This is a genomic window from Aeribacillus sp. FSL M8-0254 (assembly GCF_038008845.1).
In the GTDB taxonomy this organism is placed as follows: Bacteria; Bacillota; Bacilli; order Bacillales; family Aeribacillaceae; genus Aeribacillus; species Aeribacillus composti.
This window is the reverse complement of sequence record NZ_JBBOZY010000001.1, coordinates 2720318-2835660: the sequence shown is the minus strand read 5'-3', so window position 1 is coordinate 2835660 and position 115343 is coordinate 2720318. Positions and strand designations below refer to the sequence as shown.

The following is a 115343-nucleotide window of genomic DNA, read 5'->3' as shown; positions in this document are numbered from 1 at the left end:
ACGGCAAGAAGCGCTTGATATTGCCGCAAATGCCAATTTGGATCTCGTTCTTGTTGCTCCGAATGCAAAACCGCCGGTTGCTCGCATCATGGATTACGGAAAATACCGCTTCGAGCAGCAAAAGAAAGAAAAAGAGGCGCGTAAAAAGCAGAAAGTTATTAATGTGAAGGAAGTCCGCCTAAGCCCAACAATTGAAGAGCATGACTTTAATACAAAGCTTCGCAATGCTCGGAAATTTTTGGAGAAGGGTGACAAGGTGAAAGCATCGATCCGCTTTAAAGGAAGAGCGATTACCCATAAAGAAATCGGCCAACGAGTTCTAGAAAGATTTTCTGAAGCATGCGCTGACATCAGTTCTGTTGAAACGAAGCCGAAAATGGATGGGCGCAGCATGTTTCTAGTGCTAGCACCGAAAAACGAAAAGAAATAGAAGGAGGATCCTTTTATGCCTAAAATGAAAACTCATCGCGGCTCTGCGAAAAGATTTAAAAAAACTGGGAACGGAAATTTGAAACGGTCTCATGCATTTACTAGTCATTTATTCGCTAACAAAACTCAAAAGCAAAAACGCAAACTTCGCAAACCAGCATTAGTAAGCAAAGGTGACTTTAAACGTATTCATCAAATGCTTGACAATATAAAATAATTTTTAACTTCGATTTTTTAGGAGGGAATGCATTATGGCACGTGTTAAAGGCGGTACAGTGACACGCAGACGCCGCAAAAAAATTATTAAGCTTGCAAAAGGTTATTACGGTTCGAAGCATCGTTTATATAAAGTTGCTAACCAGCAAGTAATGAAATCTTTAATGTATGCATACCGTGACCGTCGCCAAAGAAAACGCGATTTCCGTAAGCTTTGGATTACGAGAATCAATGCTGCTGCGCGCATTCACGGTCTTTCCTACAACCGGTTCATGCACGGTTTAAAGCTTGCTGGCATTGAAGTAAACAGAAAAATGCTTGCTGACTTAGCAGTAAATGATGAAAAAGGATTTGCACAACTCGCCGAAACAGCTAAAGCTGAATTAAATAAGTAATCGAAAAAGCAAGCCACCTATAAACGTACATTGCCTTTTGGGCTGGACATAATTGAACAGCACATTATTGATCCCCTTTAAGTAGACGTGTAAAAAATCTGCGCAATGACTCGCGGATGCTGCACTTCTATTTGGAGGGGATTTTTATATGGCTGAAAAGGTAAACGATTATGGCTTTACGTTTCTCGACAGTGAAAAAAGTCAAAAGATCAAAGGTTTTTTAGGCCGATGCAAAAAATTTAGGTTCTATACTAAATGTTGGGATCAAGAATATCATCAAAATTAAAAATTTACGAAGCACTCTGTTTTATAATGAAAGTGACCAAGCCCAATTAAAAAGGAGACTTCGAAAAATTATAAACAATTACTGAGCTGTTTTACAAAATTTCATAGAGGAAGAGAAAAGGTAATGGGATAAAAATAGAAATGGAAGCTAACAGCAGCTCCCGCAATGGGAACTGCCTTCAGAATGCTTATTTTCTTTTTAAATCAGAAATGTTGCATAGATTGATCAAAAAAGCGACACCATGATCGTCCAGTCATGGACCGCATAGTCTTTTAACGCTGTCAATTTTGAACGGGAATGTCAAGCTGCTCTTTCTTTTTTGCCGTCTTAAGATAGTGTCGGGAATTCCGATTCGTTCCGATTCAAAAACTCTTTAATTGGACTTTTCCAGTCGATTTTGGCGTAAGGATATGCTTCTTTTATTTTCGATTCTATAAATTGAAAATCTTCTTTTGTAAACCCCCTTAACTTATTTGGAGTAGATGTCCAAATAAAAACGGAGATAACTTCAAAAGAAGTTTCAGTCGTGCCTAAATATTTTTCCCCTTCAAATAAAACTCCTTTATGCGTTAACAAAAAATTTTTGTGGACATTTTCTTTATCATCAAGAAAGAAAAATTTTTTTTGCTCATGAGCCAATTCTAACTTTCGCTTCGGGTTCAATAAATATTTAATGAATGAATAAATTAGGAAAATAATCGCAGCAATTATGAAAAGACGAAGAAGGATGACAATCATTTACTTTAAACCTCCCCGAAGGTCATATTCATACATATACATTACGAAAAAGGAATTGAAGGGGTTTCATTCATGATCACATTTGCTATAATTTTTTTAGATATATTTTAGGGGTTGAGAAAATGGATTTTGAACAGTTATATAAAATGCAAAAAGAATTGGATGAAAAAATTGAAAAGAAACACGGTTTGGAGGAAGAAAGGCTGATCGAGAGAAAAGTTTTAGCCTTGCTTGTCGAAATTGGCGAATTGGCTAATGAAACGCGCTGCTTTAAATTTTGGAGCGTTAAGCCGCCTTCCGACAGAGAGGTTATTTTGGAAGAGTATGTAGACGGCCTTCATTTTTTATTGTCGATCGGCCATGAATTGTATATTGAAAAACTGCCGGAAATGAAAGCAAGAAAAATCGATAAAAGCCTGACCGATCTTTTTTTAAACGTTTATCAAAAAACGGCAAAATTCAGTGAATATTTGTCTGTCCAAGCGTATATCGATTTATTTAACGACTATGTTACACTCGGCTCTGCGCTGGGCTTTTCAGAGGAAGATATTATTTCAGCATACATGGCGAAAAATGAAGTCAATCATGCAAGACAAAATCAAGGATATTAACAATTCCGTTTGGGAAAAATGAAGAATATAAATTAAAGGAGGTTTCAGTGTGGAGAAATGGGATGAAACATTGAAAATGTTAAAAGATTTAACAGACGCGAAAGGCATCGCCGGCAATGAACGGGAAGTCAGAGAAGTAATGAGAGGGTACATAAAAGATTATGCAGATGATATCCAAACGGATGGACTCGGCAGTTTAATTGCCAAAAAAGAAGGAGAATCAGGCGGACCCAAAATTATGATCGCGGGCCATCTTGATGAGGTCGGCTTTATGGTTACGCAAATTGATGATAAAGGGTTCATTCGCTTTCAGCCTGTTGGTGGCTGGTGGAATCAAGTTATGCTCGCACAAAGAGTGACGATTGTCACCCAAAAAGGAGATGTGACCGGCATCATCGGTTCCAAGCCGCCGCATATTTTGCCGGCAGAAGCACGAAAAAAGCCTGTAGAGATCAAAGACATGTTTATTGATATTGGCGCCAGCAGCCGAGAAGAAGCGATGGAATTTGGTGTTCGTCCCGGCGACCAAATTGTGCCTTATTTTGAGTTCACCGTTATGAAAAATGATAAAATCCTTTTGGCGAAAGCTTGGGATAACCGCATCGGTTGTGCAATAGCGATCGAAGTTTTGAAAAAGCTGAAAGGGGTAAACCATCCGAACGTCGTTTACGGTGTAGGAACCGTTCAGGAGGAAGTAGGATTAAGAGGAGCCCGCACATCAGCCCATTATATTGAGCCTGATATTGCTTTCGGCGTAGACGTCGGAATAGCCGGCGACACTCCAGGCATTTCCGAAAAAGAAGCGATGGGAAAAATGGGGAAAGGTCCGCAAATTATTTTATATGATGCTTCTATGGTCTCCCATAAAGGGCTTCGCGATTTTGTCGTAGGGGTCGCTGAAGAATGCGGCATTCCATATCAGTATGATGCTATGCCGGGAGGCGGTACAGACTCCGGATCGATTCATTTAACAGGAAATGGTGTTCCAACGCTTTCCATTACGATTGCAACGCGCTACATTCATACACACGCTGCGATGATTCATCGCGAAGACTTTGAACATACGGTTCAATTATTGACAGAAGTCATTAAACGCCTCGACAAAAAAACGGTTGAAAACATTACGTACAACTAAAAAGCAGGAGCTGGTTATTTCCCAGCTCCAGTCTCTTTTAATCCTTGTTCAAGTGTTTCAACCATTTCCTGTTGATCACGCTGACTTGAATGGTTCCAGATAATTTCAAATAACACGCCTAACCCTGGAAGCATTTTTTCTTCCTTGCTATTGATGGCATCAACGATCGTTTCTCTCAGCTCGTCTTTTGAATTTTGCGATATGTTGGCAATGACTGCATTGCGCAAATCAAAATTCATATCCTTCACCTCGTTTTTCTTCATTCTTCTTTATTTTTTCTTTTGTTTTCTATAATATGTATATGAAATGAACTATCAGTTGAAGGAGACACCATCATTGAAACGGATTGCGTCAACTAAAAATGAAAGAGTAAAAGAATGGAAAAAGCTGCAATCAAGAAAAAAACGGGAAGAGCGCGGGCTGTTTTTAATTGAAGGCTTGCATTTAATTGAGGAAGCTCTCAAATACAAATCAATTGTTCAAGAGTTAATTGTTTTAGAAGGAGCGAAGCTGCCAAATCATTTTTTCGAAGGTACTATTCCGACAACGATTGTTTCCAAAGAGGTGTTTTCGCTTCTGTCTGAAACGGATTCCCCGCAAGGTGTCATGGCTGTTTGTAAGCAGCTTAGGTGGGAAATCGATTTGAACGCCAAAAAATGGCTGTTAATAGATGCGGTTCAAGACCCAGGAAATCTCGGTACGATCATTCGTACTGCAGATGCGGCTGGAATGGATGTTGTGATTTTAGGTGACGGGACGGTTGATTTGTACAATAGTAAAACGATCCGGGCGACACAAGGATCAATTTTTCATTTGCCTGTGGTCAATTCGTCATTAAAACAGATTATAAACAAATTGAAGGAAGAGAAAATTCCTGTATTTGGAACTTCAACAAAAAATGCTGTTTTCTATAAAGAGATCCCTCCATCTGAAACATTTGCCCTCCTTGTAGGAAATGAGGGAAATGGGGTCTCAAAAGAGCTGCTGGATATGACGGATCAAAATTTACACATTCCGATTTATGGAAAAGCGGAGTCATTAAATGTTGCCGTTGCTTCAGCTATTTTCATGTACCATCTTCGCAAATAGTGTTGCGCCTTTAATTTCTTTTTTTTATAATTAAAAGCAATTGAATAAAGGAATAACGATGACGGAGAAGAGTAGTTTGCAGGTCGCCATTTAGGGAGAAAATGCCGTAGACTGGAAGCATTTTTATGGTAGAGGCAAACGAATTCACCTCCAGAGTTGACGCCAGGACCATGCGGAAGCATGTAAAGGCGCTCCGGCTGTGCCGTTATGATAATGAAGTGAACAAAGATTCTTTCTTTGTTAATAAGGGTGGTACCGCGAAATTCAACTCGTCCCTTTTTTGGGATGGGTTTTTTTATTTATTTTAAAAAAAGGAGGAATTTACATGCAGGAAGAATTAACAAAGCTTCGCGATGAAGCGTTGCAAAAGGTACGGGAAGCAACGGATTTAAAACAATTGCAAAATATTCGCGTTCAATATCTTGGAAAAAAAGGACCGATTACCGAAGTTCTTCGCGGAATGGGAAAGCTTTCGAAAGAAGAACGGCCGAAAATAGGTGCGTTAGCAAATGAAATTCGGGAAGTGATTGCCGGGGAAATAACAAGTAAGCAAGAACAACTCGAAAAAGCAGAAATCGAGAAAAAATTACAGCAAGAAACGATTGACGTTACCCTTCCAGGCAGACCGGTTCGAACAGGAAACCATCATCCTCTCCAAGCGGTCATTGAAGAAATTGAAGATTTGTTTATCGGCATGGGATACACAGTAGAGGAAGGTCCAGAAGTTGAAACAGATTATTACAATTTTGAAGCGCTCAATTTGCCGAAAGGCCATCCGGCAAGGGATATGCAAGATTCCTTTTACATAACTGATGAAATTTTGCTGCGCACACACACATCTCCAGTTCAGGCGAGAACGCTAGAAAAATATAAGGGGAAAGGTCCTGTAAAAATCATTTGTCCAGGGAAAGTATACAGACGTGATACAGATGATGCAACGCACTCCCATCAATTTACGCAAATTGAAGGGCTCGTTGTGGATGAAAACATTCGCATGAGCGATTTAAAAGGAACGCTCGAAGTGTTTGCGAAAAAACTGTTCGGTGAAGACAGGCAAATTCGTCTGCGTCCGAGCTTTTTCCCGTTTACTGAACCGTCGGTGGAAGTCGATGTATCCTGTTTTAAATGCTCCATGAAAGGCTGTCATGTATGCAAAGGAACAGGCTGGATTGAAATTTTAGGAGCAGGGATGGTTCATCCAAACGTTTTGGAAATGGCGGGATTCGATTCGAAAAAATACCGTGGTTTTGCATTTGGAATGGGACCGGAACGGATTGCCATGTTGAAATATGGAATTGATGATATTCGTCATTTTTATACAAACGATGTGCGTTTTTTGAAACAGTTTAAACAAGCTTAAAAGGAGGTTTTCTCATGTTCGTTTCATACAAATGGCTCTCTGAATATGTTGATCTAGACATTTCCCCTGAGGAGCTGGCTGAAAAAATAACGAAGAGCGGCATTGAAGTTGAAAATGTTCAAGCTGTTAATGAAGGAATAAAAGATGTTGTAGTTGGACAGGTGCTTGAAAAAGAACAGCATCCAAATGCAGAAAAATTAAGCAAATGTTTAGTTGACATCGGTGAAGGAGAACCAGTGCAAATTATATGCGGCGCCCAAAACGTTGAAAAAGGTCAAAAAGTGCCGGTAGCCAAAGTTGGTGCGGTTTTGCCGGGCAATTTCAAAATTAAACGGGCAAAGCTGCGCGGTGAAGAATCTAACGGTATGATTTGTTCTTTGCAAGAGCTGGGCATTGAAGGAAAGCTTGTCCCAAAAGAGTTTTCTGACGGCATTTTTGTTTTCCCTAGTGATGCTGAAGTTGGAAAAAATGCGATTGAACAGCTGTTTATGGACGATTATGTACTTGAATTAGGTCTTACACCAAACCGTTCTGACTGTTTAAGCATGATCGGTGTTGCCTATGAAGTTGCAGCAATTTTAAAGAAAGAGGTTCGAAAGCCGGAAGTTCATTATGAGGTTGCCGAAGAAAAAGCAACTGATTATATTACTGTGAATGTTGAAGCAAAAGAAGATAATCCATTCTATGTAGCCAAAATTATTAAAAATGTCAAAATTGCCCCTTCCCCTTTATGGATGCAAATGCGCTTAATAAAAGCCGGAATCAGACCGCATAACAACGTCGTCGATATTACAAACTATTGTTTATTAGAATACGGCCAGCCGCTTCATGCGTTTGACTATGACCGGTTCGGATCAAAGGAAATACTCGTTCGCCGCGCACATGACGGAGAGACGATCGTGACCCTTGATGATCAAGAACGAAAGCTTACAAGCGATCACCTTGTGATCACAAATGGCAAAGTACCTGTTGCATTAGCTGGTGTAATGGGAGGGGCCGATTCTGAAGTAAGAGACGATACGACGACCGTTTTGCTTGAGGCCGCCTATTTTAAAGGCAGCGTTGTCCGAAAAGCGTCGAAGGATTTCGGACTTAGAAGTGAAGCGAGCTTGAGATTTGAAAAGGGAGTTGACCCGAACAGGGTAAAAACTGCAGCAGAGCGGGCAGCACAATTGATCGCAAAATACGCCTCCGGAACTGTTTTAGAAGGTGAAGCAGAATTTCATGATTTTTCAATCGAGAAAAAAGTGATCACCATTTCCGCTGAGAAAATTAACAACGTTTTAGGGACAAACATTGCAGTAGATGAAATAAAAGAAATTTTTGACCGCTTGCAATTTGAAACCGTTGAAGAAAACGGTCTTTTTACAGTAACCGTTCCGACAAGAAGAGGCGATATTGCGATTGAAGAAGATTTAATTGAAGAAGTAGCCCGCCTTTACGGATATGACTATATTCCGTCAACATTGCCTGAAGGATCTTCAACATCCGGAGCATTAACAGACTATCAATTGAAAAGAAGAAAAGTGCGAAGATTTTTGGAAGGCGCCGGGCTTTATCAAGCGATCACATATTCGTTAACGAGCAAAGAAAAGGCGGGACAATTTACGCTGGAGACGTCAAGCTTTACTCAATTAGCATTGCCGATGAGTGAAGAGCGGAGTGTTTTGCGTTTAAGCCTGCTTCCTCATTTGCTTGAGTCCGTAAAATATAATAAAGCGCGGCAAATCGATGATATTCATCTTTATGAAATTAGTTCTGTTTTCATTTCGGACGATGCTTTAGAAAAGCCTTTGGAAAAAGAACGTTTATCAGGCGTCATGACGGGTCACTACGTTTATCACCCATGGCAAGGGGAAAAAACAAAAGTTGATTTTTATGTTGTGAAAGGAATTTTAGACGGTTTATTTGATCTGCTTGGACTGTTGGATGAAATTGAGTATAAACAGGCAAAACGTGAAGGGCTGCATCCCGGCAGAACGGCAGATATTTATTTAAACGGATCATTCATCGGATTTGTCGGCGAATTAAATCCGGAAGTTGAAAAAGAGTATGATTTAGATGAAACATATGTTTTTGAGCTGAAGCTAGCCGATCTCATTCAATATGAAGCTAAGCCAGTCATATATACGCCGATTCCAAGGTTCCCATCCATTACAAGGGATATCGCCTTAGTCGTTGATCAGCATGTGCATGCTGGCGAGCTTCAAGAAACGATCCGGGAAGCGGGCGGAAAACTGTTAAAAGAGATTTCCATTTTTGATGTGTATGAAGGAGAACGTTTGGGAGCAGGGAAAAAATCGATCGCATTTTCACTCCGCTACTACGATCCTGAACGAACATTGACGGATGAGGAAGCAGCAAAAGCTCATGAAAAAGTAATTAAGGCGGTAGAGGAAAAATTTTCAGCAGTTCTTCGCAGCTAACGCAGGACGATAAATCCCTAAAATAATTCCAGCTAACAAATGAAGGTGCAGATAGCACCTTCATTTTTATTGAAATCATAAATTGGTCCTGCTAACCTACGAAAATAAGATTTCCGGATTCGTCATTTCAATTCAATAGATTCAAAGCTTTTTCGGTGTTGGCAAAATGAAGCTTTGCCATTTTGCCAAGTGTGTTTTTCCCTTTTTCCTTTATTAATTTGGCAGCAGCTTCATCAACAGTATGGCTGGCTCCTTTTGGCAAATAAAATCCGGCTGCGTTGGATAAGCTGTTTAATTCTTTTAAAAAAGCATATCTTGCGATAATGGATGCTGCAGCGACAGATATGTGTATATGCTCCGCCTTCGGTTTAAAGATGGTTATGTCTTTAAACGGAACATCCCGGTCTTTAAGATATTGAAAGTAAACATTCGGCTCTGCAAACTGATCGATCAACACAGCTTCTGGTTTATCAGGAGAAATTTTCTTGAGTAAATGATGAATCGCTTGATTATGAAGGATAGCTTTCAATTTCCCTTGGTTCATTCCAGATTTTTGCAATTGATTGTATTTTTCATTGCGCAAAATTAAGAGGCTGTACGGAACTGTCTCTATTAAAGTGTTGGCGATTGAAAAAACTTGTTTGTCTGTCAAAGCCTTTGAATCTTTTACTCCAAGCTGCTGAACCAGTTTTCTTTTTTCTTTAGGGACAAATACTGCAGCAACCGTGATCGGTCCAAAATAATCCCCCGTTCCTGCTTCATCAGAGCCGATGACTGACATCTGTTGAAGCTGTTGAAGCTCATCCTCTGTTTGAGAAGGGGCTGTTTTTGCTGTTTTTTCCCATCTGTTTGCTTCCTGCTGAGCGGCAGATCCTTGAAAAAGCACTTTTCCCGACTTGTAAGCAGTGATCGTACAGTTTGTCAATTTGGCAGAAAAGACGGCACCTGGAGGGGTTCTGTCTATAATGAAAGGATTATAAAAATCTTTCAAAGTTTGAATTCCCTCATGATCAACTTTTATGACGATATTGGACAATAAAAAACGCCTCGCTTTCCTAAAATGGATGCTATATTATTGTACCCTTTCTTTTGTTCTTCTTTCCATCTTTTCGACAAACATGTTATGATTATGATTAGGATTTTGAATCATTTTGCGATATTTTTTCATAGAGGATGGAGGATTCGCTTTGTCTGATCAACCTAAAAATAAAGCGACTGTTTATATATATGGACAGCAGTATTCGATTGTTGGAAATGAGAGCGTAAATCATATGAAGCTTGTCGCTTCAATTGTTGACGAAAAAATGCGGGAAATCAGTCAAAAAAACCCATCTCTAGATTTAAACAAGCTGGCAGTACTAACTGCGGTTAATGCTGTTCATGATTATCTCAAATTAAAGGAGAAATTTGAAGAACTAGAAAAGCAACTTCAAGAAAAGGATTGAAATTTAAAATGCTTGACTTGATCATTTTATTTTTCTTAGTATTCGGATTGCTCACTGGCCTTAAAAGGGGATTTATTCTCCAAGTAGTTTATTTATCAAGTGTTATAGTGTCTTTCATAATTGCCAGAACATATTTTGACGATCTTGCTCCTAAACTGGAATTATGGGTACCGTATCCAAATATAGGAGATTCAAATGCTGCTCTATCTATATTGACAGGGGGCCATTTGGAGGAAGCTTACTATCGCGGAGTTGCATTCGTGCTTTTGTTTATCGGATCAAAAATAGCGCTTCACATCATCGGATCTATGTTTGATTTTGTTGCGATGCTTCCAATACTTAAGCAAATCAACCGCTTGCTGGGTGCGGTTTTAGGTTTTGCGGAAACTTACCTCATTTTATTCATTCTGCTTTTTTTGGCAGCGCTCATTCCAGCCGAGCAAATTCAAAATCTTATCGATAAATCGCTGCTGGCTGATTTAATTGTCAATCATACCCCTGTCTTATCTGATAAAATTCACGATCTTTGGATCGGCTATTTCGATAAAGGAATCTAGACGTAAAGGGACGATGGAAACATCTTTATTTAGACCCCCATCGTCCTTCTCTGTTTCTATTAAATAGTTCAATAGCAGGTGATTTTTATATTGTTTAAGATTCAAGAGGTGACGTAAAACATGACGGTTCACAAAAAGGATGTTGTCAGCCTGTTAAAGAAAATTGCGGTATATATGGAGTTAAAAGGCGAAAACCCTTTTAAAATCTCCGCGTTTTATAAAGCTGCCAATGCCCTTGAAAGGGATGCGAGAAGCCTATCAGACATCCACGACTTTACTTTAATCAGTGGGATTGGGAAAGGAACGAGTGCAGTCATCGAAGAATTCATAAAAACCGGTGAGTCAAAAACGCTGCAAACCTTGCAAAAGGAAGTTCCTGAAGGGTTAATCCCTCTTCTTCAATTGCCAGGGCTGGGCGGAAAGAAGATTGCAAAATTGTACAAGGATTTAGGTGTTGTGGACATCGATTCTTTAAAAAAAGCCTGTGAAGAACATAAAGTGCAAAGTTTACAAGGTTTTGGAAAAGTAACGGAAGAAAAAATATTGGCTGCGATCGATGAAATGAATAAAAAACCGGGCCGACTGCCTCTTGCTTATATGCTGCCGATTGCAGAAAAAATAGAGAAATTTTTAGAAAAAGGACAGAAAAACGGAATAGTTCGCTTTTCTCGCGCAGGAAGCTTAAGAAGAATGAAAGAAACGATAAAAGACCTTGACTTTATTATTGCGGCGGAAAATAAAGGAGCTGTGCGAGATTACATTTTAACAATGCCGAATATTACTGAAATCATTGCGAAAGGCGATACGAAAATATCGATTGAACTTAAGTTTGATGTCAAGGTTCAGGTCGATTTTCGCATCGTGCACCCAAAGGAATTCATTTCGGCTTTGCACCATTTTACAGGCTCAAAAGAGCATAATGTAAAAATGCGCCAGCTAGCGAAGGAAAGAGGAGAAAAAATAAGCGAATACGGCGTAGAAATTATAGAAACCGGAAAAGTGCTCACATTTGAGTCAGAAAAAGAGCTGTATGCACACTTTCAGCTTCCCTACATTCCGCCAGAGGTTCGGGAAGATGGAGAGGAAGTGGAAAAATACAAAGGAAATCTTATTTCGCTCGAGGAAATAAAGGGAGATCTCCATATGCATTCAACATGGAGCGACGGCGCTCATTCAATCAAGGAAATGGCTGAGGCTGCTAAAAGAAAAGGCTACAAGTACATCGCGATTACAGATCACTCGCAATTTTTAAAAGTAGCCAACGGCTTGACTCCTGAGCAGCTGAAAGAACAAAAAGAAGAAATTGACATGTTGAATGAACAATATTCTGATTTTACGATTTTCAGAGGAACCGAGATGGATATTTTGCCGGACGGTACACTTGATTATGACGACGATTGTCTAAAAGAGCTAGATATAGTGATTGCATCGATCCATTCGAATTTTTCCCAGCCGCAGAGTGTAATTATGAAAAGGCTGAAAGCAGCCCTATATAATTACCATGTTGATATTATCGCTCATCCGACTGGAAGGTTAATTGGGCGAAGAGAAGGATACGATGTTGATATAGAAATGCTTTTAGAACTTGCAAAGGAAACAGATACTATTTTAGAATTGAACGCAAATCCGAACAGGCTTGACTTATGTGTAGAACATTTGAAGAAAGCGAAGGAATACGGTGTAAAGGTTGTGATTAATACAGATGCCCACAGCATAAACATGCTAGAACATATGGAGATAGGGGTTGCGTATGCGCGAAAAGCTTTCATTCAGCCGGATGACGTTGTGAATACGTGGGATGTTGAACAATTAAAGCAATTTTTAAAAAGGAAAGACTGACCATTCAACTGTCAGGAGGTTTTGAGAAGTTGCAGGAACGAGTGTTACATGTTTTGGAATTTAATAAAATAAGGGAACAGCTGAAAGAGCATGCTTCTTCTTCTTTAGGAAAAGAGAAAGCGTTAAAACTTATGCCGTCAGGAGACATCAACGAAGTACTGAAGAGGCAGGAGCAGACAGATGAAGCACTAACAGTGCTCCGATTGAAAGGCTCTGCCCCTTTCGGAGGATTAAGCGACATACGGCCGAGTGTAAAGCGTGCGCAAATAGGTGGAACTTTAGGTCCGCAAGAGCTTGTGGCTGTTTCTGCCGTGTTATATGCTTCAAGACAAATGAAGCAATTTATTGAAAAGTTGACTCAAGAAGAGGAGGTTTCACTTCCTCATTTAGAACAATTGGTCAGCGAAATCGGAATTTATTTAAAAGAAGAAAAAGAAATTCAACGTTGCATACGCGATGACGGGGAAATTGTTGATGATGCGAGCGATAAATTAAAAGCGATAAGAGGTCAAATCCGTACACTGGAGGCTCGTATTCGCGAAAAGCTGGAATCGATCATTCGCTCCCCATCTGCACAAAAAAATCTTTCGGATGCCATTATTACAATTCGAAATGACCGCTATTGCATTCCTGTCAAACAAGAATATAGAGGAGTTTATGGAGGAATCGTCCATGATCAATCTTCCTCAGGAGCAACTCTGTTTATTGAGCCGCAGGCTATCGTAGAAGCGAACAACTCTTTAAATGAAGCGCGGATTAAGGAAAGGCGCGAAATTGAACGGATCTTAACGGAATTGTCGAAAATGGTTGCTGACATAAGCAAGGGAATCATTCATAATATCACTGTAATGGGTGAAATCGATTTTATGTTTGCCAAGGCATTGTATGCTAAAAAATTAAAGGCTACAAAGCCAAATATAAATGATCGTGGCATTATGAAGCTGTATAAAGCCCGCCATCCTCTTATTGACCCTAAAACCGTTGTGCCAAATACAATTGAACTTGGGGAAGATTTTCAATCGATTGTCATTACCGGTCCAAACACCGGCGGTAAGACGGTGACGCTGAAGACAATTGGACTGCTCGCACTAATGGCGCAATCAGGTCTGCAAATCCCTGCTGAAGAAGGATCTACAATGCCGGTATTTGAGGCAGTTTACGCAGATATTGGGGATGAACAGTCAATTGAACAAAATTTGAGTACATTTTCTTCTCATATGGTGAACATCGTCAAAATTTTACAGGAACTTAATGATCGCTCACTCGTACTATTTGATGAACTTGGGGCAGGTACAGATCCTGGAGAAGGTGCTGCTCTAGCCATTGCAATTTTGGATGAAGCTTTAAACAGAGGAGCGCAAGTTGTTGCAACCACCCACTATCCCGAATTGAAAGCATACGGATTTAACCGTAAGGGCGTGATCAATGCAAGCGTTGAGTTTGATGTCGACACATTATCGCCGACGTATAAATTGTTGATCGGTGTACCTGGCCGAAGCAATGCGTTTGAAATATCAAAAAGGCTTGGATTGAGCAAAGAAATTATTGAGCGCGCTAAATCGTTCATGAGCGCTGACAGATCCAAAACGGATGCAATGATTGCCTCCCTTGAGGAAAGCAAAAAACGTGCTGAAGAGGATTGGATGGAAGCTGAAAAAACGCTGAAAGAAGCAGAAAAACTTCATAAAGAACTACAAGAACAAATCATTGAATTTAATAAGCAGAAAGACCGCCTATATCAAGAAGCTGAGGAAATGGTGAAAAAAAGGCTGGAAGAAGCGCAAAAAGAAGCAGATCAGATTATTCAAAAATTGAAAAACATGCAAAAAGAGCACAGTTCAGCTATTAAAGAGCATGAATTAATAGAAGCCAAAAAGATGCTTGAATATGCAGCGCCTGAATTTATAAATACTGAACAAAAATCTGAAAAACAAAAAAGCAAAAAGCAGCTGCGCCCCGGCGATGAGGTAAAAGTGATCAACTTAAATCAAAAAGGACATCTGCTTGAAAAAGCAAATGAAAGTGAATGGCTTGTACAAATTGGAATATTGAAAATGAAAGTAAAAGAAGAAGATCTTGAATATATTGGCAGCCCGAAACAAGAGGGAGAAAAAACGCTCGCAACAGTAAAAGGGAAGGATTTTCATGTTTCATTAGAACTTGATTTGCGGGGAGAGCGATATGAAGATGCGCTCATCCGTCTTGAAAAATATATTGACGATTGTCTTCTCGCAGGATATCCGCGGGCGCACATTATTCATGGCAAAGGGACGGGCGCTTTAAGAAAAGGGGTGCGGGAATTTTTGCAAAACCACCGCGCTGTTAAAAACGTCCGTTTCGGTGAAGCAAATGAAGGCGGAACAGGTGTTACGATTGTGGAGTTCAAATAAACTTTTCTTTAAGGAGAGTAAACATGAATCTGTTTTGGGAAAACGTATATGTTCAAACTGCTGCTAATTATAGTGTTGTCATATTGTGCGGGGTTTTATTTTTAGTCATTTTTGAATTGGTGACGAAATATAAAAACTGGGAAGAAATCCAAAAAGGCAATGTGGCTGTTGCAATGGCAACAGGCGGCAAAATTTTCGGGATTTCAAACGTTTTCCGCTTCTCAATTGAACAGCATGACGGCTTTTTTGAAATGATCGGCTGGGGCTTTTACGGATTTGCCTTGCTCTTAATCGGATATTTTATTTTTGAATTTCTGACTCCTAAATTTAATATTGATGATGAAATTCAAAAGGATAACCGTGCAGTTGGCTTTATCTCAATGGTCATATCTATTGGCTTGTCCTTTGTAATCGGAGCAGGAATTACAAATTAGGAGAGGGGAACATGGAAACGCTGGCTAAAATTTTATTTGGTTTGTGCGGTCTGTTTATTGCGATCGGTATTATTTATATGGTGTTTTTTGCTTGAAAAAGCGGAGAAAAGAAAAGGTCTCCGCTTTTTCTGTTTAAAATTCTAAAAATAATTATATTTCTGAATTTTATTATGATATAATGAAATAAAATCATCATTATTTTTCAAAGGAGAGGAGATAAATGGAATGTCAAAAACCTTGGCTCAATTTTTATCCCTCGGAAATTCCGCATAATATCTCTTGGGAGAATAAGCCGCTTTCCAAATATTTTCAAGATACGGCTAATCAGTTTCCGAATCATACAGCCGTTTCATTTCTTGGAAAGAACATTACGTACCGCAAGCTATACGAACAGATGCTTCAATTGGCTAATTATTTGGAGCAAACAGGGTTTGAAAAAGGGGATCGGGCAGCGATTATGCTTCCAAACTGTCCACAGGCAGTTATTGCTTATTATGCAATTCTGGAGGCAGGCGGAATAGTCGTTCAATTGAACCCTCTTTATACAGAATCAGAGCTGGAGTACCAGTTGAATGACAGCAGTGCTACACATCTCATTACATTAGATCTTTTCTATCCAAAAGCCACGAAATTGAAATCTCTTACAAATATCAAACATATCATAATAACAAAGATTCAAGAGTATTTGCCTTTCCCAAAAAATCTTCTATACCCGCTCATTCAAAAGAAGGAGCAAAATCTTTTAATAAAGGTAAACGCAGCAAATGATGTTCATGTATGGACAGAGATCTTAAAAACATCGCCTGCTAAAGAATTGACAGTAAATATTGATCCGAAAGAAGATATTGCCCTTTTGCAATATACAGGAGGGACGACAGGGACGCCTAAAGGGGTGATGTTGACGCATGAAAACTTAATTTCCAATACGAAAATGTGTGCTGCCTGGATGTATAAATGCAGGAAAGGAGAAGAGTCCATACTAGGAGTTTTGCCTTTTTTTCACGTATATGGCATGACGACTGTAATGAATTTATCGATCATGGAAGGTTTTAAAATGATTTTAATCCCTAAATTTGATTCAACCGAAATTTTGAAAGCGATTGAAAAAGAAAAGCCAACGCTTTTTCCAGGAGTGCCAACGATTTATGTCGCTCTTTTAAATCATAAAGATTTGCGAAAATACGACTTGTCCTCGGTTAAATATTGTATCAGCGGTTCGGCTCCTCTTCCGGTAGAAATTCAGGAGCGCTTTGAAAAAGAAACAGGCGGGAAGCTTGTTGAAGGATATGGACTCTCGGAAGCTTCTCCCATTACGCATGCAAACTTATTTTATTCAGATGTCAAGAAAAAAGGAAGCATTGGCATCCCTTGGCCCAATACGCATGCTGCCATTTATTCGGCTGAAAAAGAAGGATTTGCAGATGTAAACGAATTCGGCGAGCTTATTGTAAAAGGACCGCAGGTGATGAAAGGCTACTGGAACAACCGAGAGGAAACGGAAGCGGTTTTAAAAGACGGATGGCTTTTTACAGGAGATATCGGCTATATGGATGAAGACGGATTCTTTTATATTGTCGATCGTAAAAAAGATATGATTATTGCTAGCGGTTACAACATTTATCCCCGCGAGATAGAAGAAGTGTTGTATGCTAATGAAAAGGTTAAAGAGGTTGTCGTTGCAGGTGTTCCGGATCCTTACAGAGGCGAGACCGTGAAAGCTTATGTTGTACCAAAGGAAGGAGCACAGCTTACGGAGCAAGAGCTTGACCAATTCGCCCGAAAACATCTTGCCCCGTACAAAGTGCCGAAAAAATACGAATTTCGCGACGAGCTTCCGAAAACAGCAGTAGGAAAAATTTTAAGAAGAAAACTAGTAGAGGAAGAAAGAAAAATATAAAACGGACATCTATCGGTTTTGAACGAGAATAAAAACTTCCCTCAATGCTTGACAAAAAGGCTTAATCTAAATATCATATAAATGAATGACCATTCATTCATTTTGAAGGGAAGATACACGTTGAAAGAAAAAAAGGCAAAATATAAACAAATCATTGACGCAGCTATTGTCGTCATTGCGGAGAACGGCTATCATTCCGCTCAGGTTTCGAAAATTGCCAAACAGGCGGGCGTAGCAGATGGAACGATTTATTTGTATTTTAAAAACAAGGAGGATATTTTAATCTCCCTTTTTCGAGAAAGATTGATGAATCATATCGCTGAAGTGAAAAAAAGCATTGATGCAAAGCAGACTGCTGCAGAAAAATTGTTTGCGTTGATCGAAAAGCATTTTCAAATGCTAGTTCATGATCGGAATTTGGCAGTGGTTCTTCAATTGGAATTGCGGCAAGTAAACAAAGAATTGCGCCGGCGCATAAATGAAATTTTTAAAGAATATTTGAAAGTAATAGACGAAGTGATCGAATTCGGAAAAAAAACGGGAGAGTTTCGACAAGATTTGGATTTAAGGCTGGCAAGACAAATGATTTTTGGGACGATGGACGAAACGGCGACAACGTGGGTAATGAAAGATCAAAAATACGATCTCCTCGCAATTGCAGAAAAAATTCCTGAGCTGCTAATCAACGGATTTAAAAGCAATCATTCATAAAAAGAGAATGATCAATTTTTAAAAAGGGGATGGGAAAGGTGAATATTTTTGTCCTTATGAAAAGAACTTTTGACACAGAAGAAAAAATTTTAATTGAAAACGGATCAATCTCCGAGGATGATGCAGAATTCATCATAAACCCTTATGATGAATATGCCATTGAAGAAGCGTTGCAGCTTAAGGAGGCTCATGGCGGAGAAGTAACTGTTGTTACAGTAGGATCAGAAGAAAGCGAAAAAGAGCTGAGAACGGCTCTTGCGATGGGATGCGATAAAGCTGTCTTAATAAATATTGAGGAAGATTTGGAAGATGGAGATCAATTTACAACAGCAAAAATTCTATATGAATTTTTGAAGGATAAAGAAGCGGACATTATATTAGCTGGAAACGTTGCCATTGACGGAGGATCTGGCCAAGTAGGCCCCCGTTTGGCGGAGCTTCTTGACATTCCGTATGTCACAACGATCACAAATATTGAAATAGATGGAAAAAACGTGAAAATTGTGAGAGATGTTGAAGGGGATTCGGAAATCATTGAAACAACACTCCCTCTTTTAGTAACTGCCCAACAAGGTTTAAACGAACCGAGATACCCGTCTTTGCCGGGAATTATGAAGGCAAAGAAAAAACCGCTTGAAGAGTTGGAGCTCGATGATTTAGATCTTGAAGAAGAAGATGTCATGCCGAAAACAAAAACGTTAGAAATTTATTTGCCGCCAAAAAAAGAAGCAGGAAAAATATTGCAAGGGGAATTGCAGGATCAAGTGAAGGAACTTGTTTCTTTATTGAGATCAGAAGCAAAAGTTATTTAGTGGAGACGAATATAGCAGGGGGGATGAAAAAATGGCTCGAAAAGTGTTCGTATTGGGAGAAATAAGGGATCAATTTTTAAGGAACGTATCATTTGAAGCGCTTGCAGCCGGCAAGATAATATCCGAAGGCGGAGAGGTGGTCGCCGGATTAATTGGAGAGAACGTTGGAACGCTTGCAAATGACATGATTTATTATGGAGCGGATAGGGTTGTCATCGTGGAAGATGAAAAATTGAAATATTATAGTTCGGACGGGTATTCACAAGCTGTCATGGCGATCATTGACAGTGAAAAGCCTGACGCTATTATTTTCGGACATACGGCATTAGGCAAAGATTTATCTCCAAAAATAGCGGCTAAATTAAACGCAGGTCTTATTTCTGATGCTACCGCTGTAGAAATAGTGGGCGGTAACGTTGTTTTCACAAGACCGATCTATTCAGGAAAAGCTTTTGAGAAAAAAATCATTACGGATGGGATTATTTTTGCGACCGTTCGTCCGAACAATATTCCACCTCTCGAAAAAAATGAATCAAGGAGCGGAGAAGTTGCTTCCATATCGGTAGAAATAAAAGATCTGCGCACGATCGTGCGTGAGGTTGTCCAAAATGCAGCGGAAGGTGTTGACTTATCTGAAGCAAAGGTGATCGTTGCCGGAGGGAGAGGGGTAAAAAGTGCAGAAGGGTTTGAACCGTTAAAAGAATTGGCATCTGTGCTCGGAGGAGCAGTAGGGGCGTCACGCGGAGCCTGTGATGCAAACTATTGTGATTACTCGCTGCAAATCGGACAAACGGGAAAAGTCGTTACACCGGATTTATATATTGCCTGCGGAATTTCTGGAGCTATTCAGCATTTAGCGGGAATGTCGAATTCTAAAGTAATTGTTGCAATCAATAAAGATCCGGAAGCGAACATTTTCAACGTCGCAGACTACGGTATTGTCGGAGATTTATTTGAAGTTGTGCCAATGCTTACGGAAGAATTTAAAAAATTAAAAATCCATTCCTCTTAACGTGTCCTGAATGGACACGTATTTTTTTGAACAAATCCATTCCTCCTAGTATAAGTGGAGACGGTCACGACGTACATAAAATACAAAAAATATGAAAAAATAGTTGCAGATCAAAACATTCGCTTCAAGCGAAAGAACATGGTATACTTCACATAGAAAAAGTGAATTAGGAGGAATTAAGATGGCAATTGTAAACGTTACTGACCAGAATTTTTCCCAAGAAACAAGCGAGGGTGTAGTATTGGCAGATTTCTGGGCGCCTTGGTGCGGTCCATGTAAAATGATTGCCCCAGTACTTGAAGAATTGGATCAAGAACTTGGTGACAAAGTAAAAATTGTTAAGCTTAACGTGGATGAAAATCAAGAAACTGCCGGTCAATACGGAGTCATGAGCATTCCGACGTTAATCGTCTTTAAAAATGGTGAAGCTGTGGATAAAGCGATCGGTTACCAGCCGAAAGAAGCTTTAGCACAATTGCTTAACAAACATTTGTAATATAAAATATAAAAAGAGGCGCTCTCGAAAGTTACCTTTTGGAGCGCCTTCTTGCTTGTGCGCCCGGCATGGGTGTAATCTATAGGGTGAAAGTCCCGAGCTGCGAAGGCAGAAGTAGCAGTTAGCTTAACGCAAGGGTGTCCGTGGCGACGCGGAATCTGAAGGAAGCGAGCGGCAAACTTTAAGGTCTCTCGGAACACGAACTTCATATGAGGCTAGGTATCACTGGGTGAGTTTGCAAGACAAAACAAAGCCCTTTCTGCCGAAGGTGATACAGAGTAAATGAAGCAGATGGATGGAAGGAAAGATTACACTCTTACCCGGGGAGGTCTGGCTGGCACGCCAAGTAACCTTGGTAACCTATCTAGTGATAGATAGCTGAACAGTCAGAAGTCAGCAGAGGTCATAGTATTAGTTGGTCTAGAACAACTAAGAAGGACCGAACAATTAAGAGAGAATAGCCCTTGGCATTCAGTGAGTCATGATGAACACAGAAAACGTAGTACCTCACTTGAGGGAGGAAGCGGTGAATCCCGTGGGAGATCTCTTGGAGGGTGGAGTGACCACTGGCATAAAGAGAACAGCTATTCACGGAAGTTATAAAGACTTGCGTCAATTATCTTAATGGAACCGCCGTATACGGAACCGTACGTACGGTGGTGTGAGAGGACGGGAGTTAATCGCTCCCTCCTACTCGATTTAAATGAAAACGGCTGAATAAATCCAGCACAGATTAGAATTAGTTGGAGTGTTTTACCGATGTATGAGCATTTAAAAGAAAAACTTTCGCTTCTTCCGAATAAGCCTGGCTGTTATTTAATGAAGGACAAAAACGGAACCGTCATTTATGTTGGAAAGGCAAAAGTATTGAAAAACCGGGTTCGTTCCTACTTTACTGGATCACATGACGGAAAAACGTTAAGACTCGTTCAAGAAATTGCCGATTTTGAATATATCGTAACATCCTCGAATATTGAGGCCCTTCTATTAGAAATGAATTTAATTAAAAAACATGAACCGAAATACAATGTCAATCTAAAAGATGATAAAAGCTATCCGTATATTAAAATTACTTCCGAGCGCCATCCGCGGCTGATCGTCACACGAAAAGTAAAAAAAGATAAGGGAAAATACTTTGGACCGTATGCAAACGTCCAAGCTGCGAGAGAGACAAAAAAGCTGCTTGACCGCATGTATCCTTTGAGAAAATGCAATTCGCTTCCAGACCGGGTTTGCATCTATTATCATATGGGCCAGTGTCTTGCGCCTTGTGTTCACGAAGTTTCCGAAGAAACGAACAAACAAATGGTGGAAAGCATCATCCGTTTTTTAAATGGCGGATATAAGGAGATCAAAAAAGAATTAACAGAAAAAATGCTGAAATGTGCAGAAAATCTTGAATTTGAAAGGGCGAAAGAATATCGGGACCAAATCGCGCATATCGAAGCAACAATGGAAAAGCAAAAAATGGTTCTCAATGATTTTATTGATCGCGATGTATTTGCTTATTATTACGATAAAGGATGGATGTGCGTCCAAGTATTTTTTATCAGGCAAGGAAAACTGATAGAACGGGATGTGTCCATTTTCCCTCTGTACCAAGAGCCAGAGGAGGAATTTTTAACATTTATTGGTCAATTTTACGCAAAGAACGACCATTTTCTTCCGAAAGAAATAGTCATTCCGGAAGATGTCAATGAGGAAATGGTTCGAGCTTTAGTACAAGTACAGGTCAGCAAACCAAAGAAAGGAAAAAAGAAAGATCTCGTACAGCTAGCTTATCAAAATGCAAAAATTTCGTTAAAAGAGAAGTTTTCACTCATTGAACGAGATGAAGAAAGGACGATCAAAGCAATTGAAAATTTAGGAAAGCAGTTGAATATTCCTACACCACATCGGATTGAAGCTTTTGACAATTCCAATATTCAAGGCGCGGACGCTGTTTCAGCTATGGTTGTTTTCATAGATGGAAAACCTGCGAGAAAAGAGTATCGAAAGTTTAAAATAAAAACAGTCAGCGGGCCTGATGATTATGAATCGATGAGGGAAGTAATTCGCAGGCGATATACTAGAGTGCTGAAGGAGGAGCTGCCGTTGCCGGACCTTATTATTGTTGATGGAGGAAAAGGACAGGTACAAGCAGCTATGGATGTATTAGAAAACGAACTGGGACTTGATGTTCCTGTTGCCGGGCTTGTGAAAGATGACAAGCACAAAACGAGCGATTTGCTTCTCGGCAACCGGGAAGCTGCTGTTCAATTGTCAAGAAGCAGCCAAGAATTTTATTTGCTTCAGCGCATTCAAGATGAAGTGCACCGCTTTGCCATTACGTTTCATCGACAAGTCCGCCAAAAGAATACGTTTAAGTCTGTATTAGATGAAATCCCCGGCATAGGACCTAAGCGTAAAAAACAACTGTTAAAATCGTTCGGTTCCGTTGAAAATATTAAAAAGGCATCGCTTGAAGAGCTAAAACAGGCAGGAATGTCTGAAAAAACAGCACAAAACATTTTACAATATTTCAGCGAATAGCGATGTAATAAAACAAATAGGAGGAAGCTTTTAAATCCTCCTACTGCCCTTTCATTCTGTTAAATTTTATCTTTTTCATCCCATTTTACAATGAAAATAACTTTGTTTAAGCGTTTGTTTATCTGTTCATACGCTTCTGTGACGACACCGTTCATACATTCGATTTGCTGCGCGATAAATCCTGCTTCTAGTTGGAATGATAAATCTTTGAAAAGTTTCATCCTTTTTTCAATCAATTGGCCTGTTAATTCAAATTCCATTTCGTTTTTTTTCTGGCGAATAATATGAAGATCGCCCCATCCGGCTGATGAAAAAAAAGATATAAGTTCTTCTAACGTAGATAATTGAATTTTTCGAGCTAGCTGTTTGCCTGCCCAATACAAAATGGAATGATGCTCTTTTCCTAGAAGTTCAGGAAGTAAATAGTCGCGAAGCAGCAAAACGCTAAAAGGATGTAAGGTTATTTCTTCTAATTCTTTTAATTGATCGTGATATGACAGTTCTTTCAATCGTTTCCCCTCTTTCTAGCGAACAATTATATTATATCAGCTTTCACATAAGATGAAAGAGTTTATAAAATCAATTTCGGATACGGGAAATATTCTATTTTCCGATCAGAAAAAATGATATTACTGAATAATACTTTGTAGACGTTTTCTTGACGGTACTACTTTATGGGAGTACAATGAATTTGTCCTATTATTTTAAGATTTCGTCATATTTTGTCGGCGGATTTTTACATGCCAAGCAGGGGGAGCAGGAGATTTTAAGAAATCTTTCAATTTATTAAGATTAGGGGGTAAACGCATATGTCTGGAAACAGAGAATTTGCAAACCGCAGACTACATTCTCTTTTAGGTGTTGTACCGATTGGCGTATTTTTAATTCAACACCTGACTGTCAACCATTTCGCCACAAGGGGCGAAGAAGCATTTAACAACGCAGCGCATTTTATGGAAAATTTACCATTCCGCTATTTTCTGGAAATTTTCGTTATTTTCCTTCCTCTGTTATACCACGCCATTTATGGGATTTATATTGCTTTCACAGCAAAAAACAATGTGGGCCGCTTTGGCTATTTCCGCAATTGGATGTTCCTGCTTCAACGTGTAACTGGTATTATTACCCTTGTTTTTATTGCATGGCATGTATGGGAAACTCGTATTGCCGCGATGTTTGGGGCTGAAGTTAATTTTGATATGATGGAATCCATTTTAAGCAATCCTGTTAGTTTAGTGTTTTACATAGTAGGCGTTCTTTCAGCGATTTTCCATTTTTCCAACGGTCTATGGTCTTTTGCAGTCAGCTGGGGAATTACGGTTACTCCAAAATCTCAGCTAGTCTCAACTTATGTGACAATAGGTATTTTTGTGTTGCTTTCAATCGTAGGTCTTCGTGCCATTTTTGCGTTTGTCTAATCTAACTAAATTGCGTTCAAGGGAGTGGGCGAAAAAATGAGTAAAGGAAAATTAATTGTTGTCGGCGGCGGCTTGGCTGGCTTAATGGCAACTATAAAGGCTGCGGAAGCCGGGGTGTCTGTTGACTTATTCTCGTTAGTACCTGTAAAACGTTCCCATTCAGTATGTGCTCAAGGAGGGATCAACGGGGCGGTAAATACGAAAGGAGAAGGAGACTCTCCGTGGATCCATTTTGATGATACGATTTATGGCGGAGACTTTTTGGCTAACCAGCCACCGGTTAAAGCGATGTGTGAAGCAGCACCGGGAATTATTAACCTTTTAGATCGCATGGGTGTTATGTTTAACCGTACACCAGAAGGATTGTTGGATTTCCGTCGTTTTGGAGGAACACAGCATCACCGGACAGCGTTTGCCGGAGCAACAACTGGACAACAGCTTTTATATGCATTGGACGAGCAAGTTCGACGTCACGAAGTAGCAGGTCTTGTGACGAAATATGAAGGCTGGGAGTTTTTGGGAATCATACAAGATGATGAAGGACGCTGTCGCGGCATCGTTGCTCAAGATTTAAAATCAATGGAGATTCAAGCTTTCCGTTCGAATGCCGTAATAATGGCGACAGGAGGACCTGGAATTATCTTTGGTAAATCAACAAACTCTGTGATTAATACGGGATCGGCTGCTTCTATCGTTTATCAGCAAGGAGCTTATTATGCAAACGGGGAATTTATACAAATTCATCCGACAGCCATCCCTGGAGATGACAAGCTTCGATTAATGAGCGAGTCTGCACGCGGCGAAGGCGGAAGAATTTGGACATATAAAGACGGAAAACCATGGTATTTCCTTGAAGAAAAATATCCGGCATATGGAAACCTTGTTCCTCGTGATATTGCAACGAGAGAAATATTCCATGTATGTGTAGACTTGAAATTAGGCATTAATGGCGAAAACATGGTATATCTTGATCTTTCTCATAAAGATCCAAAAGAGCTTGATATTAAACTAGGCGGTATTATCGAAATTTATGAAAAATTCATGGGTGAAGATCCAAGAAAAGTGCCGATGAAAATTTTCCCTGCCGTCCATTATTCTATGGGAGGTCTATGGATCGATTACGATCAAATGACAAACATCCCTGGTTTGTTTGCAGCTGGTGAATGCGATTACTCTCAGCATGGTGCGAACCGGCTTGGAGCAAACTCATTGCTTTCTGCAATTTACGGTGGTATGGTTGCAGGACCAAAAGCTGTTGAATATATGAATGGATTGGAAAAATCAGCTGACGATTTACCATCCACATTATATGATGCACGCGTAAAAGAAGAACAAAGCAAATGGGACGAAATCCTGAAAATGGATGGAAACGAAAATGCTTACGTTCTTCATAAAGAGCTTGGTGAATGGATGACGGATAATGTTACAGTCGTGCGCTACAATGATAAACTTCTAAAAACAGATGAAAAAATTCAAGAGCTTATGGAACGTTGGGAAAGAATTAATATTAACGATACTGCGAAATGGAGCAACCAAGGCGCAACCTTTACTCGCCAGTTGAGAAACATGCTTGTGTTGGCTCGGGTTATTACGCTTGGGGCTTATAACCGTAATGAAAGCCGAGGTGCTCACTATAAACCAGAATTTCCGGAACGAAATGATGAAGAGTGGCTCAAAACAACTATGGCAACGTTTGCCGGCTTGAAGGAAGCTCCTAAATTCCACTACGAAGATGTTGATGTATCACTCATTAAGCCTCGTGTGCGTGACTATACGAAGAAACATTAAAAAAGCTGGGAGAAAAGGGGGAGTAAACAATGAGTGAAAAAAAAGTGCGGTTTATTATCACTAGACAGGATCGACCAGACACGAAACCATATCAAGAAGAATTTGAAGTGCCATATCGTCCGAATATGAACGTTATTTCGGCCTTAATGGAAATTCGCCGTAATCCTGTTAATGCCAAAGGCGAAAAAACAACGCCTGTAACATGGGATATGAACTGTTTAGAGGAAGTATGCGGTGCTTGTTCAATGGTCATTAACGGGAAGCCCCGCCAATCATGTACAGCGCTTATTGATCAGCTGGAACAGCCTATTCGTCTCGAGCCGATGCGCACATTCCCGGTTATTCGCGATCTTCAAGTAGACCGCAGCCGCATGTTTGACTCTTTGAAAAAAGTAAAAGCATGGATACCAATTGACGGTACGTATGACTTAGGACCAGGACCAAGAATGCCTGAGAAAAAACGCCAATGGGCATACGAGCTTTCAAAATGTATGACGTGCGGCGTATGCCTTGAAGCTTGTCCAAACGTAAACAGCAAATCGAACTTCATCGGTCCAGCGCCATTATCACAAGTTCGTTTGTTTAACGCTCATCCGACAGGCGCGATGCATAAATCAGAACGCTTGGAAGCTATTATGGGCGATGGCGGACTTGCGAACTGCGGAAATTCCCAAAACTGCGTTCAATCCTGTCCAAAAGGAATTCCGCTTACAACATCGATTGCAGCATTAAATAGAGAAACAACTGTTCACGCATTTCGTAAAATGTTCGGAAGCGACTATATTGACAGCTGATGTATATTGTGAAAAAGGAACACCTTGCTATGTCAAGGTGTTCCTAATTTTAGAAACGGTTGAATCTTTCTCGAACATTTCCTCCTTCAAACGAGTCCCTTTAACGTTAAAAAGCTTCTTTTCGCCTAAAATGCACCTTTCTTTTATGAATCTTGTCACGGTCATCTTTTTGCGATCATACTATGTGGTGACAATTTTTAAATCCATCCTGTCGACTGGCTCTCATCTGCAAGGAGGGTTACAATACTTGAATGAGAAGGATTTTCAGCCAAAGCCGCTGCTAACAAAGAGAGAGAGAGAAGTATTTGAGTTATTAGTGCAAGATAAGACTACAAGAGAAATAGCCAGTGAACTTTTCATAAGCGAAAAGACGGTGCGGAACCATATTTCAAATGCTATGCAAAAATTAGGTGTGAAAGGGCGCTCACAAGCAGTCGTAGAACTTCTTCGTATGGGAGAACTAAAGCTTTAAACAGAAGAGGCAGCCTTAGTGGAACTTCGCCGTCGGCTGCCTTTTTTAGATTGATAAGGAAAGAGTTTGTTTTACTCTTTTTCTATGAATCATTGGCTTCTTAAAAAGGCTTGTGACTTTTTGAAAAAATTCGTCTTTCCACATTTTGGAAATACGGCTATGCTTGAAATTTTACATAAAAAAAAGGAAAATAGATTTGATCTTATTTGTTAATCTTGAAAGAAAGGGTTCCCCGTTATGACGTACGTTTTCAATACTGTTGAAGAAATAGAAAAATCCCTCCGCTGCATAGCTGCGATTTTAAAAAAGAAGGGCCGTGATATTTTAAGCAACTACTCGATTACTCCTCCGCAATTTGACGCGCTTCTGTTATTGAATGAATCAGGAAACATGACAATTGGAGAACTTTCAAATAAAATGTATCTTGCATGCAGCACGATCACGGATTTAATTGATCGAATGGAAAAAAACAATCTTGTTAAACGGGTGAAGGACGAAAAGGATCGTCGATTAGTCAGGATTCAATTGCTTGAAAATGGACAACGCGTTATCGAGGCTGCATTAGCGAAGCGGCAAGAATATTTAAGAGAAGTTTTGAAAAACTTCTCGGATCAAGAAATTGTTCAATTGGAAAAGCTATTAGCAAAATTGCAACAAGAAATGAAAGAATAGAGGCGATTTTTTGAATAGACCAATTGGAGTTATTGATTCAGGTGTTGGTGGATTAACTGTTGTTAAAGAGTTGATGAGGCAACTTCCAAAAGAAGAATTAATTTATTTGGGTGATACCGCCCGATGTCCGTACGGCCCGAGGCCGAAAACGGAAATTCGACAATTTACATGGGAGCTGACCAACTATTTAATTTCAAACTTTCATATCAAAATGCTTGTCATTGCTTGTAATACTGCAACGGCAGTTGTATTAAAAGAAATTCAAGAACAACTTCATATACCTGTGATTGGTGTAATTCAACCAGGGGCAAGAGCTGCCATAAATGCTACACGCTCAGGCCATATTGGTGTAATCGGAACAAAAGGAACTATATCGAGCGGTGCGTACGTTCGTGCGCTCAAAACGATTAATTGTTCCGTCATTGTGGAGAGTCTCGCTTGCCCTGAGTTTGTGCCGTTAGTAGAAAGCGGCGAATTTGAAGGTGAACGGGCGGAATATATTGTTGCAGAATCTTTACTTCCTTTTAAAGGAAAGAGAATTGATACGCTTATTCTAGGATGCACACATTATCCTCTATTACGGCCTTTAATTCAAAAATATATCGGGAAAGACGTAAAAATAATCACCTCGGGAGATGAAACAGCCCGGGAAGTGAGCGCTATTTTATCCTTTCATCATTGTTTAAACCAAGAGGATGGCAATAAAAACCACAAATTTTTAACTACTGGGTCGAAACAAATGTTTCAAAAGATTGCTTCAAAATGGTTCGGTCATCACATTGATCATGTAGAAAGTATAACTTTAACGAAAACAGTTTGCTCTAAATGAGCAAGCTGTTTTTTTGGGTGCGCCCGGCATGGGTGTAAGCTATAGGGTGTAAGTCCCGAACCGCGAAGACAGAAGTAGAGGTTAGCTCAACGAAAGGGTGTCCGTGGTGACGCGGAATCTGAAGGAAGCTGGAGGCAAAACACCGGTCCGAGGAACACGAACCTCATATAAGGCTAGGTATGATTGAGTGAGTTTGCCAAACAAAACAAAGCTCTTTCTGTCGAAGGTCATATCGAGTAAATGAGGCGGATAGATGGTGTGAAAGTGCATGTACTTACCCGGGGAGGTCTGGCGGATAGGTGAAGTACTCTTCATAACCTACTTAGTGATAAGTAGCTGAACCGTCAGAAGTCAGCAGAGGTCATAGTATTAGTTGGTTTAGAACTACTAAGAAGGACCGAACAATTAAGAGAGAATAGCCCTTGGCATTCAGTGAGTCATGATGAACACAGAAAACGTAGTACCTCACTTGAGGAAGGAAGCGGTGAATCCCGTGGGAGACCTCTTGGAGGGTGGAGTGACCACTGGCATAAAGAGAACAGCTATTCACGGAAGTTATAAAGACTTGCGTCAATCATCTTAATTGAACCGCCGTATACGGAACCGTACGTACGGTGGTGTGAGAGGACGGGAGTTAATCGCTCCCTCCTACTCGATTCCATTGAATTTTTGGTTGGAGCTGGTCTATTTTTTTTTCAATGCTCGTATACATAGTAGTACAAACTGCCTTAGGAGGGATTGTTATGCCAAAAAACAGATGGGTGGATGTGACAGCAGCAGTTTTGGCTACTTTTGTTTTGCTTTCAGGGTGTTCTTCATTTGGAAGCAAGAGTACAAAACAAGAAATAGATCCGCCGCAGGATATTACCTATTTGGAGGACGGGGATCAGCTTGATCAACAATTAGACTCAGCGAAATCAACGTCCGACAAAGAGGAATCCTCAAAGGAAACGGTGAAAAGAGTTCTGTATTTAATTGACAAAAACGGAATGGTCGTTCCACAAACATTGGAGCTGCCTAACACGAAGGAAGTAGCCAAACAAGCCGTTGAATATTTAGTGGCTGGAGGGCCCGTTTCAAACATTCTCCCGAACGGGTTCCGTGCGGTATTGCCGGAAGATACAGTTGTTAAAGGAGTAGATATTAAAGACGGAACGGCTATTGTAGATTTCTCAAATGAATTTACTAACTACAAGCCGGAAGATGAAGAAAAAATTTTGCAGGCAATTACATGGACATTAACCCAATTTAAAAATATTAATAAAGTAAAGCTCTGGGTGAACGGCCATGAACTGAAAGAAATGCCAGTAAACGGAACCCCAATCGGCGAAGGAACGACTAGAAAAGACGGCATCAATATTGATACGAGCGATGCTGTTGATATTACGGATACTCATCCTCTAACCGTGTATTATATTGGGGAAGAAGGGGATAACGTATATTATGTTCCCGTGACAAAGAGGATCAGCAATGAAGAAAAAGACGAAGTCGTAGCTGCTGTTAACGCATTAGTTGAAGGTCCAGACCGTTCAAGCGGATTATTAAGCGAGTTTCAGTCTGAAGTGAAGCTGATTGAAAAGCCAAAATATGAAGACGGTCAAGTCACTTTAAACTTCAACGAAGCGATTTATGGAAGCTATGATGAGGAGAAAAAGATCGTTTCCAATCATGTTATAAACTCCCTTGTGCTTACATTGACGGAGCAGGAAGGAATAGAAAAAGTAGCACTAAAAGTGAACGGCAAGCAAGACCTTGTGAATGAAGATGGAAAAAGTTTGTCAGAGCCAGTGTCAAGACCTGAAAATGTAAACACAGGTAGTTTTTAAACATCTATTTTTGATATACTATAAGAATGAGACTTTAGAGGCGAGCATGAAAGCTGCCTCTTCTTTCATGTTTTCGTACATTGCAGTTGGTAGGAGGGAAAACAATGCGCCTTGATGGCAGAAATCAAGATGAGTTAAGAGAAGTCACAATAGTAACGGATTATTTGAAGCATCCGGAAGGGTCTGTTTTAATAACGGTTGGAGATACAAAAGTGATATGCAGCGCAAGTGTAGAAGACCGTGTCCCTCCTTTTATGAGAGGTGAAGGGAAAGGATGGATTACCGCAGAATATTCCATGCTTCCGCGCGCAACGGCTCAAAGAACGGTTCGGGAGGCATCAAAAGGAAAAATCTCCGGAAGGACAATGGAAATTCAACGGCTGATTGGAAGAAGCTTGCGTGCAGTAGTTGATTTGGAGAAACTGGGTGAAAGAACATTATGGATTGATTGCGATGTAATTCAAGCGGACGGGGGAACGAGAACGGCTTCCATAACAGGTTCTTATGTTGCAATAAATCTCGCTCTCGGTAAATTATTCAATGACGGTGTACTAGATACATATCCAGTAACAGATTTTTTAGCAGCTACGTCTGTGGGGATCGTTCCTGAACACGGAGTCATTTTAGATTTGAATTATGAAGAGGACTCAGCGGCAAAAGTTGATATGAATGTTGTTATGACATCAAGCCGCCATTTTGTTGAATTGCAGGGAACTGGGGAAGAATCCACGTTTTCAAAAGAAGAGCTGAACTTACTGTTGGAATATGCTGAAAAAGGAATTTTGGAACTAATCGAAAAACAAAAAGCAGCATTAGGGGAATGGACTGCAAAAATTATCAATAACAGGGATCAGCGGGAAGAGGGATGCTCATGAAAGAATTGGTGATCGCCACCAAAAACAAAGGGAAAATCGAAGAATTTCGCGCGATGTTAGAAAAAAAAGGAATACAGGTCAAGTCACTGTTGGATTATCCGAATTTGCCAGATGTTGAAGAAACCGGCCAAACTTTTTATGAAAATGCTGTTCTAAAAGCGGAGACAATCAGCCAATTGCTTAATAAACCCGTTGTTGCAGATGATTCCGGGCTTTCGATTGATGCTTTAAATGGCGAACCGGGGGTTTATTCGGCCCGATATGCAGGAAATGAAAAAGATGATCAAAAAAATATTCAAAAGGTTTTAAAAAAAATGGAAGGCGTTGAAAATCGAAAAGCAAGGTTCATATGTGTTTTGGCGTTTGCTGCTCCAGACCTTGAAACGATGACGGTGGAAGGTGTGTGTGAAGGACAAATTACAACTGAACCTCGCGGTGACAATGGCTTTGGATATGATCCTATTTTTCTTGTGGACGGCAAAGAAAAAACGATGGCTCAACTAGAGCAGTTCGAAAAAAACGAAATCAGCCATCGTGCAAAAGCTTTGAAGAAACTAGAAAAATTAATAGGCGATTGGGGAGAGGCTAATCGTGAAAGTTTTAATTATAAGTGATAGTCACGGTCTTACGGATGAGCTTGTGGAAATTAAGAAAAGGCATATAAACGAAGTAGAAGCAATCATCCATTGCGGTGATTCAGAGCTGAATGATGGAGCGGAACAAATTCAAGATATGTTGATCGTGAAAGGAAATTGCGATTTCCTTGGAAACTTCCCGAATGAAATCATTGAAACAATTGGAACCTATCGCTTTTTTATCACCCATGGCCATTTATATTCTGTCAAAACGACTTTAATGAAATTAAAATATCGTGCAGAGGAAGCGCAAGCGAACATTGTTTGTTTCGGCCATTCGCATATAGCCGGAGCCGAGCTTGTAGACGGGACATTGTTTATTAATCCAGGAAGTATTTTCCTTCCGAGGATGAGAAATGAAAAAACTTATGCTATACTAGAATTGATGAATGGCCAAGCAATTGTAGATTTTTACAATCTTCATGGAGAGAAAATTTCAAACTTGTCCACTAAATTCCAATTTGCTTAACCACTCTTCCTTGAGGGAGAATTTTTCTCCCTCAAAAAATTTTTTAAAAAAGTAGTTGACATACTTTTAGCATGAAATTATAATAAACATTGTCTTTCGAAAAAATAATAAAAAATGATCCAATGTCCCAGTAGCTCAGCTGGATAGAGCAGCGGCCTTCTAAGCCGTCGGTCGGGAGTTCGAATCTCTCCTGGGACGCCATTTATGTTAATTTTGAATAGGATGAATTTATTACATAATGCTCATAGATATTGATATGTCAATATTTATGAGCTTTTTTATTTTGTTAAGAATACGATTGAAAACGGTATAAATTGATCTCATTTTACACATTTTTTACACATCCCCCGCTATTGTGGTGATTCAAAAGGTTTTCAAGGAATTTTATTAGACAGAGTAAGGATTTAGCTTGCTCTGCTTTTTATCGTTTCAATGTTTAAAAATTTATTGCTGCAGGCCTATGGTTTCTATGCATTAAAAGACTAGCATGTGTATAAGCGAAATCCGTGGATGCAAATCCAATTCTAAGCTCCATTTAAAAAAGATTTGAGGCTTTTCACCGAGGAGGAGTTCACATCTAATAAGTGACGCCCAAAACAGCAATGTCATTATTTCCTAAGTTATTGCAGTTTTATTTGCTTTTGTATTTTCTTCGGCAATTTTTGAAAAACAAGTTCGTAGGAACGAAAAATCAGGTTTTCCAAAATTTCCTCCGGGATGTTCGTGTTAAAATATATTGAGATCCAATGATTTTTGTTCATATAGTAGCCTGGAATGACGCCATCGTAATTTTCTCTTAATTGTTCAGAATGATGCGGATCACATTTTAACGTGATGATTGGCTTTCCTTCAGAATCACATCCTATAATCGCAAATATTTTGCCTCCCACTTTATATCGGTCTGCTTCCCAATCAATTTGGTAATCATGAACAGAACCGGGAAGTTTGAGACAGAAAGATTCAAGCTTTTGTTTGTTCATCATATAATCTCCTCCACCATATATTGTTCCAAATATTTTTTATACAACATACTTTGTCTTTTTTCCTTCTTCCGAAATTGCTCGTTTCAAGTGAAGGGCTTTTATTTAAAATCGAATAACGTTCAAGGTTTTAGAACATACATATACTGCATTACTGTTTAAAACAGATTACAGCCCTCTTTTTGAAGTGTTCGGGTTGCCGAGCCTTTAAGAAAAACTGGTGTAATTTCGAATAAAATGGATGTTTTTCTTTTGCAGCATTTGTGGAAAACGTTGGCTATTCAAATTAATTTAAATAAAATATTACGCACATTTTGCCTAATGGTTTGGAATCGATATTTATATCAATTTAGAGCATAAAAAATTTTCATTGTATTATAAAATGTTGAAATAATGAGTTTGTAAACGTTACCAAAAAACTGTTTCATAAAAATAATCAAATAATTCATAAAAATGGTGTTGACACTTTTGAAAAATCAGCGTATTATAAGGCTCAAACATAAATTTTCGTATAAGGATTGAATGTAAAAATTTATAGATGAAAACGATGAAGAGGATTAGTAATCTTTGGTTAAGATAACTACAGAGAGCCGGGGGAGCTGAAAACCGGCGTTATCACCAAGGATGAACTCGCCTCCGAGTGCCTTTTCGAAAGCGGACAGCGAGTAGGATTGGCCGGGTGCATCCCAATGCACTCGTTAGGAAAAGAACGGATATTCCGTTCATGAGGTGATCGATTTGATCACGAAGAAGGGTGGTACCGCGGGAATTCAACCTTCTCGCCCCTTTGGCCTGCTATAAGTGGGTTTCATAGGGGTGGGAAGGTTTTTCATTATCTAAAAATTCTATCACATCTGTTTAAAAGGAGGATATATTCATGACTGCGAATGTACAGTTGGATGAGTTGAAAACCAAATGTACAACAACAACCATGACGGGGTCGGAAATGCTCATCGAAGCCTTAAAAAGGGAAAATGTAGAAGTCATTTTCGGCTATCCCGGTGGAGCCGTTTTGCCAATATATGATAAGCTATATAATTCTGGAGTCTTTCACGTCTTAACAAGACACGAGCAAGGAGGAATCCATGCTGCTGAAGGATATGCACGTATATCCGGAAAACCGGGTGTCGTCATTGCCACTTCAGGACCTGGTGCAACAAACTTAGTGACAGGGCTTGCGGATGCATTAATTGATTCTTTGCCGCTCGTCGTCTTTACAGGGCAAGTAGCAACAACTGTGATCGGTTCTGATGCTTTCCAAGAAGCAGATGTGATCGGAATTACCATGCCCGTTACAAAACATAATTATCAAGTTCGGGATATAAATGATTTACCGAGAATTGTTAAAGAAGCGTTTCATATCGCAACAACTGGAAGACCAGGACCTGTATTGATCGATATTCCAAAAGATATTTCACAGGCGGAAGGCAATTTCGAATATGATATGGAATTGTCATTGCCTGGCTACCAGCCGAAATTAGAGCCGAATTACTTGCAAATCCGCAGGCTGGTGGAATCGGTCAGCAGTGCAAAAAAACCGGTGATTTTAGCTGGTGCCGGCGTTCTCCATGCCAATGCTGCGAATGAACTGAGAGAATATGTTGAACAGCAGCAAATTCCGATCACAAACACTCTACTTGGATTAGGAAGTTTCCCAGCGGATCATCCTCTATTTTTAGGAATGGCAGGAATGCATGGAACATACGCGGCTAACATGGCTCTTTATGAATGCGACTTATTGATTAGCATCGGAGCCCGCTTTGATGACAGAGTAACAGGAAATCTTAAACATTTTGCGCCTAATGCAACTGTAGCACATATTGACATTGATCCTGCCGAAATTGGTAAAAATGTTCCCACACAAATTCCGATTGTCGGCGACGCGAAGCAAGTATTGAAGCTTTTGATCGAGCAGGAAGGAAATAAAGGCGATCATCAAGAGTGGATTCAGCATCTTGCTGAATATAAAAAAGAATATCCATTATGGTATGAAAAATCTGAAAATGAAATCAAACCTCAAGAAGTGATCGAAGAAATTTATAAACAAACAAAAGGAGAAGCAATTGTTACAACAGATGTAGGCCAGCATCAAATGTGGGCTGCGCAATATTATCGCTTTAATTCGCCAAACAGATGGGTGACATCGGGCGGACTTGGAACGATGGGCTTTGGACTCCCTTCAGCTATCGGCGCGCAGTTTGCTGACCGCAATAGAACGGTTGTCGCGATATTGGGTGATGGAGGGTTCCAAATGACCTTCCAAGAGCTTGCGGTAATCAAAGAGCACAATTTGCCAATCAAAGTAATCGTTCTGAACAACAATTCGCTCGGTATGGTTCGCCAATGGCAAGAACTCTTTTATGAAAAACGTTATTCTCATTCCGTCTTTCAAACGCAGCCTGATTTTATTAAATTGGCAGAAGCGTTTGGAATAAAAGGAGTAAGAATCCAAAATCATCAAAATCTTAAGACAGTGTTGGAAAAAAGCTTTGCAAACAGAGAGCCGGAGCTGATTGAAATCGTCGTAGCGCCGGAAGAAAACGTATATCCAATGATTGCTCCTGGCAAAGGACTGAATGAAATGGTGGGGATAAAGAAATGAAGCGAATCATTACGCTGACTGTCATGAATAGATCAGGAGTTTTAAACCGAATTACTGGCCTGTTTACGAAAAGACACTATAATATCGAAAGCATTTCTGTCGGCCATTCGGAAATAGAAGGCGTTTCGCGAATTACATTTGTTGTAAATGTTAAAGAAGAAAAAGAAGTTGAACAAATTACAAAGCAATTAAATAAGCAAATTGATGTGTTGAAAGTGATGGATATCACAAATCAATCAATTGTTGCAAGAGAACTAGCATTAATTAAAGTTGTTGCAAATCCATCGACAAGAATGGAAATATACGGTGTGATCGAACCGTTTCGCGCATCGATCATTGATGTTAGCAGAGACAGCGTTGTCGTACAGGTAACAGGTGAGCCGAACAAAATTGAAGCGCTGATTGACTTATTGAAACCGTACGGCATCAAGGAAATAGCCAGAACAGGACTGACAGCTTTTCCTCGCGGTACACAAAAGCTGCAGCAGTCCGAAAAAACTTTTTCAATCGTCTAATACATTTTTAAATATAGTAAAACATTTAAGAAAGGGAGATGTACAAATGACAAAAGTATACTATAACGGAGATATTAACGAAGCTGTATTAGAAGGAAAGAAAGTAGCGATTTTAGGATATGGTTCTCAAGGTCACGCGCATGCTTTAAATTTAAAAGAAAGCGGCGTAGATGTAGTAGTTGGCGTTAGAAAAGGTAAATCATTTGAAAAAGCTCAAGAGGATGGATTGGAAGTTAAAACAGTTCGTGAAGCTGTTGAAGAAGCAGACATTATCATGGTGCTTGTTCCGGATGAAAAGCAAAGAGAGCTTTATGAAAATGAAGTGAAGCCGGGACTAAAAGCAGGAAATGCTCTCGTATTTGCCCATGGATTTAACGTTCATTTCAATCAAATTGTTCCGCCAAGCGATGTGGATGTATTTTTAGTTGCACCTAAAGGCCCAGGTCATCTTGTGCGAAGAACTTACACTGAAGGAGCTGGGGTTCCGGCATTGATTGCTGTTGAGCAAAATGTAACAGGTCAAGCGAAAGAATTGGCTTTAGCATATGCAAAAGCAATCGGATCCGCACGTGCCGGCGTTCTTGAAACAACGTTTAAAGAAGAAACAGAAACGGATCTTTTCGGTGAGCAAGCAGTTCTTTGCGGCGGGTTAACATCCCTTGTGAAAGCTGGATTTGAAACGCTTGTTGAAGCAGGTTACAAGCCTGAAGTTGCATATTTTGAATGTTTGCACGAACTAAAATTAATTGTGGATTTACTGTATGAAGGCGGGCTTTCCAACATGAGATACTCCATTTCCGATACAGCTCAATGGGGTGATTTTGTATCTGGACCGCGAGTAATCGATGCGCATGTAAAAGAAAACATGAAAGCTGTATTGAATGATATTCAAACTGGAAAATTTGCGAAAGAATGGATTTTGGAAAACCAAGTAGGAAGACCGCAGTTTAACGCGATCAACAATCGTGAAAATGAGCATCAAATTGAACAGGTCGGAAGAGTGTTAAGAGACATGATGCCGTTTGTAAAGCCTAAAAATAAGGAAGCGGTGGTAACTGGTGCGAAAAATTAACTTTTTTGACACAACCTTAAGAGATGGCGAGCAATCCGCTGGAGTAAACCTAAACTTAAAAGAAAAATTAGAAATCGCAAAACAGCTGGAACGAGTTGGAATGGACATTATTGAGGCAGGCTTTCCTGCCTCCTCTCCAGGCGATTTTCGCTCAGTACAGGAAATTGCCAGAACAATCAAAAATTCTTCTGTTACAGGATTGGCGAGATCTGTTAAAGGAGATATCGATGCGGCGTGGGAAGCATTGAAAGACGGGGCGGAGCCAAGACTTCATACGTTTATTGCAACATCGCCTGTTCATCGGGAATATAAATTGAAAATGACGAAGGAGCAAGTGATCGAGCGTGCAGTAGAATCCGTCAAATATGCAGCGAAATTTTTCCCTATTATACAATGGTCTGCAGAGGATGCCTGCCGCACTGAACTCGATTTTTTGGCGGAAATTGTTGAAAAAGTGATTGAAGCCGGCGCGAAAGTCATCAATATTCCTGATACTGTAGGCTATATCACTCCGATTGAATATGGCAAAATATTTGAATATTTAAAACAAAATGTGAAAAACATTGATCAAGTCATTTTGTCCGCTCATTGCCACGACGATTTAGGAATGGCAGTAGCGAACGCTCTCAGCGCTGTAGAACATGGAGCAGGGCAAATTGAAGGTACGATTAACGGAATTGGAGAGCGTGCGGGCAATTCAGCTTTAGAAGAAGTGGCTGTCGCTCTGTACATTCGAAAAGACTATTACAAAGTTGAAACAAACATCCGCTTAAATGAAATTAAGAGAACAAGTGATTTAGTGAGCAAATTGACAGGAATGATAGTTCCGCCAAACAAAGCGATCGTCGGGAAAAACGCTTTTGCCCATGAATCTGGCATACATCAAGACGGTGTGCTGAAAGAAAAAACAACATATGAGATCATATCTCCTGAACTTGTTGGGGTACAGTCCAACAGTTTAGTATTAGGGAAACATTCTGGTCGTCACGCATTTCGGGTAAAGCTCAAGGAATTAGGCTTTACAATGGATGAAGAAGCGACAAATCGTTTATTCACTGCTTTTAAGGAACTTTCTGAAAAGAAAAAAGAATTGACGGAAGATGATCTTGTAGCTCTTGTATTAGAAGAACAATTAACAGGTGAAGAAGGAACATATGAACTTGCGGCGCTGCAGGTAACATATGGTACGACTGGAGTCCCGTCTGCCACTGTGACGCTGAAAACGAAAGAAAACGAGGAAATTCAAGAGGCTGCGACAGGAAATGGAAGCGTAGAAGCTATTTACAATACGTTAGAACGCTGTTTGAAGCAGTCCGTCACTTTGCTGGACTACCGAATCCAATCTAATTCAGGAGGACGCGATGCGTTAGCGCAAGTATATGTAAAAGTTAACGTGGACGGAATTGAAATGGGAGGACGCGGCATTGCCCAGGATGTGCTTGAAGCATCTGCCAAAGCCTATCTAAATGCTGTCAACAGGGCGATATTACTCAAACATACAGCGAAGGAAAAACATCAGGCGACTGTATAAAATCATGAAAGGGGTGGAACGTGATGAAGAAAAAAATCGCTGTTTTGCCGGGAGACGGCATTGGAAAAGAAGTAGCGTACGGAGCTATTGAGGTTTTAAAGGCTATTGGACAATATTACAAACATGATTTTGAATTTGAATTCGGCTTAATTGGCGGAGAAGCGATAGATAAGTGCGGGACACCTCTTCCTGAAGAAACGATTGAATTATGTCGTTCAAGCGATGCGGTTTTATTAGGAGCTGTAGGCGGTCCGAAATGGGATAAAAATCTTCCTGAACTCCGTCCGGAAAAAGGGTTGCTAGGCATTCGAAAAGAGTTGGACTTATTTGCAAATATCCGCCCTGTTCAAACTTATAAAGCCCTTCAAGAAATATCTCCGTTAAAGGGAGAAAAAATAGAAGATGTTGACTTGGTGATTGTACGCGAATTGACAAGCGGACTTTATTTCGGGAAACCGAGTGAAAGAATCGTTTCAGACGGAGAAGAAGCAGCGGTTGACACGCTTTTTTATAAACGGAAAGAAATTGAACGCATTTTAGAAACAGCTTTTCAAATGGCGCAAAAACGCCGAGGAAAAGTAACGTCTGTTGATAAGGCAAACGTGCTTACAACTAGCAAGCTTTGGCGTGAAATTGCTGAAGAATTGGCTTCTAAATACCCTGATATCACATTGGAGCATATGCTTGTTGATAATGCGGCCATGCAATTGATCCGCATGCCAAGCCAGTTTGATGTGATTGTGACGGAAAATATGTTCGGTGACATTTTAAGCGATGAAGCATCCATGATCACTGGATCGTTGGGCATGCTTCCTTCAGCAAGCTTATCAAACAGTGGATTGCACTTATATGAACCAGTGCATGGATCAGCTCCTGACATTGCCGGCCAAAACCTGGCAAACCCTGTCGGAATGATCTTATCTGGTGCGCTCATGCTCCGCTATTCCTTTGATCTTCATGAAGAAGCTAGAGCCATTGAAAAAGCGGTTAAACACGTGTTGGATTCCGGAAAGTGCACGAGAGATTTAACAAATAATGAAGGTGCATTTATTCATACAACTGAAATGGTGGAAGAAATCAAAGAAGTGCTTGCGAACGATTATGCACTATTAAATATTATCGATTCCTACGAATAAAATGGGGGGTGTGGGCTTTTCTGGCAGGAGGAGCTCACCGTTTTCTTAATAGATACAAAACAGGAAATAGGGGGAAAAAGAAAATGAAGCCTCGAAACATAATAGAAAAAATCTGGGATGATCATGTGGTCGTAAGGGAAGAGGGAAAACCGGATCTGCTTTATATTGACCTTCATCTCATACATGAAGTTACATCACCGCAAGCTTTTGAAGGATTGAGACAAAACGGACGGAAAGTGAGACGTCCTGATCTCACCTTTGCCACAATGGATCATAATATCCCAACCGTGAACCGCTTTGTCATTGAAGATGATGTAGCTAAAAACCAAATAAGTGCTTTAGAAAGAAACTGCCAAGAATTTGGAATTACTCTGGCAGGATTAGACAGCGAAGATCAAGGAATTGTCCATGTTATCGGTCCGGAATTAGGGCTTACTCTTCCAGGAAAGACTATTGTATGCGGAGACAGCCATACATCGACACACGGCGCTTTTGGGGCGCTGGCATTTGGAATCGGAACAAGTGAAGTAGAACACGTTTTGGCCACTCAAACATTATGGCAGCACCGTCCGAAAACTTTGCAAGTGAAAGTGACAGGATCTTTGTCAGAAGGAGTCACGGCCAAAGACGTCATCCTTTACATTATTGGAAAATTTGGTGTTGATTTCGGTACAGGCTATGTTATTGAATATTCGGGTGAAGTGATTGAAAGCTTATCAATGGATGAACGGATGACCATTTGCAATATGTCAATCGAAGCAGGTGCCCGCGCCGGTTTAATAGCTCCGGATGAAACAACCTTTAATTATATAAAAGGAAGAAAATATGCTCCGAAAGGGGAAGAGTTCGAAAAAGCAGTTGCTTACTGGAAATCTTTAAGATCTGATCCAGGAGCTACATTTGATAAAACGATTGAAATCCGCGGGGAAGACATCACACCGATGGTTACCTGGGGTACAAATCCAAGCATGGTGCTGCCTGTTGACCATTCGATTCCGACGCTTGAGGATGCACGCAATGAAAATGAAGCAGCTTCCTTCAAACGGGCGTATGAGTACATGGGACTTGAACCGGGAATGAACATTCAAGACATTGAAATCGATTATGTATTCATTGGATCATGTACAAACTCAAGACTAACTGATTTGCGTGCAGCGGCGAATGTAATTAAAGGACGAAAGGTTGCTCCAAATGTGAAAGCGATCGTAGTTCCAGGCTCCCAAAAAGTAAAACAAGCAGCAGAACAAGAAGGATTGCATGAAATTTTCATCAATGCTGGTTTTGAATGGAGAGATTCTGGATGCAGCATGTGTTTAAGCATGAATAACGATGTCGTGCCTCCTGGAAAACGATGTGCGTCTACTTCCAACCGCAACTTTGAAGGACGTCAAGGGAAAGGGGCAAGAACTCACTTAGTGAGTCCTGCAATGGCAGCAGTGGCAGCAATTTATGGTAAGTTTGTTGATATTCGGACAGAGAAGCTTGAAGCAGTAAAATGAGGAGGGAAGAAGCAGCATGCAGCCTTTTACAACATTAACTAGCCATATTGCAGTATTAAATAGAACAAATGTGGATACGGACCAAATCATCCCGAAACAATTTTTAAAACGAATTGAACGGACAGGATATGGAAGATTTGCTTTTTTTGATTGGAGATATTTAGATAATGGTGAGGAAAATCCACAATTCGAGTTAAATCAGCCAGTCTACAAAGGCGCACAAATTTTGCTGGCTGGCGAAAATTTCGGTTGTGGTTCATCAAGAGAGCATGCTCCATGGGCTCTAGCAGACTATGGTTTCCGCGCAATTATCGCGCCTAGCTTCGCAGATATTTTTTATCAAAACTGTTTAAAAAACGGAATCCTGCCGATACGGGTCAATGAAGAAGTGTTTGAAACATTGCTCAAAAAAGCGGAAGGAAAAGTGTACGAATGCACGATTGATTTAGAGCAGCAAAAAGTATTTGATCAAGAAGGATTTGAGTTTCATTTTGACATTAATGAGCATTGGAAGGAAATGCTTTTAAATGGACGCGACGAAATAGGATTTACATTATTATATGAAGAGCAGATCAGCCAATTTGAACAAAAGGCAAAAGCGTGGGGATGATGATTGCATCCTCCGCTTTTTCTTTTAATTCTTGTTTTCTCGTTGCCCAGCTGGTAAACTTGTAGCAAAATCATAAAGAGGTTTTCTACAATGAAAAAAGCGAATGGAAAAATCATTCCCTTTCCCCGACTTAAAGAACGATTGATTGAAAAAGGAATGAATGCGTTACATAATAAACAATTTGACCAAGCGCTTGACCTTTTTTTAGAGGCGAGATCTTGGAATTCAAATCACCCTGATATTGAAATAGGAATTGCTTTATGCTTAATGGAGCTTGGAGAATATCAGGAAGCAAAACAAATTTGTAAAAAAATGCTTCACGAAGCAAAAGGAAATTATTTTGAAATATTGCAGATGTATTTAACGATTTTAGTACAGCTTGGACAATATGATGAGGTAAAAACGACGATTGAAGCGGTTTTGGAAGAAAATAAACTTCCGGCAGCACATGCAGAACAGTTTTACAAGCTGCTTCATTTTAGCCGGAGGATGAGCGAAGAAGAAATCAGTCCAGAACCGAATGACGATGATCTTTTCAGCAGGCTGGACAAGCAAATTTCCTACATACATTCGATCAAAAATAATAATAATGTTAAAAAAAATTTACTTACGATTGAAGAGATGCTTCAGTCAAAAACGGTCCATCCGGTTGTGAAAACAATGCTGCTGCAAATATTACGAGATCATGAAATAGCACGAATAATGACCGTTGAGAAATTCGGGGAAACTACCGCTGTAAATCCTATCCATCTTCAAGATTTATTAGAAATGACGTTTGCCAAAAAAGTGCTCAATCTTTTGGACGATTTTTTAGGAAATGAAAATCCAACCCTTTTCGAAGCTGTAAAAGATATATGGATTCGTCATTTATATGTCATGTATCCTTTTTATCCTAAACCGGAAAATGCAAATATTTGGGCGGCAGCGCTTCATTACGTTGGCTACGAAATTTTTGGGATCGTCATCAAGCTGACGGAAGTTGAGCGGATTTACAACATAAAAAGTGCTGAGTTTATTTCAGTTTGTGATAAAATTAGACAAATTGAAGAAATTTCAAACATTAGATGGTAAAGTCCTATTGAAAGGATTGTATCCTATGGTATAATAAAATGGTTGTAAAATGTATATTTTTTGTATGCACCTTTCTTGCATTTGGTGCGGTTATCCTTTTTTGACATATTTATTTTATGGCTTGTTTCTTTACGGACAAGGCATATAAAAAATTTTTATCGTGTACTCACGAATAATATTTATAGATTGTTGGAGGGAAACAAATGTCAGTTAAATGGGAAAAATTAGAGAAAAACGAAGGAGTCTTAACCGTTGAAGTAGATGCACAAACATTTAAAGAAGCGCTGGATCGAGCATTTAAAAAAGTTGTAAAAAATGTAGCCGTTCCAGGATTCCGCAAAGGAAGAGTGCCGCGCCCTATTTTTGAAAAGAGATTCGGTGTTGAGGTGCTATATCAAGATGCGCTTGATATTTTGCTTCCAGAAGTTTATCCAAAAGCGGTTGAAGAAGCTGGAATTGAACCGGTAGACCGTCCTGAAATTGATATTGAACAAATTGAAAAAGATAAACCGCTTATTTTTACGGCTAAAGTAACGGTCAAACCAGAAGTGAAACTTGGCGAATATAAAGGTTTGGATGTCCAAAAAGAAGATACAACCGTTACGGATGAAGATGTGGAAAACGAATTAAAACAGCTTCAAGAACGTCATGCTGAATTGGTTGTGAAAGAAGAAGGAAAAGTGGAAGAGGGAGATATAGTCGTCCTCGACTTCGAAGGTTTTGTTGACGGCGAAGCGTTTGAAGGCGGAAAAGCTGAGAATTATTCTTTGGAAGTCGGCTCCGGCACATTTATCCCTGGTTTTGAAGATCAGTTGATCGGGCTTGAAGCAGGCGAAGAAAAGGATGTAGAAGTAACGTTCCCTGAAGAATATCATGAGGAAAAGCTTGCTGGAAAACCGGCTGTCTTTAAAGTGAAAATTCATGAAATCAAAACGAAAGAACTCCCTGCATTGGATGATGAATTTGCAAAAGATGTAAACGATGAGGTTGAAACACTTGAAGAATTAAAGGCGAAAATTAGAGAGCGTTTAGAAGAGCAAAAGAACACACAAGCTGAAAATAAACTTCGTGATGAACTTGTTGAAAAAGCTGCAGAAAATGTTGAAGTGGACATTCCGCAAGTGATGATTGACAATGAACTTGAAAGAATGATGAATGAATTTCAACAACGCTTGCAATTGCATGGCTTGAACTTAGAACTGTATTACCAATTCTCTGGCCAAAGCGAAGAAGAATTGCGTGAACAAATGAGAAAAGACGCTGAAAAGCGCGTGAAATATAACTTAACATTAGAAGCAATTGCGAAAGCTGAAAACATTGATGTGACAGAAGAAGAAGTAAATGAAGAGCTGCAAAAAATGGCTGACATGTACAATATACCAGTTGAAAGCGTTAAGAGAGCACTCGGTTCAACAGAAGGAATAAAAGAAGATTTAAAAATTAAAAAAGCGGTCGATTTTCTTGTAGAAAATAGAAAAGATGTTGCATAATATAGTTACAGGGACATCATGATTTTTGATAAAGTTGATAAACAAGGCGCGATTTGATCGTGCCTTGTTTTATAAAATGAAAAGCGTTAAATCGTTCGAAACTGTACATAATAATTGTCACATAACTATACATACTTTTCATTACCGCTTTTCTTTTGTTTTATGATAAAATGCGATACATACTTTTCTTTTGTTTGAAAAGCATTGTTCCCCGATTCATGCGTGCGGTTTATATATGGGTGGGGAGGCAATGAAGGAAATTAAGGGGTGATATCATGTTTAAGTTTAACGATGAAAAGGGACAGTTAAAATGTTCGTTTTGCGGAAAAACTCAAGATCAAGTGAGAAAGCTGGTTGCTGGTCCTGGCGTCTATATATGTGATGAATGTATTGAACTTTGCACAGAAATTGTAGAAGAGGAGCTTGGCACGGAAGAAGAGGCTGAATTTAAGGATGTTCCGAAACCGAAAGAAATTCTCAGCATCTTAGATGAATATGTAATCGGGCAGGAGCAGGCAAAAAAATCTTTGGCGGTTGCAGTTTACAACCATTATAAGCGGATTAATTCAAACAATAAAATTGATGATGTTGAGCTGTCCAAAAGTAATATTGTGTTAATCGGGCCGACAGGAAGCGGAAAAACGCTGCTTGCACAAACGCTTGCACGCATTTTGAACGTTCCATTTGCAATTGCTGACGCAACGTCGCTAACGGAAGCTGGATACGTTGGGGAAGATGTTGAAAATATTTTGCTGAAGCTAATCCAAGCTGCTGATTACGATGTGGAAAAAGCGGAAAAAGGAATTATTTACATCGATGAGATTGACAAAATTGCTAGAAAATCAGAAAATCCATCCATTACAAGAGATGTGTCTGGTGAAGGTGTCCAACAAGCACTTCTGAAAATTTTGGAAGGAACTGTAGCAAGTGTTCCTCCACAAGGCGGAAGAAAACATCCGCATCAAGAATTTATCCAAATCGATACGACTAATATATTATTTATTTGCGGCGGAGCATTTGACGGCATAGAGCAAATCATCAAGCGCAGATTAGGGCAAAAGGTCATTGGATTTGGAGCAGACAGCCGAAACAAAGAGCTTGATCAAAAGCAGCTGCTTTCAAAGGTGCTACCTGAGGATTTATTAAAATTCGGGTTAATTCCGGAATTTATCGGGCGTTTGCCTGTCATTGCTAGCCTTGAACCGCTTGATGAAGCAGCACTTGTCGAAATATTAACAAAACCGAAAAACGCGCTTGTTAAACAATATCAAAAAATGCTCGAGCTAGATGGCGTTGAGTTGGAATTTGAAGAAGAAGCATTATCAGAAATTGCGAAAAAAGCAATTGAACGAAAAACAGGAGCGCGCGGCCTTCGTTCTATCATTGAGGGCATTATGCTTGATGTGATGTTTGAATTGCCGTCTCGTGATGATATTACAAAATGTGTCATCACGGCAAACACTGTAAGAGAAAAAATTCCTCCGAAGCTGATTGCAAATGATGGAACCATTATAAATGAAGATAAGAAAACTTCCGCATAAGACACGTTTTGACGGGCTTTTTAGTCTTGAATTTGCAGCAGTTTGGTTTTGTAAAAAGATAGTTGTTCTCATAAAAATAAGAAGGATCGAGTTCATACAACTCGATCCTTCTTTTCATGTGCGCCCGGCATGGGTGTAATCTATAGGGTGAAAGTCCCGAGCTGCGAAGGCAGAAGTAGCAGTTAGCTTAACGCAAGGGTGTCCGTGGTGACGCGGAATCTGAAGGAAGCGAGCGGCAAACTTTAAGGTCTCTCGGAACACGAACTTCATATGAGGCTAGGTATCACTGGGTGAGTTTGCAAGACAAAACAAAGCCCTTTCTGCCGAAGGTGATACAGAGTAAATGAAGCAGATGGATGGAAGGAAAGATTACACTCTTACCCGGGGAGGTCTGGCTGGCACGCCAAGTAACCTTGGTAACCTATCTAGTGATAGATAGCTGAACAGTCAGAAGTCAGCAGAGGTCATAGTATTAGTTGGTCTAGAACAACTAAGAAGGACCGAACAATTAAGAGAGAATAGCCCTTGGCATTCAGTGAGTCATGATGAACACAGAAAACGTAGTACCTCACTTGAGGAAGGAAGCGGTGAATCCCGTGGGAGACCTCTTGGAGGGTGGAGTGACCACTGGCATAAAGAGAACAGCTATTCACGGAAGTTATAAAGACTTGCGTCAATGATCTTAATTGAACCGCCGTATACCGAACGGTACGTACGGTGGTGTGAGAGGTCGGGGGTTAGTCACCCCCTCCTACTCGATGAAAATCCGTCCTCAACATATGTTTAATCCGTATATGCAAAGGAGATAATAGGGGATAAACATTTGTTGAGGAGGAAACTCAGGATGAACTGGACAGGGATTGCCCTTTTCATACAATTAATTTTCGGAGTCATTGTCGGTCTTTATTTTTGGAATTTATTGCGGAATCAGCGGACGCAAAAAATTTCCATTGACCGCGAGTCGAAAAAAGAAATGGAACAATTGAGAAAAATGAGAGCTATCCAATTATCAAAGCCGCTTTCAGAACGAATTCGTCCAAAAAGCTTTTCTGACATCGTCGGACAGGAGGATGGCATCAAAGCATTAAAAGCAGCTTTATGCGGGCCGAATCCCCAGCATGTTATTATTTACGGACCTCCTGGTGTAGGAAAAACGGCTGCTGCAAGGCTCGTTCTTGAAGAAGCGAAAAGAAATAAAAAGTCTCCTTTTCAACATAATGCTGTTTTTGTTGAACTGGATGCAACAACAGCGAGATTTGATGAACGGGGAATAGCTGATCCTTTAATAGGTTCTGTTCATGATCCCATTTATCAAGGTGCTGGGGCGATGGGACAAGCCGGAATTCCACAGCCGAAACAAGGAGCAGTGACTCATGCACACGGCGGCGTGTTGTTTATTGATGAAATTGGCGAACTCCATCCCATTCAAATGAATAAACTGTTAAAAGTACTTGAAGACCGAAAAGTTTTTTTAGAAAGCGCCTATTATAGTGAAGAAAATTCTCAAATTCCAAGTCATATTCATGATATTTTCCAAAACGGTCTTCCGGCTGATTTTCGCTTGATCGGGGCAACTACAAGAACACCATCTGAAATACCGCCCGCCATTCGCTCGCGCTGCCTTGAAGTATTTTTTAGAGATTTAACGGCCGATGAACTCGCGGTCGTTGCTCGGAAAGCGGCTGAAAAAGTAAATGTAAAAATTTCAGAAAAAGGAATATCCATTTTAACTTCTTATGCCCGCAATGGAAGAGAAATTGCCAATATGATGCAAATTGCTGCTGGAATTGCCATCACCGAGGACCGAAATGAAGTGAAAGTCGAAGATATTGAATGGATTGTCCATTCCAGCCAGCTTACACCAAAATATGAAAAGAAAATTGGAAATGAACCTAAAGTTGGACTGGTGAACGGTCTTGCTGTTTACGGACCAAACAGCGGCTCTTTATTAGAGGTGGAAGTGACGGTTATTCCGGCAAAAGAAAAAGGAACGATCAACATTACAGGTATTGTAGAAGAAGAAAACATTGGCGACCGCGGAAAATCCATCAAAAGAAAAAGCATGGCCAAAGGCTCCGTTGAAAATGTCATAACAGTGTTACGATCAATGGGAGTTAATGCCCATGATTATGATATTCATGTAAACTTTCCCGGCGGGGTACCTGTTGATGGACCGAGTGCAGGAATAGCGATGGCAACCGGCATTTTTTCTGCCATCCACAAAATTCCTGTTGATAATACCGTTGCGATGACTGGAGAGATCAGCATTCATGGGAATGTAAAACCGATTGGCGGAATTATTCCAAAAATAAAAGCTGCCAAGATGGCAGGTGCCAAAAAAGTGATCATACCAGAGGAGAATATGCAGTCAATTTTAAAAACGATTGAAAACATTGAAATTATTCCTGTTCGAAGCTTTCAGGAAGTGTTAGATTGTGCGCTCATCAATCCTCCAACGGAGCAAATTTATCCAGAGACAATCATAGAGAAAAAATCGGTTTAAACTAGCGTCTTCATTCCAAATGCCTAACAGGGTTCAGGCCGTGGCACTGAACCTTTATTTTTGTTGAGGCAGTTATTTATTCCTTTCAATAAAGATAAGTTTGAAAATAGACAGTGCAGAAAGAATAGGATAGAATTGAACAAGGACGCTGTATAATCTATTTTTCACATGATGGAGGTGTAAAAATATGGCGAAAAAAGAGAATAGAATCGTCCCCCTCCTACCGCTTCGAGGTTTGTTAGTTTATCCATCGATGGTGCTACATTTAGATGTAGGACGCGATAAATCTGTACAGGCGCTTGAGAAGGCGATGATGGATGATCATATGATATTTTTAACAACACAAAAGGAAGTTTCAATAGATGATCCAAAAGAGGATGATTTATACCATATTGGAACGCTGACGAAAATTAAGCAAATGCTCAAACTGCCGAACGGCACCATTCGCGTGCTTGTCGAGGGACAAAAAAGAGGCGAAATCAAAAGTTTTGAAAGCAAGGAACCATATATTTCTGTTCAAGTTGATACTTATGAAGAACCGCTTCAAAAAGATGTTGAAGAAGAAGCTTTGATGCGAACTGCGCTTGAATATTTTGAGCAATACATAAAAATGTCTAAAAAAATTTCAAGTGAGACGTTTGCAACCGTTTTGGATATAGATGAACCAGGAAGATTGGCCGATATTATTGCTTCCCACTTGCCGATCAAACTGAAAGATAAGCAAGAAATATTAGAAACATTTGATGTGAAAGAAAGATTAAATAAAATTATTCAAATGCTCCATAATGAGAAGGAAGTCCTGCAGCTTGAAAAGAAAATAGGCCAGCGGGTCCGTCAATCAATGGAACGGATGCAAAAAGAATATTATTTGCGCGAACAAATGAAGGCCATTCAAAAAGAGCTCGGAGAAAAGGAAGGGAAAACGGGCGAAATAGAAGATTTGACTGAAAAAATCGAAAAATCGGGAATGCCGGAACATGTTTATAAAACGGCTATGAAAGAGCTCAGCCGATATGAAAAAATCCCTTCAACATCCGCTGAAAGTGCGGTGATCCGCAATTACTTAGACTGGCTTATTTCCTTGCCGTGGAACAAGGCAACAGAGGACAGACTGGATATAAAGCTGGCGGAAGTGATCTTAAATGAAGAGCATTACGGACTAGATAAAGTAAAGGAACGGGTGCTTGAATATTTAGCAGTGCAAAAATTAACAAATTCGCTTAAGGGCCCTATTTTATGTTTAGTGGGACCGCCTGGCGTTGGGAAAACATCTCTTGCCCGTTCTGTTGCAAAATCATTAAATAGAAAGTTCGTTCGAATTTCTCTTGGCGGCGTTCGGGATGAATCGGAAATAAGAGGCCATAGAAGAACATATGTCGGTGCGATGCCGGGTCGGATCATTCAAGGGATGAAAAAAGCGGGAACGATTAATCCGGTATTTTTGCTGGATGAAATTGATAAAATGTCCAGCGATTTTCGCGGTGATCCTTCAGCTGCTCTTCTTGAAGTGCTGGATCCGGAGCAAAACCATAATTTCAGCGATCATTATATTGAAGAGCCATATGATTTATCAAAAGTCATGTTTATTGCGACAGCCAATAATTTAGCAACTATTCCAGGTCCGCTGCGCGACAGAATGGAAATTATCACAATTGCTGGTTATACCGAATTAGAAAAAGTTCATATCGCCAAAGATCATCTTCTTCCAAAACAATTAAAAGAGCATGGACTGAAAAAAGGTCACTTGCAAATAAGAGAAGAAGCAATTTTAAATATAATTCGTTATTACACGCGCGAAGCAGGGGTAAGAGGGTTAGAACGCCAAATCGCAGCAATATGCCGAAAAGCAGCGAAAACGATTGTAACAGGTGAAAGAAAAAGAATTGTTGTAACCGCTAAAACTCTTGAAGACTTTTTGGGCAAAAAATTGTTTCGATACGGTCAGGCAGAATTGCAGGATCAAATCGGTTTGGCGACCGGTCTCGCATATACGACGGTCGGCGGCGATACGCTGTCCATTGAAGTGTCCATCTCTCCGGGTAAAGGCAAGTTGATTTTAACCGGAAAGCTCGGAGATGTCATGAAGGAATCGGCTCAAGCCGCTTTCAGCTATATTCGATCTAGAACAAAAGAACTAAAGATAGATCCAGATTTCCACGAACAATATGATATCCATATTCATGTGCCTGAAGGAGCTGTTCCAAAAGATGGACCGTCTGCAGGCATTACGATGGCAACGGCGCTTATTTCAGCATTAACTGGAAGACCGGTTCGAAAAGAAGTCGGAATGACAGGTGAAATTACTTTAAGAGGCCGCGTTCTGCCGATAGGCGGTTTAAAAGAAAAAACATTAAGCGCCCATCGTGCCGGTTTAAAGAAAATTATTTTGCCGAAGGAAAATGAAAAGGATTTAGATGATATACCAGAAAGCGTGAGAAAAGAATTGACTTTTGTTCTTGTCTCACATATGGATGAAGTATTAAAACATGCATTGGCAGGAGAAAAAGAATGAAGGTAACAAAAGCAGAAATTGTCATAAGTGCGGTTAAATCTGATCAATATCCATCAACCGATTTTCCAGAAATCGCTCTGGCAGGAAGGTCTAACGTCGGGAAATCTTCGTTTATTAATAAAATGATCAATAGAAAAAATTTGGCGAGAACCTCTTCAAAGCCTGGGAAAACGCAAACGTTAAACTTTTATTTAATTAACGATCAATTTTATTTCGTTGATGTTCCCGGATATGGATTTGCCAAAGTGTCGAAAAGGGAGAGGGAAAAATGGGGGAAAATGATCGAAGCGTATTTGCTCAAAAGAGAACAGCTTAAAGCATGTATTCTTATCATAGACATCCGCCATGCACCTACATCTGATGATGTCATGATGTACGAATTTTTAAAATATCATGGAATTCCTGCAGTAATTGTCGCCACAAAGGCGGATAAAATTCCTAAAGGAAAATGGCAAAAACACTTAAAAGTAGTGAAGGAAACACTAAAAATGGAAAAAAATGATCCGCTTATTCTTTTTTCAGCAGAAACTGGTTACGGAAAAGAGGATGCATGGTCAGCCATTTATCCATTCCTATCATAAAATGAAATTGCTTTAGGCTGGATACAGAAGGAAAAGCTCGAGAAGCTTAACCGCTTCGAGCTGTTTCCTTTTATTTTTTTCTGAAAAACAATAAATACAAACCTGCAATAACAAAAAGAATCGGCCAAAAGGCTTGCCAATTGGAAACGCTCTTTTGAATAAAAGATGTCAAAGCGGAAGGAAAATAGTAAAGGAAACTTCCGATCAAAAGAAGGATAAATCCTTGTGCAAACCCGCTTTTTGCTTGAGCAGACCGAATGATGAAAGCAAGGGCAATGATCCAGATCATTGCGGTTAAATCATCAGGCCAGAACGGGAATGATTTTCCCCATAAAAAATGGATGCCAAGGCCAAGCAGCAGAACGGCAGGAACGATTGCTTGGTCATCCTTTTCCGCTTTTGCCTGAACCATAAAGGCGATGCCAAACATGATAAAAAAGAAAGGCAAAGTGTTCATGTTCATATTGAAAAAGAGATCGAAATTTTTCAACAAGAAATAAAGCCCGATCTCCAGCATAATCATAGCAACAAACGTCCAACGCACTTAACGATCACCTCTGTTTTGATGACTTGATTCCGGCTCTCTTTTTTGATAATATTTTTAATGTAATAATTAATATAATTTATATCTGTTTCTTACTTTATCATCATATCATACAGTTTCATATACTGTTCACATTTTTTTGTCGATATTTTGTTATAATAAAGTCAGTATGTATTTGCTTTTGGGGGGTCGGAGATGCATATTTTAGCTGTTGGGTTAAATTATAAAACAGCCCCTGTTGAAATTCGCGAAAGGTTGAGTTTTAGCAGCAATGATTTAGCTTCTGCAATGAAACGGTTGAAGAATGAAAAAAGCATTTTGGAAAACGTGATCGTTTCCACCTGCAACCGGACAGAAATCTATGCAGTTGTTGATCAGCTTCATACAGGGCGTTATTATATAAAAGCATTTTTAGCTGAATGGTTCAATATGGACATTGAGGAGTTCGATTCGTATCTAAAATACTTTGAAAATGAACAGGCTGTCCAGCACTTGTTTCGGGTGGCATGCGGCCTGGATTCTATGATTTTAGGCGAAACGCAAATTTTAGGACAAGTCCGTTCAAGCTTTTTATTAGCTCAAGAACATAACACGATCGGAACGATTTTTAATCAACTGTTTAAACAGGCAGTAACATTGGCTAAAGAAGCCCATTCGGAAACGGAAATCGGTTCAAATGCTGTTTCCGTCAGCTATGCTGCCGTAGAATTGGCAAAAAAAATTTTCGGCGACCTATCCAGCAAGCATGTGCTTATTTTAGGCGCAGGAAAAATGGGAGAGCTTGCCGTACAAAATTTACATGGCAGCGGAGTCAAACAAATTACGGTTATGAACCGTACATTTGAAAAGGCGAATGAATTGGCGAAGCGTTTTTCCGGACAAGCAAAAATAATGTCTGAGCTTCAGTGTGCGCTTATTGAGGCAGATATTTTAATTAGTTCAACAGGTGCAAAGAGTTTTGTGATTTCGAAAGACATGATGTTAGATGTTGAAAAGTTAAGAAAAGGCCGCCCGTTTCTGATGGTGGATATTGCGGTTCCACGCGATTTAGATCCTGCATTGAGTGAAATAGACAGCATTTTTTTATATGATATTGATGATTTGGAAGGAATTGTCGAAGCGAATTTGCAGGAAAGAAAAGAAGCGGCTGAACAAATTGAAATCATGATCGAGCGAGAGGTCTTGGAGTTTTCGAAATGGCTGAATACATTAGGGGTTGTTCCGGTTATTGCTGCATTGAGGGAAAAAGCTCTTCTTATCCAATCGGAAACAATGAAAAGTATTGAACGGAAGCTGCCGAATTTGACAGAACGCGAAAGAAAAATATTAAATAAACATACGAAAAGCATTGTCAATCAAATGTTGAGAGATCCGATTTTAAAAGTGAAAGAGCTGGCTGCTCTTCCAAATGGCGAACAATCTTTGGAATTATTTAAAGAGATTTTTAATTTAGATTTAGATGAAGAATTAATAGAACAAACTCCTTCCGTTCAATTAAAAACGCATTCAAAAAATGTTTCACTTGAAATGTAAGTGAAAGGAAAAACTACTATATGTTTGATTGGAATATCATTAGATTAAACGAATTGATGATTGTTTTATATGCATTGAGCGTTTTCTTATATTTTATAGATTTTTTGCATCATAACCGGAAGGCAAACAAAATAGCCTTCTGGTTACTTTCTATTGTCTGGGTTTTACAATCCTTTTTTTTATTTTCGCAAATGGCGCAAACGGGCAGATTTCCGGTTTTAAACATAGCGGAAGGTCTTTATTTTTATGCATGGGTATTGGTCACTCTTTCCCTTGTGATCAATCGGCTGCTTCGAGTCGATTTTATTGTCTTCTTTACGAATGTCATTGGTTTTATCATTATGGCCATCCGGACGTTTGCTCCTTCAGAGGCAGTATCGACTGAAGTATCCAGCAGGTTAATTTCAGAACTGTTATTGATCCATATCACGATGGCGATACTATCATACGGAGCGTTTTCGCTTTCATTTGTTTTTTCCATTCTTTATTTGATACAGCACAACTTATTAAAAAAGAAAAAATGGGGGAAAAGGCTTCATCGCATTCAAGATTTGGCAAAACTGGATTATATGACATATGTTTTAAATATGATCGGTGTACCTATATTGCTATTAGCTCTCATTTTAGGAATGATATGGGCTTATTTAAAGGTGCCAAATTTGAACTGGTATGATGCAAAAGTGATCGGCTCATTTTCTGTTTTAGGCATATACAGTTTTTATTTGTATGCCAGAGTAGTAAAAGAGTGGCAATGGAAAAGAATTGCCTTTTTAAACGTTGCCTCATTTTTAGTGCTGTTAATTAATTTCTTTTTATTTGGAAGCTTATCGAATTTCCATTAATGCATGTGCTCAGGAGGATGTTTATGCGAAAAATTATTGTCGGGTCAAGGCGAAGTCGGTTAGCAATCGCCCAAACAAATTGGGTGATCGAGAGATTAAAAGAGCTTGGAGCCCCATTTGAATTCGAAATAAAAGAAATTGTCACAAAAGGTGATAAAATAGTTGATGTCACTCTTTCAAAAGTAGGCGGGAAAGGCCTTTTTGTAAAAGAAATTGAGCAGGCTATGCTAAACGGTGATATTGATATGGCCGTGCACAGCATGAAGGATGTGCCGTCTGTCTTGCCGAATGGCTTGACGATCGGCTGCATTCCTAAACGAGAAGATTACCGCGATGTTTTGATTTCGAAGAATTGCCAAACTTTAAGAGATTTGAAAGCTGGCGCTGTTGTTGGAACGAGCAGCTTAAGAAGGAGCGCCCAAATTTTAGCCGTCCGCCCCGATGTAACCGTCCGTTGGATTCGCGGAAATATTGATACGCGTCTAAAGAAGCTGCGGGAAGGCAACGATTATGATGCAATCATTTTAGCAGCAGCAGGTCTTAAACGAATGGGCTGGAAAGACGAATTGGAAAAAGCGTACTTTTTACCGCCTGATATGTGCGTTCCGGCAGTCGGTCAGGGAGCTTTGGCGATAGAATGCCGAGAAGATGATCATGAACTGCTTGCAGCTTTAAGAAAACTAAATGACGAACGGACGGAGAAAGCCGTTTTAACAGAGCGGGCTTTTTTGCATGATATGGAAGGAAGCTGTCAAGTGCCAATTGCCGGTTTAGCTCAAGTTGATGAAAATGAAGAAATTGTGTTAACAGCACTTGTTGCATCTCCGAATGGAAAAACGGTATATAAAGAGACGAAAACTGGAAAAGATCCGAATTTACTTGGAAAGGATATGGCAGCACTTCTATCATCTCAAGGCGCCAAAGAGCTGGTCGAACAAGTGAGAAAGGAGCTAAACCATGAATGAGTGCTGAAAAACCATTGAATGGTTTTAATGTGTTAGTGACGAGAGCGAACAGCCAGGCTGCCGAATTCTCAAAGAAAATTCAAGCGGCGGGAGGCTGTCCTATAGAAGTTCCGTTAATTGCAACGAGGAAAACAGAAACGGATTTCAATGCCCTCCCCGTTTTAAAACAGTTAACATCTAAAGACTGGATTGTTTTTACTAGTGCAAACGGCGTTCAATATTTTTCCGAACATGTAAAAGACTTGTCATTGGAATTAGAAGATCTGAAAAACGTCAACGTTGCTTGCGTCGGTATAAAGACAAAAAAAGCTGCGGAGAAAATAGGATGGAAGGTTTCTTTATGTCCTGAAGAGTTTCGTGCCGAAAGCTTAGCGGAAGAATTAATCGATCATGTTCGGCAAGACAGCAAAATAGTAATTGCCCGCGGGAATTTGGCACGCACTTATTTACGTGAAGTATTAACAGAAAAAAAGATTTTTTTCTTTGATTTTGTTGTTTATGAAACAATACAATTGTTGGAAAATGAAAAAGAAGTGTTGCATTTGCTTGAAAATAAAACGATTGATTTTATTACACTGACGAGTTCTTCCACAGCTTCTGCATTTATGCAAATTGTCAAAAGAAACGGGCTGGAAAACAGGGTTCGGGATATTGTGTTTGTTTGCATCGGACCGATCACAAGAGATAAATTGCTGTCTTATAAAATAAAGTGTACTTGCATTATGCCGGAAAAATATACAATTGATGGAATGCTGGAAAAAATGTGTACATACGCAGAAAAAAGGGAGGAATAGATCATGCTGAATTTTGCACGGCACAGACGATTGCGGCATACAGCTAATCTGCGGGCTATGGTCAGGGAAACCCGCCTTCATAAAGAAGATTTAATATATCCGATTTTTGTTGTCGAAGGAGAAAATCAAAAAAATCCAGTGCAATCGATGCCGGGAGTTTTTCAAGTTTCATTGGACCTGTTAAATGAAGAAATTGAAGAAGTTGTCAAGCTGGGAATTAAATCAGTTATTTTATTCGGCATTCCTCATGAAAAGGATGATGTCGGTTCAGGAGCATACCATGATCATGGCATCGTGCAGCGGGCTATCGCTCAAATTAAACAGCAGCATTCTGATCTTGTCGTTATCGCAGATACTTGTCTATGCGAATATACTGATCACGGTCATTGCGGAGTTGTGGAAAACGGACAAATTGTAAATGATGCTTCGTTAAAATTATTAGCCAAAACAGCTGTCAGCCAGGCAAAAGCCGGGGCGGATATAATTGCTCCATCCAATATGATGGACGGATTTGTCGCAGCCATTCGGGAAGCGCTTGATGAAGAAGGATTTGTTCATATTCCAATTATGTCATATGCGGTCAAATATGCCAGTGCTTTTTACGGACCGTTCCGGGAAGCAGCTGAAAGCACGCCGAAATTCGGTGATCGGAAGACGTACCAGATGGATCCGGCTAACAGGCTGGAGGCATTAAGGGAAGCAGAAGCAGATGTTGAACAAGGATGCGATTTTTTAATTGTGAAACCGGCGCTTTCTTATTTAGACATTGTCCGTGATGTTAAAAATCATTTTAACCTTCCTGTCGTTGCTTATAATGTAAGCGGCGAGTACTCAATGATTAAAGCGGCAGCTGAAAATGGATGGATTGATGAAAAAGGCACTGTCCTTGAAATGCTTACAAGCATGAAAAGAGCCGGCGCGGATTTAATGATTACGTACCATGCAAAAGATGTTGCCCGTTGGTTAGATGAACAGTCTGATTATTGAAAAGGGGGCTCATTTCATGAAATATGAACGTTCGAAAAAAGCATTTGAAAAAGCGAAGACGTTGATGCCCGGCGGGGTCAACAGCCCTGTGCGCGCGTTTAAATCCGTTCAAATGAATCCGATCTTTATTGAGCGCGGAAAAGGTTCTAAAGTGTATGACATTGATGGCAACGAATATATTGATTATGTTCTTTCATGGGGACCGTTAATTTTAGGACATGCAAATGACAGAGTTGTTGAAGCATTAAAGAAAATAGCGGAGCAAGGAACGAGCTTTGGGGCGCCGACCTTGATTGAAAATAAGCTGGCGGAGCTTGTTGTGGAGAGGGTTCCTTCCGTTGAAATTGTGCGGATGGTGAACTCTGGTACGGAAGCGACAATGAGCGCATTGCGCCTTGCCCGCGGATATACGGGAAGAAATAAAATTTTAAAATTTGAAGGATGTTATCATGGCCATGGAGATTCGCTGCTCATTAAGGCTGGATCAGGAGTTGCCACATTAGGGCTTCCGGATAGTCCAGGGGTGCCGGAAGGAATTGCCCAGCATACGATTACTGTTCCATATAATGATTTAGAGAGCGTCCGCTTTGCTTTTGAAAAATTTGGCGAAGACATAGCTGCCGTGATCGTCGAGCCAGTAGCCGGAAATATGGGTGTTGTACCGCCTAAAGAAGGCTTTTTAGAAGGCTTGCGCGAGATCACCAAACAATACGAATCGCTTCTGATTTTTGACGAAGTGATGACCGGTTTTCGCGTTGACTATCATTGCGCCCAAGGATACTTTGGAGTGACTCCGGATTTGACATGTTTAGGAAAAGTCATTGGAGGAGGACTTCCAGTCGGAGCCTATGGCGGACGGGCGGACATCATGGAAAAAATCGCTCCTGTCGGTCCTATTTATCAAGCGGGGACACTTTCAGGAAATCCGCTTGCGATGACAGCCGGATATGAAACACTCATTCAGCTTACACCAGACACATATAAAGAATTTAAAAGAAAAGCGGATAAATTAGAGGAAGGATTGCGCAAAGCTGCTCAAAAATATGAAATCCCTCATACGATTAATAGAGCGGGATCAATGATCGGATTTTTCTTTACAAATGAAGATGTTGTCAATTACGAAAAAGCAAAAACATCAAACCTTGATTTTTTTGCAAAGTATTATCGTGTTATGGCGGATGAAGGCATTTACTTGCCGCCTTCCCAATTTGAAGGAATGTTTCTGTCAACAGAGCATTCGGATGAAGATATTGAAAAAACAATTGAAGCATGTGAAAAAGCTTTTTCGGTTTTGAGATAACGAGCTAAAAGGACTAGCTTCTGATTGAAGCTGGTCCTTTTATTTTTGTTTCCCGTGCATATTTTGCCATCCTCCTTCATACATCTTTAATGGCACGATAAATTAGATTGATTGGAGAAAGGAGGAAGTCCGCATGTCCATTGAAGAAACGTCCGTTTTACGATTTTCGGTAGAGGAATCGGTCTTGTTTCGCCATCATTTTCAACCTTCTGAACTATTGTCCATTTCACTGGAACCTGACATCTCAATTGAAGAACATGATGGATATGTAACGATAAAAGGTGCTCTAGAGCTTTCTGGAGAATACAAATTCGATGGAGAGGAGCAACAGAACGATAAACTTCTTCAAACCTCCTCCATCGCCCGTTATATACAAAATGTAGAAGCGAGAAATGACGGTGTAATGGAATTTAGACACGAGCTTCCGGTCGATATTACAATACCAAAAAAAAGAATTGCCAATTTAGAAGAGGTGTTTGTGGCGATTGAATCATTTGATTATGATTTTCCGGAAGCAAATGGTTTAAAGCTTATAGCTGATCTATCCATTTACGGAATTCGAGAAGAGCAGGCGGAAGAAACTGCTGCAAATGAAGTGGACGAGATCATAGATGCTGAAGCGGAAATCTCAACCGTTCGACAGTCTGATGAAAGGGAAGAAGATGAAACCGAATCAACGCTCAAAGAAAATCGTTTCAATGATGAACCAATCAACAAAGCGGAAAATATTGAAAAAGACAATGAACAGAAAAGTCTTAATGAATATTTCGAATTCGATACAGCCGAACGCGATCAAAATGAGCAAATCGAAGATGATCGTGATGTTGTTCAAAAGGATGACAATGAAGAGACGGCAGACATTGTTTTTATGATGCCATTAAAGAGAGAAGAAGAAACGGAAACGGATTACGATACATTCACTGTTGAAGCGAAGAAAAATCAAGTCAGTTTGGAAGAGAAAGGCCGCATTGAAGAAGAAAAGCCAGTGATCAATAAAATTTCCAATTATGTCGAAAAAGACGATGAAGAAAAAGAATCTGTAAGGAAAAATGATAACACCTTATATTTAACAAAATTGTTTACGAAAAATGAAGAAGAAGAATTTTCTAAATTAAGAATGTACATTGTCCAGCAGGGAGACTCGCTCGAAAATATTTGCGAACGCTACAACATTACACTCCAGCAGCTCAATCGAGTAAATCAATTTCACCATGATAAAGAGATTAGTGAAGGAGACATTTTATATATCCCGGTTCTTGAAACACAACAAACGTAATTTTTGCAAGCGGCTTGAGAGGGATCAAACCAGCTCAAGCTTTTCTTTATTTTCTTTAAAGGCGTGTGGGAAGATGAGCGATGATCTGAAAACGGCCATGAGGATTTTGCAGCATTATCCAATCAAACCGATTTATTTAGAGAAAAAAACAAAAAATGTCTTGAAAATTCATTGTGAAAAAAGAACATATGCTTTAAAACGAACAACGATTAAAAAGCAAAGAAACATTCTAAAATTATATTCAATTTTTCACGACTTTCCATCTTTAGGAATCGTGCCGATTTATAGGACAACGAACGGAAATGTGTTTGTTAATGACTCAACGAAATCGTTTTATTTAATGCCTTGGATGGAAGGTTCAATCGTTGATGAAAAAAATGCCTCAATCCTTTTTTACCACTTAGCGAAACTCCATAAAAAAACAAAACAGGAAATCAACATACCTCTAGTTCAGCTCGAAAATGTGTATCAACAGATTCAGAACAAGTGGAAGAGAAATTTCAACCTGCTGGAAGCATTTATGGAACAAATCGAAAAAAAATGGTATATGTCGCCTTTTGAATTGGCGGTCTTCAGCTATTATTTTGAAACGAGGCAAGCCATCTTATTTGCTGAAGCAAAGCTTGATGAGTGGTATAACGAAATAAAGCAATCCCCTCACATGCGAATTGCACTGAACAAAGTAAATGTCTCCTTATCTCATTTTCTGTTCAATCCAAAAGGGAAAATTTATTTTATTAATATGGAAGATGCAGCATTTGCTACTCCAATTTACGACCTTTTCTTAATGTTTATGAACCTCTCCGAAACGGAACCAACCGTTAGTGATCAAAATGTGCAATATATATCAGATTACGAAAAAGTGCTTCCTTTAACAAAAGCTGAGAGATTGCTGTTGGTAAGCTATTTATCTTATCCAGCCAAATTAGTAAAGCTTGTCCGGCAATATCAAAAAAAGAAAAGCGAAAAGGGAGAATTAGAATATTGCAAACAGCTGTTAAGAGCATACTGGCAAATGAAAAATACCGGGTACATTGCTTTAAAATGGAATGAAAAACTAGAAAACGATTCATTGGCATCAGAATGAATGGGGGATCTGTCAGCTTTAACCCCGTTCCATATACAACGCGGCTGCTAGAAATAGTAAAATGGCTAATAAAATAATATCAAACATAGTTGGTAAAAGGATTGTTCGAATTCCCTGAAAAATCATTAAAGGAACGATGAACTGTTCAAGAGTAGATCGGAATTGTTTAATAAACGATTGAATATAGTATGGTTTTATTTTTTTTCTCATGTTGATCACCTTCAACTTTATTAACTTATATTATGAAATAAAGAACATTTTGTGATTTTTGTTTAAAGGTTAAGGAAGATGGGGAAAATATTGACGAAAAAAACAATTTTTTAGTACTATTAAATATAGAAATTTATATAGTTTGTGAAAATGTGTTGAAGGGGAGTAGTACAACGAACGACTCCTTCCAGAGAGGGAAATCGCAAGCTGGAAGATTTCCTAGGAGATCCCGTTGGAAAGTCGCCCTGGAGCAGCTTCCTTGAAAGCTTTTAGTAAAGGGAGCCGGCATTAGCCGTTACTTGAAAGAAGTGCACAGACGTATCTGTGAAAAAAGGTGGTACCGCGAAAACATCTCCTTTCGTCCTTTTAGGATGGAAGGAGTTTTTATATTTTAGAATGAAAATAAGGAGGTTTTCATAAATATGTCGAATTCAGAAATCACTCTTTCCCCAAAATACGATCCGAAAACGGTTGAAGAGGATCGGTATGCATTTTGGCTCGAGGGAAAATTTTTTGAAGCAAAAGATGATGAGGGGAAAACTCCTTTCACGATCGTTATTCCTCCGCCAAACGTCACCGGTAAGCTTCACCTTGGACATGCATGGGATACAACTCTTCAAGATATTATTACCCGAATGAAGCGAATGCAAGGGTACGATGTTTTGTGGCTGCCAGGGATGGATCATGCGGGAATCGCCACACAAGCCAAGGTGGAAGCAAGGCTGCGCGAAGAAGGGAAAAGTCGGTATGATCTCGGGCGGGAAAAATTTGTAGAAGAAACATGGAAATGGAAGGAAGAATATGCAGACCATATTCGCAAACAATGGGCAAAATTAGGCCTTGGTCTTGACTACACAAGAGAGAGGTTCACCCTTGATGAAGGTCTTTCAAAAGCTGTAAGAGAGGTTTTTGTATCGCTTTATAAAAAAGGTCTTATTTACCGAGGAGAGTACATTATTAACTGGGATCCGGTGACAAAAACAGCCCTTTCCGATATCGAAGTCATTTATAAAGAAGTGAAAGGGGCACTTTATCATTTAAAATATCCGCTGGCTGATGGATCCGGATATATTGAAGTCGCGACCACTCGCCCGGAAACGATGCTTGGGGATACAGCAGTGGCAGTTCATCCTGATGATGATAGGTATAAGCATTTAATCGGAAAAACAGTGAAGCTGCCAATAACAGGACGGGAAATTCCGATCGTCGCAGACGAATATGTCGATATGGAATTCGGTTCAGGAGCAGTAAAAATAACTCCTGCACACGATCCGAACGACTTTGAAATCGGAAACCGCCACAATTTAGAAAGAATATTAGTCATGAATGAAGACGGGACAATGAATGAAAAAGCGGGAAAATATGAAGGAATGGATCGCTTTGAATGCCGGAAGCAGTTGGTGAAAGACCTGCAGGAGGAAGGAATTTTATTTAAAATTGAAGAGCATATCCATTCCGTAGGCCATAGTGAACGAAGCGGAGCAGTTATCGAGCCGTATTTATCAACTCAATGGTTTGTGAAAATGAAGCCTTTGGCCGAAGCTGCTTTGAACCTTCAGAAAACAGAAGGGAAAGTTCATTTTATTCCTGAACGATTTGAAAAAACGTATTTGCATTGGCTGGAAAACATTCGCGACTGGTGTATTTCCCGTCAGTTATGGTGGGGACATCGCATTCCAGCTTGGTATCATAAGGAAACAGGCGAAGTTTATGTTGATCATGAGCCGCCTAAAGATATTGAAAATTGGGAGCAGGATCCAGATGTGTTAGATACATGGTTCAGCTCTGCTTTATGGCCGTTTTCAACAATGGGCTGGCCTGATAAAGAGGCAAAAGATTATAAACGCTATTATCCGACAGATGTCCTTGTTACCGGGTATGACATTATTTTCTTTTGGGTTTCGCGGATGATTTTCCAAGGATTGGAGTTTACTGGGAAAAGACCGTTTAAAGATGTTTTGATTCATGGACTTGTACGCGATTCAGAAGGAAGAAAAATGAGCAAATCATTAGGCAATGGCGTCGATCCGATGGATGTTATTGACAAATACGGTGCGGACTCTTTGCGCTACTTTTTAGCTACCGGCTCAAGCCCAGGACAGGATTTAAGATTCAGCTTTGAAAAAGTAGAAGCCGTGTGGAATTTTGCCAATAAAATATGGAACGCCTCCCGCTTTGTACTGATGAATTTGAACGGTTTAACATATGAAGAAATTGATTTAAACGGAAAAAAATCAGTGGTAGATAAATGGATTCTCACACGGTTAAATGAAACGATTGAGCTTGTCACAAGACTTGCGGAAAAATATGAATTTGGCGAAGCCGGTCGGGTGCTGTACAATTTTATTTGGGATGATTTTTGCGACTGGTATATTGAAATGGCAAAAATTCCGCTGTACGGAAATGATGAGGAAGCGAAAAAGACAACTCGTTCCATTTTGGCATATGTGTTAGATCAAACATTGCGACTCCTTCATCCTTTTATGCCGTTTATAACAGAAGAAATTTGGCAGCACCTTCCTCATCAGGGAGAATCGATTACAATTGCTTCATGGCCGGTTGTACGTCAGGAGCTTTCTGATGAAAAAGCTGCAAACGAAATGAAGCTTCTAGTTGATGTGATTCGCTCAGTCCGTAATATTCGCGCTGAAGTGAACACGCCGATGAAGAAGCAGGTGGATATGATCATTCATGCTCATAGTGAAGAAGTTAAAAACCAGTTGGAGAAAAACCGCAGCTATTTAGAGAGATTTTGCAATCCTAGCTCATTAACAATTGATACAAACATTGAAGCTCCTGACAAGGCTATGACAGCTGTTGTGAGCGGGGCAGAAGTATTTCTTCCTCTTGAAGGGCTCATTAATGTGGAAGAAGAAATCAAACGGCTTGAAAAAGAATTAGAGAAATGGAATAAAGAAGTCGAGCGCGTTCAGAAAAAGCTTGCCAATGAAAGATTTATTAAAAAAGCACCGAAAGAAGTCGTAGAAGAAGAGCGGGCAAAAGAAAAGGACTATTTAGAAAAACAGCAGGCGGTGTTAAAACGACTTCAGGAGCTGAAAGGCTAAAACAAATCCGGGTATGCCCCGGATTTTCTTCCATCAAAACGTTTATGATACATCCGGCCATTCAAATTCATTGAAAATGTTCGAGAGTTCAAGGAGGGGAATTTATATGTTTCAAACATATGAAGAAGCACTCAAGTGGATACATTCCCGCCTAACCTTTGGAATAAAGCCTGGTCTCCAGCGAATGGAATGGATGATGGAAAAGCTTGATCATCCGGAAAGAAGATGCCGCTTCATTCATGTAGCCGGAACAAACGGGAAAGGATCAACGATTGCTTTTATGCAAGAGGTGTTAAAAGCCGCTGAATATAAAGTAGGTGCTTTCACCTCGCCTTATTTGGAATCATTCAATGAACGAATTACGATAGATGGCAATCCCATTTCTGAAGAGGAAATATTGCAGCTATCCAATGTGATCAAACCGGTTGTTGACGAGCTTGAGAAAACGGAGCTTGGAGCACCGACAGAGTTTGAAGTCATTACGGCGATGATGTTTTATTATTTTGGTAAAATCAACGTGCCGGATGTTGTTTTATTAGAAACAGGACTCGGGGGAAAATGGGATTCTACGAATATTGCGAATCCTATTCTTTCAGTGATTACAATGATTGGACATGATCATTTAAACATCCTTGGCTCAACGATAGAAGAGATTGCAGAGCAAAAGGCAGGCATTATTAAAAACGGAGTTCCTGTCATTACAGCTGTGGAACAAAAGGAAGCCCTTGATGTCATTGAGCGTGTTGCAAAAGAAAAAAAAGCAAAGCATTATTGGCTCACTAGGGATTTTCACGCAGGAGATTTTGATGAATTTTTTGTACAAACCCCCTTTAAACGATATAACAGCCTTTCATTACAGATGAAAGGAAACCATCAAGCGATCAATGCTGCACTGAGTGTCATGACGCTTGATTATTTAAGAGTTTATTATTCGTTTATCATAGAGGAGGAGCATATACAGGAAGGATTGAAGCGCACTTTTTGGAAAGGGCGGTTTGAAGAAGTAAAGGAAAAACCGAGAGTCATTTTGGACGGAGCACATAATCCGGAAGGAATGGCAGCGTTGAAAGAAACTGTACAAAAGTTTTACCCTGATAAGAAAATCATCATGTTATTTTCGTGTGTGAAGGACAAGCAATATAAAGAAATGATCGAGCAGGCTGCACAAATGGCAAATCGAATTATTTTTACAACCTTTCATTTCCCGAAAGCAGCTGATGCGAAAGAATTATACGAGGCTTGCGACATGAAGGATAAAGAGTATGCAGACAATTGGGAGCTTGCCTATGAAAAGATTATCAACACAATGGATGACGAAACGGTTCTCATTATTACAGGTTCCCTTTATTTTATCGGTGAAGTGAGAAAACATATAAAACATAGCTCATGAGTACGAGGATGTCGAAAAATAACGACAACAATTATGAACGAGGCGACAAATGTCTCGTTCTTTTTTATTTTACATATGTTAGCATAAAAAAAAGTTTGTCCAGCATAAAAAGGGCGGTGATCATTTTGGACAAGCCATCATCGAAAATAACCATTAAAATCAACGGTCAGGAAAACAATTTTTCCAACGATACGGATGTTTCTGCTGAACCAAGTGAAACTGGCAAACAATTAAAAGTATCCAGCTGGGAGGAGAAGGTGAAGGCTGAAAAAGAAATGGCAGCATCAGAGGATAAGAACGAAGAGGAGACATCTTTTCCTTGGATTTTGCCGGATGATGAGGAGGATAAGAAAGAAAACCCGAAAATAGCCTTCTCAAAGAACAATAGCAGAACGCTGCCTCCTAAAATAAAAAACTATGTGATATCGATCATATTTGCTGTTATTCTTGGACTGAGTTTTGGTGTTTTAGCCCTGCAATTTATTTCAAACGATTCAATGCCTGTATCATCTGAATTGAGGGATGTGTCAAAGTCTCCTCAAAGACAGAATGTTAGCAATGCTTCAGCGCCAAGCGGTGCGGAAAACATCGTTTTTGAAGTTTATATGGTACAAGCCGGAAAATTTACAAAAAAAGAAGGGGCGGAAACCGTCAGCGGGCAGATAAAGGCTAAAGGATTGCCTTCTGTTATCGTTCCACAAGGCGGCGATCATTACGTATTCGTTGGGGCAGCGTTGGATAAAAAGACAGCAGAAGAGTTGAAAAACATGGCTGAATCACATCAAATTGAAACGTTTGTGAAAAAGATGAAATGGGAAGGAAAGGTGGAAAACGAAAAAACTAAAACGGTCGTTGAGGAGATGCTGAAGCTGTCTTCGTCTTTTGTGAATGGAACCGCCCCGGAACAAGAGAAAGTAGAGTCATTATTAAATGAGGCTGGTCAAATAAAAGACGATTCAATTTTGGCAGCAGTAAAAAAACTGCAAACAGAAAAATCGGCAAATGAACAGCTATGGAGTCTGCAGCAGTCGCTGCTAGATTTTTTTGAAAAACTTTCTTGATAACGGGAAAGCGTTTGCTCGAGCATACGTTTTCTTTTTTTATTTTCACAAGCAGTTTTCCTTAGATAATGTAGTTTTTTCTGTAAATTGAATAAATGTTTTTATTAATGGCGATTAGATAATTCTTTTTTGAAAAATTGTTTGCAAAAGCCTTTTTTGATAACATACGGATAGTATTGGTTGAAAGGATGAAATAAAAATGGAACGCCTCATACTTGCATCAAGCTCTCCGCGAAGAAAAGAACTCCTCAAGCTGTTAGGAATACCATTTGCTGTGATTGAAAGCAATTTGGAAGAGAGGCTGGACGAAGAAGCTGAACCCGAAAAAGCCATTCAAAAACTTGCCTTTCAAAAAGCCTTTCATGTAGCTGAAAGGTATAAAGATGCATATGTCATCGGAGCAGATACGGCGGTGATCCTCGAAAATCGAATACTAGGAAAGCCGAAAGACCGCCGTGACGCCTATTACATGTTAAAATCACTTTCTGGGAAAACACATACTGTTTTAACAGCAGTTTCGATTATTCATGGTGAAAAGCATACGACATTTTCTGAATCAACAAAAGTTACTTTTTGGCCGCTTTCAGACGATGAAATCCTGGAATACATTGAGACAAACGAACCGATGGACAAGGCGGGTGCTTATGGAATTCAACGTTTCGGCTCATTGCTAGTGAAAAAAATTGATGGCGATTATTTTACAGTTGTCGGTCTTCCTGTTTCAAGACTGTACAGAGAATTAAAAAATTTTGGATTTCACTGGTAACAAACAAGGGGGAAAGATATGCTCGCTATTCGAGATTTTCCAGAAGAAGAAAGACCAAGGGAACGATTGATACACAACGGACCAAAAGGCCTTTCCAACCATGAGCTGCTGGCAATTTTATTGAGAACAGGAACAAAGGGAAAATCAGTGCTTGAACTGGCAAATAAGCTTTTAAAAACTTTCGGGGGTCTTAGAATGTTAAAAGAGGCGTCAGTTCAGGAAATTATGGGCATACCCGGCATTGGAAAAGCAAAAGCGGTGCAAATTATAGCAGCATTAGAATTGGGAAAAAGAATTCATCAGCTCGCATACGAAGATCGGTATGTCATTCGTTCTCCGCAAGATGCCTCCAATTATGTCATGGAAGAAATGCGCTTTCTAACACAAGAGCATTTCGTTTGTTTGTATCTGAACACCAAAAACCAAGTGTTGCATAAGCAAACGATTTTCATCGGCAGTTTAAATACATCAATTGTTCACCCAAGAGAAGTCTTCAAGGAGGCATTGAAACGTTCAGCTGCATCTTTTATTTGTATCCATAATCATCCATCAGGAGATCCCTCCCCAAGCAAAGAGGATATCGAAGTCACGAGGCGCTTGTCCGAATGCGGAAAGCTGATCGGGATTGAACTTTTAGATCATATCATAATCGGAGAGCGTAAATACGTCAGTTTAAAAGAAAAGGGATATTTATAACGTTTTTTTAAAAGGTTTTATGTCGATTGTTGGGGTGCACTGGATATGAAGTGCACCTCTTTTTATGATGTGTGAAGATTAGATCTATGAAATTATTGATAAATGAATTTCAATATTTTAAGCTTAAAAATGACATTAGCAGTTTTATGAATTTTTATCTTTGAATATCTATTGCTGATGGAGAATGGCTTGATATATAGTCAATAGCATCCCTTTACTTTATTGGAAAACTTCCATATATAAGGTTCTATTTTATATTACTCATATGATGCTCCTGTCTTTTATAATGAATTGTAAGGAAGCATGTTTTCATTTAAGATTACAGACTTCTGAAGTTAAGATCCTCGTCGCACTGCTGCCTATGTGATTGTGCACTTGAATTTGTATTGATGTTCTTTTTTTGGCAACTGCATCAGACCAGCTAACTTATTATTGAAAAATCACAATTCATTTTACTCTAGTCATTCTACCTCAGTTCCAGCAACAAAGTTTTATGAAAACCACTTATATGTATAATCATTACATTTCACCCAAAATTTTGTCATTGCGAAAAAGGAGTTATTTTTACACACTTTATATGGTTAAAAAACTTATTTTCCCGAGTTATAAATGGGTGAAAAAGTATGCCTTCATTTAAAATCAATCCTAACACGTATTACAGTTAATAGCTTTGGATTCTGAACTGCTAGCGCTTTTTCGGACAGATTTTTGCGCTTCTAGACACGTAATGCGAACAACCACCGTCTTGCTGAATTTGCAAGGGGACTGATGGGAGACATCAACGGTATATAACATACTGACCAGCCTCGCAAAGCACGATAAAAAGCTGCTTGAAGCAGGGCAGTAACGTTATTACAACACGTAAGTGCATGATAGAAGGAATTTCAAAAAACATTTGCACGGCCTCGCGAGCTCCAAATGATGTCCGCATTTACAAAGGGTTTGCGACATAAGAAGAGCCAAAGTTGGGGAAAAATCTCATATTTTAGTGATTTTCAATAATAGATGAACTTGAAACTTCGGCAGAATTGTTATGTAATACTTTAATGGAGTCATTTGAATTGAAACACAATCAACTGAAAAAACCATTATTTTTTATGACATTCTAAACCATTGCTAATAAAGAGTGCAAAGGGGGGATTTGTAAACATAAAATAATATTTTTTGTATGGACTTGTAATATTTTTAAGTTATTATTCTCAATGGATAAATTAAATCAAGGCTTTCATACGGGCGGTATTTGCTGTGACATCTATATAAGTTGAATTAAAGATTTACAACTGAACACACAAACGATCGATCGTTTGTTCTGGTTTCTGGTTGATTCGCTGAATAAAGGCTTGGACATTCTTTCTAATTTCTTGCACACTCGAATAGAACACGTTGTAAATCACGTCTGATTTCAGCCATTTCCATAGCCCTTCAATCAAGTTCAATTGCGGACTGTATGGTGGCAAAAAGACGAGCTCTAACCGATCTTCGTGTTCTTTTAAAAATGGCTGAATGAGTTTGGCATGGTGAATTCGAGCGTTATCTAAAATCATCACTATTTTGCCTGTGGGATAGCGTTCTAACACAAGTTGAAGAAATCGAAGAAATGTTTCCGCGTCATAGCGTTCTTCTTCGATGCAAAACACTTCCCCTGTTTCGTAGTTCAACGTGCCAATCAGCTTCAGCCCTTGATGTTTTCCAAACGTCGGAATGATTCGTTGTTTTCCTTTGACAAACCATGTTTTTTGAATCGCTTGGTAATCACGAATCATCGACTCATCTTGAAAGAGGACATGGGCGATGTTCCCATCTACCAGTTTTTTTTTACTTCAGGGAAGGTGATTTCGACGAATTCTTTTTGTTTCTCTTCATCGGCATTGGCTAGTGTATAGGTCGGTTTCGTATAGCTTAGCCCTAACCGATGCAGAATGTCACTTGTTCCGCGAAGCGTGTATGTTGGCCCCCACTTTTGTTGAATGAGTTCAGCGATTATCGCAAGCGTCCAATTATATTTTGCTTCGAATCCCACATCTACGGGGAGCTGATGTTCAATGATCAAAGCCAGCTCTTTTTCCTGCTCAGGGGTCAATCGACGTGGGGCGCCAGGTGAGTATTTCATCTCCAGTCCATCAAGACCGCGCTGGGCGTAGGCATGAATATAGTTATAAATAGTTTTCTTGGATCGACCAATAATCGTTGCGATTTCTCCTTTGGTATATCCCTGCAAATGAAGATAAATCGCTTGGTAGCGTTCATATGCTCGTTTACTTTTTGCTTCTTTCATGGCAGTGGACAACTTTTCGATCTCGTCTTTGTGATTTGGCATCATAGTTTTCTCTCCGTTCCCCTATTTTCTCTTTGTATTTATTCGCCGTGGAACGGGAGAAAACCTTTATTTCAATTTATATATTTTTCATCCTCTATTCTCCACTAGGAAAATTTTTTAGTAAAAATTTTTGAGGCGTCCAACACAATGATCAGCTTTTCATCAAGTTTCATGAAAAATACCTCGCAAATTTTTATTTTACGCAGGGTATTGATAGCACTTTTTTTTTTGAAAAATTACGTTATAATATAATTTATGGGTTTTTTCAATAATGATTAGACATTTACATGAATATAAAACGTATTTATTTTGGAAGAAAGGGAGATACAACAGCTATGTTTGGAATTGGTACGAGAGACCTTGGAATAGATTTAGGGACAGCCAATACGTTAGTGTTTGTGAAAGGAAAAGGTATTGTAGTGCGTGAACCATCTGTTGTTGCTTTGCAAACTGATACAAAGCAAATTGTTGCAGTTGGTAATGATGCAAAAAATATGATCGGGCGTACGCCTGGAAATGTTGTAGCACTTCGACCAATGAAAGACGGAGTGATTGCTGATTATGAAACGACTGCTACGATGATGAAATACTACATAAAACAGGCAACAAAAAATGCAGGTATTTTTTCGCGAAAACCTTATGTGATGGTTTGTGTTCCTTCGGGAATAACTGCGGTTGAAGAACGTGCGGTCATTGATGCAACGAGACAAGCAGGCGCTAGAGATGCGTATACGATCGAAGAACCATTTGCGGCTGCTATTGGAGCCAACCTTCCAGTTTGGGAACCGACCGGAAGCATGGTTGTAGACATCGGCGGGGGAACAACGGAAGTTGCCATCATTTCTCTCGGCGGAATTGTGACAAGCCAATCTATCCGTGTTGCCGGTGATGAAATGGATGAAGCCATCATTAACTATATCCGTAAAACCTACAACTTAATGATTGGTGATCGGACAGCGGAAGCGGTGAAGCTTGAAATCGGTTCTGCAAGCGCTCCGGAAGGTGTTGAAAACATGGAAATTCGCGGAAGAGATTTGTTAACAGGCCTTCCGAAAACGATTGAAATTACTGCGACAGAAATTTCAGAGGCATTACGCGATACTGTCTATGCGATCGTAGATGCTGTAAAAATTACTTTGGAAAAAACTCCGCCTGAACTTGCGGCGGATATTATGGATCGAGGAATTGTTTTAACTGGTGGGGGCGCCCTTCTTCGCAATTTAGACAAAGTTATAAGCGACGAAACGAAAATGCCTGTAATCATTGCGGAAAATCCTCTTGATTGTGTAGCGGTCGGAACAGGAAAAGCTCTTGAACATATCCACCTATTCAAAAATCGTACAAAAGACCACAGATAAGTTAGAGGTGTAAATCATGCCACAATTTTTTCTAAATAAACGATTAATTGTGCTCCTTGTCGGGATCATTATTTTGGTGGCATTGATTGGTTTTTCCCTAAAGGAAGACCGCAATCTTTCGTGGCAGGAGAAGTTTATTCAAGATTCGGTTGGACTAGTCCAGAAGGTATTTCATCAGCCCGCACAATATATTGCGGGCTTCTTTGAGAATTTGAATCATTTAAAAAATACATACGAAGAAAACGAGCTGCTTCGCAAACAACTGAATAATTATATTCAATTGGAGGAAAAGCTGCAGGAATTAGAACAGGAAAACAAACAATTAAAAGAAGAATTAAAATTATCTGCTGATAACGATATAAGAAAATATAAGTCGATCCAAGGGACAGTCATCGCAAGAAATCCTGATCGTTGGCATGATTATATCAAAATTGATAAAGGCGAACAGCACGGAATCAAAAAAGACATGGCGGTTATAACGGCAAAAGGATTGATCGGGAAAGTGAAAAATACTTCTGAATTTACGTCCACCGTTCAGCTTTTAAGTGCTTCCGACAGAAAAAACCGGATTTCAGCAATGGTTCATACGAATAACGGAAAGGTATTCGGCCTCATTGTCGGCTACAGTGAGCAGGAAAATGCTCTTGAAATGAACATCATTGAATCAAATGCTCAAATCAAAGAAAATCAAATTGTAGCGACTTCTGGCCTTGGCGGAGTGTTTCCTGAAGGTTTAGTGATCGGAAAAGTAAAAAAAGTCGAACTTGATTCGTACGGATTAACAAAGATAGCTTATATAACCCCATCAGCTGACTTTTATGATATAGATCGTGTCATGATCATCGAGCGGGTTCTTCCAACAGTTGATATCAATCAATTGGAAGAGGAGGAAGACTCTTGAGAACGTTTTTCCTCCCCGTAATGGTTATGTTTATTTTCGTATTGGAAAGCATCATCGTTGATCTTGTTCCGATCCCTTTTCTTTCAGATCATCAAGTGGCAGTTCCCCATCTTTTACTATTGATGATTGTCATCTTGGCGGCGTACGGCTCTCGGAAAATTGCCGTCATTTATGGAATTGTTTTCGGTTTATTGTTCGATGTTGTTTACACGCAAGTTATCGGCATATATGCTTTCGCATTTCCGACCTTGGCATATTTAGTGATGCAAGCTTTGCGGGTGCTCAATCCCAATATTTTTGTTTTAATTTTTTTAACTGAGCTTTCCGTTGCATTGCTTGAATTTTTCACATACGGTATTTATTTACTAATCGGGATGACAGCTGTTCCTCTGCAATTGTTTACAATTGATCGCCTGCTACCGACACTTGCTCTGAATTTTGTATTAGCTTGTGTGTTAATCTATCCTTTAAAGAAATTCGTTTTGGGCTTGAAAATAGGTGAACACAACGATTAAGTTTTAAAGTTTGATAGAGGAGTTTTTGTTATTGCTGTCGAAATAGATTTTTGTTGGGGTGAACTTCGTGAAAGCTCAAAGACCATATTATGTAACGATTAAAGGCACAAAGGATGGATTGACATTATATTTAGATGATTCCTGTTCGTTTCATGATATTGTGAATGAACTGGATTCGATGCTCTCCAAAAGGCAGTATGTTCAGGAAAATGAACCGATGATCAGGGTGACGATAAAGGCTGGAAATCGTTTTTTGACGGAGGAACAAGAGGAGAAAATAAAAGACGTAATAAGAAAAAAAAGAAATTTAATTGTCGATGCAATTGATTCAAATGTCATCTCAAAGGAAGAGGCGTTGAAGTGGAAAGAGGAAGCAGATGTTATCTCAGTTGCTAAAGTCGTCCGTTCTGGGCAAGTGTTGAAAATTAGAGGGGATTTGTTGCTGATAGGAGATGTCAATCCTGGCGGGACAGTCATGGCAACGGGCAATATTTTTGTCATGGGGGCTTTAAAAGGCATAGCTCATGCTGGTTTTGAAGGGAATCGAAATGCAGTGATTGCCGCCTCCTTGATGAAGCCGACACAGCTGAGGATCTCCGATATTTTAAGTAGGCCACCCGATCAGAAGGAGCCATCATTTCGAAATGATATGGAATGTGCATATATTGATGAAAATGGGACAATCATTATTGAACGGATTCAACAATTAGCTCATCTGAGACCCAATTTAACTAGGCTTGAAGGGGGAATAATGAATGGGTGAGGCAATTGTGGTCACTTCTGGCAAGGGCGGGGTCGGCAAAACAACAACTTCTGCAAATGTTGGTACAGCCCTTGCCATTATGGGAAAGAAAGTTTGTCTAGTTGATACAGATATCGGCTTGCGGAACCTCGATGTTGTCATGGGATTGGAAAACAGGATTATTTATGATTTAGTTGATGTTGTCCAAGAACGATGCAAAATTCATCAAGCTCTCGTAAAAGATAAACGCTTTAATGATTTTCTTTATTTGCTGCCTGCAGCGCAAACTAGCGATAAAACTGCCGTAACACCTGAGCAGATGAAAAATTTAATTGACCAGCTAAAACAAGATTTTGATTATATTATTATCGACTGTCCTGCCGGGATTGAACAAGGATATAAAAATGCCGTATCCGGTGCGGATCAAGCGATTGTCGTGACAACACCAGAAGTTTCCGCTGTGAGAGATGCGGATCGAATTATCGGTTTGCTGGAGAAGGAAGATATTGAGCCGCCACGATTAATTATTAATCGGATCCGAAATCATTTAATGAAAAACGGTGATATGCTGGATGTGGATGAAATTGTCAGCCATCTTTCTATTGATTTGTTGGGGATTGTAATTGATGATGATGAGGTAATAAAAGCGTCTAATAATGGTGAACCGATTGTAATGAACCCTGACAATCGTGCTTCCATTGCCTACCGCAATATTGCGAGAAGAATTTTAGGTGAAGCGGTTCCGCTTCAATCATTAGATGAGCCTGAAAAAGGTGTTATCGCAAAAATCAAAAAATTTTTTGGAGTACGTGCTTAATCCTAATCAATTTAAAAATCACACTTCCTTGAATAAGGCATTAGCTTTTTTCTTTGCACACATTAGAATCACTGCCATCACACTGATATATCTCCCACCTGCTGATCGGTTTTTTCTTCTATCTCTTGAGGTGGGAGATTTTTTGAAGGCTGTACAAAATATTTCCTCTTGAATCTTTTCCCTTTCAATATGATTCAATAATCGTCAATTTTTCTTCTGCGTTTGTCCGCTGTTTTGGTTCTGGGATTGAGGCAGGATAGCCAATATGTAGAAGGCCGACAATTTTTTCTCCTGGTTCTACTCCAACTTTTTGTCGGAAAGATGGTGAATAAATATAAGCACCTGTTTTCCATATAACGCCAATACCTTTTTCCCATGCAGCTAGTTGAAAATTTTGGATTAATGCACTTGTCGCTTTTAAATCCTCCTCCCACTGCTTTTGACGCGGATCCTCTTTCATGATTACCAATAAATGTGCTGGAATCGGCAGCAGCTTTTCTCGTAATCGATCGATATTTTTTCCATTGTTCGTTTCTTGTGCAATAGCAGCAACTAATTTTTCTTTTCCTTCATTCATAAACAGCACGAACCGCCATGGCTCTCTTAATCCATGATTAGGAGCCCAAACAGCCGTATTTAATAATTCACATATTACTTCTTTAGGGATTGGATCTTTCTTAAATTCTTTAATCGATCGACGCTCTTTAATTATATTGGCTACTTTGTATGTTTCCATTGGTATTTCTGATGCCTCCTTAATAATAATGATTTTCAATTAGACCCCCATGCCGTTTGATAACGGCACCAGCAGATGATGAAAATAATAACACATTTATCGTATAATGGAGACACGGCTGGATAAGAAAGGTCGTCTTACCTTGGTGCCTTAAGCCCGTCTTATAGACAGACCTCGACGACCCGGTGTACCACTGATTGTTGCTCCCTTTCGGGAAGCACGCGGGATAGAATAGTCTTTGATGGTCGTCGCACCAGCCTTCTATCATTAAGCCACAAGGAGTGTTGAAGAATGGATATGGATGTTGTCTTCTCTCGTGTCTGTGGCCTTGATGTTCACAAAAAGAACGTTGTCTGTTGTATTATCACTCCGGATCATAAAGAGATCCAAACGTTTTCCACCATGACCGATGATTTACTCACCATGATCGACTGGATCAATTCCCATCGTTGTACCCATGCCGCTATGGAAAGCACCGGCTCCTATTGGAAACCTATCTATAACTTACTGGAAAGTGAAAACATTCAACCCATCGTCGTTAATGCCAAACATATCAAAAACGTTCCCGGTCGCAAAACCGATGTCAAGGATGCGGAATGGATTGCCACCCTCTTACGACATGGACTTCTCCAAGGGAGCTATATTCCTAATCGAGAACAACGGGAACTACGCGAACTCGTGCGCTATCGTCGTAGCTTAATTGATGAGCGGGCAAGAGAGATTCAGCGCATTCAAAAAGTCCTCGAAGGAGCAAACATCAAGCTTGCATCCGTCGCTTCCGACGTATTGGGCAAGTCTGGTCGCGCCATGCTTGAAGCTATTATTCAAGGCGAAACGGACCCTCATATTCTTTCAGAATTGGCTCAACGTCGACTGAAAAACAAAAAGGAACTCCTAAAAAAAGCATTGAAAGGCTTAATCGGACACCATCAACGCTTGATGCTTAAAACCCAGCTACAACACATTGACCACCTCGACCAACTCATTAAAGAACTCGATGAAGAAATCAAACAGCGGATGCTCCCTTTTGAACAAGACCTGGAGCGGTTGGACACCATCCCCGGCGTCGGACGCAGAGGCGCTGAACAAATTTTAGCTGAAATCGGAACCGATATGAATCAATTTCCTACCTCTGCTCATCTGTGTTCTTGGGCCGGCATCGCTCCAGGGAATAACGAAAGCGCCGGCAAACGAAAATCTGGGAAAACGAAAAAGGGCAATAAAAAATTGCGTTCCGCTTTAGTTGAAGCAGCGCGAAGTGCCGCTCGGACGAAAAACACTTATCTTTCCAGTCTGTATCGGCGCATTGCCGCTAGACGTGGAGCCAACCGCGCCGCTGTTGCCGTCGCTCATCGCATTCTCGTGATCATTTATCACCTCTTAAAACGCAAACAAACTTATAATGAACTGGGACCTCATTACTACGAAGAACGCAAACATCATCATGTAGCAAGACAAGCCATTAAGAAGTTAGAAACCTTAGGTTATACGGTCACGGTGGAAAAACAAGATCAAACGGCATAACCTCTATTTTCCACTATATACCAATAACTAGTGGAACACATCCCCCCATCCTTTTTTTGCGTTTTTCCCCCTTTAAATTTTCGGGATAGAATTATTTCAAAATTGAGGTGATATGTAAATGTTTATTTCTACAGTCGTAATCGTTTACAAAGGGAAGGAGACAGGTGCGAAAAATCATTTCAAACAGCTGATACAAGAGCAATGAAAACAATCGACTTAAAATACAGAATATTCAATTAATAAAATATGAATTCTTTACATAAGAACTATAAATGAGAAAGTTTCGCATGGATGAACAATTGCTAAAACTAGATATAACAGCATGATGCGAGAATATGTTCATCCAGCAATTGATTCATGCACATTTATATTCCCCAATGAGAAAGATCATTCATAAGAAATATTAGATGACTCATTTCTACGTTCAAAACTCAGATGAAAGGTGACAGTGATGGAACATGGCAAATCCACAAAAAAGTGGCCGGCCGTTGGTCCGGGGTTAATTGTCGCAGTAACGGGCGTCGGAGCCGGTGATCTAGTTGCTGCCTTAGTTGCCGGTACAAATTTTGGACTTGTCTTTTTATGGGCAATCATGATCGGGGCTATTTTAAAATTTGCCTTAAATGAGGGTGTTGGCCGATATCATTTGCTGACTGGAAAAACTATTTTAGAAGGCTGGCATTCTATGGGATTATGGGCAACAAGCTATTTTGGCGTTTATTCGGTTATTTGGGGATTTGTTTATGGAGCGGCTGCGACTTCATCTTGTGCATTGGCTCTGTCTGCATTATTTCCTGTCTTGCCTTTATGGGTATGGGCGGTTATAAGCGGTTTGTTAGGTTTTTTATTAACATGGATGGGGCAATATAAGCTATTTGAAAAAGTTATGAATCTTTTAATTCTACTTATGTTTATTTCGGTTGTCGGCTCAGCTGTTATTGTTCTGCCGGAACTTTCTGATATCATGGACACTGCTGTTCCGGCGTTGCCGAAAGGTTCACTGCTTTACGCACTCGGATTAATTGGGGGAGTTGGCGGATCCATTACCATGGCGTCTTATGGCTATTGGCTGCAGGAAAACAATTGGAAGGATCGATCCTACCTCCGCTACGTTAGATTTGACTCCATGATTGCCTATATTACTACAGCAGTTTTTACAATTTGTTTATTAATTTTAGGGGCTGCATTACTATATGGAACGAATACAAACATTAACGGTGAGCAAGGTCTCGTATCATTTGCTACCATTTTAGGAAACGAGCTGTCCCCAACTGTACGCATTTTATTTCTCATCGGTTTTTGGTCAGCTTCCTTTACATCAGTATTAGGTGTTTGGAATGGCGTCTCTTATTTATTTGCTGATTTTGTCTATACAGTTAAAAAACATGATGTGAATAAAGAACAATTAAGTAAGACAAAAGCTTATAAATTTTTTGTTTTTTGGTTAACATTCCCGCCAATGCTCTTGCATTTTATAGGAAAACCTGTGAGCCTCATTATTTTGTATGGTGCTCTTGGTGCGCTATTTATGCCCTTTCTGGCGCTGACCCTTATCTATTTGCTTAATAGTAAAAAGCATCTTCCTCATAAGGAAGATCGAAATAAATGGTTTTTCAACGTACTTTTGAGTTTAAATATTGTTTTATTTTTCATTTTATCGATCAATGAACTAGTCAACCTATTTCGTTAAGCGGCTTCAAATAAAAGGCAGTCTAGCTTTTGTGTTAATTCACCATATACTACTATTTCAAAAAGAAGACGACAAAAGCATTTTGTGGTCTTCTTTTTGATTTCAAAATTTTGCTTTTCTCGGATAGCGCCATATTTTATTTTGCTTCATCCAGTATTCCTTTGAACCAGAAAACAGTGAAGAACCTACTTACTAGGTTGTAGGTAAAAGTTCTTTATCAAGGTCAAAGATAAACATTTGCCTAGATATCGCTTTAAGAAATGCAAAATGGCTTTATTGTCATAAACGGTAAGGACAGGGCATAAACTTGTACAAAATTGCAAAAGGATGATGGATGATGAATCGTCGAGCAAAAGAAATAAAAAAACGAATAGCAAAGCGTAAACGAAAAAGAATGAACAGCATGCTTTCGAGCAGTTCAAGCAGCAGTGATGATACATCTGTTCCATTTATCAATCAAATCACACAAGAAAACGTGCAAGTTGACGCGGACTCCCCTCTTTATGTAGAGGCAGAAGGAAGTAAAAATTTTCATCCATTGTTTCGTTCGGACGTTTTTATAACAAAATTGCTAATCTCTGCCTGCATCGTCCTGATGATCGGTATTATTTTTAAAAATGACCGGGCAGAATTTCTGAAAGCTAGAGATTTCGTCAGCCATGTGATGGAAAAGGAGTTTAACTTTGCATATGTTTCCAAATGGTACGAAGAGCAATTTGGGAATCCATTAGCGTTTTTGAAAAAACAATCGAAAGAGGAAAGTGGATCTAAAGAAAGTCAATATGCGGTTCCGGCATCAGGAAAGGTGCTTCAGAGCTTTAAAGATACCGGGCAAGGTGTGATGATCGAAACAAATAATAAAACGGTAGAGGCCATGAATGAAGGAATTGTTATTGAAGCTGGAAAGAAGGAGGATACTGGTCTGACTGTGGTGATTCAACATGCTGATGGAATAGAAACCTGGTATGGGAACCTGGAAGAGCTAAATGTAGCGCTGTATGACTTTGTCGAAACGGGAAAACCTGTAGGCAAAGTAAAGCAAAGCCAAAACCAGCACGGAACTTACTATTTTGCCATAAAAAAGGGCGACACATTTATTGACCCGAGTCAGGTGATCTCATTTGAATAAATATTTTTCCTTATTGTCGAAAATACATATTCATCCTATCTTTTGGGTGTTGATTGCAATCGGAGCAATGACAGCGCAATTTAAAGCTCTTTGCATCCTTTTCTCAATAGTTTTTATTCATGAAATGGGGCATGCTGTTTGCGCCAGTTTTTTTTCATGGAGGATCAAGTCCATTCAGCTTCTTCCTTTTGGCGGTGTAGTGGAAATGGAGGAGCATGGAAATCGTCCCTTGAAAGAAGATCTGTTTGTTGTTATATCTGGACCGATTCAGCATTTTTGGATGCAAATAGCTGCATGGATTTTTTGGGAAGCAAATTTCATAAACGACTCTACATATGAAATGTTTATTTTTTTTAATATGTCTATTTTCCTTTTTAATCTTCTTCCCATTTGGCCCCTTGATGGAGGAAAGCTTCTTTTTATTTTGCTGAGCAAACAAAAACCTTTTTCAGTTGCTCATAAGGAAATGCTTCGCATATCTGCAGTTGTTTTTTCATGTTTGTTCCTTTTTTTTCTTTTTTTCAACCCTACTCTTTTAAGCGGGTGGATTATCGCAGCCTTTATCGTCCACTCCATTTATACGGAATATAAACAAAGACAATTTGTATATATTCGCTTCTTGATGGAAAGGTATTATGGAAATCATCAAACGTTCACAGTGTTAAAGCCGATCATTGTTGATCGCGATGATTTGATTTACCACGTGCTGCTGAAATTTCAGCGGGGTTGCAAACACCCTATTATAGTGGAGGACGATGGAAAAAAACTTTTTCAGCTTGATGAAAATGAGCTGCTGCACAGTTTTTTTTCGGAAAAAAAGACGGACGGAAAAATGGGCGATTTACAGTACGTTTATTGACGCCTGCAGGAAAACATGGTATTGAAATAGGAAACAATACATGAAAAGAGGTTGTTGGGTTGCGGCAATTAATTATAAATAAAAAAACGGATGATGAACGCATTGCATTATTGGAAAACGGACGACTGGCGGAAGTATGGATAAAAGAAAAAAACACGATTGTCGGCAACATTTATAAAGGAAAAGTAACAAAAGTCCTTCCTGGTATGGAGGCTGTTTTTGTTGATTTAGGTCAGGGAAGAAACGGCTATCTTCACCGGAATGACATTATGTCATATTTTGAGACGTCCCGAACGAATGAGGCATTAAAAAATAAAAATGTCCGGCATTTTATTTCTCAAGGTGAAGAGGTAATCGTTCAAGTTGTAAAAGAATCAGGAGAATTTAAAGGCCCTAAAGTCACAATGAATATTGAATTGCGATCCCCTTTTTTTGTATATCAGCCCTTTGGCCACACGGTGGCAATTTCCAAAAAAATTATTTCCCAGGAAGAAAGAAAAAGATTGCAGCTTCTCGGGGAAACGTTATGCTCAAACAAAGGGGGCATCGTTTTCCGAACTGCTGCGGAAAGAGCGGATGACCAAACAATAAAAAAATGGTTCGATGACATGCTGAGCAGTTTTGAACAACAGCTGAAAAGCAAAAAAGTGCCGAGCTTATTATTCGGTTCAGAAAGTTTTGTAGAGCAAATTATCGCTGAAATTTCACCGCATGTATTGGATGAAATTGTCATTGATGACATAAGCACTGTAAAAGAATTGAAAAAAAATTACGGAGATTTGTTCCCATTTTCCATTGATTTTTATTCCGAAAACGAAAATATTTTTTCTTATTATGCAATCGAACATGAAATCGAAAAGGCGCTGAAAAAAATTGTTTGGCTAAAAAACGGCGCGTTTATCGTAATTGAAGAAACGGAAGCAATGATTGTCATTGATGTTAATACAGGGAAATTTTCGGGGAAAAATACGTACCGAGATACGGTTTTAAAAACCAATGAGGAGGCGGCAAAAGAAATTGCCCGGCAGTTAAGATTAAGAAATTTGAGCGGAATCATTTTGATCGATTTTATTGATATGGAGAAGGAAGATCGAAGCCGGATTTTGAGATTGTTTCAAAAAGAATTGGAAAAGGACCGCATTTTCACAAAAGTCATCGGTTTTACCGAATTAAATATATTGCAATTAACAAGGAAAAAAACTCGAAAATCTCTTTCCGAGCTTTTGCTCGAACCATGTCCAGCATGCGGCGGAACAGGAAGAAAAAGGACGGTTGAAAGCATTGCTTTTGAACTTGAAAGAACCCTTCTTGAACATGCTGGATCAGATGACGAAGCCGTCCTAGTAGAAGCGGCCCCAGAAGTTTGCGATTTTTTTACATGTGAATATGAGAAACATTTAAAAAAGCTTGAAGAACTAATAGGCATGAAGATTTTCTTCAGTCCTTCCGATCATGTAAAAGGATTCGAAATTCGCCAATGGGGAACAGAAGAGGAAGTGGCTTTACGGATCTCCAAAATGTATTGACATATACATTCATATTTTGTTAAGATCAATTTGTTATTGTTTTTTGTAGCACCCGTGCTACAACCGCTCAGTTTGGGTTTGAAGCTCGGTTATCCGACACCCTAATCTGGCGAGTCTTAGTTAAATAGGAGGTGCAGAATATGTACGCAATCATTGAAACTGGCGGGAAACAAGTGAAAGTTGAAGAGGGTCAAGCCATTTATGTGGAAAAATTAGACGCTCAAGAAGGTGAAACAGTTACTTTTGACAAGGTGCTTTTCGTTGGAGGAGACAACGTAAAGGTAGGTAACCCGCTGGTAGAAGGAGCTACGGTTACGGCAAAAGTTGAAAAGCATGGCCGAGGTAAGAAAATTATCGTTTTTAAATATAAACCGAAAAAAAATTACCGTAGAAAACAAGGTCATCGCCAACCGTACACAAAAGTTGTCATTGAAAAAATTAATGCATAATAAAGGCTGTTTCATATGATACATGTGACCATCCATCGTTCGAAAGAAGGATTCATCCGGTCGTTTACAATGAAAGGGCATGCGGACTTCGCAGAGCACGGGAAGGACATCGTATGTGCAGGCGCTTCAGCTGTTTCTTTTGGAGCAGTAAATGCGATCAAAGCTTTAGCCAATGTCGATATGAATGTTGAACAATCGGAAGAAGGCGGATTTTTGCACGTACAGGTTCCTGATCAAGTTGACACGGATTCATTTGAAAAAATCCAATTATTGCTTGAAGGAATGCTTGTTTCATTACAAACGATCGAGCGAGGGTATGGAAAGTTTATTCGAATCGTTACAAAAAAAGATTAGGAGGTGGCACTCATGTTAAAATTGGATCTTCAATTTTTCGCAACGAAAAAAGGAGTTGGATCCACGAAAAACGGACGTGATTCCATCGCAAAACGATTAGGTGCAAAACGTGCGGACGGCCAATTTGTTACAGGCGGCTCCATTCTTTATCGTCAAAGAGGTACAAAAGTTTATCCTGGTTTGAATGTTGGCCGCGGCGGGGATGATACGCTTTATGCGAAAGTAGACGGCATCGTCCGTTTTGAACGATATGGACGCGACAAGAAAAAAGTCAGCGTGTATCCGATAGCAAAAGAAGCATAAGCAAACACTTGAAAAACTCTAGCCTTTTTGGTTAGAGTTTTCTTTTTCGGTGTTTTTTTAATGGAAAGTTGATATAATTTTTGTACATGTTTAAAAAGATAGCTTGATGGGAGTGGAACCATGGCTGATCAAAGAGAGAGATGGAGTATTGTTGACGCATTAAGCCACTCCAGACATGATTGGATGAATAAATTGCAATTAATTAAAGGTCATTTATCATTAAAAAAATACGATCGGGTGAAGGAAATTATTGATGAAATTGTCGTGGAAGCAAAGCAAGAATCAAAACTTTGCAATTTAAACATGCCCAGTTTTGCAGAACTGCTTTTAACATATAACTGGAAAGGACACCTTCTCATTTTGGATTATGAAGTGCTAGGGGAAGCGATGGATTGTTCTAGTCTAGATGAGGAAATGTTCCATTTTACAACAGATCTTTTTCAAATCCTTAATCAAAATATTGATAAAAAACAAGAAAATCATATAACCGTAACATTAGAACTCTTTAAAACAGAAAACAATGTCCGGTTCTTTTATGATTTTAATGGTATACTAACGGATGATAAGACTCTTTTAACATTTTTAGAGCAGTACCAATCAGATGCAATCACCATTCAACAAATACATTTTGATACATATGAATTTACATTGATGGTCAGTAAGTCGTGATGAAACAATGAAAGGAGGCTGAAGTTCAATGTTTGTCGATCAAGTGAAGGTATATGTGAAGGGCGGAGATGGCGGGAACGGCATGGTTGCTTTCCGCCGTGAAAAATATGTTCCGAAAGGAGGCCCTGCAGGGGGAGACGGCGGAAAGGGCGGAGATGTGATTTTTGAAGTGGATGAAGGTCTCCGGACGTTAATGGATTTTCGCTATAAAAAACATTTTAAAGCTCCAAAAGGCGAAAACGGGATGTCTAAAAATCAGCACGGGAAAAATGCCGAACCCCTTGTTGTGAAAGTTCCTCCCGGTACTGTTGTAATAGATGATGATACAAAAGAAGTGATCGCAGATTTAACCGAGCACGGGCAAAGAAGCGTGATTGCCAAAGGAGGACGGGGCGGCAGAGGAAACACCCGATTTGCCTCGCCAACGAATCCGGCGCCCGAAATATGCGAAAAAGGGGAGCCGGGCGAAGAACGATATGTAACATTGGAATTAAAGCTTTTGGCTGATGTCGGGCTTGTCGGATTTCCGAGCGTTGGGAAGTCCACTCTTTTATCAGTTGTATCAAGTGCTAAACCAAAAATCGCTGCCTACCATTTTACGACGATTGTGCCGAATTTAGGTGTTGTTGAGACCGAAGACGGACGCAGTTTTGTGATGGCAGATTTACCTGGTCTTATTGAAGGCGCTCATCAAGGAGTAGGTCTTGGACATCAATTTTTGCGTCATATTGAAAGAACAAGAGTCATCGTTCATGTCATTGATATGTCCGCAATGGAAGGCCGTGATCCGTATGAGGATTACCTGACGATCAATGAAGAATTAAAACAATATAATTTAAGGCTGACGGAGCGGCCGCAAATTGTTGTCGCCAACAAAATGGATATGCCAAATGCTGCTGAAAATCTTTCACAATTTAAAAGAAAGCTGCAAGACAAAAATGTCAGCATTTTTCCAATATCAGCCGTTACACGCCAAGGAATTCGCGAGCTGTTATTTGCTATTGCCGATTTACTGGAAAAAACACCGGAATTCCCTCTTTACTTTGACGAGACGGAAACATCTGCTCCGAATCGTGTCGTGTATACATTAAAGGATGAAAAGCCGAGCTTTACCATCAGCCGTGACAGCGATGGAGCATTTATTTTATCAGGTGAAAAAGTTGAAAAGCTGTTTAAAATGACCGATTTTTCAAGAGACGAATCCGTTCGCCGTTTTGCAAGACAGCTTCGCAAAATGGGGGTAGACGACGCATTAAGAGAGCGCGGTGCAAAAGACGGGGATACAGTGAGGCTGCTGGAATTTGAATTTGAATTCATTGAATAAAACATTTTGCACATAAAATCTGTGTCCTTCATGCTTCATCGCATATGGGTGGGAAAGGAGACGGTAGATGAAAGACGAAATTTTTTATTTGGTAAGGGAAGATGTGCTGCCGGAAGCAATGAAAAAAACGCTCGAAGTGAAAAAGCTTCTTGAACGAGGCAAAGTCTCGTCCGTTCAAGAAGCAGTGCAGCTCGTTGACTTGAGCCGAAGTGCGTTTTATAAATACAGAGACGCGGTTTTTCCTTTTCATACTGTTGTCAAAGAAAAAATCATTACGTTGTTTTTCCATTTAGAAGATCGTTCCGGAACGCTGTCGCATTTGCTTAAAGTTGTGGCTGAAGCAGGCTGCAATGTGCTGACAATTCACCAAACCATTCCGATTCAAGGAAGAGCCAATGTGACTTTATCATTAAACACGAACGGAATGAAAGAAGATATGAACGTTTTATTATTAAAATTGCGGAAGCTAGAATTTGTAGAAAAGGTCGAACTATTAAGTTCAGGTGCATAGAATTAGGAAGGAAGATATACAGATGAAAATCAGCTATTTGGGACCGAAAGCAACATTTACTCATTTGGCCGTCTCAAAATTTTTTGAAAACGATGTAAAACTAGTCCCTTACCGCACGATTCCACATGTCATGGATGCAGTCGTCAAGCAAGAAACAAACATTGCCGTTGTTCCGCTTGAAAACGCGCTTGAGGGGTCGGTCAATCTTACAATTGATTATTTAATTCATGAAAATACACTGCATATTGTCGGTGAAATTGTTGTTCCAATCAAGCAGCATTTAATGGTTCATCCTTGCAGGAAGGATGATTGGAAAAAAATCGAAAAAGTATTTTCTCATTCACATGCTATTGCACAATGCCATAAATTTTTACATGAGCATATGCCGGATGTTTCGATCGAATATGCCACATCGACAGGAGCCGCTGCAGAATATATCCATCAACATCCGGAAGAAAATATGGCTGTCATTGCCAATGAGTTGGCGGCAAAAGAGTATGATTTAGCTATTGTGAAATATAATATTCACGATTATGATTACAACCATACACGATTTGTTATTTTACATCCGGATCAAGATTTTCAAATAGAAAATAACCACCATAATAAAGTCGGTGAAAAGACGACATTAGTTGTAACGTTGCCGACAGACCATGTAGGCGCCCTGCATCAAGTATTGTCTGCATTCGCATGGAGAAAACTGAATTTATCAAAAATTGAATCTCGTCCAATGAAAACGGGATTAGGAGATTACTTGTTTATTATAGATATAGAATCAAAAATGGATGATGTTTTAATACCCGGGGCAATCCAAGAACTGGGGGCTTTAGGCTGCGGCGTCAAGATTCTCGGAAGCTTTCCGGCTTATAAACTATAAAAAAAAGCCGAGCATCCATTGCAGGATGCCTGGCTTGATTAATCAATGATCGTCACGAATTAAAAATCCTGCTTGATCAAGAGCTGCACAAACTTCATTTAAAGTTTTTTCATTGTCGGCAAGAATGGTGTGCAAATGAATGCCGTTCGTTAATTCCGACAAATAAGAGGCGTTTGTTGTTTCGATTTTTTTTATGAACTCATCTACTTCTTTTCGATTGCTTACCATAATCGATGCGGTCAAGTCCCCATACACTGGATGTTCAACGATTACATCTTTTACGGTCGCTCCGTAATCAACAATAATGTTCAATTCCTCCTTTGTTTTTTCCGGAGTGTGCTTGCAGGCAATAAGACGTTTCGCTTTTTTTGCCTCATTCGTTCTTTCTTTTAAATACATATATCCCTGACTTGTGGCTAAAATCGGTTCTCCGAGTGCTTTTAAAAGAGAAATATCTTGAACGATGACTTGACGGCTGACATTCGTCCGTGAGGCCAATTCCCCTCCCGTGATCGGCCGATTTTCATTTTTTAACCATTCGAGAATCACTTCCCTCCGCTTGTCCCCTAATATTTTTTCCATAAACACCAACCTTTCAAAACTCTTATCGAACGATGGATAGAATCGCATTGATAAGCTCATCGACTTCCGAGATTGTATTTGTAATTCCAAAGGAAATACGAATAAATTGATGAGCGGAATCTTTGTCAAAGCCGATTGAAAGAAGGGTTTTAGAAGGATGACTATTTCCAGCTTGACAGGCGCTTCCAGTTGAGACCGCAAATCCTTTTCGGTTCAATTCGAGCATTACAAATTGACCTTCTAAACTGTTTGTGACAACACCAACAATATTTGGGAGAACCTCTTTTTTCGTTTCATTGACAATCGTTATCGTGGGCAGCTGTGTCTTTAATTGGCTGATCAAATGCTGCCTGAGCTTGATGAAATGGTTAAAATGCTTCTCTCTTTGATTATAAAACTCATTTGCGGCAGTGACAAAGGAAAAAATACCTGGAACGTTGACAGTGCCTGGACGAAATCCGTCCTCATGTGTTGTTCCGGGAATCACTGGCGACCAGCTTGCTGCTGGATGAATATACACTGCTCCTACGCCCTTTGGACCGTAAATTTTATGTGAAGAAAATGTATAAGCATCAGCATTCATCTCATCGACGGGAATCAACAGTTTTCCAAACGTTTGCACACAATCGGTATGAAAGTATATTTTCCTCTTTTTTAAAAACAAGCCAATTTCCTTTATATTTTGAATTGTTCCGATTTCGGAATTGCCGTGCTGGATGGTGACAAGGGCCGTATCTTCACGGATTTCTTCTTCAAGATGCTCCATTAAAATATTTCCATTTTGATCATGCTTTAAAAATGTAATGTCATATCCTTTCGCACGCAATAAAGACAAATAATGGTCAATGGATGCATGTTCAAGTGAAGAAGCAATAATATGCTTTTTGTTTGGCATGCTATTTAATAATGATTGGATGGCCAGTATGTTGCCTTCAGAACCGCCGCTAGTAAAATAAACACCGTTTGGATCTCCTCCTAATAACGCTGCAAATGCTTTCCTTGACGCTGTCAATAGTTCATACGCTTTGCCGCCGATATCATGCAGACTGCTTGAGTTTCCGTAAGCAAATTTTGCCGCTTCGGTGTACGAAGCAATCGCTTTTTCACTCATGGGGGTCGTTGCTGCAAAATCAAAGTATATCAATTGTTTTCGCCCCTCTCTATTCAAGCCTTAAAAATTTTGTGAAAAATTCCTCTTGTCAATATTGTATTTTTGTGTAAATATATGTGTCAAGACATGTGTAAATTTATAAGGGGGGTTGTTGATGACACATTATGATGTCATCATCGTCGGAAGCGGTATTGCCGCATTAACGGTTGCAAGCGAATTATGTGAAAAAATGAACATATTAATGATTACAAAAACGATGAAAACTAGTTCTAATTCTCATTTGGCTCAAGGTGGAATTGCATGTGCCATACATGAAAATGATCATAGCTGCCTTCATTATGAAGATACATTATATGCTGGGCGCTACCACAATAAAAAGGAAGCAGTTGAGTTGCTCGTGCAAGAAGGAAAGGAAATTATTTCATCCCTTATGGATGAGGGCTTTCCATTTGACAAGGACGAGCAAGGAAATGTGGATTTAGGAAATGAAGGGGCGCACTCCTTTCGCCGCATTCTCCATGCAGGAGGAGATGCGACGGGAAGGAAAATGGTAGAGCATTTTTTAAAAAAAATAACAAACCGGATAACAATCAATGAATATCAGTTTGTTTGTGATGTCGTTGTAAAGGACGGAAGGGCAGTTGGCATTATTACCAAAACAGCAGATGAAAATATACATGTCTATACAGCCTCCCATATTATTTTGGCAACCGGCGGCTGCGGTCAAGCTTATGAATGGACATCCAATCATCCGAACGCAACGGGAGACGGACTTGCCATTGCTTTTCGGGCTGGATGCAGGCTGATCGATATGGAGTTTACACAGTTTCATCCAACAATGCTTTATATAAACGGGACATGCAGAGGATTGATTTCTGAAGCGGTCAGGGGAGAAGGCGCTGTATTGATCGATGAAACGGGGCAAAGATTTATGAGCGAAATTCATCCATTAGGTGATTTGGCTCCTCGAGATGTTGTTGCCCGCGCAATTTATCGTAAATATCGGGATGGACATCAAGTGTATTTGGATATTTCAGAAATTCAATTTTTTTCCGAACGTTTCCCAACGATTGCTGAGATGTGTCGGCAAAATCGGGTAAATTTGAGCAAGAAGAAAATTCCTGTAGTGCCTGGCATGCATTTTTTAATGGGCGGAATTGAAACCGATTTAGTCGGCAGAACGAATATCGATCGGCTTTATGCTGTAGGCGAATTGGCGTGTACTGGTGTCCACGGGGCAAATCGTCTAGCATCAAATTCTCTTTTAGAAGGTCTTGTATTCGGAAAAAGGATTGCAAAATTTATACTGGATCAGCGGCTGTCTTCACAGGAGAGTTTTGGGGATTTCCATTGGAACGAACATGAAAAAACAGAGGTTCCAGAAAAAGGAGAAATACGCAAAATATTGACAAAATGTGTTGGAATCGAACGGACGCATGGAGAACTGTCATGGGCTGTTTCATGGCTGAAGCGATATGTCAAATATTTTCCATTAAATGCTATAAGTTATTCAATTGAAGAAATCGAACGGATTAACATGATCACAGCCGGATATTTAATAGCTAAAGGAGCTCTTTTACGAAAGGAAAGCCGCGGCGGCCATTTCAGGATCGATTATCCGGGGGAAAAACCTGAATGGCAGGAAAAACGAATTGTACAAACAAACGAGCAAAGGATAGGGGCGGTTGAAACATGAATCAAATAAAACTCGAGCAGGCATTGAAGCAATTTTTTATGGAAGACATAGGAGACAATGATTTGTCCAGCGATGCGATTTTCTCAGAAAACGAACGAGGATCGGGCGTCATAAAAGCAAAACAAAGCGGAGTTTTTTGTGGAGAAAACGTGGTGAAAACCGCTTTTTCGATGTTAAACCCCAACCTTGAAGTTCACATGTTTGTAAAAGATGGACATGAGCTGACAGCGGGGGAAGAGATTGCCGTCATAAAAGGTTCTATTCGTTCCATCTTACAAGGAGAGCGCGTAGTGTTAAATTTGCTGCAGCGAATGAGCGGGATCGCAACTTTGACAAAACAAGCGGTGCTGACGTTAAATTCAACGCATACAAAAATTTGTGATACAAGAAAAACAACCCCTGGGCTGAGAATGTTTGAAAAGTATGCTGTCCGCATAGGGGGAGGATATAATCACAGATTTGGTTTATATGACGGGGTGATGATTAAAGACAACCATATTGCCTTTTGCGGTTCGATTACAAAAGCAGTTGAAAGGGTAAGAAATCGGGTCGGCCACATGGTAAAAATTGAGGTGGAGGTTGAAACGGAAGAGCAATTGAAAGAAGCAATTTCAGTACATCCCGATATTATCATGTTTGACAATTGCCCGCCTGAACAAGTGAAAAAATTTGTTGATATGACTCCGCCTGACATTATTACAGAAGCTTCAGGCGGAATTACGTTAAAAAATTTAGCGAATTACAAAGATACAAATGTTGATTTTATATCGCTTGGGTTTATTACCCATTCAGCACCTTCAATAGATATTAGTTTATCTTTTTCGGGGAGGAATGAGCTATGAATCTTTTTGAATTGTTGGATGCTTCAAAAATAGAAATGATGCCTGAAGATTATAAACATCGATCTGTGGAAGAATTGGAAAACCGTGTGATAGAAATCAAAAAGAAATTCGGAACAAGACTGATGATCCCAGGTCATCATTATCAAAAAGACGAAGTGATCCAATTTGCCGATGTAACAGGAGATTCGTTAAAGCTGGCACAAATAGCGCAAGAAACAAAAGATGCCGAATATATTGTCTTTTGTGGTGTTCATTTTATGGCAGAAACAGCAGACATGCTGACATCGCCTTATCAAAAGGTGATTCTTCCGGATATGAGAGCTGGCTGTTCGATGGCGGATATGGCAAATATTAAACAAACAGAAGCCGCTTGGAGCAAGCTGCAAGAGCTTTTTGACGACACGATTTTGCCATTAACATATGTCAATTCATCAGCAGAGATTAAAGCTTTTGTCGGTAAAAATGGCGGAGCAACGGTAACCTCCTCAAATGCTGAAACGATGCTGGCTTGGGCGCTGAAGCAAAAAAAGAGAATTTTGTTTTTACCTGATCAGCACTTAGGGAGAAATACTGCCTTTAAACTAGGTATTCCCCTTAATAAGATGGCTGTCTGGGATCCGATTGAACAAAAGCTGCATTATGATGGAAAAAGGGAAGATGTCGCCATCATCTTATGGAAAGGCCATTGCTCAGTGCATGAGAAATTTACAGTAAAAAATATTGAACATATTCGCAGCAAATATCCCGACATGAAAATTATCGTTCATCCTGAATGTACATTTGAGGTTGTTCAGATGGCCGATTATTCAGGATCCACGAAATATATTATTGATACGATTCAAAACTCCCCGAAAGGAAGCAAGTGGGCAATCGGAACAGAAATGAATTTAGTGAATCGGTTAATACAAGATAATCCCGACAAAGAGATCGTTTCTTTAAATCCATATATGTGTCCGTGTTTAACAATGAATCGAATTGATCTGCCCCACTTAGTTTGGGCGCTGGAATCAATCGATAAAGGAAAAATAATTAATCAAATTATTGTGGATGAAGCAATTAAAGAGTATGCAGTTCTTGCATTAAATCGCATGCTGGATCATAGCTCATAAAAGGGAAAAATATTGCAATCGCCCATGTGCATGCGGGATAGCAAAAGTACGAAGAACAATTTGATGCCTGGGGTCCTTCCCGGGTATTTTTATTTTTGTAATTTTTGCAGCATAAATCAGCAGCTTTGTACTGATATCGATATCAATTGGCTTTTAAAAAAGAGGATCGTTTTTCTTAGCCTTCATTTTTAAATCATAATCCCACTAAAATTTGCATAAGTTGTGATGAAGAAGATTTATGAATGTATTGATTCGAAAGTTGTATAGGCAGTACGTTTTCACAGGAGGGGGAAACAGTGAAAATCCACATTGTTCAAAAAGGCGATACACTATGGAAAATTGCTCAAAAATATGGAGTCGATTTCCAAGAGTTAAAAAAGTTGAATTCCCAATTGAGCAATCCTGATCTTATTATGCCAGGAATGAAAATAAAAATTCCAACTGGCGATGTGCCAATTAAAAAGGAAGTGAAACATGAATTAAAGAAAGAAGTGCCAAAAGTAGCTTTTAAAAAGGAAGCAAAGGAACATCCTTTTGCAGAGGAAAAACCTGTTGCTCCTATTGAGACGGAGGAACCGGAAGCAAAGGAGAAGCCGTCTAAGCCATATGTGCCTCCCGTTCCAAAAGTTTATCAGCCTTACTATCCGAAAAAAACTGATGTAAGCAATTATTTTATGCTCAATATGCCGATGATGAATATCCATGAAGAAGCGGAAAAGGCTCCAACGCATCCCTACGCTTCAAAAGATTCCAAACCGCAGCTTCCGAAAAAGCCTGAAAATGTGTTTCATGAAGTTTTGGGTAAAGAAGAAGAAAATAAAGAGGAGGACAACAAAGATATGACGAATCCGCAATTTTCGAATGTCAATCCATATTATGGAGCCCAATGGCAGCCTTATTACGCGCCTGTCTGGCCAAATATTCCGAACCCTGCCCCGAATCAATTTGTAAGCCCACAACAATATGACGAAGATTTTGATGATGATGATGCATATGATGAAGCGTATGGTTACGAAAACGTTGCACCTAATATTCCGCCTAATGTTGCACCTAACATTCCGCCAAACGTTTCACCAATACAATACAGTCCGCAACCCATAGTTCCATATGTACCATATCCTGTTCTTTGTCCACCGTTTCCATTCTTAGGATGCCATCCGGTATCTCCTGTATATCCAGGATCAGGATTGGCGCCGACACCTTATGCTGCACCTTATGGAATGCCGCACGGTCAATGGGTAAGCCCGGAGGCGGCGGAAAATCAAGAAGTTGCAGAGAATATACCTCATACTGGAGCTTTTCCGAGTCATCAGGATGACTGCGGCTGCGGAGGTCCTGTACCTTATGGATATCGAGCGGCTCCATTTGTACCATATGGAATACCGCATTACCCTTATGCTGTGCCTTACTATGATTATAACCAGTTCGTTGCACCGCAAGATGAAGAAGATGAAGATTAATTTTATTGGAGACGATGATAAAAATCGTCTCTTTTTTCTTTGAAAATTTCATGACATGATTTATTTTTCGTAAAACACAATATGATACAATGGATAATAAAAAAGAAATGATGCTAAGGAAGGTGCATGACATAATGCAAGAAAAAATTGCAAAACTAATCGAATGGCTTCAAAATCAAGTAAAAAACGCAGGATTAAACGGTGCAATTGTCGGAATAAGCGGGGGAATAGATTCCGCCGTAGTTGCTCATCTCATTAAGCGAGCGTTTCCTGAGCATTCGCTTGGCCTAATCATGCCATGTAAAAGCAATCCGAAAGATCAAGAAGATGCTTTAAAAGTAGTGAAAAGCTGCAACATTGATTATATGGTGATCGACTTGACCGAAACTCATGAAACGCTTTTTCACGCCATTCAAAAAAATATTCAAGCTAAAAACGATTGGAATGAAGAAGCAGCAAGATTAGGCGACGCGAATACGCGCGCGCGGCTCAGAATGACAACATTATACGCTGTGGCAAACAATTATCGTTACATGGTTGTTGGCACAGATAATGCAGCTGAATGGTATACGGGCTATTTTACGAAATACGGAGACGGCGGTGTAGATCTTGTTCCTCTTGTACATTTTACAAAAGGCGAAGTAAGGGAAATGGCAAAAATTTTAGGAGTTCCGGATGAAATTATTAATAAAGCGCCAAGCGCCGGTTTATGGGAAGGACAAACGGATGAAAACGAAATGGGAACAACATATGATATGATTGACAAATTTTTAAAGGGGGAGGAAATTCCTGAGAAAGATAAAGAAATCATTGAAGCGCTGCATAGACGTTCTGAGCATAAACGCAATTTAGCGGCAGCACCTCCAAAATTTTAATTAATTGCCGGGAACTAACAGCAATAAACCTCCCCTGATAGAACAAGCTATTGATGAGCTATTATGCTCAAATTGTTTTTCAGGGGGTTTTTTCATTGAGAAAATCAGTTTCCGCAGCTATTGCCCTTTCTTTTATGACAATTGGTCTTGCGGCGTGCAACAACAATAATGGTGCATTGGATGACCGTAATCGAAATGGTGCAGCACCAATTGGCTACTATTCAACTGATCGGGATCGCAATTTTGATTACGTTGATAATGATGGACCGATCACTGAAATGTTTGACGGCGGAATGGATGACAATGATATGCTCCGCGATGCAAATGACCGCAATAGAGACCGCTCGCTGACAGTCAACGATAGAAGAAACAACGGCTTCCAAAGAAGCGATGTCAATTATCATAATCATTTACGGGATGTGGGCTCGAATAATGCTCAATTAGCCGAACGAATTTCTGATCAGGTAAGCCGGCTGAAAAACGTGCAGGATGTTGATACGCTCGTAACAAATGACAGGGTTGTAGTAGCGATCAATACAACTGATCGAAACGAACAGAACGTAAAAAATCGAGCCAAACGAGTTGTATCAAGACTGGCTGGAAATAAAAGCATCCATATTGTAACAGACGAGGAAACTTTTACTCGCGTGCGAAACATTAATAATAACTTGAATAACGGTACGGATGTAGGGGAAGATATCCAACGTCTATTCAATGATATTGGAGAAGCAGTAACAGAGCCTTTTGACGGAAATAACCGCTAACGAGACAGGGAGAACTCCTCCCTGTTTCTTTTGTGAAGAACAATTTTTCCCGCTAAATAAAATATGTTATATTAAAAATCGAGATTTGTTTATGAGAGGGGATTTTTAGAATGGCAGGACATTCTAAATGGAAAAATATTCAAAGAAGAAAAAATGCCCAAGATGCGAAGCGGGGCAAAATTTTTATGAAATTGGCAAAAGAAATTTATGTTGCGGCTAAACAAGGCGGAGGAGATCCTGACGCGAATCCGAGCCTCAGACTTGCCATTGACAAGGCTAAAGCTGCCAACATGCCGAACGATAATATAGAACGAGCAATTAAAAAAGCGACCGGCAGCCAAGATGGAGCCAACTATGAAGAAATTACATATGAAGGATATGGCCCCGGCGGTGTCGCTATAATGGTAAAATGTCTGACGGACAATAAAAACCGTACAGCAACAAGTGTTCGCACTGCCTTTAATAAAAACGGAGGAAACTTAGGAGAAACTGGTTGTGTATCCTATATGTTCGAGCGAAAGGGATATATTGTTATTGATGGTAACGGAATTGAAGAGGATGACTTGTTTCTTGAAGCAATTGACGCTGGAGCAGAAGAATTAGAAGCGTCAGGTGGTGAGGCGTTTGAAATTTATACCGCTCCTGAAAATTTGAATAATGTAAAAACCGCTTTAGAAGAAAAAGGATATAAACTGGAAACAGCGGAAATCACATGGATTCCTCAAACGTACACGCAACTAGATGAAACAACAGCTGAAAAAATGTACAAATTAATCGATGTCCTTGAAGATGACGACGATGTCCAAGAAGTCTTCCATAATATGCAGGAAGATGAGTGATTGAAAATTTGTTGATATTAACGATTAAAAAATCTAACAGCTGAAAAAATGAAATTGTTAAGTTATCCATTTTACTTTTTCTAATTGAAACGTATTAATATACAAGCATGCCATGATATACAAGGTAGTTTCCATAATATGTAATAAGATGAAGAATCAGGACTAAGGGTTAAAACTTCTCATGATGGCTACAATAAATAAAAACAAATGTGTTATAAGTTCAGGAGTGGTGGCATGTGAAAAAGGTATTTTGCCTCTTTTGTTATACTTTGATGATCTTAGCTTTTTGTCATTTCCATCCTGAAGCATCTTTCGCAAATGCGAATCATCATTCCTCGACAGTTGAAGTCATCTTGAGAAGAGTTTATCTTGATGGCGAAGTGAGCGAAGAGGTCAAAACAGAACATCATCATTCTATCGCAGATGTAATTGCGAAATATCAAGATTGGCAGGTTGTTCGTCAGGATGGCGATGAAATTGTCTTTCAAAAGCAAATTGATGACCTCTCTCCATTATTAAAAACAAATGGTTTTTTCGGTATTATGGAAGACGGGACTTTGTCGATTTTTAACGGGAAGCCTGACGCAGACAATGAAGTCATTCAGTCTTTTTTTCAGATCGATATAAAAAAACTGGAAAGCTATCGCCACCTGCAACTAAAAAGAGGAATTCCCGTAAAAAATAAAGAGAATTATTTAAATGTCATCAATACCTTTAAAGCTTATTCTGCTGATGAATTCAAATAAAAGGACCGATGCTTTTGGCATCGGTTTATTTTTGCAGTTCTTTCCCTGACGGAGCGAGTTCTTTATGTTAAAATAGGTTAAGTGATGAGAGGTGAACGCAGTGATTGAGTTTATCCGCGGAGTTGTAGATCATATATCAATAGATTCAATTGTGATCGATCGGAACGGAATCGGTTTTCAAATTTTCACTCCCAATCCTTTCAGCTATCAAAAACATATAAAAAAAGAAGTGACAGTTTATACATATCAATATGTAAGGGAGGATCTCCTCGCTCTGTACGGATTTTCAAGCCGTGAAGAAAAGACTCTCTTTTCCAAGCTTTTAAACGTAACAGGAATCGGTCCGAAGGGTGCTCTGGCGATCCTGGCTTATGGGGATGCAAAGCAAGTAGTGGAGGCCATAGAAAATGAAGATGAAGCATTTTTAGTAAAATTTCCTGGTGTCGGAAAGAAAACAGCGAGGCAAATCATCTTAGATTTAAAAGGGAAGCTCGTCGAATTCGTTTCAGAACCGTCTTCCAACATGTTAGCTAATCAGGTACAAACAAACCAAAAACATAGCAATCATTCGCTTATGGAAGCGATCGATGCTCTGAAAGTTTTAGGATACAGTGAGAAAGAGATAGCAAAAATCAAGCCGTCATTGGAAGGTGAATCGCTCTCAACTGATCAATATGTGAAAAAAGCATTGAAACTGCTTTTGAAATAAGGTGATAGCAATGGAGGAAAGAATTGTTGCAGGCGAAGCTGAAGCGGGAGAAAAAGATTTTGAATTCAGCCTTCGTCCTCAATTTTTCGATCAATATATCGGTCAATCAAAGATTAAGGAAAACTTAAAAATATTTATTGAAGCGGCAAAGCTTAGAGAAGAAACGTTGGATCATGTTCTTTTATATGGACCTCCAGGGCTTGGGAAAACAACACTTGCAACGATTATCGCAAATGAGATGGGGACGAATATCCGCCATACTTCAGGGCCCGCGATTGAACGGCCGGGAGAATTAGCGGCTATTCTCACTTCTTTAGAACCGGGGGATGTTTTATTTATTGATGAAATTCACCGGCTACATCGTTCGATCGAAGAAGTCTTGTACCCAGCGATGGAAGATTTTTGTATAGATATCGTCATTGGAAAAGGATCAAGCGCCCGCACGATCAGGTTGGATCTGCCACCGTTTACACTTGTTGGTGCAACAACTAGAGTCGGCTTATTAACTGCTCCTTTAAGGGATCGATTTGGTGTGTTAAGCCGCTTGGAATATTATCAAGAGCACGAGCTCTCAAAGATAGTCAAACGAACGGCCAACCTGTTAAATATCGAGATTGAAGAGCAGGCAGCCGTTGAAATAGCCAGAAGATCGCGGGGAACGCCAAGAATTGCGAACAGGCTTCTTAAAAGGGTCAGGGATTTTGCGCAAGTGCTCGGATTTGAAAAAATCAGCGTCCATCTTGCCGAAGACGCCTTGGAGCGTTTGCAAGTGGATAAACTTGGATTGGATCATATCGATCATAAACTTCTTTTAGGGATCATTGAAAAATTCCAAGGAGGACCCGTTGGAATTGAGACCATTTCAGCGACAATCGGTGAAGAAGCGCACACAATTGAAGATGTTTATGAACCGTATTTATTGCAAATCGGTTTTATTCGGCGAACACCGAGGGGAAGAATAGTAACAGATCTTGTGTATAAACATTTTCAAATGGAGGTGCCGAAAAGATGACGGAATTTCCAAAGCTATTGATGGTGCTTGGCGGTATTTTGCTTTTTATCGGCTTATTTATGCAAGTTGTCGGCAGACTGCCAGGAGATATCGTGGTAAAAAAAGGAAATTTTACCTTCTTCTTTCCGATTGTCACATGCATTGTCATTAGTTTGCTTTTAACGTTCATTTTTTCTTTTTTAGGACGGTTTAAATAATGGACAGAAGCTAGGTGAACAGGATGAATATCGAATTATTTGACTTCGAATTGCCAGAGGAACTGATTGCCCAAACTCCGTTGAAGGAGAGGGATGCTTCAAGATTAATGATTGTTGATAAAAAAAGCGGAGATATTACGCACAGCAGATTTAAAAGCTTAATTGAGTATGTATCTCCGGGTGATTGCCTTGTTTTAAATGATACGCGGGTCATGCCGGCCAGATTGTACGGTGTGAAAGAAGAAACCGGGGCCAAAGTGGAAGTTTTATTGCTAAAAGAAAAAGAAGGGAATGTTTGGGAAACCCTTGTAAAACCTTCAAAGCGAGTCAAAGTAGGGACAACATTAAATTTCGGAAACGGCCTTTTAAAAGGAACATGTGTAGGAACTCTTGAACACGGCGGTAGAATCATTGAATTTCAATACGAAGGCATTTTTTTGGAAATTTTGGATCAGCTTGGGGAAATGCCATTGCCGCCATACATTAAAGAGCAGCTTGATAATAAAGAACGATATCAAACCGTTTATTCCCGAGAAATTGGTTCAGCAGCTGCACCGACTGCAGGTTTGCATTTCACAGATGAAATACTCGAAAATATAAAAAATAAAGGGATTCATATCGCTTTTATAACGCTGCATGTCGGGCTTGGGACATTTCGTCCAGTCAGCAGCACAAACATTACAGAACATAAAATGCATGCGGAATTTTATCAAATGACAGAGGGAACGGCCCGCTTATTAAATGAAGTAAGAGAAAAGGGAGGACGTATTATCGCAGTCGGTACAACTTCAACAAGAACGCTGGAAACAATTGCTGGAAAACATGGAGGCAAATTTGTCGAAGAAAGTGGTTGGACAGACATTTTTATTTATCCGGGCTACAATTTTAAAGGAATAGACGGACTCGTTACAAATTTTCATCTTCCTAAGTCTTCTCTGATCATGCTTGTCAGTGCGCTGGCTGGAAGAGAAACAATTCTTCGTGCGTATGAGGAGGCTATAAAGGAAAAATACCGTTTTTTCAGCTTTGGAGATGCCATGCTGATTATTTGAAGCAGAATAGAGGTACACTGAATAAAGGAGGGGCTTTCATTGAATAAGCCACCTATTCGATATGAATTGATCAAAACATGCAAACAAACAGGCGCCCGCCTTGGAATCGTACATACACCTCACGGTTCGTTTGAAACTCCGGTGTTTATGCCTGTGGGAACATTGGCGACCGTCAAAACTATGTCACCGGAGGAATTAAAAGAAATTGGCGCAAAAATCATTTTGAGCAATACATACCATTTATGGCTCAGACCAGGGGAAGATATCGTTAAGGAGGCAGGAGGTCTCCATTCTTTTATGAATTGGGATGGAGCGATTTTAACCGACTCCGGCGGATTTCAAGTGTTCAGCTTAAGCGAATTCCGGCGAATTGAAGAAGAGGGAGTATATTTTCGCAATCATTTAAACGGGGACAAGCTGTTTTTATCTCCAGAAAAAGCAACTGAAATCCAAAATGCTCTCGGATCAGATATTATAATGGCATTTGACGAATGCCCGCCTTACCCGGCATCATTTGATTATATGAAACAATCTGTAGAACGAACCTCCAGATGGGCTGAACGCTGTCTAGCAGCTCATAAAAGAGAAAATGAACAAGGGATGTTTGGAATTGTACAAGGCGGCGAATATGAAAACTTGCGGAAGCAAAGCGCACGCGATCTTGTCTCGCTTGATTTTTCGGGATATGCGGTTGGTGGTCTTTCTGTCGGTGAACCGAAAGAAGTGATGAATCGTGTGCTAGAATTTACCGTGCCTTTATTGCCAAGCGACAAACCTCGTTATTTGATGGGGGTCGGTTCTCCAGATTCACTGATAGATGGAGCGATTCGGGGCATTGATATGTTTGATTGCGTGCTTCCTACTAGAATTGCGCGCAACGGCACCTTAATGACATCAACAGGTCGGCTTGTCGTAAAAAATGCGAAATATGCGCGCGATTTCGGTCCATTGGATGAATCTTGTGATTGCTACGTTTGCCGAAATTATTCACGTGCTTATATCAGACATTTAATTAAAAGCAATGAAACATTTGGGATTCGATTAACATCTTACCATAATCTCTATTTTTTGATAAAATTAATGGAGCAGATTAGGGAATCAATCCGTGAAGACCGTTTAGGAGATTTCCGAGAAGAATTTTTTGAACGGTACGGATTCAATAAACCAAATGCGAAAAACTTTTAATGCTTAGAAAGGGGTGAAGAAATGTCGGAGAATTTTGTAGCAACAGTGCTGCCTTTTGTGCTGATGATTGCTATTTTTTACTTTTTGTTGATCAGACCTCAGCAAAAAAGGCAAAAGCAAATCCGTGACATGCAGGCAAACTTGAAGAAGGGTGATAAAATCGTAACGATTGGCGGTTTGCATGGGACGGTTGATTCATTGGATGAAGATAAAATCGTCATCCGTACGGGAGACGGCTCCCGCTTAACTTTTGACCGAAATGCTGTGAGAGAAGTCGTAGAACAATCATAGTTCTACAAAAAACAGGGCTGACTTAAATGTCAGCCTTTTTCTTTTTAAGCCTGCCGTTTTGGCGACGAAATATTGACTCCCAGCATTCCTCCAACTATTGAAGTGATTAAAAATCCACCGTGATATAATAGCGATTCTTGCGAAAGCGTTTTTCCGTAACCTAAAAATTGAAACAACAACACAATTCCCGTGTAAGCAACCGCTGTCGCACCGCCTAAAAGCCACCCTTTTTCTTTACCTTTTCCGCCAGCTATAAAACCTCCGATAAAAACGGCTAAAAAACTTATAGATGTGATGACCCAAAAGAGCGAATCTTCTGTTAAACTAGTAAATCGTAATAAAATAGATAAAAGAAAACTAGAAATCAAAGCAATGATCAAAATGGTAAAAACACCGTAAAATACAGCTTTCCCCCACCGCTTTGCTTCAATCATCCATTCATCTCCTCCCATGTTCACCCGTACAAGGGTAATCACTTTTATACAAGCATATTCATAAAAAAAAGATTTAGAATTAAAATTGCCAGATCAGGGTGAAAGGAATGAAACGGATAGATTTTAACGATTTTTCTGCATCGGAATAAAGATTGCTATATACGGACCGATTAGGGGAATTCGCTTTACTTCTTCCTTTTCGACTAGTCGAAAGATGATGAGAAACAGACTGTAAATAACTGTTGTGATCATGCATGCATACAGTAACTTTGGCAGCAAATGCAGTTGTTCCAATAAGATATCGTAAATATGATAGGAGATCCAACCTGTTAAAAATATGGCTGCAAAAGATAGAACATAGTCTCTTAAATAAATTGTGAACTTAAACACTTTCAGCACCGTTGCATAATGAAGAAGAGTAACGATCATAAACCCGCTTATAATGGCAAGAGCTGCGCCGATAATGCCGAGCTCAGGCCTAGTTGCGAAAACAAAAATGAGCGCTGTTTTTAAAACGGAACCAATTAAACTGTTGGTCATCGCTGCTTTTGCTAAATTTAATGCTTGCAATGCTGCTTGCAGCGGACCTTGGAAATAATAAAAGATGAAAAAAGGAGCCATAACTTTCACATAGATGGCAGATTGAGCATTTCCATACATAAAGATCATGATCGGTTCAGCGTACACGTATAAAATAACAACTGCTAGTCCGCCTGTAACAAGCGAGAGTCTTAAAGCTTGCCTCAGCCGATATTCTGCTAATCGAATCTTTTTTTGGGCAATCGCTTCGCTTAATGCGGGCACTAATGATGTTGACAGCGAAAAAGTGATGAAAGAGGGAAGCATTAATAAAGGAAGCGCATACCCCGTCAATTCCCCATATTGTTTTGTAGCTAAAGATGAATGAACGCCGGCGATCAGTAAACTGTGTGAAACAACGATCGGTTCGAGAAACCATGAAATGTTGCCGATAAATCGGCTGCCGGTTGTCGGCAGGGCAATTTTCATGAGCTGACTGAATGTTTCTTTTCCCTTTTTTAACGAACGGAAAAACGATTTTCTCACTCGAATTTGCTTTTTGAAACGGAACGCTATTAGTAAATAAAGTAAGGAAGCAAGTTCTCCAATTGCTGCCGCAACAAAGGCGCCAGCGGCTGCATATTCGATTCCGTAAGGCAGCATAGCTTTTGTACAAACGGCGATAAAGGCGATTCTGACCGCTTGCTCAAGCACCTGGGAGAATGCCGCAGGCGTCATGTTTTGTTTTCCTTGAAAGTAGCCTCTCAAAACAGAGGATACAGCAATAATAGGAATTACAGGAGTGATGGCAATCAAAGGATAGAATGTTCTTGGGTCTGTAAGTAATGTTTCAGAAATATATGAGGCGGAAAACAACACAAGCGGTGCGATGATAATGCTTAAACTGCACGTAATTGTTAAAGATACAACCAGTATTTTTTTTTCCTTTTTGCTGTCTCCTTTTGCATCCGCTTCCGCGACCAGCTTGGAGATGGCAACCGGCAAACCGAGCTGTGTAGCTGCTGCGACAAGGCCAAACGTAGGCATTGCCATCATGTAGAGGCCAACCCCTTCTTCTCCAATCATTCTGGCTATGACAATTCGATTAATAAAACCGAGAATTCTTGTGATGAGGCCTGCCGTCATTAAAATGAGCATTCCTTTTAAAAAGGTTTGCTTCGGCATTTTTCTCCCTGCCTTCTCAAAAAACTTGATATCATATACAATTACTATATGCAGACTCGAAGTACAGGCATGACAACCTTTTAAGAAAGGAGCATAAAAGTGGAGAACTATTCGGTAGATGCCTATCGCAAGTATTTAAGGCCGTTTTTGAAAAGCAAGCTCGAAGAATTCCGGCTGTATGGATACGATAAAATGACAGAGGATGAATTGTGGTCTTTTTTGAAAAGAAAAAAATGGAAAAAAATTGAGGGTGTCAGAGTACATCGGTTAGTAGAAGGGATTATGTCAGTGAAAGTGTCCGATTTCATGAATTATACGACCATTGAGTTTATGAAAGATGCAAAATGGTTAGATAGTAAAGAAGGACAAGAAATATTAAAAGAATTAACCTAAAGATGATAAGGCGATGTTTCGCACATAAGCTTGAGGAGGATCAACATGGCAAAAAAAGGCCGAATTATATCATTTTTTATCATTGTTTTCGCCATTTTAGGTTTGACTGGCGCAACGGCAAAACCAGTCGTAGAAGGCATTACGCTTGGTCTTGATTTAAAAGGCGGCTTTGAAGTTTTATATGAAGTGAAGCCGGTAAATAAAGGAGATAAAATTGACCGTCAAGCCCTTTTAAGTGCAGTTGAAGCGTTGGACAAAAGGGCGAATGCACTCGGAGTGAGCGAACCAAATATCCAAATAGAAGGAAATGACCGAATTCGCGTTCAGCTTGCAGGCGTGAAGGATCAGACTGAAGCTCGGAAAATTTTGTCGACGCAGGCAGAACTGACCTTTCGTGATGTCAATGACAAAGAATTACTAAACGGTTCAGACTTAGTGCAAGGCGGTGCCAAGCAATCATTTGACCAAAACGGTAAACCGAACGTTGTCGTTGAGCTAAAGGATGCGAAAAAATTTAAAGAAGTGACAGAGAAAATAGTAAAAATGGCGCCTGAAAATAAGCTGATCATATGGCTTGATTGGGAAGAAGGCGACTCGTATAAAAAAGAAGCAGCAAAAGCGAATCCGAAATTTTTGTCCGATCCGTACGTAAATGAAGTGTTTGATACGACTACGGTCACGATTGAAGGACAATTTACGGTAGAAGAAGCGCAGCAATTAGCAAGTTTGCTGAATGCTGGTGCATTGCCAGTGAAGCTGCACGAAATTTATTCAACTTCTGTCGGGGCAAAATATGGGGAAGAAGCGATGCAATCAACCATTTATGCGGGTTACGTCGGCGTAGGCCTCATTATGCTGTTCATGATCTTTTACTATCGCTTGCCGGGATTGATCGCATCTATCACGCTTGTTTCATACATATACCTCATTTTAGTTGTGTACAATTGGATGCATGCGGTGCTTACATTGCCGGGGATCGCCGCCCTTATTTTAGGGGTTGGGATGGCAGTTGACGCGAACATTATTACAGACGAACGAATTAAGGATGAATTAAAGCTTGGAAAAAGTGTCCGATCTGCTTTTAAAGCAGGAAACAAAAGATCGCTTTTAACCATTTTTGATGCCAATGTTACGACAATACTCGTAGCTGTTGTTTTATTTATTTTTGGAACAAGCTCTGTAAAAGGCTTTGCGACAATGCTCATTATCAGCATTATTATATCCTTTCTTACGGCGATTTATTTAAGCAGATTGCTGCTCGGATTGCTCGTGGAGAGCCGGGCATTTGACAAAAAGCCGCATTGGTTTAGTGTGAGGAAAAGCGATATTTTGGATATTACGAAAACGAATAAAGATACCGATGTTCCAACTCGCTTTGATCATATTGATTTTGTTAAACATCGGAAGAAGTTTTTCGTTTTATCAAGTGTATTAATTATCGCAGGCATCATCCTCCTCTTTGTTGCTAAATTGAATCTAAGCATCGATTTTACGAGCGGAACGCGGGTCGAGCTAGCGACAAATGAGCCGCTATCGACTGATACAATCGAAAAAGAATTCAAATCAATCGGGCTTAAGCCGGATGAAATTGTATTATCTGGTAATGATAAAAGCACAGCAGTTGTACGATTTGTAGGCACATTTGATAAAGAAACGATTTCAAATGTAAAAGAACATTTCACAGAGCTGTATGGGATAGAGCCAAATATAAGCACGGTTTCGCCAACAGTCGGAAAAGAGCTGGCGCGAAATGCTCTCATCGGTGTTGCAATTGCTTCCATTGGGATTATCATATATGTATCCATCCGCTTTGAATTTTATATGGCGCTTGCAGCTGTGCTTGCCCTATTGCACGATGCCTTTTTTATCGTTTCCTTTTTCAGCATTACCCGTCTTGAAGTAGACATTACATTTATCGCGGCCGTGTTGACGATTATTGGTTACTCGATCAACGATACGATTGTTACGTTTGACCGTATAAAAGAAAACATGGGAAAAGCGAAAAAAATAAAAACATTTGAGCAGCTTGCGGAAATTGTCAACAAAAGCTTGCGGCAAACCTTTACAAGATCGATTAACACCGTTTTAACCGTGATCTTTGCTGTTGTCGCTCTCATTTTATTCGGAAGCTCGTCCATTTTAAATTTCTCGATTGCTTTGTTGGTTGGATTGATCGCAGGCGTTTATTCCTCTTTGTTTATCGCCAGCCAGCTTTGGCTCGTTTGGAAATGGAAGCAAATTGAAAAACGTTCTGTAAAAGAAAACTAGTGAACAGCCGCTGTAAAAGTTCGAAGGGGCTGTCCAAAAAGTCAGGGTTAACTGACTTTTTGGGGCTCCTTGTGCGCCCGGCATGGGTGTAATCTATAGGGGGAAAGTCCCGAGCTGCGAAGGCAGAAGTAGCAGTTAGCTTAACGCAAGGGTGTCCGTGGTGACGCGGAATCTGAAGGAAGCGAGCGGCAAACTTTAAGGTCTCTCGGAACACGAACTTCATATGAGGCTAGGTATCACTGGGTGAGTTTGCAAGACAAAACAAAGCCCTTTCTGCCGAAGGTGATACAGAGTAAATGAAGCAGATGGATGGAAGGAAAGATTACACTCTTACCCGGGGAGGTCTGGCTGGCACGCCAAGTAACCTTGGTAACCTATCTAGTGATAGATAGCTGAACAGTCAGAAGTCAGCAGAGGTCATAGTATTAGTTGGTCTAGAACAACTAAGAAGGACCGAACAATTAAGAGAGAATAGCCCTTGGCATTCAGTGAGTCATGATGAACACAGAAAACGTAGTACCTCACTTGAGGAAGGAAGCGGTGAATCCCGTGGGAGACCTCTTGGAGGGTGGAGTGACCACTGGCATAAAGAGAACAGCTATTCACGGAAGTTATAAAGACTTGCGTCAATCATCTTAATTGAACCGCTGTATACGGAACCGTACGTACGGTGGTGTGAGAGGACGGGAGTTAATCGCTCCCTCCTACTCGATCATTTTAGGGATTTATCGGACAGACTATTTTTCCTATCTTGTGTTTATGCTTCAGAAGTCTTATGAAGGACTTTTCTTATGCTCTCTTTCTGAATTAGGTTCTTCAAAAGTTTTATGACGGACATTCAGCGCATACAATTGCTTCTTGTCGAACTTCATTGCCTCTATGAAGGACATTTACAAATTTTATTCGATTATTTTTGTCCTTTACAATGTATTTCTCCAAACTCCTTCATTTTAGGAACTCATCGGACAGCCCCTCTCTTTCTTATGAAGAAACATCGCCTTGAAAATAGTGTTTGAAAACATTTCATTTCGTTCTGTATAATAGGAGAAGTTGAGGGGTGAAATTATGCTGAGATCTAAATTTCGTTGGAATCGTTTATATAGGGATGAGTCCAACGAAGAGGCTGTTCGAGCATTAATCGACTCTTTGAATATTACCTATTTGACTGCTCGATTACTTGTGAATCGCGGCATTCAAAATGTTGAAGAAGCAAAAGAGTTTTTACATATAAAGGAACCTTCATTTCATGATCCTTTTTTGTTGGATGGGATGGAGCGGGCATGTGAGCGTATTTTTGCAGCAATCCGCGCTGGTGAAAAGATTGTCGTATACGGTGATTATGATGCGGACGGCGTTTCCAGCACTGCCGTCCTGTTGACGGCATTAAAGGAATTGGGGGCAAACGTCGATTTTTACATACCGAATCGATTTTCAGAAGGATACGGGCCAAACGAACATGCTTTCCGAATGATTCATGAAAAAGGATGCAGGCTGATTATAACAGTTGATACCGGCATCGCGGCAATCAATGAAGCGGATTTAGCCAAAAGGCTTGGAATCGACCTCATTATCACAGACCATCATGAACCGGGGCCTGTTTTGCCTGATGCGTATGCGATCATTCATCCGAAATTGCCAAATTCAACATATCCTTTTAAGGAGCTGGCAGGTGTAGGCGTTGCTTTTAAAATGGCCCATGCCCTTTATGGAAAGGTTCCAGAATCTCTGATAGAGATCGCAGCCATTGGAACAATTGCTGATTTAGTACCTTTATACGGAGAAAATCGGCTTCTTGCGAAAAAAGGGATTGAAAAATTAAAAACGACGACAAGACCTGGCATAAATTCGCTTCTTTCCATTGCTGGAGTGGACAAATCTTCCGTAAATGAGGAAACGATAGGATTTGTTTTAGGACCGAGAATCAATGCGGCAGGGAGGCTGAAAGAAGCCGATCCTGCCGTTGAATTGTTGTTGACAGAAGATGAAGAAAAAGCTGATATGCTTGCTAAGGAAATCGATCAATTAAATAAACAAAGGCAGAAGCTTGTACAAGAGATAACGGACGAAGCGATTAAGGAAATTGAAAAAAATTTTCCAATCGAAGACAATCCTGTTTTAGTCGTCGCAAAAGAAAACTGGAATTCTGGAGTGATCGGAATCGTTGCTTCCAGATTGGTCGAAAAATTTTACCGTCCTGCCATCGTGTTGAGCATTGATCGTGAGACAGGTCTTGCCAAAGGGTCTGCGCGAAGCATTCAAGGGTTTGATCTATTTAAAAACTTATCGGAATGCAGGGAGCTTCTCCCTCATTTTGGAGGCCATACGATGGCTGCTGGCATGACGCTGAAAGCAGAGCATATTGACGAGTTGCGCCAAAAAATGATCGATCTTGCAAATAGTCAGCTTTCAGATGAAGATTTTATTCCTGTAAAAAACATTGAATGTGCCTGTTCATTGGAGCATGTCACAATAAAAGCAGTCGAAGAGCTGGAGAAGCTTGCCCCTTTCGGAGTCGATAATCCGAAGCCGCTCTTTTTACTAGAGAATGTCAATGCGGCAGATGTTAGAAAAATTGGGGTAAACGGAAATCATTTGAAAATGAAGATTGAGGAGAAGGAATTTGAATTAGATGTCGTCGGCTTTGGACAGGGAGAATTGGCAGAAGAAATATCTCCTTTCGCAAACGTTTCTATTGTCGGTGAGCTTGCGATCAACGAATGGAATTATGTAAAAAAGCCGCAGCTATTGCTTCAAGACCTTGCCGTGCCAGCGTGGCAGCTTTTTGATTGGCGAGGTTCAAGAGGAACGGAGGCTTTGCTCTCTAAACTTCCTGCTGAAAAACGATTGCTGATCGCCTTTCATGAAGAATCTATAAAATTATATCAAGATCAACCGTACATTCATGAAATTCATATAATATCAGAAATAAAGGATTACAAAAATATAGATGTTTCCAATAAGTATGTTGTATTTCTCGATATGCCCCCGGCAATCGAATTTCTTGTTTCAGCATTTGAGCAAGGAATGCCTGAAAGAATTTATGCTATTTTTTATCAGCATGCAGACCACTTTTTTCAAACAATGCCGACAAGAGAGCATTTTAAATGGTATTACGCATTCTTAACGAAAAAAAGTTCTTTCGATTACAAAAAATATGGGGAAGATTTAGCCAAATACCGCGGCTGGACAAAAGAAACGATCTTTTTTATGACAAAGGTGTTTTTTGAACTTGAATTTGTTACAATAAACAATGGTGTGATTACATTAAACAAAAAGGTGAAAAAACGGGATTTATCAGAATCCGGGACATATCAGCAGAAGCTGGATCAAATGAAACTGGAACAGCAGCTTCTCTATTCTTCTTATCAAGAACTGAAGGAATGGTTTGAAAAGGCAGTCTTGAAACGAGATGCCGATAAATTTTTACAAGTTCATGAATGGTAAACAACCGAGGAGGACGAGTGATGGATTTAAAAAAATACGTGACAATTGTTGAAGATTTTCCAAAACCGGGCATTTCTTTTAAAGATATCACAACATTAATGGACAACGGGGAAGCATTTAAATATGCAACAGACCAAATTGTTCAATATGCGCGTGAAAAGAAGATTGATATTGTTGTCGGTCCAGAAGCAAGAGGGTTTATCATCGGCTGCCCAGTTGCTTACTCTCTCGGAGTTGGTTTTGCACCTGTTCGAAAAGAAGGCAAGCTTCCGCGCGAAACGATCAAGGTGGAATACGGGCTTGAGTACGGAAAAGATGCATTAACCATTCATAAAGATGCGATTAAGCCTGGCCAGCGAGTGTTAATAACCGATGATTTGCTGGCGACTGGAGGAACGATTGAAGCTACCATTAAATTAGTGGAACAGCTTGGCGGAGAGGTTGCCGGCATTGCCTTTTTAATTGAATTGTCTTATCTTGAGGGCAGAAAAAGGCTTGAAGGCTATGATATATTAGCATTGATTAAATATTAATCGGCGCAAATCTATAAATGAAGCACTCTTAATGGGTGCTTTTTTTTTTAAAACAATAAAATGAAAAACTTTAGAAGTTGTAATATTTTCCATCCACTCGCAAAATAGCTGCAGCAGCTCTATTTTTTTTTACCCCTTTTCAAAAGGATCGTATTCTTCTCTTTACATGTTTGTTAATTTTATTTAATAATAAAAACAATAACGTATATACAATTAAAGGTGATCCCATGGCAAACGAACAAATGTTGACAGCTGAACAGATCTTCGAAAAAGCGGAAAAGTATCTTCCGCCTGACGATATAGAGTTTATAAAAAAAGCATACGAGTTTGCAAAAAACGCCCATCATGGGCAATATCGCAAATCAGGCGAACCATATATTATGCATCCGGTGCAGGTTGCCGGGATTCTAGTAGACTTGGAGCTGGATCCTACAACGATTGCTGGCGGCTTTTTACATGATGTTGTGGAAGATACGGATGTGACATTAGACGAGCTTCGACAAGAATTTAACGATGAAGTCGCTATGCTTGTGGATGGAGTAACAAAGCTGGGAAAAATTAAATATAAATCAAAAGAAGAGCAGCAGGCGGAGAATCACCGGAAAATGTTTGTCGCTATGGCGAAGGACATTCGGGTCATTTTAATTAAACTGGCAGACCGTCTTCACAATATGCGTACGTTAAAACATTTGCCGCAGGAAAAGCAGCGAAGAATCGCCAATGAAACGTTGGAAATATTTGCTCCTCTCGCCCATCGCCTCGGAATCTCAAAAATCAAATGGGAACTTGAAGATACAGCCTTGCGGTATTTAAATCCGCAGCAATACTACCGAATTGTCAATTTGATGAAAAAGAAACGTGCAGAACGGGAAAAGTATGTTGAAGAGGTAATTGAAGATTTAAAGAAGCGAATTGAAGAAGTAAAGATAAAGGCAGAGCTGTACGGCCGGCCGAAGCATATTTATTCCATTTATCGTAAAATGGTTCTCCAAAATAAACAATTTAACGAAATATATGATTTGCTGGCTGTGCGAATTATTGTGAACAGCATAAAAGACTGCTACGCAGTGCTTGGCATCATTCACACATGCTGGAAGCCGATGCCTGGCAGATTTAAAGATTATATTGCAATGCCGAAAACAAACATGTATCAATCCATTCACACGACTGTCATCGGTCCGAAGGGGGATCCCCTTGAGGTTCAAATTCGCACATACGAAATGCATGCGATCGCTGAATACGGGATTGCCGCCCATTGGGCTTATAAAGAAGGAAAAAGCATTACATCTTTTGATAAAAAACTGAGCTGGTTTAGAGAAATATTGGAGTTTCAAAACGATTCTTCCAACGCCGAAGAATTTATGGAGGCATTGAAAGTTGATCTGTTCTCTGACATGGTGTTTGTATTTACTCCAAAAGGAGATGTCATTGAGCTTCCCGCCGGGTCGATTCCGATTGATTTCGCCTACAGAATTCATTCTGAAATAGGCAATAAGACGATCGGAGCAAAAGTAAACGGAAAAATAGTGCCTCTTGATTATAAATTAAAAACCGGAGATATAGTGGAAATATTGACGTCGAAGCATTCTTACGGTCCGAGCCAAGATTGGCTTAAATTGACGCAGACCTCTCAAGCGAAAAATAAAATTCGCCAATTTTTCAAAAAGCAGCGCCGAGAGGAGAATGTTGAAAAAGGAAAAGAATTAATTGAAAAAGAAATTAAAGCGATGGATTTTGATGTGAAAGAAGTCCTTACTCAAGAAAATATAAAACGTGTCGCGGAAAAATTTAATTTTTCAAACGAGGACGATATGTATGCGGCAGTTGGCTTCAACGGCATTACTGCTTTACAGGTTGCAAACCGCTTAGTCGAAAAAATTCGCAAACAGCGGGATATAGAAGAGCAGGAAAAATTGATGGAAAAGGTGGTTCAACAAGGTGCAAGGCGGCCGAAGCGCCGTGATGCAGGAGTGTCTGTAAAGGGTATTGATAATTTGTTAATCAGGCTTTCCCGCTGCTGCAACCCAGTCCCTGGCGATGATATTGTCGGATTTATTACAAAAGGAAGAGGGGTATCTGTTCACCGGTCTGATTGTCCAAATGTCAATAAAGAGGATGCAAAAGACAGGTTAATTGAAGTGGAATGGGAAAATCAGCTGGACGGCCAGAAGGAATACAATGTGGAAATTGAGATTTTAGGTTTTGACCGGCGCGGCTTATTAAATGAAGTGCTCCAGTCTGTAACAGAGACGAAGACAAACATTACGACAATTTCGGGAAGAACGGACCGTAACAAAGTAGCGAACATCCATTTAGGAATTTCGATTCAAAATGTCAGTCATCTTCAAAAAGTTGTGGATCGGATCAAGCAAATACCGGATGTATATTCAGTGCGGAGAATTATGAATTAAGAAAGGAAATACATGATGAAAGTTGTAGTACAACGAGCAAGGAATGCAAATGTCAAAGTAGATGGACAAGTTGTTGGTTCGATTGAGTTCGGTTTAATGGTGCTAGTCGGTGTTACACACGAGGATACGGAAAAGGATGCAGAGTTTTTAGCGGATAAAGTGGCCAATTTGCGCATATTTGATGATGAAGAAGGGAAAATGAATTTATCTCTTTTAGATGTTGGGGGCGAAGTTTTATCCGTCTCCCAATTTACGCTGTACGGCGATTGCCGGAAAGGAAGAAGGCCAAATTTTATGCAAGCAGCCAAACCGGATATTGCTGAAAAACTATATGAATCTTTCAACGACAAACTGAGAGAAAAAGGCGTACGTGTTGAAACGGGTTCTTTCGGAGCGATGATGGCTGTTGAATTTACAAATGTTGGCCCAGTAACATTGATTATCGAAAGCAAATAAAAAATCGTGAGCGAGCTGCTCACGATTTTTTTATGAGTTTACATATTTAACGACCGCTTTATAAATCGCTTGTGAGATTTTCTCTTGGTAAGCGTTTGTGCTGACTGTCCACTCTTCCATAGGATTGCTCAAAAAACCTAGTTCAAGCAAAGCAGCAGGACGTTTATTTTCACGCAGCACAAAATAATTTCCAAATTGAACACCGCGGTTTCTTAAATTGACATGCCTCACCATCTCTTTGTGAATTACATTTGCTAATGCTTTATCCTTTGTAGAATTGTAATAAAAAGTTGTGATTCCATTTGCGCTTGGAATGATTGAGCTATTATAATGGATGCTCACAAAGGCGTTTGCGTTGTTTTTTACAGAAATTCCTACACGGGATTGCAGGCTGATATATGTATCGTCGCTTCTAGTTAAAACTGCATTTACACCTGCTCTTTTTAATTTGTTGTACACAAGTTTAGCTGTTTTTAAGGTTAAATGTTTTTCCAGCGTCCCTCTGACACCGATCGTCCCGCTGTCATAGCCTCCGTGGCCCGGATCGATAATGACTTTTTTACCGTTTGACGGTGTGCTTGTCCCTTTATTGGAATTGTTTTCGCTTGTTGTTGTGACGACCCAGCTTGCTACATAAGCTGTTTGACCGTTTCGGAGCTGAATTTTATACCAATTATTATAAATCCCTACAATTGGAAAAGTCTGCCCTTTGTTTCCTCTTTGAACAATTTTTGCAGAAGTGGAAGGTGCACTGCGCAAATTTGTTCCGTCGTATAAAAGGACAACTGATTGAGCGCCGTTTGTTTTCTTTGAGCCAGCTTCGATATATCTTTTGGATGCCCAGCCTGTTTTGTTTTTCGCATATCTAATTTGATACCAATCTCCGTTTGCACCTATGATTTCTACCTCTGTTCCTTTTTTAATGGTACCGACAATTTTTGAGTGTAAAGACGGACCGCTTCTAACATTTAACGAGCTGGCTGTAATCCTTCCTTTTTGCGGGGAAGTGCTGCTGCTTTTAGCTGCTGCTTTGGTAATATATTGCTTCGACACCCACCCCGTCACATTGTTGTAGCGAATGTTATACCAATTGCCTTGTTCCGAAATGATTTCAACTTTCATGTTTTTTGTCAGCTTGCCGGTAATTGATGATTGTGCATTTGGTTTTGAACGAACATTTAATATAGTGGCTGTAACCGTACCGAGGCTATGCTTCTGATTCGAAGGGGTTTTGCTGGTTGCTGGAGCTACATATGCCGAAGAGACCCATCCTTGCCGGCCATTATAGGAAATTTTCACCCATTTCCCCTGTTTCGTCAACACATGCGCTTTTTCCCCTTTAGGAAACTGTCCAACAACTTTATAGTTTGTCCCGGGGCCAGAACGGATTCTTAACCCGGTAGTCGTAGAAACGACATAATCCTTTTTTTGAAGCTCGGTTTCTACTGAAAGAAGCCAATCGGCTACCCACCCGGAAGAGCCCTGTTTTAATTGAATTTTCACCCAATCTCCTTTCCTTGCGACAATCGGGTATTTTTCACCGTACCGAACGCTTTTCATGACGGGATAGCTTAAACCGGGACCTGTCCGGACATTTACTTTATCTTGCTTAATGACTGCATATTGCGTATCCGCTTGGGCTGAATGAAAAACTGGAGCGGTAGAAGTAAAAAGCAGTGAAAGCAACAGAACGATTAAAAAGCATTTTTTTCGCAATGGCCATGCTCCTTTCACATTCATGCAAAAAACTATTTCTATTTTTATTTCGGCATTTCCTTTTTTACATTGAGTATTTTTTCATTTTTTTGCGGGAAGACTAAGACGCAAATTCTGATGAAAAAGAAAGGGGAAAAATATGCGGTCCAGTGAAAAACATTCTTTC

The 115343-nt window shown here is 39.9% G+C and carries 106 protein-coding genes, 1 tRNA gene, 1 pseudogene and 4 other annotated features (2 of these 112 running past the window's edge); of the genes and pseudogenes, 94 read left to right on the top strand and 14 right to left on the bottom strand.

All coding sequences use genetic code 11. The features are described from left to right. The 3 genes in view from infC to rplT are tightly spaced (at most 34 nt apart) and all read left to right on the top strand, a layout consistent with a single transcriptional unit that may run on beyond the window. On the top strand, positions 1-430 hold the 3' portion of the coding sequence (gene infC, locus NSQ44_RS13770) for a translation initiation factor IF-3 (RefSeq protein ID WP_222422773.1). Its footprint begins 92 nt before the window's first position; 430 of the gene's 522 nt are visible here — the last part of the coding sequence; its start codon lies beyond the left edge, outside the window; the stop codon is at positions 428-430. 15 nt (positions 431-445) lie between these two features. Then, positions 446-646, top strand: a complete 201-nt coding sequence (gene rpmI, locus NSQ44_RS13765; RefSeq protein ID WP_063387419.1) for a 50S ribosomal protein L35 — start codon at positions 446-448, stop codon at positions 644-646. 34 nt (positions 647-680) lie between these two features. Then, entirely contained in the window at positions 681-1040 is a 360-nt protein-coding gene (gene rplT / locus NSQ44_RS13760; RefSeq protein WP_063387420.1) for a 50S ribosomal protein L20, read from the top strand. Positions 1041-1653: 613 nt separating this feature from the next. Here rplT and NSQ44_RS13755 read toward each other — a convergent pair. Then, positions 1654-2064: a hypothetical protein gene (locus NSQ44_RS13755; protein WP_063387422.1), complete on the bottom strand. Its 411-nt coding sequence runs from the start codon at positions 2062-2064 to the stop codon at positions 1654-1656. A gap of 122 nt (positions 2065-2186) precedes the next feature. Here NSQ44_RS13755 and NSQ44_RS13750 point away from each other — a divergent pair, with 122 nt between their 5' ends. Beyond that, positions 2187-2675 (top strand): dUTP diphosphatase, encoded by a 489-nt coding sequence (locus tag NSQ44_RS13750; protein ID WP_063387423.1) that lies wholly within the window; start codon positions 2187-2189, stop codon positions 2673-2675. 49 nt (positions 2676-2724) lie between these two features. Next, positions 2725-3810 carry a M42 family metallopeptidase gene (locus NSQ44_RS13745; protein WP_063387424.1) on the top strand — a complete coding sequence of 362 codons (1086 nt, stop codon included), beginning with the start codon at positions 2725-2727 and terminating at the stop codon, positions 3808-3810. A 14-nt stretch (positions 3811-3824) separates the two neighbouring features. Here NSQ44_RS13745 and sspI read toward each other — a convergent pair whose 3' ends face one another. Then, complete coding sequence (sspI, locus tag NSQ44_RS13740; protein WP_063387425.1) at positions 3825-4049, bottom strand: small acid-soluble spore protein SspI; 225 nt, start codon at positions 4047-4049, stop codon at positions 3825-3827. 97 nt (positions 4050-4146) lie between these two features. On the opposite strand from sspI, the gene NSQ44_RS13735 reads away from it, so the two are divergent. From NSQ44_RS13735 to pheT, 3 genes are all read left to right on the top strand, one after another. Next, positions 4147-4899 carry a TrmH family RNA methyltransferase gene (locus NSQ44_RS13735; RefSeq protein ID WP_327856509.1) on the top strand — a complete coding sequence of 251 codons (753 nt, stop codon included), beginning with the start codon at positions 4147-4149 and terminating at the stop codon, positions 4897-4899. 49 nt (positions 4900-4948) lie between these two features. Then, positions 4949-5179, top strand: a binding site (T-box leader). 45 nt (positions 5180-5224) lie between these two features. Next, on the top strand, positions 5225-6259 hold the full coding sequence (pheS, locus tag NSQ44_RS13730) for a phenylalanine--tRNA ligase subunit alpha (protein WP_063387428.1): 1035 nt from the start codon (positions 5225-5227) through the stop codon (positions 6257-6259). A 14-nt stretch (positions 6260-6273) separates the two neighbouring features. Further along, a complete protein-coding gene (gene pheT, locus NSQ44_RS13725) occupies positions 6274-8685 on the top strand; it encodes a phenylalanine--tRNA ligase subunit beta (RefSeq protein ID WP_340857312.1) in 2412 nt (803 codons plus the stop codon). A gap of 127 nt (positions 8686-8812) precedes the next feature. On the opposite strand, the gene rnhC is transcribed toward pheT, so the two are convergent. Continuing rightward, the gene (rnhC, locus tag NSQ44_RS13720; protein WP_340857311.1) at positions 8813-9721 is read right to left on the bottom strand and encodes a ribonuclease HIII; all 909 of its coding nucleotides are present in this window, start codon (positions 9719-9721) and stop codon (positions 8813-8815) included. Between the two features lie 151 nt (positions 9722-9872). On the opposite strand from rnhC, the gene zapA reads away from it, so the two are divergent. The 11 genes from zapA to uvrC all read left to right on the top strand — a co-directional run bounded on the left by zapA (position 9873) and on the right by uvrC (position 22810). Next, the gene (gene zapA / locus NSQ44_RS13715; protein WP_063387431.1) at positions 9873-10130 is read left to right on the top strand and encodes a cell division protein ZapA; all 258 of its coding nucleotides are present in this window, start codon (positions 9873-9875) and stop codon (positions 10128-10130) included. Positions 10131-10138: 8 nt separating this feature from the next. Next, the gene (locus tag NSQ44_RS13710) at positions 10139-10687 is read left to right on the top strand and encodes a CvpA family protein (protein ID WP_340857310.1); all 549 of its coding nucleotides are present in this window, start codon (positions 10139-10141) and stop codon (positions 10685-10687) included. A gap of 120 nt (positions 10688-10807) precedes the next feature. Next, a complete protein-coding gene (gene polX, locus NSQ44_RS13705; protein ID WP_340857309.1) occupies positions 10808-12526 on the top strand; it encodes a DNA polymerase/3'-5' exonuclease PolX in 1719 nt (572 codons plus the stop codon). 29 nt (positions 12527-12555) lie between these two features. Continuing rightward, complete coding sequence (locus tag NSQ44_RS13700) at positions 12556-14916, top strand: endonuclease MutS2 (protein ID WP_340857307.1); 2361 nt, start codon at positions 12556-12558, stop codon at positions 14914-14916. 23 nt (positions 14917-14939) lie between these two features. Beyond that, on the top strand, positions 14940-15350 hold the full coding sequence (locus tag NSQ44_RS13695; RefSeq protein WP_340857306.1) for a DUF350 domain-containing protein: 411 nt from the start codon (positions 14940-14942) through the stop codon (positions 15348-15350). Positions 15351-15570: 220 nt separating this feature from the next. Further along, the gene (locus NSQ44_RS13690) at positions 15571-17247 is read left to right on the top strand and encodes a long-chain-fatty-acid--CoA ligase (protein WP_340857305.1); all 1677 of its coding nucleotides are present in this window, start codon (positions 15571-15573) and stop codon (positions 17245-17247) included. A 120-nt stretch (positions 17248-17367) separates the two neighbouring features. Beyond that, a complete protein-coding gene (locus NSQ44_RS13685) occupies positions 17368-17958 on the top strand; it encodes a TetR/AcrR family transcriptional regulator (protein ID WP_063387437.1) in 591 nt (196 codons plus the stop codon). A 38-nt stretch (positions 17959-17996) separates the two neighbouring features. Next, the gene (locus NSQ44_RS13680; RefSeq protein ID WP_063387438.1) at positions 17997-18770 is read left to right on the top strand and encodes an electron transfer flavoprotein subunit beta/FixA family protein; all 774 of its coding nucleotides are present in this window, start codon (positions 17997-17999) and stop codon (positions 18768-18770) included. A 31-nt stretch (positions 18771-18801) separates the two neighbouring features. Then, positions 18802-19782, top strand: coding sequence for an electron transfer flavoprotein subunit alpha/FixB family protein (locus NSQ44_RS13675; protein ID WP_340857304.1), 981 nt, complete (start codon positions 18802-18804; stop codon positions 19780-19782). Positions 19783-19963: 181 nt separating this feature from the next. After that, positions 19964-20278: a thioredoxin gene (trxA, locus tag NSQ44_RS13670; RefSeq protein WP_063387440.1), complete on the top strand. Its 315-nt coding sequence runs from the start codon at positions 19964-19966 to the stop codon at positions 20276-20278. 759 nt (positions 20279-21037) lie between these two features. Then, positions 21038-22810 (top strand): excinuclease ABC subunit UvrC, encoded by a 1773-nt coding sequence (gene uvrC / locus NSQ44_RS13665; protein ID WP_340857303.1) that lies wholly within the window; start codon positions 21038-21040, stop codon positions 22808-22810. Positions 22811-22869: 59 nt separating this feature from the next. Here the strand turns inward: uvrC and NSQ44_RS13660 are convergent, their stop codons facing one another. Next, on the bottom strand, positions 22870-23319 hold the full coding sequence (locus NSQ44_RS13660; RefSeq protein ID WP_232515579.1) for a YslB family protein: 450 nt from the start codon (positions 23317-23319) through the stop codon (positions 22870-22872). Between the two features lie 300 nt (positions 23320-23619). Between NSQ44_RS13660 and NSQ44_RS13655 the strand changes: the two genes are divergently transcribed. From NSQ44_RS13655 to NSQ44_RS13605, 11 genes are all read left to right on the top strand, one after another. Then, positions 23620-24228, top strand: coding sequence for a succinate dehydrogenase cytochrome b558 subunit (locus NSQ44_RS13655; RefSeq protein ID WP_094246310.1), 609 nt, complete (start codon positions 23620-23622; stop codon positions 24226-24228). A gap of 36 nt (positions 24229-24264) precedes the next feature. Continuing rightward, positions 24265-26016: a succinate dehydrogenase flavoprotein subunit gene (gene sdhA / locus NSQ44_RS13650; protein WP_340857301.1), complete on the top strand. Its 1752-nt coding sequence runs from the start codon at positions 24265-24267 to the stop codon at positions 26014-26016. 29 nt (positions 26017-26045) lie between these two features. Continuing rightward, positions 26046-26810, top strand: a complete 765-nt coding sequence (gene sdhB, locus NSQ44_RS13645) for a succinate dehydrogenase iron-sulfur subunit (RefSeq protein ID WP_340857300.1) — start codon at positions 26046-26048, stop codon at positions 26808-26810. Between the two features lie 247 nt (positions 26811-27057). Beyond that, on the top strand, positions 27058-27282 hold the full coding sequence (locus NSQ44_RS13640; RefSeq protein ID WP_063387446.1) for a helix-turn-helix domain-containing protein: 225 nt from the start codon (positions 27058-27060) through the stop codon (positions 27280-27282). 237 nt (positions 27283-27519) lie between these two features. Next, positions 27520-27954: a MarR family winged helix-turn-helix transcriptional regulator gene (locus NSQ44_RS13635; RefSeq protein WP_063387447.1), complete on the top strand. Its 435-nt coding sequence runs from the start codon at positions 27520-27522 to the stop codon at positions 27952-27954. Between the two features lie 10 nt (positions 27955-27964). Next, positions 27965-28783, top strand: a complete 819-nt coding sequence (racE, locus tag NSQ44_RS13630; RefSeq protein WP_340857299.1) for a glutamate racemase — start codon at positions 27965-27967, stop codon at positions 28781-28783. A gap of 743 nt (positions 28784-29526) precedes the next feature. Next, complete coding sequence (locus NSQ44_RS13625; RefSeq protein ID WP_340857297.1) at positions 29527-30609, top strand: GerMN domain-containing protein; 1083 nt, start codon at positions 29527-29529, stop codon at positions 30607-30609. A 104-nt stretch (positions 30610-30713) separates the two neighbouring features. Further along, complete coding sequence (gene rph, locus NSQ44_RS13620) at positions 30714-31484, top strand: ribonuclease PH (protein ID WP_063387450.1); 771 nt, start codon at positions 30714-30716, stop codon at positions 31482-31484. After that, the gene (locus NSQ44_RS13615; RefSeq protein ID WP_066252188.1) at positions 31481-32098 is read left to right on the top strand and encodes an XTP/dITP diphosphatase; all 618 of its coding nucleotides are present in this window, start codon (positions 31481-31483) and stop codon (positions 32096-32098) included. Before rph ends, NSQ44_RS13615 begins: the two co-directional genes overlap by 4 nt. Continuing rightward, positions 32076-32588 (top strand): metallophosphoesterase family protein, encoded by a 513-nt coding sequence (locus NSQ44_RS13610; RefSeq protein ID WP_340857296.1) that lies wholly within the window; start codon positions 32076-32078, stop codon positions 32586-32588. Before NSQ44_RS13615 ends, NSQ44_RS13610 begins: the two co-directional genes overlap by 23 nt. 124 nt (positions 32589-32712) lie before the next feature. Beyond that, positions 32713-32789: transfer RNA gene (locus NSQ44_RS13605), tRNA-Arg, on the top strand. A 419-nt stretch (positions 32790-33208) separates the two neighbouring features. Here NSQ44_RS13605 and NSQ44_RS13600 read toward each other — a convergent pair. Beyond that, the gene (locus NSQ44_RS13600) at positions 33209-33568 is read right to left on the bottom strand and encodes an MmcQ/YjbR family DNA-binding protein (protein WP_063387491.1); all 360 of its coding nucleotides are present in this window, start codon (positions 33566-33568) and stop codon (positions 33209-33211) included. Positions 33569-34106: 538 nt separating this feature from the next. After that, positions 34107-34358: a binding site (T-box leader), on the top strand. Between the two features lie 87 nt (positions 34359-34445). Between NSQ44_RS13600 and ilvB the strand changes: the two genes are divergently transcribed. The 13 genes from ilvB to yihA all read left to right on the top strand — a co-directional run bounded on the left by ilvB (position 34446) and on the right by yihA (position 52231). Next, complete coding sequence (gene ilvB / locus NSQ44_RS13595; RefSeq protein WP_063387453.1) at positions 34446-36170, top strand: acetolactate synthase large subunit; 1725 nt, start codon at positions 34446-34448, stop codon at positions 36168-36170. After that, positions 36167-36685 (top strand): acetolactate synthase small subunit, encoded by a 519-nt coding sequence (gene ilvN, locus NSQ44_RS13590; protein WP_063387454.1) that lies wholly within the window; start codon positions 36167-36169, stop codon positions 36683-36685. Before ilvB ends, ilvN begins: the two co-directional genes overlap by 4 nt. 13 nt (positions 36686-36698) lie before the next feature. Further along, positions 36699-37757, top strand: a complete 1059-nt coding sequence (gene ilvC / locus NSQ44_RS13585; protein ID WP_340858271.1) for a ketol-acid reductoisomerase — start codon at positions 36699-36701, stop codon at positions 37755-37757. Beyond that, the gene (locus NSQ44_RS13580; protein ID WP_063387456.1) at positions 37744-39288 is read left to right on the top strand and encodes a 2-isopropylmalate synthase; all 1545 of its coding nucleotides are present in this window, start codon (positions 37744-37746) and stop codon (positions 39286-39288) included. The genes ilvC and NSQ44_RS13580 overlap by 14 nt, the downstream gene beginning before the upstream one ends. 23 nt (positions 39289-39311) lie before the next feature. Further along, positions 39312-40424, top strand: a complete 1113-nt coding sequence (gene leuB, locus NSQ44_RS13575; RefSeq protein WP_340857294.1) for a 3-isopropylmalate dehydrogenase — start codon at positions 39312-39314, stop codon at positions 40422-40424. An 83-nt stretch (positions 40425-40507) separates the two neighbouring features. Further along, the gene (leuC, locus tag NSQ44_RS13570; protein ID WP_340857292.1) at positions 40508-41923 is read left to right on the top strand and encodes a 3-isopropylmalate dehydratase large subunit; all 1416 of its coding nucleotides are present in this window, start codon (positions 40508-40510) and stop codon (positions 41921-41923) included. Positions 41924-41939: 16 nt separating this feature from the next. Further along, complete coding sequence (leuD, locus tag NSQ44_RS13565; RefSeq protein ID WP_340857291.1) at positions 41940-42533, top strand: 3-isopropylmalate dehydratase small subunit; 594 nt, start codon at positions 41940-41942, stop codon at positions 42531-42533. A gap of 90 nt (positions 42534-42623) precedes the next feature. Further along, the gene (locus NSQ44_RS13560) at positions 42624-43604 is read left to right on the top strand and encodes a tetratricopeptide repeat protein (protein ID WP_340857290.1); all 981 of its coding nucleotides are present in this window, start codon (positions 42624-42626) and stop codon (positions 43602-43604) included. A gap of 203 nt (positions 43605-43807) precedes the next feature. Then, a complete protein-coding gene (gene tig / locus NSQ44_RS13555; RefSeq protein ID WP_340857289.1) occupies positions 43808-45094 on the top strand; it encodes a trigger factor in 1287 nt (428 codons plus the stop codon). Positions 45095-45369: 275 nt separating this feature from the next. Continuing rightward, entirely contained in the window at positions 45370-46635 is a 1266-nt protein-coding gene (gene clpX / locus NSQ44_RS13550; protein WP_340857288.1) for an ATP-dependent protease ATP-binding subunit ClpX, read from the top strand. A gap of 844 nt (positions 46636-47479) precedes the next feature. Continuing rightward, positions 47480-49138 (top strand): ATP-dependent protease LonB, encoded by a 1659-nt coding sequence (lonB, locus tag NSQ44_RS13545; RefSeq protein ID WP_340857287.1) that lies wholly within the window; start codon positions 47480-47482, stop codon positions 49136-49138. 187 nt (positions 49139-49325) lie between these two features. Then, the gene (gene lon / locus NSQ44_RS13540) at positions 49326-51650 is read left to right on the top strand and encodes an endopeptidase La (RefSeq protein ID WP_340857286.1); all 2325 of its coding nucleotides are present in this window, start codon (positions 49326-49328) and stop codon (positions 51648-51650) included. After that, positions 51647-52231 (top strand): ribosome biogenesis GTP-binding protein YihA/YsxC, encoded by a 585-nt coding sequence (yihA, locus tag NSQ44_RS13535; protein WP_063387465.1) that lies wholly within the window; start codon positions 51647-51649, stop codon positions 52229-52231. Before lon ends, yihA begins: the two co-directional genes overlap by 4 nt. Before the next feature lie 70 nt (positions 52232-52301). Here yihA and NSQ44_RS13530 read toward each other — a convergent pair whose 3' ends face one another. Further along, on the bottom strand, positions 52302-52775 hold the full coding sequence (locus NSQ44_RS13530) for a hypothetical protein (protein ID WP_063387466.1): 474 nt from the start codon (positions 52773-52775) through the stop codon (positions 52302-52304). Positions 52776-52970: 195 nt separating this feature from the next. Between NSQ44_RS13530 and hemA the strand changes: the two genes are divergently transcribed. The 8 genes from hemA (at position 52971) to ysxE (ending at position 61559) form a co-directional block, all read left to right on the top strand. Beyond that, positions 52971-54308, top strand: coding sequence for a glutamyl-tRNA reductase (gene hemA, locus NSQ44_RS13525; protein WP_340857284.1), 1338 nt, complete (start codon positions 52971-52973; stop codon positions 54306-54308). Positions 54309-54328: 20 nt separating this feature from the next. Continuing rightward, positions 54329-55150, top strand: coding sequence for a cytochrome c biogenesis protein (locus NSQ44_RS13520; RefSeq protein WP_094246301.1), 822 nt, complete (start codon positions 54329-54331; stop codon positions 55148-55150). A gap of 23 nt (positions 55151-55173) precedes the next feature. Further along, positions 55174-56115, top strand: a complete 942-nt coding sequence (hemC, locus tag NSQ44_RS13515) for a hydroxymethylbilane synthase (RefSeq protein WP_340857283.1) — start codon at positions 55174-55176, stop codon at positions 56113-56115. Beyond that, positions 56112-56909, top strand: coding sequence for a uroporphyrinogen-III synthase (locus NSQ44_RS13510; protein ID WP_094246299.1), 798 nt, complete (start codon positions 56112-56114; stop codon positions 56907-56909). Before hemC ends, NSQ44_RS13510 begins: the two co-directional genes overlap by 4 nt. 3 nt (positions 56910-56912) lie before the next feature. After that, entirely contained in the window at positions 56913-57896 is a 984-nt protein-coding gene (hemB, locus tag NSQ44_RS13505; protein ID WP_340857282.1) for a porphobilinogen synthase, read from the top strand. Between the two features lie 16 nt (positions 57897-57912). Then, the gene (hemL, locus tag NSQ44_RS13500; protein WP_063387472.1) at positions 57913-59196 is read left to right on the top strand and encodes a glutamate-1-semialdehyde 2,1-aminomutase; all 1284 of its coding nucleotides are present in this window, start codon (positions 57913-57915) and stop codon (positions 59194-59196) included. A gap of 133 nt (positions 59197-59329) precedes the next feature. Then, on the top strand, positions 59330-60472 hold the full coding sequence (spoVID, locus tag NSQ44_RS13495; protein WP_066249753.1) for a stage VI sporulation protein D: 1143 nt from the start codon (positions 59330-59332) through the stop codon (positions 60470-60472). Positions 60473-60545: 73 nt separating this feature from the next. Continuing rightward, the gene (gene ysxE / locus NSQ44_RS13490; protein WP_340857281.1) at positions 60546-61559 is read left to right on the top strand and encodes a spore coat protein YsxE; all 1014 of its coding nucleotides are present in this window, start codon (positions 60546-60548) and stop codon (positions 61557-61559) included. Positions 61560-61577: 18 nt separating this feature from the next. On the opposite strand, the gene NSQ44_RS13485 is transcribed toward ysxE, so the two are convergent. After that, positions 61578-61769 carry a hypothetical protein gene (locus NSQ44_RS13485; RefSeq protein WP_327847811.1) on the bottom strand — a complete coding sequence of 64 codons (192 nt, stop codon included), beginning with the start codon at positions 61767-61769 and terminating at the stop codon, positions 61578-61580. A gap of 146 nt (positions 61770-61915) precedes the next feature. Continuing rightward, positions 61916-62138, top strand: a binding site (T-box leader). Positions 62139-62191: 53 nt separating this feature from the next. Here NSQ44_RS13485 and NSQ44_RS13480 point away from each other — a divergent pair. The 5 genes from NSQ44_RS13480 (at position 62192) to radC (ending at position 68747) form a co-directional block, all read left to right on the top strand. Beyond that, positions 62192-64834 carry a valine--tRNA ligase gene (locus tag NSQ44_RS13480; RefSeq protein ID WP_340857280.1) on the top strand — a complete coding sequence of 881 codons (2643 nt, stop codon included), beginning with the start codon at positions 62192-62194 and terminating at the stop codon, positions 64832-64834. 106 nt (positions 64835-64940) lie between these two features. After that, complete coding sequence (locus NSQ44_RS13475) at positions 64941-66224, top strand: bifunctional folylpolyglutamate synthase/dihydrofolate synthase (RefSeq protein WP_130156100.1); 1284 nt, start codon at positions 64941-64943, stop codon at positions 66222-66224. A gap of 8 nt (positions 66225-66232) precedes the next feature. Next, on the top strand, positions 66233-67285 hold the full coding sequence (locus tag NSQ44_RS13470; RefSeq protein WP_063387846.1) for an SPOR domain-containing protein: 1053 nt from the start codon (positions 66233-66235) through the stop codon (positions 67283-67285). A 199-nt stretch (positions 67286-67484) separates the two neighbouring features. Further along, a complete protein-coding gene (locus NSQ44_RS13465) occupies positions 67485-68051 on the top strand; it encodes a Maf family protein (RefSeq protein WP_340857279.1) in 567 nt (188 codons plus the stop codon). A gap of 18 nt (positions 68052-68069) precedes the next feature. Then, positions 68070-68747, top strand: a complete 678-nt coding sequence (gene radC / locus NSQ44_RS13460; RefSeq protein ID WP_340857278.1) for a RadC family protein — start codon at positions 68070-68072, stop codon at positions 68745-68747. A 1274-nt stretch (positions 68748-70021) separates the two neighbouring features. Here radC and NSQ44_RS13455 read toward each other — a convergent pair. After that, a protein-coding gene (locus NSQ44_RS13455) for an IS630-like element ISBs2 family transposase (protein ID WP_015374552.1) occupies positions 70022-71067 on the bottom strand; the annotation gives its coding sequence in 2 pieces (ribosomal slippage) (positions 70022-70561 and positions 70564-71067; 1044 coding nt in all). A 332-nt stretch (positions 71068-71399) separates the two neighbouring features. Between NSQ44_RS13455 and NSQ44_RS13450 the strand changes: the two genes are divergently transcribed. From NSQ44_RS13450 to minD, 5 genes are read left to right on the top strand one after another with little or no spacing between them, the layout of a single operon-like run. Beyond that, positions 71400-72422 (top strand): rod shape-determining protein, encoded by a 1023-nt coding sequence (locus tag NSQ44_RS13450; RefSeq protein ID WP_063387942.1) that lies wholly within the window; start codon positions 71400-71402, stop codon positions 72420-72422. 16 nt (positions 72423-72438) lie between these two features. Beyond that, positions 72439-73323 carry a rod shape-determining protein MreC gene (gene mreC / locus NSQ44_RS13445; RefSeq protein WP_063387943.1) on the top strand — a complete coding sequence of 295 codons (885 nt, stop codon included), beginning with the start codon at positions 72439-72441 and terminating at the stop codon, positions 73321-73323. Then, positions 73320-73838 carry a rod shape-determining protein MreD gene (gene mreD / locus NSQ44_RS13440; RefSeq protein WP_063387944.1) on the top strand — a complete coding sequence of 173 codons (519 nt, stop codon included), beginning with the start codon at positions 73320-73322 and terminating at the stop codon, positions 73836-73838. The genes mreC and mreD overlap by 4 nt, the downstream gene beginning before the upstream one ends. 58 nt (positions 73839-73896) lie before the next feature. Continuing rightward, entirely contained in the window at positions 73897-74601 is a 705-nt protein-coding gene (gene minC, locus NSQ44_RS13435; RefSeq protein ID WP_082829524.1) for a septum site-determining protein MinC, read from the top strand. Further along, the gene (gene minD / locus NSQ44_RS13430; RefSeq protein ID WP_327856493.1) at positions 74594-75397 is read left to right on the top strand and encodes a septum site-determining protein MinD; all 804 of its coding nucleotides are present in this window, start codon (positions 74594-74596) and stop codon (positions 75395-75397) included. Before minC ends, minD begins: the two co-directional genes overlap by 8 nt. 184 nt (positions 75398-75581) lie before the next feature. On the opposite strand, the gene NSQ44_RS13425 is transcribed toward minD, so the two are convergent. Further along, positions 75582-76133, bottom strand: coding sequence for a nitroreductase family protein (locus NSQ44_RS13425; RefSeq protein ID WP_063387948.1), 552 nt, complete (start codon positions 76131-76133; stop codon positions 75582-75584). 297 nt (positions 76134-76430) lie between these two features. Here NSQ44_RS13425 and NSQ44_RS13420 point away from each other — a divergent pair, with 297 nt between their 5' ends. From NSQ44_RS13420 to pheA, 12 genes are all read left to right on the top strand, one after another. Then, entirely contained in the window at positions 76431-77657 is a 1227-nt protein-coding gene (locus NSQ44_RS13420) for an IS110 family transposase (RefSeq protein WP_340858085.1), read from the top strand. 451 nt (positions 77658-78108) lie between these two features. Beyond that, complete coding sequence (locus tag NSQ44_RS13415; RefSeq protein ID WP_340857277.1) at positions 78109-79347, top strand: Nramp family divalent metal transporter; 1239 nt, start codon at positions 78109-78111, stop codon at positions 79345-79347. Positions 79348-79681: 334 nt separating this feature from the next. Further along, a complete protein-coding gene (locus tag NSQ44_RS13410; protein ID WP_066249572.1) occupies positions 79682-80476 on the top strand; it encodes a M23 family metallopeptidase in 795 nt (264 codons plus the stop codon). Then, positions 80469-81335: a M50 family metallopeptidase gene (locus NSQ44_RS13405; protein WP_340857274.1), complete on the top strand. Its 867-nt coding sequence runs from the start codon at positions 80469-80471 to the stop codon at positions 81333-81335. The genes NSQ44_RS13410 and NSQ44_RS13405 overlap by 8 nt, the downstream gene beginning before the upstream one ends. Before the next feature lie 59 nt (positions 81336-81394). Beyond that, the gene (locus tag NSQ44_RS13400; protein WP_340857273.1) at positions 81395-82861 is read left to right on the top strand and encodes an Rne/Rng family ribonuclease; all 1467 of its coding nucleotides are present in this window, start codon (positions 81395-81397) and stop codon (positions 82859-82861) included. 51 nt (positions 82862-82912) lie between these two features. Next, positions 82913-82988: a sequence feature (ribosomal protein L21 leader region), on the top strand. 13 nt (positions 82989-83001) lie between these two features. Beyond that, positions 83002-83310 carry a 50S ribosomal protein L21 gene (gene rplU / locus NSQ44_RS13395; RefSeq protein ID WP_063387953.1) on the top strand — a complete coding sequence of 103 codons (309 nt, stop codon included), beginning with the start codon at positions 83002-83004 and terminating at the stop codon, positions 83308-83310. Positions 83311-83325: 15 nt separating this feature from the next. Beyond that, positions 83326-83664, top strand: coding sequence for a ribosomal-processing cysteine protease Prp (locus NSQ44_RS13390; RefSeq protein WP_063387954.1), 339 nt, complete (start codon positions 83326-83328; stop codon positions 83662-83664). A 12-nt stretch (positions 83665-83676) separates the two neighbouring features. Then, on the top strand, positions 83677-83967 hold the full coding sequence (gene rpmA, locus NSQ44_RS13385; RefSeq protein WP_340857272.1) for a 50S ribosomal protein L27: 291 nt from the start codon (positions 83677-83679) through the stop codon (positions 83965-83967). A 120-nt stretch (positions 83968-84087) separates the two neighbouring features. Next, positions 84088-84636, top strand: coding sequence for a Spo0B C-terminal domain-containing protein (locus NSQ44_RS13380; RefSeq protein WP_063387956.1), 549 nt, complete (start codon positions 84088-84090; stop codon positions 84634-84636). A gap of 28 nt (positions 84637-84664) precedes the next feature. Further along, the gene (obgE, locus tag NSQ44_RS13375) at positions 84665-85960 is read left to right on the top strand and encodes a GTPase ObgE (RefSeq protein WP_063387957.1); all 1296 of its coding nucleotides are present in this window, start codon (positions 84665-84667) and stop codon (positions 85958-85960) included. A gap of 67 nt (positions 85961-86027) precedes the next feature. Next, entirely contained in the window at positions 86028-86471 is a 444-nt protein-coding gene (locus NSQ44_RS13370) for an ACT domain-containing protein (RefSeq protein WP_063387958.1), read from the top strand. Between the two features lie 22 nt (positions 86472-86493). Beyond that, complete coding sequence (gene pheA / locus NSQ44_RS13365) at positions 86494-87348, top strand: prephenate dehydratase (protein WP_340857271.1); 855 nt, start codon at positions 86494-86496, stop codon at positions 87346-87348. Positions 87349-87390: 42 nt separating this feature from the next. Here the strand turns inward: pheA and NSQ44_RS13360 are convergent, their stop codons facing one another. Both NSQ44_RS13360 and NSQ44_RS13355 read right to left on the bottom strand, forming a co-directional pair. Next, positions 87391-87930 (bottom strand): transcription repressor NadR, encoded by a 540-nt coding sequence (locus tag NSQ44_RS13360; RefSeq protein WP_340857269.1) that lies wholly within the window; start codon positions 87928-87930, stop codon positions 87391-87393. A gap of 22 nt (positions 87931-87952) precedes the next feature. Then, positions 87953-89041, bottom strand: coding sequence for an IscS subfamily cysteine desulfurase (locus NSQ44_RS13355; RefSeq protein ID WP_445659535.1), 1089 nt, complete (start codon positions 89039-89041; stop codon positions 87953-87955). A 154-nt stretch (positions 89042-89195) separates the two neighbouring features. On the opposite strand from NSQ44_RS13355, the gene nadB reads away from it, so the two are divergent. The 14 genes and pseudogenes from nadB to yajC all read left to right on the top strand — a co-directional run bounded on the left by nadB (position 89196) and on the right by yajC (position 101818). Further along, positions 89196-90737 (top strand): L-aspartate oxidase, encoded by a 1542-nt coding sequence (gene nadB / locus NSQ44_RS13350; RefSeq protein WP_340857267.1) that lies wholly within the window; start codon positions 89196-89198, stop codon positions 90735-90737. Continuing rightward, positions 90734-91579, top strand: a complete 846-nt coding sequence (gene nadC / locus NSQ44_RS13345; protein ID WP_340857266.1) for a carboxylating nicotinate-nucleotide diphosphorylase — start codon at positions 90734-90736, stop codon at positions 91577-91579. The genes nadB and nadC overlap by 4 nt, the downstream gene beginning before the upstream one ends. Further along, a complete protein-coding gene (nadA, locus tag NSQ44_RS13340; RefSeq protein ID WP_340857265.1) occupies positions 91576-92688 on the top strand; it encodes a quinolinate synthase NadA in 1113 nt (370 codons plus the stop codon). The genes nadC and nadA overlap by 4 nt, the downstream gene beginning before the upstream one ends. Before the next feature lie 296 nt (positions 92689-92984). After that, positions 92985-93132 (top strand): annotated as a pseudogene (safA, locus tag NSQ44_RS19060) (SafA/ExsA family spore coat assembly protein); the annotation flags it as partial. A 1150-nt stretch (positions 93133-94282) separates the two neighbouring features. Continuing rightward, the gene (gene nadE, locus NSQ44_RS13330) at positions 94283-95023 is read left to right on the top strand and encodes an NAD(+) synthase (protein ID WP_094246278.1); all 741 of its coding nucleotides are present in this window, start codon (positions 94283-94285) and stop codon (positions 95021-95023) included. 95 nt (positions 95024-95118) lie between these two features. After that, entirely contained in the window at positions 95119-95787 is a 669-nt protein-coding gene (locus NSQ44_RS13325) for a YhcN/YlaJ family sporulation lipoprotein (RefSeq protein ID WP_340857263.1), read from the top strand. A gap of 110 nt (positions 95788-95897) precedes the next feature. Further along, a complete protein-coding gene (locus tag NSQ44_RS13320; protein WP_063387967.1) occupies positions 95898-96626 on the top strand; it encodes a YebC/PmpR family DNA-binding transcriptional regulator in 729 nt (242 codons plus the stop codon). A 236-nt stretch (positions 96627-96862) separates the two neighbouring features. After that, a complete protein-coding gene (locus NSQ44_RS13315; RefSeq protein ID WP_235600442.1) occupies positions 96863-97372 on the top strand; it encodes a BofC C-terminal domain-containing protein in 510 nt (169 codons plus the stop codon). A 100-nt stretch (positions 97373-97472) separates the two neighbouring features. After that, positions 97473-98081 (top strand): Holliday junction branch migration protein RuvA, encoded by a 609-nt coding sequence (gene ruvA / locus NSQ44_RS13310; RefSeq protein WP_063387968.1) that lies wholly within the window; start codon positions 97473-97475, stop codon positions 98079-98081. A 10-nt stretch (positions 98082-98091) separates the two neighbouring features. Next, a complete protein-coding gene (gene ruvB / locus NSQ44_RS13305; RefSeq protein ID WP_340857262.1) occupies positions 98092-99093 on the top strand; it encodes a Holliday junction branch migration DNA helicase RuvB in 1002 nt (333 codons plus the stop codon). After that, positions 99090-99290 (top strand): DUF2905 domain-containing protein, encoded by a 201-nt coding sequence (locus NSQ44_RS13300; RefSeq protein WP_063387970.1) that lies wholly within the window; start codon positions 99090-99092, stop codon positions 99288-99290. The genes ruvB and NSQ44_RS13300 overlap by 4 nt, the downstream gene beginning before the upstream one ends. Before the next feature lie 23 nt (positions 99291-99313). Continuing rightward, positions 99314-100342 (top strand): tRNA preQ1(34) S-adenosylmethionine ribosyltransferase-isomerase QueA, encoded by a 1029-nt coding sequence (gene queA, locus NSQ44_RS13295; protein WP_063387971.1) that lies wholly within the window; start codon positions 99314-99316, stop codon positions 100340-100342. Positions 100343-100381: 39 nt separating this feature from the next. After that, positions 100382-101527 (top strand): tRNA guanosine(34) transglycosylase Tgt, encoded by a 1146-nt coding sequence (gene tgt / locus NSQ44_RS13290; protein WP_063387972.1) that lies wholly within the window; start codon positions 100382-100384, stop codon positions 101525-101527. A 21-nt stretch (positions 101528-101548) separates the two neighbouring features. Continuing rightward, a complete protein-coding gene (yajC, locus tag NSQ44_RS13285) occupies positions 101549-101818 on the top strand; it encodes a preprotein translocase subunit YajC (protein ID WP_063387973.1) in 270 nt (89 codons plus the stop codon). A gap of 44 nt (positions 101819-101862) precedes the next feature. Here the strand turns inward: yajC and NSQ44_RS13280 are convergent, their stop codons facing one another. Together NSQ44_RS13280 and spoVB are read right to left on the bottom strand one after the other, a co-directional pair. Next, positions 101863-102252, bottom strand: a complete 390-nt coding sequence (locus tag NSQ44_RS13280; RefSeq protein ID WP_063387974.1) for a TIGR04086 family membrane protein — start codon at positions 102250-102252, stop codon at positions 101863-101865. 123 nt (positions 102253-102375) lie between these two features. Next, on the bottom strand, positions 102376-103956 hold the full coding sequence (gene spoVB / locus NSQ44_RS13275; protein ID WP_340857261.1) for a stage V sporulation protein B: 1581 nt from the start codon (positions 103954-103956) through the stop codon (positions 102376-102378). A 99-nt stretch (positions 103957-104055) separates the two neighbouring features. Here spoVB and NSQ44_RS13270 point away from each other — a divergent pair, with 99 nt between their 5' ends. From NSQ44_RS13270 to dtd, 6 genes are all read left to right on the top strand, one after another. Then, positions 104056-104349: a post-transcriptional regulator gene (locus NSQ44_RS13270; RefSeq protein WP_063387976.1), complete on the top strand. Its 294-nt coding sequence runs from the start codon at positions 104056-104058 to the stop codon at positions 104347-104349. A 45-nt stretch (positions 104350-104394) separates the two neighbouring features. Beyond that, positions 104395-106617: a protein translocase subunit SecDF gene (gene secDF / locus NSQ44_RS13265; protein ID WP_340857260.1), complete on the top strand. Its 2223-nt coding sequence runs from the start codon at positions 104395-104397 to the stop codon at positions 106615-106617. 1065 nt (positions 106618-107682) lie between these two features. Beyond that, complete coding sequence (recJ, locus tag NSQ44_RS13260; protein ID WP_340857259.1) at positions 107683-110061, top strand: single-stranded-DNA-specific exonuclease RecJ; 2379 nt, start codon at positions 107683-107685, stop codon at positions 110059-110061. Positions 110062-110081: 20 nt separating this feature from the next. Continuing rightward, positions 110082-110594: an adenine phosphoribosyltransferase gene (locus NSQ44_RS13255; RefSeq protein WP_063387979.1), complete on the top strand. Its 513-nt coding sequence runs from the start codon at positions 110082-110084 to the stop codon at positions 110592-110594. 227 nt (positions 110595-110821) lie between these two features. Next, entirely contained in the window at positions 110822-113005 is a 2184-nt protein-coding gene (locus NSQ44_RS13250; RefSeq protein WP_340857258.1) for a RelA/SpoT family protein, read from the top strand. 15 nt (positions 113006-113020) lie between these two features. After that, entirely contained in the window at positions 113021-113461 is a 441-nt protein-coding gene (dtd, locus tag NSQ44_RS13245; RefSeq protein WP_066250512.1) for a D-aminoacyl-tRNA deacylase, read from the top strand. 30 nt (positions 113462-113491) lie between these two features. Here dtd and NSQ44_RS13240 read toward each other — a convergent pair whose 3' ends face one another. Continuing rightward, complete coding sequence (locus NSQ44_RS13240) at positions 113492-115177, bottom strand: SH3 domain-containing protein (RefSeq protein ID WP_340857257.1); 1686 nt, start codon at positions 115175-115177, stop codon at positions 113492-113494. A gap of 139 nt (positions 115178-115316) precedes the next feature. Between NSQ44_RS13240 and NSQ44_RS13235 the strand changes: the two genes are divergently transcribed. Beyond that, positions 115317-115343: the 5' portion of a hypothetical protein gene (locus tag NSQ44_RS13235; RefSeq protein ID WP_340857255.1), read on the top strand. Its footprint extends 141 nt past the window's final position; 27 of the gene's 168 nt are visible here — the first part of the coding sequence; the start codon lies at positions 115317-115319; its stop codon lies beyond the right edge, outside the window.

What these genes read in the sequence shown, in the direction of transcription:
- NSQ44_RS13255 (WP_063387979.1), top strand. Translation starts at nt 110,082, where the DNA reads ATGGATTTAAAAAAATACGTGACAATTGTTGAAGATTTTCCAAAACCG.
- sdhB (WP_340857300.1), top strand. Translation starts at nt 26,046, where the DNA reads ATGAGTGAAAAAAAAGTGCGGTTTATTATCACTAGACAGGATCGACCA.
- NSQ44_RS13470 (WP_063387846.1), top strand. Translation starts at nt 66,233, where the DNA reads ATGTCGAAAAATAACGACAACAATTATGAACGAGGCGACAAATGTCTC.
- ruvB (WP_340857262.1), top strand. Translation starts at nt 98,092, where the DNA reads ATGGAGGAAAGAATTGTTGCAGGCGAAGCTGAAGCGGGAGAAAAAGAT.
- NSQ44_RS13410 (WP_066249572.1), top strand. Translation starts at nt 79,682, where the DNA reads ATGATGAATCGTCGAGCAAAAGAAATAAAAAAACGAATAGCAAAGCGT.
- NSQ44_RS13420 (WP_340858085.1), top strand. Translation starts at nt 76,431, where the DNA reads ATGGATGTTGTCTTCTCTCGTGTCTGTGGCCTTGATGTTCACAAAAAG.
- polX (WP_340857309.1), top strand. Translation starts at nt 10,808, where the DNA reads ATGACGGTTCACAAAAAGGATGTTGTCAGCCTGTTAAAGAAAATTGCG.
- trxA (WP_063387440.1), top strand. Translation starts at nt 19,964, where the DNA reads ATGGCAATTGTAAACGTTACTGACCAGAATTTTTCCCAAGAAACAAGC.
- ilvB (WP_063387453.1), top strand. Translation starts at nt 34,446, where the DNA reads ATGACTGCGAATGTACAGTTGGATGAGTTGAAAACCAAATGTACAACA.
- NSQ44_RS13755 (WP_063387422.1), bottom strand. Translation starts at nt 2,064, where the DNA reads ATGATTGTCATCCTTCTTCGTCTTTTCATAATTGCTGCGATTATTTTC.
- nadB (WP_340857267.1), top strand. Translation starts at nt 89,196, where the DNA reads ATGACACATTATGATGTCATCATCGTCGGAAGCGGTATTGCCGCATTA.
- NSQ44_RS13355 (WP_445659535.1), bottom strand. Translation starts at nt 89,041, where the DNA reads ATGAGTGAAAAAGCGATTGCTTCGTACACCGAAGCGGCAAAATTTGCT.
- NSQ44_RS13560 (WP_340857290.1), top strand. Translation starts at nt 42,624, where the DNA reads ATGAAAAAAGCGAATGGAAAAATCATTCCCTTTCCCCGACTTAAAGAA.
- recJ (WP_340857259.1), top strand. Translation starts at nt 107,683, where the DNA reads ATGCTGAGATCTAAATTTCGTTGGAATCGTTTATATAGGGATGAGTCC.
- radC (WP_340857278.1), top strand. Translation starts at nt 68,070, where the DNA reads ATGCTCGCTATTCGAGATTTTCCAGAAGAAGAAAGACCAAGGGAACGA.
- NSQ44_RS13690 (WP_340857305.1), top strand. Translation starts at nt 15,571, where the DNA reads ATGGAATGTCAAAAACCTTGGCTCAATTTTTATCCCTCGGAAATTCCG.
- NSQ44_RS13465 (WP_340857279.1), top strand. Translation starts at nt 67,485, where the DNA reads ATGGAACGCCTCATACTTGCATCAAGCTCTCCGCGAAGAAAAGAACTC.
- ysxE (WP_340857281.1), top strand. Translation starts at nt 60,546, where the DNA reads ATGAGCGATGATCTGAAAACGGCCATGAGGATTTTGCAGCATTATCCA.
- rplU (WP_063387953.1), top strand. Translation starts at nt 83,002, where the DNA reads ATGTACGCAATCATTGAAACTGGCGGGAAACAAGTGAAAGTTGAAGAG.
- tig (WP_340857289.1), top strand. Translation starts at nt 43,808, where the DNA reads ATGTCAGTTAAATGGGAAAAATTAGAGAAAAACGAAGGAGTCTTAACC.
- NSQ44_RS13750 (WP_063387423.1), top strand. Translation starts at nt 2,187, where the DNA reads ATGGATTTTGAACAGTTATATAAAATGCAAAAAGAATTGGATGAAAAA.
- leuC (WP_340857292.1), top strand. Translation starts at nt 40,508, where the DNA reads ATGAAGCCTCGAAACATAATAGAAAAAATCTGGGATGATCATGTGGTC.
- sspI (WP_063387425.1), bottom strand. Translation starts at nt 4,049, where the DNA reads ATGAATTTTGATTTGCGCAATGCAGTCATTGCCAACATATCGCAAAAT.
- ilvN (WP_063387454.1), top strand. Translation starts at nt 36,167, where the DNA reads ATGAAGCGAATCATTACGCTGACTGTCATGAATAGATCAGGAGTTTTA.
- nadC (WP_340857266.1), top strand. Translation starts at nt 90,734, where the DNA reads ATGAATCAAATAAAACTCGAGCAGGCATTGAAGCAATTTTTTATGGAA.
- NSQ44_RS13390 (WP_063387954.1), top strand. Translation starts at nt 83,326, where the DNA reads ATGATACATGTGACCATCCATCGTTCGAAAGAAGGATTCATCCGGTCG.
- NSQ44_RS13480 (WP_340857280.1), top strand. Translation starts at nt 62,192, where the DNA reads ATGTCGAATTCAGAAATCACTCTTTCCCCAAAATACGATCCGAAAACG.
- rpmI (WP_063387419.1), top strand. Translation starts at nt 446, where the DNA reads ATGCCTAAAATGAAAACTCATCGCGGCTCTGCGAAAAGATTTAAAAAA.
- yihA (WP_063387465.1), top strand. Translation starts at nt 51,647, where the DNA reads ATGAAGGTAACAAAAGCAGAAATTGTCATAAGTGCGGTTAAATCTGAT.
- NSQ44_RS13625 (WP_340857297.1), top strand. Translation starts at nt 29,527, where the DNA reads ATGCCAAAAAACAGATGGGTGGATGTGACAGCAGCAGTTTTGGCTACT.
- NSQ44_RS13415 (WP_340857277.1), top strand. Translation starts at nt 78,109, where the DNA reads ATGGAACATGGCAAATCCACAAAAAAGTGGCCGGCCGTTGGTCCGGGG.
- NSQ44_RS13425 (WP_063387948.1), bottom strand. Translation starts at nt 76,133, where the DNA reads ATGGAAACATACAAAGTAGCCAATATAATTAAAGAGCGTCGATCGATT.
- leuD (WP_340857291.1), top strand. Translation starts at nt 41,940, where the DNA reads ATGCAGCCTTTTACAACATTAACTAGCCATATTGCAGTATTAAATAGA.
- NSQ44_RS13510 (WP_094246299.1), top strand. Translation starts at nt 56,112, where the DNA reads ATGAGTGCTGAAAAACCATTGAATGGTTTTAATGTGTTAGTGACGAGA.
- queA (WP_063387971.1), top strand. Translation starts at nt 99,314, where the DNA reads ATGAATATCGAATTATTTGACTTCGAATTGCCAGAGGAACTGATTGCC.
- uvrC (WP_340857303.1), top strand. Translation starts at nt 21,038, where the DNA reads ATGTATGAGCATTTAAAAGAAAAACTTTCGCTTCTTCCGAATAAGCCT.
- NSQ44_RS13450 (WP_063387942.1), top strand. Translation starts at nt 71,400, where the DNA reads ATGTTTGGAATTGGTACGAGAGACCTTGGAATAGATTTAGGGACAGCC.
- hemL (WP_063387472.1), top strand. Translation starts at nt 57,913, where the DNA reads ATGAAATATGAACGTTCGAAAAAAGCATTTGAAAAAGCGAAGACGTTG.
- NSQ44_RS13655 (WP_094246310.1), top strand. Translation starts at nt 23,620, where the DNA reads ATGTCTGGAAACAGAGAATTTGCAAACCGCAGACTACATTCTCTTTTA.
- NSQ44_RS13600 (WP_063387491.1), bottom strand. Translation starts at nt 33,568, where the DNA reads ATGAACAAACAAAAGCTTGAATCTTTCTGTCTCAAACTTCCCGGTTCT.
- NSQ44_RS13370 (WP_063387958.1), top strand. Translation starts at nt 86,028, where the DNA reads ATGAAAGACGAAATTTTTTATTTGGTAAGGGAAGATGTGCTGCCGGAA.
- NSQ44_RS13380 (WP_063387956.1), top strand. Translation starts at nt 84,088, where the DNA reads ATGGCTGATCAAAGAGAGAGATGGAGTATTGTTGACGCATTAAGCCAC.
- NSQ44_RS13710 (WP_340857310.1), top strand. Translation starts at nt 10,139, where the DNA reads ATGCTTGACTTGATCATTTTATTTTTCTTAGTATTCGGATTGCTCACT.
- NSQ44_RS13520 (WP_094246301.1), top strand. Translation starts at nt 54,329, where the DNA reads ATGTTTGATTGGAATATCATTAGATTAAACGAATTGATGATTGTTTTA.
- hemB (WP_340857282.1), top strand. Translation starts at nt 56,913, where the DNA reads ATGCTGAATTTTGCACGGCACAGACGATTGCGGCATACAGCTAATCTG.
- NSQ44_RS13250 (WP_340857258.1), top strand. Translation starts at nt 110,822, where the DNA reads ATGGCAAACGAACAAATGTTGACAGCTGAACAGATCTTCGAAAAAGCG.
- leuB (WP_340857294.1), top strand. Translation starts at nt 39,312, where the DNA reads ATGAAGAAAAAAATCGCTGTTTTGCCGGGAGACGGCATTGGAAAAGAA.
- hemA (WP_340857284.1), top strand. Translation starts at nt 52,971, where the DNA reads ATGCATATTTTAGCTGTTGGGTTAAATTATAAAACAGCCCCTGTTGAA.
- nadE (WP_094246278.1), top strand. Translation starts at nt 94,283, where the DNA reads ATGCAAGAAAAAATTGCAAAACTAATCGAATGGCTTCAAAATCAAGTA.
- spoVID (WP_066249753.1), top strand. Translation starts at nt 59,330, where the DNA reads ATGTCCATTGAAGAAACGTCCGTTTTACGATTTTCGGTAGAGGAATCG.
- lon (WP_340857286.1), top strand. Translation starts at nt 49,326, where the DNA reads ATGGCGAAAAAAGAGAATAGAATCGTCCCCCTCCTACCGCTTCGAGGT.
- dtd (WP_066250512.1), top strand. Translation starts at nt 113,021, where the DNA reads ATGAAAGTTGTAGTACAACGAGCAAGGAATGCAAATGTCAAAGTAGAT.
- NSQ44_RS13615 (WP_066252188.1), top strand. Translation starts at nt 31,481, where the DNA reads ATGAAAGAATTGGTGATCGCCACCAAAAACAAAGGGAAAATCGAAGAA.
- secDF (WP_340857260.1), top strand. Translation starts at nt 104,395, where the DNA reads ATGGCAAAAAAAGGCCGAATTATATCATTTTTTATCATTGTTTTCGCC.
- minD (WP_327856493.1), top strand. Translation starts at nt 74,594, where the DNA reads ATGGGTGAGGCAATTGTGGTCACTTCTGGCAAGGGCGGGGTCGGCAAA.
- lonB (WP_340857287.1), top strand. Translation starts at nt 47,480, where the DNA reads ATGAACTGGACAGGGATTGCCCTTTTCATACAATTAATTTTCGGAGTC.
- NSQ44_RS13360 (WP_340857269.1), bottom strand. Translation starts at nt 87,930, where the DNA reads ATGGAAAAAATATTAGGGGACAAGCGGAGGGAAGTGATTCTCGAATGG.
- rph (WP_063387450.1), top strand. Translation starts at nt 30,714, where the DNA reads ATGCGCCTTGATGGCAGAAATCAAGATGAGTTAAGAGAAGTCACAATA.
- rplT (WP_063387420.1), top strand. Translation starts at nt 681, where the DNA reads ATGGCACGTGTTAAAGGCGGTACAGTGACACGCAGACGCCGCAAAAAA.
- pheT (WP_340857312.1), top strand. Translation starts at nt 6,274, where the DNA reads ATGTTCGTTTCATACAAATGGCTCTCTGAATATGTTGATCTAGACATT.
- NSQ44_RS13635 (WP_063387447.1), top strand. Translation starts at nt 27,520, where the DNA reads ATGACGTACGTTTTCAATACTGTTGAAGAAATAGAAAAATCCCTCCGC.
- yajC (WP_063387973.1), top strand. Translation starts at nt 101,549, where the DNA reads ATGTCGGAGAATTTTGTAGCAACAGTGCTGCCTTTTGTGCTGATGATT.
- obgE (WP_063387957.1), top strand. Translation starts at nt 84,665, where the DNA reads ATGTTTGTCGATCAAGTGAAGGTATATGTGAAGGGCGGAGATGGCGGG.
- NSQ44_RS13320 (WP_063387967.1), top strand. Translation starts at nt 95,898, where the DNA reads ATGGCAGGACATTCTAAATGGAAAAATATTCAAAGAAGAAAAAATGCC.
- NSQ44_RS13300 (WP_063387970.1), top strand. Translation starts at nt 99,090, where the DNA reads ATGACGGAATTTCCAAAGCTATTGATGGTGCTTGGCGGTATTTTGCTT.
- clpX (WP_340857288.1), top strand. Translation starts at nt 45,370, where the DNA reads ATGTTTAAGTTTAACGATGAAAAGGGACAGTTAAAATGTTCGTTTTGC.
- NSQ44_RS13280 (WP_063387974.1), bottom strand. Translation starts at nt 102,252, where the DNA reads ATGATTGAAGCAAAGCGGTGGGGGAAAGCTGTATTTTACGGTGTTTTT.
- NSQ44_RS13675 (WP_340857304.1), top strand. Translation starts at nt 18,802, where the DNA reads ATGGCTCGAAAAGTGTTCGTATTGGGAGAAATAAGGGATCAATTTTTA.
- NSQ44_RS13485 (WP_327847811.1), bottom strand. Translation starts at nt 61,769, where the DNA reads ATGAGAAAAAAAATAAAACCATACTATATTCAATCGTTTATTAAACAA.
- sdhA (WP_340857301.1), top strand. Translation starts at nt 24,265, where the DNA reads ATGAGTAAAGGAAAATTAATTGTTGTCGGCGGCGGCTTGGCTGGCTTA.
- spoVB (WP_340857261.1), bottom strand. Translation starts at nt 103,956, where the DNA reads ATGCCGAAGCAAACCTTTTTAAAAGGAATGCTCATTTTAATGACGGCA.
- rpmA (WP_340857272.1), top strand. Translation starts at nt 83,677, where the DNA reads ATGTTAAAATTGGATCTTCAATTTTTCGCAACGAAAAAAGGAGTTGGA.
- nadA (WP_340857265.1), top strand. Translation starts at nt 91,576, where the DNA reads ATGAATCTTTTTGAATTGTTGGATGCTTCAAAAATAGAAATGATGCCT.
- pheS (WP_063387428.1), top strand. Translation starts at nt 5,225, where the DNA reads ATGCAGGAAGAATTAACAAAGCTTCGCGATGAAGCGTTGCAAAAGGTA.
- hemC (WP_340857283.1), top strand. Translation starts at nt 55,174, where the DNA reads ATGCGAAAAATTATTGTCGGGTCAAGGCGAAGTCGGTTAGCAATCGCC.
- mreC (WP_063387943.1), top strand. Translation starts at nt 72,439, where the DNA reads ATGCCACAATTTTTTCTAAATAAACGATTAATTGTGCTCCTTGTCGGG.
- pheA (WP_340857271.1), top strand. Translation starts at nt 86,494, where the DNA reads ATGAAAATCAGCTATTTGGGACCGAAAGCAACATTTACTCATTTGGCC.
- NSQ44_RS13475 (WP_130156100.1), top strand. Translation starts at nt 64,941, where the DNA reads ATGTTTCAAACATATGAAGAAGCACTCAAGTGGATACATTCCCGCCTA.
- NSQ44_RS13695 (WP_340857306.1), top strand. Translation starts at nt 14,940, where the DNA reads ATGAATCTGTTTTGGGAAAACGTATATGTTCAAACTGCTGCTAATTAT.